General features: G+C 63.5%; 101 protein-coding genes and 1 pseudogene (2 of these 102 cut by a window edge). 38 read left to right on the top strand and 64 right to left on the bottom strand.

Annotation, left to right across the window (positions count from 1 at the left end; genetic code table 11):
* The 6 genes from ACYHH6_RS19620 to hutI all read right to left on the bottom strand — a co-directional run.
* A protein-coding gene (locus ACYHH6_RS19620) for a glycoside hydrolase family 94 protein (protein ID WP_488500460.1) crosses the window boundary here: on the bottom strand, positions 1-8322 show its 5' portion. 258 nt of this gene lie to the left of the window's left edge; only the first 8322 of its 8580 coding nucleotides appear in the window; its start codon is at positions 8320-8322; its stop codon lies off the left edge, out of view.
* Positions 8323-8635: 313 nt separating this feature from the next.
* Entirely contained in the window at positions 8636-9214 is a 579-nt protein-coding gene (locus ACYHH6_RS19615; RefSeq protein WP_352589574.1) for a HutD/Ves family protein, read from the bottom strand.
* 6 nt (positions 9215-9220) lie between these two features.
* The gene (hutU, locus tag ACYHH6_RS19610; protein ID WP_352589576.1) at positions 9221-10891 is read right to left on the bottom strand and encodes a urocanate hydratase; all 1671 of its coding nucleotides are present in this window, start codon (positions 10889-10891) and stop codon (positions 9221-9223) included.
* 28 nt (positions 10892-10919) lie between these two features.
* The gene (gene hutG / locus ACYHH6_RS19605) at positions 10920-11732 is read right to left on the bottom strand and encodes an N-formylglutamate deformylase (protein ID WP_352589579.1); all 813 of its coding nucleotides are present in this window, start codon (positions 11730-11732) and stop codon (positions 10920-10922) included.
* Position 11733: 1 nt separating this feature from the next.
* Positions 11734-13272, bottom strand: a complete 1539-nt coding sequence (hutH, locus tag ACYHH6_RS19600; protein WP_352589582.1) for a histidine ammonia-lyase — start codon at positions 13270-13272, stop codon at positions 11734-11736.
* Positions 13269-14498 (bottom strand): imidazolonepropionase, encoded by a 1230-nt coding sequence (hutI, locus tag ACYHH6_RS19595; protein ID WP_352589585.1) that lies wholly within the window; start codon positions 14496-14498, stop codon positions 13269-13271. The genes hutH and hutI overlap by 4 nt, the downstream gene beginning before the upstream one ends.
* A 97-nt stretch (positions 14499-14595) precedes the next feature.
* Between hutI and ACYHH6_RS19590 the strand changes: the two genes are divergently transcribed.
* Together ACYHH6_RS19590 and hutC are read left to right on the top strand one after the other, a co-directional pair.
* On the top strand, positions 14596-15948 hold the full coding sequence (locus ACYHH6_RS19590; RefSeq protein WP_352589587.1) for a formimidoylglutamate deiminase: 1353 nt from the start codon (positions 14596-14598) through the stop codon (positions 15946-15948).
* Positions 15945-16685, top strand: a complete 741-nt coding sequence (hutC, locus tag ACYHH6_RS19585) for a histidine utilization transcriptional repressor HutC (RefSeq protein WP_352589590.1) — start codon at positions 15945-15947, stop codon at positions 16683-16685. Before ACYHH6_RS19590 ends, hutC begins: the two co-directional genes overlap by 4 nt.
* Before the next feature lie 117 nt (positions 16686-16802).
* Here the strand turns inward: hutC and ACYHH6_RS19580 are convergent, their stop codons facing one another.
* Complete coding sequence (locus tag ACYHH6_RS19580; RefSeq protein WP_192252993.1) at positions 16803-17147, bottom strand: RidA family protein; 345 nt, start codon at positions 17145-17147, stop codon at positions 16803-16805.
* Positions 17148-17354: 207 nt separating this feature from the next.
* Between ACYHH6_RS19580 and ACYHH6_RS19575 the strand changes: the two genes are divergently transcribed.
* The gene (locus tag ACYHH6_RS19575) at positions 17355-17693 is read left to right on the top strand and encodes a protein tyrosine phosphatase family protein (protein ID WP_352592462.1); all 339 of its coding nucleotides are present in this window, start codon (positions 17355-17357) and stop codon (positions 17691-17693) included.
* Between the two features lie 154 nt (positions 17694-17847).
* On the opposite strand, the gene ACYHH6_RS19570 is transcribed toward ACYHH6_RS19575, so the two are convergent.
* On the bottom strand, positions 17848-18315 hold the full coding sequence (locus tag ACYHH6_RS19570) for an Lrp/AsnC family transcriptional regulator (RefSeq protein ID WP_181061738.1): 468 nt from the start codon (positions 18313-18315) through the stop codon (positions 17848-17850).
* 139 nt (positions 18316-18454) lie between these two features.
* On the opposite strand from ACYHH6_RS19570, the gene hppD reads away from it, so the two are divergent.
* Entirely contained in the window at positions 18455-19570 is a 1116-nt protein-coding gene (hppD, locus tag ACYHH6_RS19565; protein ID WP_352592465.1) for a 4-hydroxyphenylpyruvate dioxygenase, read from the top strand.
* A 214-nt stretch (positions 19571-19784) separates the two neighbouring features.
* Here hppD and ACYHH6_RS19560 read toward each other — a convergent pair whose 3' ends face one another.
* From ACYHH6_RS19560 to hmgA, 5 genes are read right to left on the bottom strand one after another with little or no spacing between them, the layout of a single operon-like run.
* The gene (locus ACYHH6_RS19560; RefSeq protein WP_352592468.1) at positions 19785-20321 is read right to left on the bottom strand and encodes a DinB family protein; all 537 of its coding nucleotides are present in this window, start codon (positions 20319-20321) and stop codon (positions 19785-19787) included.
* The gene (locus ACYHH6_RS19555; RefSeq protein WP_352592471.1) at positions 20318-20614 is read right to left on the bottom strand and encodes a hypothetical protein; all 297 of its coding nucleotides are present in this window, start codon (positions 20612-20614) and stop codon (positions 20318-20320) included. Before ACYHH6_RS19555 ends, ACYHH6_RS19560 begins: the two co-directional genes overlap by 4 nt.
* Before the next feature lie 12 nt (positions 20615-20626).
* Positions 20627-21640, bottom strand: a complete 1014-nt coding sequence (locus ACYHH6_RS19550) for a fumarylacetoacetate hydrolase family protein (RefSeq protein ID WP_352592474.1) — start codon at positions 21638-21640, stop codon at positions 20627-20629.
* Entirely contained in the window at positions 21637-22524 is an 888-nt protein-coding gene (locus ACYHH6_RS19545) for an MBL fold metallo-hydrolase (protein WP_352592477.1), read from the bottom strand. Before ACYHH6_RS19545 ends, ACYHH6_RS19550 begins: the two co-directional genes overlap by 4 nt.
* 10 nt (positions 22525-22534) lie before the next feature.
* A complete protein-coding gene (gene hmgA / locus ACYHH6_RS19540) occupies positions 22535-23848 on the bottom strand; it encodes a homogentisate 1,2-dioxygenase (RefSeq protein WP_352592480.1) in 1314 nt (437 codons plus the stop codon).
* A gap of 123 nt (positions 23849-23971) precedes the next feature.
* Between hmgA and ACYHH6_RS19535 the strand changes: the two genes are divergently transcribed.
* On the top strand, positions 23972-24415 hold the full coding sequence (locus ACYHH6_RS19535; RefSeq protein ID WP_352592568.1) for a MarR family winged helix-turn-helix transcriptional regulator: 444 nt from the start codon (positions 23972-23974) through the stop codon (positions 24413-24415).
* Positions 24416-24625: 210 nt separating this feature from the next.
* On the opposite strand, the gene tdh is transcribed toward ACYHH6_RS19535, so the two are convergent.
* Together tdh and ACYHH6_RS19525 are read right to left on the bottom strand one after the other, a co-directional pair.
* Complete coding sequence (gene tdh, locus ACYHH6_RS19530) at positions 24626-25660, bottom strand: L-threonine 3-dehydrogenase (protein ID WP_352592483.1); 1035 nt, start codon at positions 25658-25660, stop codon at positions 24626-24628.
* 170 nt (positions 25661-25830) lie between these two features.
* The gene (locus tag ACYHH6_RS19525) at positions 25831-27018 is read right to left on the bottom strand and encodes a glycine C-acetyltransferase (protein WP_352592486.1); all 1188 of its coding nucleotides are present in this window, start codon (positions 27016-27018) and stop codon (positions 25831-25833) included.
* A 311-nt stretch (positions 27019-27329) separates the two neighbouring features.
* Between ACYHH6_RS19525 and ACYHH6_RS19520 the strand changes: the two genes are divergently transcribed.
* The gene (locus ACYHH6_RS19520) at positions 27330-29396 is read left to right on the top strand and encodes a putative bifunctional diguanylate cyclase/phosphodiesterase (protein ID WP_352592489.1); all 2067 of its coding nucleotides are present in this window, start codon (positions 27330-27332) and stop codon (positions 29394-29396) included.
* A 22-nt stretch (positions 29397-29418) separates the two neighbouring features.
* On the opposite strand, the gene ACYHH6_RS19515 is transcribed toward ACYHH6_RS19520, so the two are convergent.
* Positions 29419-29823: a MarR family winged helix-turn-helix transcriptional regulator gene (locus ACYHH6_RS19515; RefSeq protein WP_434221227.1), complete on the bottom strand. Its 405-nt coding sequence runs from the start codon at positions 29821-29823 to the stop codon at positions 29419-29421.
* A gap of 203 nt (positions 29824-30026) precedes the next feature.
* Here ACYHH6_RS19515 and ACYHH6_RS19510 point away from each other — a divergent pair, with 203 nt between their 5' ends.
* Complete coding sequence (locus ACYHH6_RS19510; protein WP_352592492.1) at positions 30027-30434, top strand: hypothetical protein; 408 nt, start codon at positions 30027-30029, stop codon at positions 30432-30434.
* Between the two features lie 154 nt (positions 30435-30588).
* Here the strand turns inward: ACYHH6_RS19510 and ACYHH6_RS19505 are convergent, their stop codons facing one another.
* A complete protein-coding gene (locus ACYHH6_RS19505; RefSeq protein ID WP_352592495.1) occupies positions 30589-32634 on the bottom strand; it encodes an oxidoreductase in 2046 nt (681 codons plus the stop codon).
* A 139-nt stretch (positions 32635-32773) separates the two neighbouring features.
* Between ACYHH6_RS19505 and queF the strand changes: the two genes are divergently transcribed.
* Positions 32774-33235, top strand: a complete 462-nt coding sequence (queF, locus tag ACYHH6_RS19500; protein ID WP_352592498.1) for a preQ(1) synthase — start codon at positions 32774-32776, stop codon at positions 33233-33235.
* Positions 33236-33242: 7 nt separating this feature from the next.
* Here queF and ACYHH6_RS19495 read toward each other — a convergent pair whose 3' ends face one another.
* From ACYHH6_RS19495 to ACYHH6_RS19475, 5 genes are all read right to left on the bottom strand, one after another.
* Positions 33243-34118 carry an alpha/beta hydrolase gene (locus ACYHH6_RS19495; protein WP_352592501.1) on the bottom strand — a complete coding sequence of 292 codons (876 nt, stop codon included), beginning with the start codon at positions 34116-34118 and terminating at the stop codon, positions 33243-33245.
* A 16-nt stretch (positions 34119-34134) separates the two neighbouring features.
* The gene (locus tag ACYHH6_RS19490; protein WP_352592504.1) at positions 34135-34737 is read right to left on the bottom strand and encodes a YqhG/Tai3 family protein; all 603 of its coding nucleotides are present in this window, start codon (positions 34735-34737) and stop codon (positions 34135-34137) included.
* 4 nt (positions 34738-34741) lie between these two features.
* Positions 34742-35221, bottom strand: a complete 480-nt coding sequence (locus ACYHH6_RS19485) for a DUF3828 domain-containing protein (RefSeq protein ID WP_352559451.1) — start codon at positions 35219-35221, stop codon at positions 34742-34744.
* Positions 35222-35316: 95 nt separating this feature from the next.
* Positions 35317-36966, bottom strand: coding sequence for an ABC transporter substrate-binding protein (locus tag ACYHH6_RS19480; RefSeq protein WP_352592507.1), 1650 nt, complete (start codon positions 36964-36966; stop codon positions 35317-35319).
* 63 nt (positions 36967-37029) lie between these two features.
* Positions 37030-38580, bottom strand: coding sequence for a trimethylamine methyltransferase family protein (locus ACYHH6_RS19475; protein WP_352592510.1), 1551 nt, complete (start codon positions 38578-38580; stop codon positions 37030-37032).
* A gap of 90 nt (positions 38581-38670) precedes the next feature.
* On the opposite strand from ACYHH6_RS19475, the gene ACYHH6_RS19470 reads away from it, so the two are divergent.
* The 4 genes from ACYHH6_RS19470 to ACYHH6_RS19455 all read left to right on the top strand — a co-directional run bounded on the left by ACYHH6_RS19470 (position 38671) and on the right by ACYHH6_RS19455 (position 43077).
* Positions 38671-39573, top strand: coding sequence for a LysR substrate-binding domain-containing protein (locus tag ACYHH6_RS19470; protein WP_352592513.1), 903 nt, complete (start codon positions 38671-38673; stop codon positions 39571-39573).
* A 182-nt stretch (positions 39574-39755) separates the two neighbouring features.
* Positions 39756-40844: a DUF2817 domain-containing protein gene (locus tag ACYHH6_RS19465; protein WP_352592516.1), complete on the top strand. Its 1089-nt coding sequence runs from the start codon at positions 39756-39758 to the stop codon at positions 40842-40844.
* Positions 40845-40904: 60 nt separating this feature from the next.
* Positions 40905-42758, top strand: coding sequence for a DNA mismatch repair endonuclease MutL (gene mutL, locus ACYHH6_RS19460; protein WP_352592519.1), 1854 nt, complete (start codon positions 40905-40907; stop codon positions 42756-42758).
* A 4-nt stretch (positions 42759-42762) separates the two neighbouring features.
* Positions 42763-43077: a DUF1905 domain-containing protein gene (locus ACYHH6_RS19455; RefSeq protein WP_352592522.1), complete on the top strand. Its 315-nt coding sequence runs from the start codon at positions 42763-42765 to the stop codon at positions 43075-43077.
* Positions 43078-43109: 32 nt separating this feature from the next.
* On the opposite strand, the gene ACYHH6_RS19450 is transcribed toward ACYHH6_RS19455, so the two are convergent.
* Both ACYHH6_RS19450 and ACYHH6_RS19445 read right to left on the bottom strand, forming a co-directional pair.
* Positions 43110-43865, bottom strand: a complete 756-nt coding sequence (locus ACYHH6_RS19450) for a hypothetical protein (RefSeq protein ID WP_352592525.1) — start codon at positions 43863-43865, stop codon at positions 43110-43112.
* A gap of 142 nt (positions 43866-44007) precedes the next feature.
* Positions 44008-44901 carry a DMT family transporter gene (locus tag ACYHH6_RS19445; protein ID WP_352592528.1) on the bottom strand — a complete coding sequence of 298 codons (894 nt, stop codon included), beginning with the start codon at positions 44899-44901 and terminating at the stop codon, positions 44008-44010.
* 92 nt (positions 44902-44993) lie between these two features.
* Between ACYHH6_RS19445 and ACYHH6_RS19440 the strand changes: the two genes are divergently transcribed.
* Entirely contained in the window at positions 44994-45920 is a 927-nt protein-coding gene (locus ACYHH6_RS19440; RefSeq protein ID WP_352592531.1) for a LysR family transcriptional regulator, read from the top strand.
* A 17-nt stretch (positions 45921-45937) separates the two neighbouring features.
* Here the strand turns inward: ACYHH6_RS19440 and ACYHH6_RS19435 are convergent, their stop codons facing one another.
* Positions 45938-46540, bottom strand: coding sequence for a hypothetical protein (locus tag ACYHH6_RS19435; RefSeq protein WP_352592532.1), 603 nt, complete (start codon positions 46538-46540; stop codon positions 45938-45940).
* Positions 46541-46654: 114 nt separating this feature from the next.
* On the opposite strand from ACYHH6_RS19435, the gene ACYHH6_RS19430 reads away from it, so the two are divergent.
* Positions 46655-46888, top strand: coding sequence for a DUF2093 domain-containing protein (locus ACYHH6_RS19430; RefSeq protein WP_112564953.1), 234 nt, complete (start codon positions 46655-46657; stop codon positions 46886-46888).
* A gap of 31 nt (positions 46889-46919) precedes the next feature.
* Here the strand turns inward: ACYHH6_RS19430 and lpxK are convergent, their stop codons facing one another.
* The 7 genes from lpxK to epmA all read right to left on the bottom strand — a co-directional run bounded on the left by lpxK (position 46920) and on the right by epmA (position 53947).
* Complete coding sequence (gene lpxK / locus ACYHH6_RS19425; RefSeq protein ID WP_352592535.1) at positions 46920-47948, bottom strand: tetraacyldisaccharide 4'-kinase; 1029 nt, start codon at positions 47946-47948, stop codon at positions 46920-46922.
* Between the two features lies 1 nt (position 47949).
* Positions 47950-49266, bottom strand: a complete 1317-nt coding sequence (waaA, locus tag ACYHH6_RS19420) for a lipid IV(A) 3-deoxy-D-manno-octulosonic acid transferase (RefSeq protein ID WP_192252905.1) — start codon at positions 49264-49266, stop codon at positions 47950-47952.
* Positions 49263-50051: a lysophospholipid acyltransferase family protein gene (locus ACYHH6_RS19415; protein WP_352592571.1), complete on the bottom strand. Its 789-nt coding sequence runs from the start codon at positions 50049-50051 to the stop codon at positions 49263-49265. The genes waaA and ACYHH6_RS19415 overlap by 4 nt, the downstream gene beginning before the upstream one ends.
* Before the next feature lie 5 nt (positions 50052-50056).
* Positions 50057-50302 (bottom strand): DUF4170 domain-containing protein, encoded by a 246-nt coding sequence (locus ACYHH6_RS19410; RefSeq protein WP_112564945.1) that lies wholly within the window; start codon positions 50300-50302, stop codon positions 50057-50059.
* A gap of 68 nt (positions 50303-50370) precedes the next feature.
* Complete coding sequence (locus ACYHH6_RS19405) at positions 50371-51171, bottom strand: 3'(2'),5'-bisphosphate nucleotidase CysQ (RefSeq protein WP_352592538.1); 801 nt, start codon at positions 51169-51171, stop codon at positions 50371-50373.
* Positions 51158-52501 carry a TldD/PmbA family protein gene (locus ACYHH6_RS19400; RefSeq protein WP_352592541.1) on the bottom strand — a complete coding sequence of 448 codons (1344 nt, stop codon included), beginning with the start codon at positions 52499-52501 and terminating at the stop codon, positions 51158-51160. Before ACYHH6_RS19400 ends, ACYHH6_RS19405 begins: the two co-directional genes overlap by 14 nt.
* Positions 52502-52906: 405 nt before the next feature.
* On the bottom strand, positions 52907-53947 hold the full coding sequence (epmA, locus tag ACYHH6_RS19395) for an EF-P lysine aminoacylase EpmA (protein ID WP_352592544.1): 1041 nt from the start codon (positions 53945-53947) through the stop codon (positions 52907-52909).
* A 138-nt stretch (positions 53948-54085) separates the two neighbouring features.
* Here epmA and efp point away from each other — a divergent pair, with 138 nt between their 5' ends.
* From efp to ACYHH6_RS19380, 3 genes are all read left to right on the top strand, one after another.
* A complete protein-coding gene (gene efp / locus ACYHH6_RS19390) occupies positions 54086-54655 on the top strand; it encodes an elongation factor P (RefSeq protein ID WP_112565024.1) in 570 nt (189 codons plus the stop codon).
* Between the two features lie 70 nt (positions 54656-54725).
* Complete coding sequence (locus ACYHH6_RS19385; RefSeq protein ID WP_352592547.1) at positions 54726-56186, top strand: phospholipase D-like domain-containing protein; 1461 nt, start codon at positions 54726-54728, stop codon at positions 56184-56186.
* A gap of 27 nt (positions 56187-56213) precedes the next feature.
* Positions 56214-57011, top strand: coding sequence for an endonuclease/exonuclease/phosphatase family protein (locus ACYHH6_RS19380; protein WP_352592550.1), 798 nt, complete (start codon positions 56214-56216; stop codon positions 57009-57011).
* 1 nt (position 57012) lies between these two features.
* On the opposite strand, the gene ACYHH6_RS19375 is transcribed toward ACYHH6_RS19380, so the two are convergent.
* From ACYHH6_RS19375 to ACYHH6_RS19355, 5 genes are all read right to left on the bottom strand, one after another.
* On the bottom strand, positions 57013-58992 hold the full coding sequence (locus ACYHH6_RS19375; protein ID WP_352592553.1) for a glycoside hydrolase family 127 protein: 1980 nt from the start codon (positions 58990-58992) through the stop codon (positions 57013-57015).
* 43 nt (positions 58993-59035) lie between these two features.
* Positions 59036-59893, bottom strand: coding sequence for a carbohydrate ABC transporter permease (locus ACYHH6_RS19370; RefSeq protein ID WP_352592556.1), 858 nt, complete (start codon positions 59891-59893; stop codon positions 59036-59038).
* Entirely contained in the window at positions 59893-60819 is a 927-nt protein-coding gene (locus ACYHH6_RS19365; protein WP_352592559.1) for a carbohydrate ABC transporter permease, read from the bottom strand. The genes ACYHH6_RS19370 and ACYHH6_RS19365 overlap by 1 nt, the downstream gene beginning before the upstream one ends.
* Before the next feature lie 171 nt (positions 60820-60990).
* Positions 60991-62232, bottom strand: coding sequence for an ABC transporter substrate-binding protein (locus ACYHH6_RS19360; protein ID WP_352592562.1), 1242 nt, complete (start codon positions 62230-62232; stop codon positions 60991-60993).
* A gap of 69 nt (positions 62233-62301) precedes the next feature.
* Positions 62302-63354: a LacI family DNA-binding transcriptional regulator gene (locus ACYHH6_RS19355; protein ID WP_352592565.1), complete on the bottom strand. Its 1053-nt coding sequence runs from the start codon at positions 63352-63354 to the stop codon at positions 62302-62304.
* 380 nt (positions 63355-63734) lie between these two features.
* Between ACYHH6_RS19355 and ACYHH6_RS19350 the strand changes: the two genes are divergently transcribed.
* From ACYHH6_RS19350 to ACYHH6_RS19335, 4 genes are all read left to right on the top strand, one after another.
* Positions 63735-64643 carry a tyrosine-type recombinase/integrase gene (locus tag ACYHH6_RS19350; RefSeq protein WP_352593666.1) on the top strand — a complete coding sequence of 303 codons (909 nt, stop codon included), beginning with the start codon at positions 63735-63737 and terminating at the stop codon, positions 64641-64643.
* 2 nt (positions 64644-64645) lie between these two features.
* Positions 64646-65839 carry an IS91 family transposase gene (locus ACYHH6_RS19345; RefSeq protein ID WP_352593664.1) on the top strand — a complete coding sequence of 398 codons (1194 nt, stop codon included), beginning with the start codon at positions 64646-64648 and terminating at the stop codon, positions 65837-65839.
* The gene (locus ACYHH6_RS19340; protein WP_352593662.1) at positions 65836-66066 is read left to right on the top strand and encodes a hypothetical protein; all 231 of its coding nucleotides are present in this window, start codon (positions 65836-65838) and stop codon (positions 66064-66066) included. The genes ACYHH6_RS19345 and ACYHH6_RS19340 overlap by 4 nt, the downstream gene beginning before the upstream one ends.
* A 325-nt stretch (positions 66067-66391) precedes the next feature.
* The gene (locus tag ACYHH6_RS19335) at positions 66392-68629 is read left to right on the top strand and encodes an adenylate/guanylate cyclase domain-containing protein (protein ID WP_352590395.1); all 2238 of its coding nucleotides are present in this window, start codon (positions 66392-66394) and stop codon (positions 68627-68629) included.
* A 378-nt stretch (positions 68630-69007) separates the two neighbouring features.
* Here the strand turns inward: ACYHH6_RS19335 and ACYHH6_RS19330 are convergent.
* Positions 69008-69121: pseudogene (locus ACYHH6_RS19330) on the bottom strand (HNH endonuclease); the annotation flags it as partial.
* Positions 69122-69276: 155 nt separating this feature from the next.
* Between ACYHH6_RS19330 and ACYHH6_RS19325 the strand changes: the two are divergent.
* A complete protein-coding gene (locus ACYHH6_RS19325; RefSeq protein WP_352590392.1) occupies positions 69277-69810 on the top strand; it encodes a dihydrofolate reductase family protein in 534 nt (177 codons plus the stop codon).
* 162 nt (positions 69811-69972) lie between these two features.
* On the opposite strand, the gene ACYHH6_RS19320 is transcribed toward ACYHH6_RS19325, so the two are convergent.
* The 5 genes from ACYHH6_RS19320 to ACYHH6_RS19300 all read right to left on the bottom strand — a co-directional run bounded on the left by ACYHH6_RS19320 (position 69973) and on the right by ACYHH6_RS19300 (position 76582).
* Complete coding sequence (locus ACYHH6_RS19320; protein WP_352590389.1) at positions 69973-70833, bottom strand: patatin-like phospholipase family protein; 861 nt, start codon at positions 70831-70833, stop codon at positions 69973-69975.
* Positions 70830-72239: a M16 family metallopeptidase gene (locus ACYHH6_RS19315; RefSeq protein WP_352590386.1), complete on the bottom strand. Its 1410-nt coding sequence runs from the start codon at positions 72237-72239 to the stop codon at positions 70830-70832. The genes ACYHH6_RS19320 and ACYHH6_RS19315 overlap by 4 nt, the downstream gene beginning before the upstream one ends.
* Positions 72240-72241: 2 nt before the next feature.
* On the bottom strand, positions 72242-73597 hold the full coding sequence (locus ACYHH6_RS19310; protein WP_352590383.1) for a M16 family metallopeptidase: 1356 nt from the start codon (positions 73595-73597) through the stop codon (positions 72242-72244).
* A gap of 287 nt (positions 73598-73884) precedes the next feature.
* Positions 73885-74439, bottom strand: coding sequence for a 16S rRNA (guanine(966)-N(2))-methyltransferase RsmD (gene rsmD / locus ACYHH6_RS19305; protein WP_352590380.1), 555 nt, complete (start codon positions 74437-74439; stop codon positions 73885-73887).
* 13 nt (positions 74440-74452) lie between these two features.
* Positions 74453-76582, bottom strand: coding sequence for a pseudouridine synthase (locus tag ACYHH6_RS19300; protein ID WP_352590376.1), 2130 nt, complete (start codon positions 76580-76582; stop codon positions 74453-74455).
* Positions 76583-76762: 180 nt separating this feature from the next.
* Between ACYHH6_RS19300 and ACYHH6_RS19295 the strand changes: the two genes are divergently transcribed.
* Positions 76763-77215 (top strand): nucleoside deaminase, encoded by a 453-nt coding sequence (locus ACYHH6_RS19295; protein WP_352590373.1) that lies wholly within the window; start codon positions 76763-76765, stop codon positions 77213-77215.
* A 27-nt stretch (positions 77216-77242) separates the two neighbouring features.
* On the opposite strand, the gene ACYHH6_RS19290 is transcribed toward ACYHH6_RS19295, so the two are convergent.
* From ACYHH6_RS19290 to ACYHH6_RS19275, 4 genes are all read right to left on the bottom strand, one after another.
* Complete coding sequence (locus ACYHH6_RS19290; protein WP_352590370.1) at positions 77243-77926, bottom strand: hypothetical protein; 684 nt, start codon at positions 77924-77926, stop codon at positions 77243-77245.
* A gap of 199 nt (positions 77927-78125) precedes the next feature.
* Positions 78126-81101, bottom strand: coding sequence for an isoleucine--tRNA ligase (ileS, locus tag ACYHH6_RS19285; RefSeq protein WP_352590367.1), 2976 nt, complete (start codon positions 81099-81101; stop codon positions 78126-78128).
* A 285-nt stretch (positions 81102-81386) separates the two neighbouring features.
* A complete protein-coding gene (locus ACYHH6_RS19280) occupies positions 81387-82190 on the bottom strand; it encodes a MipA/OmpV family protein (protein ID WP_352590364.1) in 804 nt (267 codons plus the stop codon).
* 177 nt (positions 82191-82367) lie between these two features.
* Positions 82368-83258, bottom strand: a complete 891-nt coding sequence (locus ACYHH6_RS19275) for a LysR family transcriptional regulator (RefSeq protein WP_352590361.1) — start codon at positions 83256-83258, stop codon at positions 82368-82370.
* A gap of 108 nt (positions 83259-83366) precedes the next feature.
* Here ACYHH6_RS19275 and ACYHH6_RS19270 point away from each other — a divergent pair, with 108 nt between their 5' ends.
* The 4 genes from ACYHH6_RS19270 to ACYHH6_RS19255 all read left to right on the top strand — a co-directional run bounded on the left by ACYHH6_RS19270 (position 83367) and on the right by ACYHH6_RS19255 (position 86804).
* Positions 83367-84530 carry an aldo/keto reductase gene (locus ACYHH6_RS19270; RefSeq protein WP_352590358.1) on the top strand — a complete coding sequence of 388 codons (1164 nt, stop codon included), beginning with the start codon at positions 83367-83369 and terminating at the stop codon, positions 84528-84530.
* A 38-nt stretch (positions 84531-84568) separates the two neighbouring features.
* The gene (locus tag ACYHH6_RS19265; RefSeq protein WP_352590355.1) at positions 84569-85558 is read left to right on the top strand and encodes an aldo/keto reductase; all 990 of its coding nucleotides are present in this window, start codon (positions 84569-84571) and stop codon (positions 85556-85558) included.
* A gap of 53 nt (positions 85559-85611) precedes the next feature.
* A complete protein-coding gene (locus ACYHH6_RS19260) occupies positions 85612-86163 on the top strand; it encodes a flavodoxin (protein WP_352590352.1) in 552 nt (183 codons plus the stop codon).
* A gap of 86 nt (positions 86164-86249) precedes the next feature.
* On the top strand, positions 86250-86804 hold the full coding sequence (locus ACYHH6_RS19255) for an HdeD family acid-resistance protein (protein WP_112564910.1): 555 nt from the start codon (positions 86250-86252) through the stop codon (positions 86802-86804).
* A 12-nt stretch (positions 86805-86816) separates the two neighbouring features.
* Here ACYHH6_RS19255 and ACYHH6_RS19250 read toward each other — a convergent pair whose 3' ends face one another.
* The 3 genes from ACYHH6_RS19250 to ACYHH6_RS19240 all read right to left on the bottom strand — a co-directional run bounded on the left by ACYHH6_RS19250 (position 86817) and on the right by ACYHH6_RS19240 (position 89266).
* The gene (locus tag ACYHH6_RS19250) at positions 86817-87800 is read right to left on the bottom strand and encodes a bifunctional riboflavin kinase/FAD synthetase (protein ID WP_352590349.1); all 984 of its coding nucleotides are present in this window, start codon (positions 87798-87800) and stop codon (positions 86817-86819) included.
* Between the two features lie 10 nt (positions 87801-87810).
* On the bottom strand, positions 87811-88671 hold the full coding sequence (locus ACYHH6_RS19245) for a TIGR01459 family HAD-type hydrolase (RefSeq protein ID WP_352590346.1): 861 nt from the start codon (positions 88669-88671) through the stop codon (positions 87811-87813).
* Between the two features lie 376 nt (positions 88672-89047).
* On the bottom strand, positions 89048-89266 hold the full coding sequence (locus ACYHH6_RS19240; protein WP_352590344.1) for a hypothetical protein: 219 nt from the start codon (positions 89264-89266) through the stop codon (positions 89048-89050).
* Here ACYHH6_RS19240 and ACYHH6_RS19235 point away from each other — a divergent pair.
* The 3 genes from ACYHH6_RS19235 (at position 89241) to ACYHH6_RS19225 (ending at position 93256) form a co-directional block, all read left to right on the top strand.
* Entirely contained in the window at positions 89241-90251 is a 1011-nt protein-coding gene (locus ACYHH6_RS19235; RefSeq protein WP_352590341.1) for a hypothetical protein, read from the top strand. The two genes, ACYHH6_RS19240 and ACYHH6_RS19235, sit on opposite strands and share 26 nt — an antisense overlap.
* 257 nt (positions 90252-90508) lie before the next feature.
* The gene (locus tag ACYHH6_RS19230) at positions 90509-92470 is read left to right on the top strand and encodes a pilus assembly protein TadG-related protein (protein ID WP_352590338.1); all 1962 of its coding nucleotides are present in this window, start codon (positions 90509-90511) and stop codon (positions 92468-92470) included.
* A 153-nt stretch (positions 92471-92623) separates the two neighbouring features.
* A complete protein-coding gene (locus ACYHH6_RS19225) occupies positions 92624-93256 on the top strand; it encodes a LysE family translocator (protein ID WP_352590336.1) in 633 nt (210 codons plus the stop codon).
* A gap of 38 nt (positions 93257-93294) precedes the next feature.
* On the opposite strand, the gene ACYHH6_RS19220 is transcribed toward ACYHH6_RS19225, so the two are convergent.
* The 4 genes from ACYHH6_RS19220 to ACYHH6_RS19205 all read right to left on the bottom strand — a co-directional run bounded on the left by ACYHH6_RS19220 (position 93295) and on the right by ACYHH6_RS19205 (position 95811).
* On the bottom strand, positions 93295-94161 hold the full coding sequence (locus tag ACYHH6_RS19220) for a dienelactone hydrolase family protein (protein ID WP_488500459.1): 867 nt from the start codon (positions 94159-94161) through the stop codon (positions 93295-93297).
* 52 nt (positions 94162-94213) lie between these two features.
* Positions 94214-95038, bottom strand: coding sequence for a DUF2189 domain-containing protein (locus ACYHH6_RS19215; protein WP_352590411.1), 825 nt, complete (start codon positions 95036-95038; stop codon positions 94214-94216).
* A 138-nt stretch (positions 95039-95176) separates the two neighbouring features.
* Positions 95177-95593, bottom strand: coding sequence for a GNAT family N-acetyltransferase (locus ACYHH6_RS19210; RefSeq protein ID WP_352590330.1), 417 nt, complete (start codon positions 95591-95593; stop codon positions 95177-95179).
* Positions 95590-95811, bottom strand: coding sequence for a GNAT family N-acetyltransferase (locus ACYHH6_RS19205; protein ID WP_352590327.1), 222 nt, complete (start codon positions 95809-95811; stop codon positions 95590-95592). The genes ACYHH6_RS19210 and ACYHH6_RS19205 overlap by 4 nt, the downstream gene beginning before the upstream one ends.
* Positions 95812-95989: 178 nt before the next feature.
* On the opposite strand from ACYHH6_RS19205, the gene ACYHH6_RS19200 reads away from it, so the two are divergent.
* Positions 95990-96448 (top strand): CAP domain-containing protein, encoded by a 459-nt coding sequence (locus ACYHH6_RS19200; protein ID WP_352590408.1) that lies wholly within the window; start codon positions 95990-95992, stop codon positions 96446-96448.
* 30 nt (positions 96449-96478) lie between these two features.
* Here ACYHH6_RS19200 and ACYHH6_RS19195 read toward each other — a convergent pair whose 3' ends face one another.
* The 4 genes from ACYHH6_RS19195 to ACYHH6_RS19180 all read right to left on the bottom strand — a co-directional run bounded on the left by ACYHH6_RS19195 (position 96479) and on the right by ACYHH6_RS19180 (position 102975).
* On the bottom strand, positions 96479-99157 hold the full coding sequence (locus ACYHH6_RS19195) for an EAL domain-containing protein (RefSeq protein ID WP_352590324.1): 2679 nt from the start codon (positions 99155-99157) through the stop codon (positions 96479-96481).
* A gap of 298 nt (positions 99158-99455) precedes the next feature.
* Positions 99456-100991 (bottom strand): DHA2 family efflux MFS transporter permease subunit, encoded by a 1536-nt coding sequence (locus ACYHH6_RS19190; protein ID WP_352590321.1) that lies wholly within the window; start codon positions 100989-100991, stop codon positions 99456-99458.
* Positions 100992-101332: 341 nt separating this feature from the next.
* Positions 101333-102508 (bottom strand): HlyD family secretion protein, encoded by a 1176-nt coding sequence (locus tag ACYHH6_RS19185; RefSeq protein WP_352590319.1) that lies wholly within the window; start codon positions 102506-102508, stop codon positions 101333-101335.
* On the bottom strand, positions 102505-102975 hold the full coding sequence (locus ACYHH6_RS19180) for a MarR family winged helix-turn-helix transcriptional regulator (RefSeq protein WP_352590316.1): 471 nt from the start codon (positions 102973-102975) through the stop codon (positions 102505-102507). The genes ACYHH6_RS19185 and ACYHH6_RS19180 overlap by 4 nt, the downstream gene beginning before the upstream one ends.
* Before the next feature lie 317 nt (positions 102976-103292).
* Between ACYHH6_RS19180 and ACYHH6_RS19175 the strand changes: the two genes are divergently transcribed.
* Positions 103293-104126 carry a GyrI-like domain-containing protein gene (locus ACYHH6_RS19175; protein WP_352590314.1) on the top strand — a complete coding sequence of 278 codons (834 nt, stop codon included), beginning with the start codon at positions 103293-103295 and terminating at the stop codon, positions 104124-104126.
* Between the two features lie 4 nt (positions 104127-104130).
* On the opposite strand, the gene ACYHH6_RS19170 is transcribed toward ACYHH6_RS19175, so the two are convergent.
* Together ACYHH6_RS19170 and ACYHH6_RS19165 are read right to left on the bottom strand one after the other, a co-directional pair.
* Positions 104131-105066, bottom strand: coding sequence for a bifunctional helix-turn-helix transcriptional regulator/GNAT family N-acetyltransferase (locus ACYHH6_RS19170; RefSeq protein ID WP_352590311.1), 936 nt, complete (start codon positions 105064-105066; stop codon positions 104131-104133).
* Between the two features lie 103 nt (positions 105067-105169).
* Positions 105170-106357, bottom strand: a complete 1188-nt coding sequence (locus ACYHH6_RS19165; RefSeq protein ID WP_352590308.1) for an MFS transporter — start codon at positions 106355-106357, stop codon at positions 105170-105172.
* A 159-nt stretch (positions 106358-106516) separates the two neighbouring features.
* Between ACYHH6_RS19165 and ACYHH6_RS19160 the strand changes: the two genes are divergently transcribed.
* The gene (locus ACYHH6_RS19160; RefSeq protein WP_352590305.1) at positions 106517-107143 is read left to right on the top strand and encodes a TetR/AcrR family transcriptional regulator; all 627 of its coding nucleotides are present in this window, start codon (positions 106517-106519) and stop codon (positions 107141-107143) included.
* Between the two features lie 10 nt (positions 107144-107153).
* On the opposite strand, the gene ACYHH6_RS19155 is transcribed toward ACYHH6_RS19160, so the two are convergent.
* Positions 107154-107921 carry an ATP-grasp domain-containing protein gene (locus tag ACYHH6_RS19155; protein ID WP_352590303.1) on the bottom strand — a complete coding sequence of 256 codons (768 nt, stop codon included), beginning with the start codon at positions 107919-107921 and terminating at the stop codon, positions 107154-107156.
* 168 nt (positions 107922-108089) lie between these two features.
* Between ACYHH6_RS19155 and ACYHH6_RS19150 the strand changes: the two genes are divergently transcribed.
* The 3 genes from ACYHH6_RS19150 (at position 108090) to groL (ending at position 111088) form a co-directional block, all read left to right on the top strand.
* Entirely contained in the window at positions 108090-108887 is a 798-nt protein-coding gene (locus ACYHH6_RS19150) for a class I SAM-dependent methyltransferase (RefSeq protein ID WP_352590300.1), read from the top strand.
* 185 nt (positions 108888-109072) lie between these two features.
* A complete protein-coding gene (gene groES / locus ACYHH6_RS19145) occupies positions 109073-109369 on the top strand; it encodes a co-chaperone GroES (RefSeq protein WP_006203049.1) in 297 nt (98 codons plus the stop codon).
* Between the two features lie 63 nt (positions 109370-109432).
* On the top strand, positions 109433-111088 hold the full coding sequence (groL, locus tag ACYHH6_RS19140; RefSeq protein ID WP_112564873.1) for a chaperonin GroEL: 1656 nt from the start codon (positions 109433-109435) through the stop codon (positions 111086-111088).
* A 75-nt stretch (positions 111089-111163) separates the two neighbouring features.
* On the opposite strand, the gene ACYHH6_RS19135 is transcribed toward groL, so the two are convergent.
* Positions 111164-111622 carry a VOC family protein gene (locus ACYHH6_RS19135; protein WP_352590297.1) on the bottom strand — a complete coding sequence of 153 codons (459 nt, stop codon included), beginning with the start codon at positions 111620-111622 and terminating at the stop codon, positions 111164-111166.
* A gap of 124 nt (positions 111623-111746) precedes the next feature.
* Here ACYHH6_RS19135 and ACYHH6_RS19130 point away from each other — a divergent pair, with 124 nt between their 5' ends.
* Positions 111747-112631 (top strand): LysR family transcriptional regulator, encoded by an 885-nt coding sequence (locus tag ACYHH6_RS19130; RefSeq protein ID WP_352590294.1) that lies wholly within the window; start codon positions 111747-111749, stop codon positions 112629-112631.
* Positions 112632-112706: 75 nt separating this feature from the next.
* On the opposite strand, the gene ACYHH6_RS19125 is transcribed toward ACYHH6_RS19130, so the two are convergent.
* Together ACYHH6_RS19125 and ACYHH6_RS19120 are read right to left on the bottom strand one after the other, a co-directional pair.
* Complete coding sequence (locus tag ACYHH6_RS19125) at positions 112707-113222, bottom strand: OsmC family protein (RefSeq protein ID WP_352590291.1); 516 nt, start codon at positions 113220-113222, stop codon at positions 112707-112709.
* 53 nt (positions 113223-113275) lie between these two features.
* Positions 113276-113701, bottom strand: coding sequence for a GFA family protein (locus ACYHH6_RS19120; protein ID WP_352590288.1), 426 nt, complete (start codon positions 113699-113701; stop codon positions 113276-113278).
* A 186-nt stretch (positions 113702-113887) separates the two neighbouring features.
* On the opposite strand from ACYHH6_RS19120, the gene ACYHH6_RS19115 reads away from it, so the two are divergent.
* Positions 113888-114512, top strand: the 5' portion of a protein-coding gene (locus ACYHH6_RS19115) for an AraC family transcriptional regulator (protein WP_352590285.1). 371 nt of this gene lie beyond the right edge of the window; the window shows 625 of its 996 coding nt (coding positions 1-625); its start codon is at positions 113888-113890; its stop codon lies off the right edge, out of view.

The following is a 114512-nucleotide window of genomic DNA, read 5'->3' as shown; positions in this document are numbered from 1 at the left end:
GAGCCATCCGGCTGAGCCCGTGTACCAGGTCCAGCCACCCCGACCTCCCTTGCCTTCACCCGAATAGATGTCGGCGGCGACGACGTAGGGCTCGACCCGGTAGTGCTCGGCCGACGCATCGTCGAGCGCATGGTTGACCGGGTTCAGCATCGAGAAGCAGCGATAGGCATCGTCGGTGCGGCCCATTTCGGCGAGCGCGATGACGAACCAGGTCGCTGCATGGGTGTACTGGCCGCCGTTCTCGCGCACGCCAGGCGGGTAGCTCTTGATGTAGCCGGGGTCCTTTTGCGTGTTCTGGAAGGCCGGGGTGAACAGCTTGACGATCTTGAGCTTGTCGTCGACCAGCAAGTTCGTCGCCTGCTGCATCGCCGTGGTCGAGCGCGCCGGGTCGCCCTCGCCGGAGAGCACGCTCCACGACTGCGCGATCGAGTTGATCTTGCACTCGTCCGAATTGTGCGAGCCGAGCGGCGTGCCGTCATCGTAGCTGCCGCGCCGGTACCATTGGCCGTCCCAGGCGGTGCTTTCCAGTGCTCGCTTCAGCACGTCGGCGTGTTTTGTCCAGGCCTGCGCCCGCTTGGTGTCGCTTTGCCCCTTGGCGACAGCGGCAAAGTCGCCGAGCGTCTTCAGCAGGAACCAGCCAAGCCACACGCTCTCGCCTTTGCCTTGCTCGCCGACGCGGTTCATGCCGTCGTTCCAGTCGCCGCCGAGGATCAGCGGCAGCCCGGCCGGACTGCTGCGCTTGACCGCAAGGTCGAGCGCCCGCGCGCAATGGTCGTAGAGCGAGGCATGCGTCTTGGAGATCTCGGGGGTGAAGAAAGCATCATGCTCGCCCTCGCCCACAACCTGCCCGTCGATGAAGGGCAGTTGCTCCTCGAGTATCCCTGTATCGCCAGTCACCTCGATATACCTGTTGGTGGCGTGCGCCAGCCAGACCACGTCGTCCGAGATCAGGGTGCGCACGCCGGCGTCGGTGCGCGGCAGCCACCAATGCTGGACGTCGCCTTCGGGGAACTGCCGGCGCGCCGCGTTGAGGATCTGGTCGCGCGCGAGCTTCGGATCATGCGCCAGCAGGGCCAGCGTGTCCTGCAGCTGGTCGCGGAAGCCGAAGGCGCCGCTCGCCTGGTAGAAGGCCGAGCGGGCGCGGATGCGGCAGGCCAGGCTCTGATACGGCAGCCAGTGGTTGACCATGGCGTCGAGCGCCTTGTCCGGCGTCTCGACCTGGATGGTGTCGAGGAAGCCGCGCCAGACGCGTTCATTGTCGGCAAGCCGCTGATCAAAATCCTTGCCCGAATGGGTCTGCACCAGCGCGCTCGCTTCGGCCGGATTGGCGGCATCGCCGAGCAGCCAGACAAGCGTGACGTCGCCGCCGGCGGGGATGTCGACGTCGCTGGCGACAGCCGCGCAAGGATCATCGCCTGCCTCGACGCGGCCCGACAGGCCGGCGCCGCTGACCACGGCGTGCGGGAAGGCGCTGGTGCCCTGCCTGCCGATGAACTCGCCGCGATCGGCTGTCACCGAATGCACCGGCCCGGCAGCGGCCAGGAAGGCCACCCGGTCGCCGAAATCGAGCCCGTACGGGTTTTGCGCCAAGAGCGCGCCGGTCGCCGAATCCCTCGACGGGATGATGGTGGCCGCCGTGCTCGAACGATGGCTGCCGAGAACCCATTCGGCATAGGCATAGACGCGCAGCCGCGCCGGTGCCGAGCCCGAGTTCTGGATGCGCAGCCGCGTGATCTTCACCGGATCGGTGGGATCGACCACATGCGTCAGATCCATCGACAGCGGGCCGCGCTTCGACCGGAAGGTCGAAAAGCCCTGGCCGTGCCATGTCTCGTAAGTCATCGAGGGATCGCGCACTACTGCGGCAAGCGGCGAGAACACCTTGGCGCTTGCATAGTCGTAGATGTAGACGCCCTCGCCCGGTCGATTGGTGACCGGATCGTTCGACCACGGCGTCAGCTGGTAGTCGCGGCTGTTGCGGCTCCAGGTGAAGGCGGCCCCCTCAGCCGAGACATGGAAGCCGAACGAGGCGTTGGAGACGACGTTGATCCACGGCTGCGGCGTCGTGCGCCGGCCGGCAAGGCGGGTGACGTAGTGGCGGCCATCGCCTTCGAAACCGCCGAAGCCGTTCCATTGGCTGAGGCCGCTGCCGTCGGCACTGGCGTCAGACGCAGCATGGTATGCAGGCGCCACCGGCACTGGCAGAGCCGTTTCGCGAAGGGTCGCAGCACCCGCCGGTTGCAAGGCATCGCGGGCCTGCAAGGCTGCCGCCTCCGCGCGCTCGATCTGGTCGAAGATGGTGCCATTACGGGTGTGCAGCACGACGCGGGCGACGGCCAGCAACGTCTTGTAGGTCGCTTCGTCCATCAGGTCGCGGCGCACCGCGAAGATATGCTGGCGCGGCCCGAGCTCCTTGCCGCGCAAGCGGCTGTTTTCGCACAGCGTCTCGACCGCGCGCTGCAGGTCCTGCACATAGGACGAGGCCTGCTCATTGACGACGACGAAGTCGATCATCATGCCGCGGGCGCGCATATACTCCTGGAAGCGCAGCGCCTGGGCGACGATTTCGAGGTCGGCGACGTCGCCGATGCGGACCAGGAAGATCGGGAAATCGCCGGAGATGCTGGTCGGCCACAGGCTGGACTGCTTGCCCAGCCCCGAAGCAATGGATTCGGCCGGCAGGCGCAGGAACGGATCGGGATAGATCAGATAGCGTGCCAGCTTCTGCACATTGGCGGCGTCGGTCAGGCTGAGGCCAAGGTGGCGGGTCTGCACCTGCGAACGCGTCCAGGCGAGCATCGCCTGGCGAGCGAAGCTTTCGGGATGGTCGAGCCTGGCGATGGCTTCGTCGAGTTCGGCGCGGTTGGCACCAACGGCGGTCCAGAAGGTCAGCGAGATCTTCTTGTTGGCCGGCACCCGCACCTGGCGGCGCAGCGCCGCGACCGGATCGAGCGTGAAGCCATGATGGCCGCCAAGTTTGGCGCCCGGATCGAAAGCGGCGGCCTCGGCGATGGTGCGGCCACGGCCGATAAAGGCGCGGCGGTCGGTCTCGGCCTCGGCATCGCGTGCCGATCCCGACGGATCGGTGACGAAATGCACCATGGTGAGGTCGGGCTCGTTCTTGTCGCGCTTGCGCCTGGTGGCGAAGATGGCGCCGTTGTTGGCAGCGATCTCGGTCTCGATGAACATTTTCGAGAATGCCGGATGGGCGTTGTCCGAAGCTTCGTTGCCGAGCACCAGTTCGGCAAAGGAGGTCACCTCGATATGCCGGTCGGTAGCGCCGTCATTGTAAAGGGTGACGCGCCGTCCTTCGCCATTGCCTTCCGAGATGACGATGCACTCGACCTCCGAACGCAACGAGCCGACCGTTTTGACGAAGCTCGCCTTGTCGTCGGAAAACAACGTCTGCACTCTCTCGCCGGTCGCCTGCCTCGGCTCGGCGGTGGCCGACCACCAGTCGCCTGTGCCGGCATCCCTAAGGAAGATGTAGGAACCGAGCCGGTCTTCGGTCGGATCGGGCTGCCAGCGGGTGACGGCGAGTTCGCCCCAGCGGCTGTAGCCGGAGCCGGTTGCCGAGACCATGACGGAGTAACGGCCGTTGGACATGACGCTGGTGGCGCGCAGCGCCTTCAGCGGGTCGAGGACAATGCGGGAATCCGGGCTCTCGACCTCGGTCTCGTCCTTCGAGCGCTCGTCGGCTTCTGTCCTGACAGTGGCGGTCGGGATGTCGCGCGGCGCCCTCTCCTGCAGCAGGAGTTCGGCAGACTCGATCACCGGATCGCTGTGGAAGCGGTCACGCAGCCGGCCTTCGAAGATGGCGTCGGCAACGGCGGCGATCGACATGCCGGAATGGTGGGCCATGTAGTTCAGCACGACGGCGTGGTCGGTGCCTTCCGGCACGCGCTGCGGCGTGAAATCGACGGCGTCATAATAGCCGTGCCGGCCCATCGCGCCGATGGAGCGCAGCCTGGCGAGATTCTGGACGGATTCGCGCGGCGTGAACTGCGCTGCAAGGATCGTGGCGTAGGGCGCGATCACCGTGTTCTGGCCCAGACCGCGCTTGAGGCCAAGTCCGGGTACGCCGAAATTGGTGTACTGGTAGGTCAGTTCGCGGTCGCGGGCGTTGTAGGCCGCTTCCGAAATGCCCCACGGCACGTTCTTCGAGCGCGCATACTGGATCTGGCGCTTGATGATAAGCTTGCTGGTCTGGTTGAGGATCGAGCCCTGCGGCTCCTTCATCACCAGCGGCGGCATCAAATACTCGAACATCGAGCCCGACCAGGACATCAGCGCGCCCTGGAAGCCTATTTCGACAATCGGTCGTCCGAGCCGGAACCAGTGCTCGGTCGGCAGATCGCCCTTGGCGATGGCAAACAGGCTGGTCAACCGTGCTTCGGAGGCGAGCAGGTCGTAGCAGCTTTCGTCGAGCTGGTGTTCCTCGACCCGGTAGCCGATCGAGAGCAGTTTTCTTTCCTGCCGCATCAGGAAGGAGAAATCCATCTCGAAGGCATAGCGGCGGCAGCGCTCGCGCAGCGCCAAGAGCTTGGCGCGCAAGGCCTCAACGGCGTTCTCGTCGCTGTGCGAGTCATGCACATGCGCCTCGCATGTCGCTTCCAGTCTAGCTGCCCAGTCGGCGATGACGTCGCTGCGCTGCGACCCAGCCTCAGTGTGGATGGCGGTGGCAAGCTTGCGGATCTCGCCGGCCAGCACGGCCAGATTGATGGTCCGGATCGAAGCCATCTCCGGCTGCGCCTTGATGGTCATGACGGCGCGCCGCATGCCGTCGAGGCGGTCGGCGAGCCGCTGGCGCAGCGGGCGGAGCTGGCGGCGGTCATCGGGCAGGTCCTCGAGGCTCTCGTCGAGGATGGTCACCGTGTCGAGGACGCCTTCAAAATCGCCCTGCAGGTGGACGGACGGAGCTTCCGCCCACTCGGCGCAAGCAGCCGCCACCGCCACCAGATGCCCCGCGAGATTGCCGCTGTCGACCGCCGAGATGTAGAGCGGATAAAGCGGCTTCAGCGTCGTGGTGTCGTACCAGTTGAAGAGGTGACCGCGGTTGCGCGGCATGCTCTCGATGGTCGTCATCGTCGCGTCGATGCGGGTGATGGCGTCGGAGAGCGCAATCCAGCCGAAATCGCGTGCCGACACCACCGACAGCAGATAGACGCCGATATTGGTCGGTGACGTGCGCGGCGCCACCACTGGCGCCGGGCTTTCCTGGAAATTGTCGGGCGGCAGGTTGTGATGCTCGGCGGTGACGAAGGTTTCGAAATAGTGCCAGGTGCGGCGCGCCACGGTGCGCAGCGCATGGATATCGGCCTGCGATATGCGCAGGCGGTCCTCGGTCTCGGCCGAGCGGCTGATCCAGCAGGCAACGGCCGGCGAGCCGATCCAGAACAGAGCGAAGAAGAAGGCGACAAAGGCGCCGGTGGAATCGGCCAGCACGGGGATAGCGAGACCGACGACGCCGATGATCACGGCGCCATACATCATGCTGTAATAGGAGCCGAGGTCGTTGTCGCCGCCCTTGTGCGCCTGCGACGCCGTGCGCCATTCCAAAAGGTTCTGGCGGCTGACGAACAGGCGGTAGAGCGTGCGCACGATGGCGTCGCCCATCATCCAGGCATTGTGCGCCATCAAAAGCACTTTCAGCGCCACCAACGCCGTGCCGAAGACGGTGTCACGCGCCAGCGCCGAGAAATGGCCGCGCGGCGTCTGGTCGCCGCTCTTGGGCAAGATGGCGTTGATGACATCGAAAGTCGGCGCCATGAACAGCGAGAGGATGAGCAGCGCCTGCCATTGCGCGGCCTGCGTGAAGGGCAGCAGCGTCCAGCCGGCGATCGCCGCCATCACCCAGAAGATCGGGGTCAGCGAACGGCGCAGATTGTCGATCATCTTCCAGCGCGACAGCGCCGGCACCCCGGAACGCGGGCTGAAGATGAAGCGCAGCAACTGCCAGTCGCCACGCGCCCAGCGGTGATGACGCGAGGCGTCGACCGAATAGCGGGTCGGATAGTCCTCGACCAGTTCGACATCGGTGACGAGTGCGGCGCGCGCCAGCGCGCCTTCGAGCAGGTCGTGGCTGAGGATGGTGTTTTCCTCGATGCGGCCCTTCAGCGCCGCCTCGAAAGCGTCGACGTGATAGAGGCCCTTGCCGGTGAAGGAGCCGTCGCTGAAGACGTCCTGGTAGAGATCCGACACGGCAAAGACATACGGGTCGAGACCGCTGTTGGCCGAAAAGACGCGCTGGAAGAAGGAAGCGTCGTCGCCGCTGGTAAGCGAGGCCGTGATGCGCGGCTGCAGAATGGTGTAGCCGGCGGTGACGACACGCTTTGCCGCGTCGAAATGCGGGCGGTTGAGCGGATGGGCGAGCTTGCCGACCAGCGACGATACCGCGTCACGCGTGGTGCGCGTGTCGGCGTCGAGCGTCATCACATAGACGACCTTTTCCGGCAGCGGCACGTCGAGCGGCAGGAAGGTGGTGTCGCTGTCGCCGCGCAAGAGAAGGTTCAGCTCGTGCAGCTTGCCGCGCTTGCGCTCCCAGCCCATCCAGGCGCCCTGCGCCTGGTTGTAGAGCCGGCGGCGATGCAGGATATAAAAACGCGGTGCGCCTTCGGAGGGGTAGCGGGCATTGAGCCTGGCGATCTCGTCGCGCGCATATTGCAGGATCTCGATGTCGGCGGCATCGATCTCGGTCTTGGAATCCGGCCAATCGGATAGCAGCGCGAAATGGATTTCGTCCGCGGTATTGGCGAGGTGATGCACCTCGATGTTGCGGATGTTTTCCTCGACATCGTCGCGCGAGCCGATCAGCGACGGAACCACGACCAGCGTGCGTGAGGCGGCCGGGATGCCGTGCTTGTAGTCATAACCAACCAGCCGCGTCGGCTTCAGGAACAGCGAAACGACAGTGTTGAAAAAGGCGAGCGCACCTTCGCTGGCCGGCACAGCAAACAGCGCCAGCATCAACGTGATCGAGGGAACCGAGAGCCCCAGATGGGCAAGCGCATTGCCTGAGACAACCAGCAGCAGCACCGTCAGCAGGAAGACGGGCACCACGATGCCCAGCCAGCCGGTGCTGGTGAAGGTGCGCTTGACAGTCACATAGAAAGGCGGCCGGTAGCCGATCGCCTTTTCCAGATCCGGCCGGCGCGGGCCGACCAGAAAGAAGCCGACATCGGTATGCATGGTCGGATCGGCTGATGCATCCGGCACGCCGGAGGCATCGGTGACGCCGGGGACATGGCCGGCAAGCTCGATCGCCTTTTCGGCGACGCGGAATTCGGAGAGATCCGAGCGGCGCGCCAGTTGCTCGATCGACGTGCGGTACTGGTCACGCGAAAAGAAATCGAGCGCGGCGAAATCGGTGCGCTCGCGCAGCAGCGTGTCGATGCGGCTGACGCCTTCGAACCAGACCGTCCAGTCGACGTCGTTGATAAGCCGCAGGCCGCGGATGATGTTGCCGGTGGTGACATTGCCGCTGGACAGCGTGCGATGCTCGGAAATGATGATTTCCTCGGCGTCGGAGCCGGTCTTCTCGAGCTCGACCTCCAGCCATTCCAGCGCCCTGCCGGCATTTTGCGAGCCGTCGCGCAGGCGGTAGAGCAACTGCGTGGCAAAGGTGGTGTCCTGGGCATGGGCGCCATAGCTCGACAGGATCTTCTGCCGGTCGGCATTGTCGTCGGTCGCCAGAACCCGGTCGGCGACCTCGTTGGCGATGTGGCGCATCTGCCTGGTGCGGTCGACGCGCACGGCGATGCGGCGCAGGTTTTCGATCAGCACGAAGCGCAGCAGCGACGGCAGCGCCCAGAGTTCGCCGATCTTCAGCGGCTCGACCGACTGAAAACCTTCGACGATGGCCTTGAACATGGTCGCCGAGACCGAACTGTCGGAATGGGCGACATAGCTCCAGGCCAAGGCCAGCGCGCGCGGCACGGCCTCGCCATCGGACAGTTTCAGGGTCGGCAACTGCCGGTAGAAACGGCGCGGCAGGTCGCGCTTGACCTGAAAGATGGTCTCCTCGACCAGATAATTGTTGTCGAGTAGCCATTGTGCGGCAGGCGTAATGGTTTCGCCCTTGGCCTGGGCGGCATTGGTCGAGCGGTAGACTTCGAGGATTTTCTTGGCACTGTCGCGGATGCGGGCCTGGAAATCGAACGGCGTCAGGCCGAACAGGTCCTTGACGTCGCCCTTGGCGAGGCTGTCGCCCAGCACGCGCAGACGCTCGTCTGGCAGGAAATTGGAGCGTATCGGCTCTTCGGTGACGGCCGGGAAGCTGGCGCTGGTCTTTTCGATCTGGGCAGGATTTGTCTGGATATTCATTGAAAATTCCGCATGGGGGACGCGATGCGGCGTCACCGCCACGGCAATGTCCCTAAAACCGATTCAAATGCAATTGGTTGCATGATTACACTGGCCGAAAGTTTTGCTTCGCACCACGCCAGGAGCGTTTATCCCTTCGACATTTCAAGGAGGGGCTTTCGACAACTAAAGGACGAGCACCCCTGCCCTCCCGTCCGCCTTGGAACGACGGAAGGATTCAGGCTTTTTCGTGATCCAGGCAACAGCTTACGCCAGATTTCTCCGGCGTGCGATCATGTTTGGCAACAGGCGTTAATCGTTGCTGGCGGCGCAGCTAGCCCAGGCTGGCGATCCGAATCACGAACACGGTCGTCGGCCGCACCGGTTCCACGTGCAATTGGGCGACGTCTGGGCCGATCACGAGCGTGTCACGAGGTCCAAGCCGGGACGGTGTCGGGTCGGTCACGCCGACCTCGCCGTCGAGGGGCAGGATAAGCGTCGTTGCGGTCGTCGGACAGATATCGGTCGGGGCTGAAACCATGAGGCGCTCGACCGTATGGGTCGCCCGCCCGCGGCGGGTCATGACGTTGAGGTCGGTGATCGGGCCAGAGATCAGCGCAGCCGTGGTCGCCACATCGGCGGGGAAGGACAGCGGGGCGGAGGCTCCGGTCACCTCGGCAGGCGGCCGGCCGGCAATGTCGAGGATGATGCCCTCGCCTTCCAGCACGGCAAGCGTGCGGTCGACGCCGGCAAAGCCGGAGAACGGGCCGCCGCCTTCGACACGCGCCATCGAGACGCGCCAGTCGAAACCGTCGAGCCCGGCACCGTCAGGCGAAACGGTGATTTCGGTGGTCGTGCCGCCGCCATTCTTCCACGGCATGGTGCGGTAGTCGGCGGCACGAAGGATGCGCATCGCCAATCAGCCGAGAATGCCGGGCAGATTGAGCTGGTGCTCCTTGGCGCAGGCAATGGCGATGTCGTAGCCGGCATCGGCGTGGCGCATGACGCCGGTCGCCGGATCGTTCCACAGCACGCGCTCCAGGCGCCTTGCGGCGTCCGGCGTGCCGTCGGCGACGATGACCATGCCGGAGTGCTGCGAAAAGCCCATGCCGACGCCACCACCATGATGCAGCGACACCCAGGTGGCGCCCGACGCGGTGTTGAGCAGTGCATTGAGCAGCGGCCAGTCGGAAACGGCGTCCGAGCCGTCCTTCATCGCTTCCGTCTCGCGGTTCGGCGACGCGACCGAGCCCGAATCAAGGTGGTCGCGGCCGATGACGACGGGCGCCTTCAGTTCGCCCTTGGCCACCATCTCGTTGAAGGCGAGGCCGAGCCTATGGCGGTCGCCGAGGCCAACCCAGCAGATGCGCGCCGGCAGGCCCTGGAACGCGATGCGCTCACGCGCCATGTCCAGCCAATTGTGCAGATGGGTGTTGCCGGGGGTCAGTTCGCGCACCTTGGCGTCGGTCTTGTAGATATCCTCGGGATCACCCGAAAGGGCTGCCCAGCGGAACGGACCGATGCCGCGGCAGAACAGCGGCCTGATATAGGCCGGCACGAAGCCCGGGAAAGCGAAGGCGTTTTCAAACCCTTCGTCCTTGGCGACCTGGCGGATGTTGTTGCCATAGTCGAGCGTCGGCACGCCGGCGTTCCAGAAGGCCACCATCGCCTCGACATGCTCGCGCATCGACGCGCGGGCCGCCTTTTCGACAGCCTTGGGATCCGAGACGCGCTTTTCGCGCCATTCGGCCATCGTCCAGCCCTTGGGCAGATAGCCGTTGATGGGGTCATGCGCCGAGGTCTGGTCGGTGACCATGTCGGGGCGAATGCCGCGGCGGAACATTTCCGGCACGATCTCGGCCGCATTGCCGAGCAGGCCGACCGACTTCGCCTCGCCGGCCTTGGTCCAGCGCTCGATCATTTCCATGGCTTCGTCGAGCGTCTCGGCCTTCTCGTCGACATAGCGGGTGCGCAAGCGGAAATCGATCGAGTCAGGATTGCATTCGATGGCGAGACAGCAGGCGCCGGCCATGACGGCCGCCAGAGGCTGGGCGCCGCCCATGCCACCGAGACCGGCGGTCAGGATCCACTTGCCCTTGAGATTGCCGTTGTAGTGCTGGCGGCCGGCCTCGACGAAGGTCTCGTAGGTGCCCTGCACGATGCCTTGCGTGCCGATGTAGATCCAGGAGCCGGCCGTCATCTGGCCGTACATCATCAGGCCCTTCTTATCGAGTTCGTTGAATTTGTCCCAGGTCGCCCAGTGCGGCACGATGTTGGAGTTGGCGATGAGCACGCGCGGCGCGTCGGCATGGGTGCGGAAGACGCCGACCGGCTTGCCGGATTGCACCAGCAGCGTCTCGTCTTCATTGAGGGTCTTCAGCGAGGCGACGATGCTGTCGAAATCGTTCCAGGTGCGCGCGGCGCGGCCGATGCCGCCATAGACGACGAGCTCGTTGGGGTTTTCGGCGACGTCCGGATCGAGGTTGTTCATCAGCATGCGCAGCGGCGCTTCGGTCGTCCAGTATTTGGCGTTGAGCTTGTCGCCGCGGGGGCTGCGCACTTCGCGGATGTTGTGGCGAGGATTGTTCATCATTGTCCCTTTCGAGTAAGGCGGCGTCTCAGCGCCCGGCCCAGTCAATGGCGGATTGGAGGATTTTCGTCAGCGTGGCGCGCATCGGTGCAGCGAACGCGGCATCGTAAGGCACCGGCCAATTGTCCGGTTCACCCTTACCCTCCGGCTCGCGCAAATAGCCGCGATCGGCAAGCTCCATCTGCAATGCATGGTAGCCGCCTTGCGGATTGCCGAAATAGCGCGTGATCCAGCCACCCTTGAAACGGCCGTTGATGACATTGCTTTCACCGCTTTCGGCCATGATCTGGCCGACCAGCGCCTGCAGCGCCGGGTCGGCGGTCTGGCCATCATTGGTGCCGAGATTAAAGACCGGCAGCGTGCCATAGAACAGGCGCGGCAGCACCGAGCGGATCGAGTGGCAATCGTAGATGACAATTTTTTCGTGCAGGCCGCGCAGCCTGACGGCCTGGGCCGCCAGCATTTCATGGTAGGGCACGAAATACTCCATGCGGCGCTGGTCTATCTCCGACGGCGTCGGTTCCGCGCCGGGCAAATAGAGTGGATCGCCGTCGAAGGTCTCGGTGGGGCAAAGCGTGGTCGTCGTCTGCCCGGGATAGAGCGAGGCGCCGGAGGGATCGCGGTTGACGTCGATGACGGTGCGCGAGATCGACGTATGCACAACCGTCGCACCGAGGCCGGCGGCAAAATCATAGAGATTGTCGATCCACCAGTCGCAATCGCGGCGGCCGAGCCAGGGCGAGATCAGCCGGTTGTCGATGCCGGCGAGATCGATGCCGGTGTGCGGGATCGACACCAGAAGAGGTGCGGTGCCTTCCGTGACTGTCAGCCAGTCGGTCATGTCAGGCTCCCGAAATCGAAGGCAGTGTTACCGCGCCGGCCGCCTTGATGGTGGCGCCGCTGCGCACCATGGCGATGGCCTTTTCCATGTCCGGGTGGAAATGCCGGTCGGTGTCGAGATGCGGCACCTCGGAGCGGACCAGCTTGCGCACGGCTTCAAGGGCCGCGCTCGACGCCAACGGTGCATGGAAATCGCAGCCTTGCGCGGCAGCCAACAGTTCGATGCCGATGACGGCAGTGGCATTTTCCACCATGCCGATCAGCCGGCGCGCACCGTGCGCGGCCATCGAGACATGATCTTCCTGGTTGGCCGAGGTCGGGATGGAATCGACACTCGCCGGATAGGCCTTCTGCTTGTTTTCGGAGACGAGAGCTGCCGCCGTCACCTGCGGGATCATGAAACCGGAGTTCAAGCCGGGCTTCGGCGTCAAAAAGGCCGGCATGCCGGAGAGCGCCGGATCGACCAGCATGGCGATGCGGCGTTCCGACAGCGAACCGATCTCGCAGACCGCGAGTGCGATCATGTCGGCGGCGAAAGCCACCGGCTCGGCGTGGAAATTGCCGCCGGAAAGCGCCGTATCGTCCTCGGCGAAGATCAACGGATTGTCGGTGACGCCATTGGCTTCGGTGCCGAGCGTATCGGCGGCCTGACGCAACACGCTGAGGGCTGCACCCATCACCTGCGGCTGGCAGCGTAGGCAGTACGGGTCCTGCACGCGCTCGTCGCCAACGCGGTGCGATTCACGGATGGCGCTGCCGGTCATGAGATTGCGCAGCGCCGCAGCCGTCTCGATCTGGCCGGGGTGCTTTCTCAGGAGATGGATGCGCGGATCGAAGGGCGCGTCCGAACCCTTGGCGGCGTCGGTCGACAGCGCACCGGCGACCAGCGCCGACTGGTAAAGCACCTCGGCCTCGAACAAAGCGGCTAGCGCATAGGCGGTCGAGAATTGAGTGCCGTTGAGCAGTGCAAGACCCTCCTTGGCGCCGAGCGTCACCGGCTCCAGGCCGTGCGAGACGAAAGCAACCTTGGCCGGAAAGCGGCCATGCGGGGTAAAGCATTCGCCGACGCCGATCATCACCGCCGTCATGTGCGACAGCGGCGCAAGGTCGCCGGAGGCGCCGACCGAGCCTTGCGCCGGCACCACGGGGATGACGTCGTTGGCGAGCATTGCTTCCAGCAATTCGATGGTTTGCGGCCGCACGCCGGAAGCCCCCTGCGCCAGGCTGGCGAGTTTTAGCGCCATCATCAGCCGGACCACCGCGACCGGCATCGGCTCGCCGACGCCGGCGGCATGCGACAGAACGATGTTGCGCTGCAGCGTTTCAAGGTCGGCGGCCGGAATACGGACGCTGGCCAGTTTGCCGAAGCCGGTGTTGATGCCATAGACCGGCTCACCCTTGGCGACGATGCGGGCGACTGCCTCGGCGCTGGCCTTGATCTTCGGGCGACAGGCAGCGTCGAGCTTCGGCACGGCGCCACGGTAGATCGCGCGCCAGTCGGCCAGCGCCGCATTGCCGGGCTTCAGGTTGAGTTCGGTCATTGTCCTCTCCAGATGCGGGCATGAAGCGGGTTGAAGCCCATGCGGTAGACGAGTTCGGCCGGGCGCTCGATGTTCCAGATCGCCAGGTCGCCGGATTTGCCTGCCTCGAGCGTGCCGGTCTGGCCGAGCAGTCCGAGCGCGCGGGCGGCCTCGCGGGTGGTGCCGGCCAGGCATTCCTCGACGGTCAGGCCGAACAAGGTCGCAGCCATGTTCATGGTCAAGAGCAGCGAGGTCAGCGGCGAGGTGCCGGGATTGTTGTCGGTGGCGACGGCCATCTTGACGCCGTGCTGGCGAAACAGGCCGATCGGCGGCTTCTTGGTTTCGCGAATGAAATAGTAGGCGCCGGGCAGGATCGTCGCCACGGTGCCGGCTTTCGCCATCGCCACGGCGCCGGCCTCGTCGGTGTATTCGAGATGGTCGGACGACAGCGCGCCATAGCGGGCGGCGAGTTCGGCACCGTGAAGGTTGGACAGTTGGTCGGCATGGAGTTTGACCGGCAAGCCGAGTGCCCTGGCTTTGTCGAAGACGCGGGCAATCTGCCCCGGCGAAAAGGCGATGCCTTCGCAGAAACCGTCGACGGCGTCGGCCAGGCCCTCGGCGGCGATGGCCGGCAGGATGGTGTTGGCGACCAGATCGACGAAAGCGTCCTTGTCGCCCTTGGCTTCCGGCGGCAGCGCATGCGCGCCGAGGAAGGTGGTGCGAACCGTCACCGGCCGCTCCTTATCGAGACGCCGGGCCGCGCGCAGCGACTTCTGTTCATTTTCGAGATCGAGCCCGTAGCCCGACTTTACCTCCACCGTCGTGACGCCCTCTGCCATCAGCGCATCGAGGCGCGGCAGCGTCTGCGCAACCAACTCGTCTTCGCTGGCAGCGCGCAAGGATTTGACGGAGGAAACGATGCCGCCGCCAGCCCTGGCGACCTCTTCATAGGTGGCGCCGGCCAGCCGCATCTCGAACTCGTTGGCGCGGTTGCCGGCATGGACGAGATGGGTGTGGCAGTCGATCAGCCCAGGCGTGATCCAGCGGCCTTCGCAGTCGGTGACCTCAGCACCCTGACTCAAGGCTGACGGCATGTCGGCTTCCGGTCCGGCATAGACGATAACGCCGTCGCGGGTTGCGATCGCGCCCTTCTCGACGATACCCAGTCCGGCTTCGGCCATGGTCGCCAGGCGCGCATTGCGCCAAAGGTGAAGGTCCCCTGCCCGGCTTTTGTTCTGTGCCGCCATCATCTTTTTCCGTTTGATTGGATGGCGATTATGTATATACATATTGGAACGCACTGCAAGTGCTATTGTCATCGGAAATTCGGATTCGGAGAAAAACGTGACGGCGATCTTTGCGGAACAGGCGCTGCTGGCCGATGGCTGGCATGACAGAGTGCGGATCTCGCTGAGCGGCGGTGAGATCACGACGGTCGAGCCGGGTTCTTCACCGCAGGCCGGCGACGAACGTCACGCCATTCTGCTGCCCGGCATGCCGAACTTGCACAGTCATGCCTTCCAACGCGGCATGGCCGGCCTTGCCGAACTGCGCGGCCCCTCCGCCGACAGTTTCTGGAGCTGGCGCGAAGTAATGTATCGCTTCGCGCTGTCGATGACGCCGGACCAGGTCGAGGCGGTTGCCGCACAGCTCTATGTCGAGATGCTGGAGGCCGGGTTCTCGCGCGTCGGCGAGTTCCACTATCTCCATCACGACCGCGACGGAAAGCCCTACGCCAACCTCGCCGAGATGGCCGAGCGCATTGCTGCTGCATCCGCCGAGACGGGTATCGGCCTGACGCTGCTGCCGGTGTTTTATGCGCATTCTTCTTTTGGCGGCGTTGCGCCCAATGAAGGCCAGCGGCGATTCATCAACGATGTGAATCGCTTCGGGCGCTTGCTTGAGAAAAGCCGCGAATCCGTTCGCGCATTGAATCAGGCCGTCGTCGGCGTTGCCCCGCACAGCCTGCGCGCCGCGACGCCGGAGGAGCTCACCGCAGTTACAGCCCTAGCGCCGAACGGGCCGATCCACATCCACGTCGCCGAGCAGGTGAAGGAAGTCGAGGACTGCCTCGCCTGGTCCGGCGCGCGGCCGGTCGAATGGCTGCTCGCCAATGCCGAGATCGACAAAAGCTGGTGCCTGATCCATGCCACCCATATGACCGAGACTGAGATCATCGGCATGGCGAAAAGCGGCGCCATTGCCGGCCTGTGCCCGATCACCGAGGCCAATCTCGGCGACGGCACTTTCGCCGCGCCGCTGTTCACCGAACAGGGCGGCCGCTTCGGCGTCGGCTCCGATTCCAATGTGCTGATCGGCCTGCCGGACGAATTGCGCCAGCTCGAATATTCGCAGCGCCTTGCGCATCGCGCCCGCAATGTTCTGGCGGTGGCTGGCGGCTCGACCGGGCGCGCTCTGTTCGACGCAGCCCTCGACGGCGGCAGCGTGGCGCTGGGCGCCGGTCCGTCGCGGATCGCCGCCGGCGGTCCGGCCGATTTCGTCTCGCTCGACCAGAACCATCCCTCGCTTGCCGGCAAGAGCGGCGATGCCATTCTCGATGCCTGGATTTTTGCCAATGGCAGCAAGGTCGATTGCGTCTGGGTGCATGGTAAAAAGCAGGTCAGCGGCGGCCGGCATGCCAGGCGTGAGGCGATCGCCGAGCGCTTTGGCCAGGTGATGACGGCGCTTTCGGCATGAGCATGATCGAGACAGCTGCGGTGGAAGGCGGCGGTTCGCTGCACCAACGCATCCTGTCTGATATCAGCGAAAAAATAATGTCCGGCGTCTGGGCGCCGGGCTTCCGCATCCCGTTCGAGCACGAATTGACGGCCGATTACAATTGCTCGCGCATGACGGTGAACAAGGCGCTGTCGCAGCTGGCCAAGGCCGGGCTGATCGAGCGCCGCCGCCGTTCGGGCAGTTTCGTGCGCCAGCCGCAATCGCAGGCGGCGGTGCTGGAAATCCACGACATCAGGATCGAGGTCGAGGCGCTGGGGCTGCCCTATCGCTACGAGCGCGTGGCGCGGCAGAAGAGACGCAGCAACGCCGAGGATCGTGGCTTGCTGGAACTGGACGCCGCCGGCTCGGTGCTGGCGCTCGAATGCCGGCATTTTGCCGGCAAGCGGCCCTTCGCGCACGAACAGCGGCTGATCAATCTCGCCGCTGTCGCGGAAGCCGGTGAAGAAGAGTTTCTCGACATCGCGCCCGGCCCCTGGCTGATCGGCCGCGTGCCATGGAGCGAAGCCGAACACCGCATCCGCGCCGTGGCGGCGGACAAGCACATCGCCGAAGCGCTCGACATCGCAGCCGGCGCGCCGTGCCTGGTGGTCGAGCGCCGCACCTGGAGTGCGGAACACCCGGTGACGCAGGTGAGGTTCACCTACGCCGCGAAGAGCCACACGCTGGTGGCAAGGTTTAGGCCTTCGCAGGGGTAGCGCTTTCTACCCTCCCCCTTGTGGGGAGGGTCGCTGCGGAGCAGCGGGGTGGGGGTCGGCGCCGCACCCCCACCCGGACCTTTCGGTCCGACCTCCCCACAAGGGGGGAGGTAAACCCTAGATCGCAGCCGTAATAATAATCTCGACCGTGTATTCCGGCCCTGCCAGCTTGGCCTCACCCGTGGCGCGGGCGGGCGTGTTGCCTTGCGGCACCCACTTGTCCCATTCCTTGTTCATCTCGGCAAAGGTGCCCATGTCGGCCAGCCAGATGATCGCCTGCAGTATCTTGGTCTTGTCGGTGCCGGCCTTGGCCAGCAATTCGTCGATGGTGGCCAAGATCGACTTGGTCTGTTCGCCGACGCTGGCGCCAGGCGTCCCAACCTGGCCGGCCAGATAGACGGTGTTGCCGTGGATGACGATCTGGCTCATGCGCGGGCCAACATCAATGCGACGAATGCTCATGGGAGGTTCCTTCCTGTTGTCGGAGGGGGCCTGTTTAGAGTTGGCGCTGGCTCCGGGCAAGGCCAACAGCGCGAAACCTCTTGAGCCTGGTTGGATCTTAGGCCGCAAATGTCTATCTGCGCGGAGGGATTTCTTTCCGGCGCGGATTGCCGATCTCGTGCGAGAGTGGCAAGACTCCGGCCAAACCAGATTGCGAGGATGAGAGCCATGGAATATCGCGAAATCAGCGAGGACTATTCGGTCTCGGGCCAGATCCAGCCCGAAGACGCCGCCGCCATCAAGGAAGCCGGCTTCAAGAGCGTGATCTGCAACCGGCCGGATGACGAACAGCCCGGCCAACCCTCGGCCGACAGCGTCAAGGCGGCGGTCGAAGCCGCCGGGCTGGCCTTCCGCTACATCCCGGTGATCAGCGGCCAGATCACCGCCGAGAATGTCGAGGACCAGGCCGAGGCGCTCGACGCGCTCGAAGGGCCGGTCTTCGCCTATTGCCGGTCTGGTGCGCGGTGCACCAATCTTTATGGGCTGATCCAGCAGTCGAAGGGTTGAAGATTCCCCGCGCAAGGTGTGCTGAGATTCAGGTCAGGCCGAGTCGAAAACGGTGGCTTACGAGAACCGGAGCGGAGCGTACTTAAGTACGTGAGCACCGGAAGCGCAGGAAGCCGCCGATTGCAGACCGGCATCACCTGAATATCAACACACCTTAAATCGGCAGCGCACCGGTTTCCTTGAGCGTCTCCAGCACGATCGCCGTTTTCACATGCTGGACGGATTCATGCGGCAGGAGCACGCCGTTGACGAACTCCGACAGAGATTTCAGATCGGGCGTTACCACCTTCAAGATATAATCCATCTCACCGGTCAGCGCATGCGCCTCCTGCACCTCCGGCAGCCGCGCCAGCAATTCGCCAAAGCGCCTGGCATTGTCGCGGTTGTGGGTGGCCAAGGTCACCGAGATGACGTTGACCAGCGAGAAGCCGAGTTTGTCGCGGTCGAGCACGGCGCGATAGCCCTTGATGTAGCCGTCCTCCTCCAGCCGTTGGCGGCGGCGCGAGCATTGCGATGCCGACAGGTTCACGCGTTCCGAGAGGTCGTTGTTGGTGAGCCGCGCGTCGCCCTGCAGAAGAGCCATTATCTTGCGGTCAAATTGGTCGATGCGCGCATCATCCATGTATTTATCTCCATTCATGCATGAATTACGCACGAGATGATCATTTCAAGCGTTTGAATGCAAGCACCGTGCGGCCACTTCGCGCTATCATTTGTCATCTCGTGGTCCGATGCGGCCACCATCCGTTTGGAGGAATGCCATGGGTCCCTTCCCGCACGACGCCCCGCCCGCCAAGATCAGCAAGGAAAACCCGGCCGGCACCGACGGTTTCGAGTTTGTCGAGTTCGCGCATCCGGAGCCGCAGAAGCTCGCAGAACTGTTCACCCGCATGGGCTATGTCGCGGTGGCCAAGCACCGCACAAAAGACATCACCGTCTGGCGCCAGGGCGACATCAACTATGTCGTCAATGCCGAGCCGGGTTCGCATGCGATGAAATTCGTCGACAAGCACGGCCCGTGCGCCGCCTCGATGGCCTGGCGTGTGGTCGATGCCAAACATGCTTTCGACCATGCAGTGTCGAAAGGCGCCACGCCTTACGAAGGCGATGACAAGGCGCTCGATGTGCCGGCGATCGTCGGCATTGGCGGCTCGCTGCTCTATTTCATCGACGCCTATGGCAAGAAGGGCTCGGCCTATGATGCCGAATTCGAGTGGCTGGGCGAACGCGACCCGAGGCCGCAAGGTGTCGGCTTCTATTTCCTCGATCACCTCACCCACAATGTCTATCGCGGCCAGATGGACAAATGGTGGGACTTTTACCGCGAACTGTTCGGCTTCAAGCAGATCCATTTCTTTGACATTGACGGCAAGATCACCGGCCTGGTCAGCCGCGCCATCACCTCGCCCTGCGGCAAGATCCGCATTCCTTTGAACGAATCCAAGGACGAGACCAGCCAGATCGCCGAGTATCTCAAGAAGTACAATGGCGAAGGCATCCAGCACATCGCCGTCGGCACCGATGAAATCTACGCTGCCACGGACAAACTGGCGGCCAACGGTCTGAAATTCATGCCCGGCCCGCCGGAGACCTATTACGACATGTCGTATGCCCGCGTGAACGGCCATGACGAGCCGATCGAGCGGATGAAGAAACACGGCATCCTGATCGATGGCGAAGGCGTGGTCGATGGCGGCACGACCAAGATCCTGCTGCAGATTTTCTCCAAAACCGTGATCGGGCCGATCTTCTTCGAATTCATCCAGAGGAAGGGCGACGAAGGCTTTGGCGAAGGCAATTTCCGCGCGCTGTTCGAGTCGATCGAGCAGGACCAGATCAAGCGCGGGGTGATCAAGGTGGACGGCAAAGCGGCTTAACAACCGAATTATCAGCGTCGAGCTGCCCCTCACCTGCCTGCCGGCATCCTCTCCCCGTAAACGGGGCGAGGGACGCTGCCATCGGTGATTTCGCCAACTACCACCGTCTCAGAAGATGGCGCCGGCATTGCGGCCAGCCTCTTTCTCCCCGTTTACGGGGAGAAATGCCCGGCAGGGCAATGAGGGGCGGCGCCTGCATCGCGAATTTGTTCGATCACAATCCCAGCCGCTCGACCTCTTCCTTCCTCACCTTCAAATCGTAATCGAGCAGGAATTCGTCCAATTGCGGCGGCGCGACCGAGGTGCCGGAGAGCATCGCATGCACCTGGCCGCGATGGTGGATGTCGTGCAGGAAGACATGGGCGAGGATATCGCCGATCTTTTCGGGGATCATGCCGTCCTCGCGCCGGTCGGTGATGACGCGGCGGTCGAGATCGTCCGTCGACAGCTTGCCGCAAAAAGCGATTAGCCGCCGGTCGGCCGCGGTCTGGGCGGCAAACAGCGCCTGCGGCTCATCGAACGGCACGTAATCGTCATGTGCGGCAGCACCGACGCCGCCCTCTTCCAGGAAATCGAGATAGAGATAGTCGACCGCAAGTATGTGGTTGAGCGTCGCCTTGATCGACGGAAAAAAGCTGGTGCGTTCGGCTTCGAATTCGCCGGGCTTCAGCGCAAGCACGGCGCGGTAGAGTCGATCGTTCGACCAGAGATTGTTGCCAGCCATGCGGCGCAGATGATCGAGCAAGGTCACGAGTTCATTCGTCTGACCAGGCCAATGCCTGCCGCCATGACCGCGAAGCCGGCGACAACGATCAGCAACAGCCGGTTCATGCGCCGGCGCATGGCCTGCGTTTCCTCGTCACGCGCCACATTGGTGTTGGTGATGGTGTGGAACATCATCGCCCTGCGCGGGTAGCCGCTGCGGTTGGTCAGATCGGGCGAGCGCGCCTCGATGCGGTAGCTCAGCCGGATCGCCTGAATGAACACCACCAGAATTCCAAGCGCCCAGACGCCGGCCAGCAGATAGAACGCCTCCCCCGTCATTCCATACCCCCGCTATTGCTCATATTTCTCGACCTTCTGCTCGATGGCGCCGAAGATCGAGTTTCCGCTTCTGTTCTTCATTTCGATGCGCACCGTGTCGCCGAAACGCAGGAATGGCGTTTTGGGCTCGCCTGATTCAATAGTCTCGATCATGCGCAGTTCGGCGATGCAGGAATAGCCGGCCCCGCCCGCCGCCACCGGCCTGCCCGGCCCGCCATCGAGCTTGTTGGAGACGGTGCCGGAGCCGATGATGGTGCCTGCAACCAGTGGCCGTGTTTTCGCGGCATGAGCGATCAAAGCCGGGAAATCGAAGGTCATGTCGACGCCGGCATTGGCGCGGCCGAACGGCTTGCCGTTGAGATCGGCGAGCAGCGGCAGGCTGACTTTGCCGCCATCCCAGGCGTCGCCGAGCTCGTCCGGCGTTACCGCGACCGGCGAAAATGCCGAGGACGGCTTTGACCGGAAGAAGCCGAACCCTTTTGCGAGTTCGGGACCGGTGAGCGCGCGCAGCGTCACATCGTTGACCAGCATGACCAGCCGGATCGCGGCGCGCGCCCGGTCGAGACTGGCGCCCATCGGCACGTCGTCGACGATGACGGCGACCTCCGCCTCCATATCGATGCCGAAGGCCTCATCGGCCATGCGGATCGGCTCGCGCGGCGCGATGAAGGAATCCGAGCCGCCCTGATAGATCAGCGGATCGGTCCAGAAACTGGCCGGCATCTCGGCGCCACGGGCTTTGCGCACCAGCTCGACATGGTTCACATAGGCCGAACCGTCGGCCCATTGATAGGCGCGTGGCAGCGGTGAATGCGCGTCATGCTCATGAAAGCGTGCCGACGGCACCGCATTGTTTTCCAGCGATTCAGCGATGGTCGCCAGATGCGGCGAAATCCGCTGCCAGTCGTCGAGCGCGGCCTGCAGCGTTCGCGCCAGGAACGAGGCGTCGGTGAAGCGCGTCAGGTCGCGCGAGACGACGACGAGCTTTCCGTCGCGCGTCCCGTCCTTCAATGTGGCAAGCTTCATGCGGTTTCCTCTCCTGATGCGGCTTTGGCGCCGTCTACGTTCACAACAAGGCCGTCGCGGGCAATCGTCAAGTCACCTGCCCACGATTTCCTGACAGCGGCCTCCCAATCGATCTCCACGATCGCGGGATCGTCGGCCGGAATGAGGTGATTGAGCACCAGCCTTTTTACCGCAGCTTCAGTGGCGATGCGCCCGGCTTCCTCGGCAAAGGAGTGGCTGGCAAGCAGGTGTTCCCTGAGCCGCACGCCGTTGCCAGTCCTGGCGACCAGCCGCTCGATGCCCTCCTCGAGCATGGCTTCATGGATGAGGATGTCGGCATTTTTGGCAAAACCGGCGAGCGGCGGAAAGAAGGCAGTGTCGGCCGAGAACACGACGCTTTTGCCATCATGGTCGAAGCGCAGGGCGAAACAATCGGTCACCGGCGGGTGGTTGACGCGCAGCGCCGAGACCTTCAGGCCGCGCTGTTCGAAAATCTCGCCCTCGCCGAATTCGACGATCGAAACCAGTTCACGGATGTCCGGCCTGCCTTCATCGACGATGCGGATTTCGATGTCGAACTCCATCGCCTGGCAGAAGCGCCGCCAGTAATGGCCGGTGCCGGGCGGACCAAACAGCGTCACCGGACTGGCTAGACCGGCCGTCCAGGCGGTGTGCAGCAGCGGCCCCAGTTCCAGCACATGGTCGGAATGCAGATGGGTGACGAAGATGAGTTCGAGAGCCTTCAGGCCGATGCCGGCATCGACAAGGCCACGCGTGACGCCGAGTCCGCAATCGACGACGATGGTTCGCCCGCCGAGTTCCAGCAGCGACGAGCTCGGCCATGGCCCGCCCGGCCGCAGCGCCGGGCCGCCCTTGGAACCGAGGAGCACCAACCGGTCGCTCATAGGGCGAGCCTCAAGACCAGTCGCCCTCCGGCGTGCCGTTGAAACGCTTCTTCAGATCGGACCAGCAGTCGATGTAATTGTCCTGTCTTGTTTCCAGCTCGGCGCCGTAGCGGGTCAGCATCTGCGGGAATCGGGTCTCGAACATGAACGCCATGGTGTTGTCGAGCTTGACCGGTTTCAGTTCGACACGCGAGGCCTTTTCGAAGCCAGGCGCGTCCGGGCCGTGGGCCAGCATCAGATTGTGCAGGCTGATGCCGCCGGGCACGAAACCTTCCTCCTTGGCGTCGTACTGGCCGTGGATCAGGCCCATGAACTCGCTCATAATGTTGCGGTGATACCAGGGCGGCCGGAACGTGTCCTCCGCCACCAGCCAGCGCGGCGGGAAGATGACGAAGTCGATGTTGGCGGTGCCCTCCTCGCCGCTCGGCGCCGTCAGCACGGTGAAGATGGACGGATCCGGGTGGTCGAACAGGATGGCGCCGACAGGCGAAAACATCGCCAGATCATATTTATAGGGCGCGTAATTGCCGTGCCAGGCGACGACGTCGAGCGGCGAATGGCCGATCTCGGTGACATGGAAATTGCCGCACCATTTCACCGTCAGCCGGCACGGTGTCTCCTTCTCCTCGAACCAGGCGCAGGGCGTCTTGAAGTCGCGCGGATTTGCCAGGCAATTGGCGCCGATCGGGCCACGGTCGGGCATTGTGAGCTTGGCGCCATAATTCTCGCAAACATAGCCGCGCACTTCGGCATCGACGAGTTCGACCTTGAAGACCAGCCCGCGCGGCAGCACGGCGATCTCGCCGGGCCGAAGCTCGATGACGCCCATCTCGGTGACGAAGCGCAAGGCGCCGACCTGCGGCACGACAAGCAACTCGCCGTCGGCGTTGAAAAAATGGTCGTCGACCATTGAACGGTTGGCGACGTAGACATGCGCCGCCATGCCGCTCTGCCCCAGCACGTCGCCGGCCGTGGTGATGGTGCGCATGCCCTGAATGAAATCGGTCGGCTCCTTCGGCATCGGCACCGGGTTCCAGCGGTACTGGCCGAGCGCCAGCTCGTGGTCGCCGACATTGGGAGCGGTCTTCCACAGGGGATAGCTCGCCGCTTTGAAACGCCCGGTGTGCTTGACGCTCGGCCGGATGCGGTAGAGCCAGGAACGCTCATTGGTGCCGCGCGGCGCTGTGAAGGGCGAGCCGGAAAGCTGTTCGGCGTAGAGGCCGTAAGCCGGCCGCTGCGGGGAATTGCGCCCCTGCGGCAGCGAGCCGGGCAAGGTCTCGGTCTCAAAATCATTGCCGAAGCCCGGCATGTAGGAAAAGGCCATCCGATCCTCCCTGATCCCGGCCTCGCGAAACGCTGCTTGCCGGCACTGTTGACCAAACTGGTTTCATTTGTAACCATTGAAAATGTAACTATCAACGGCAAACGCCGCTTCCACGGTGCGCAGATGGAACCTGAAGTCTTAGAGCTTGAACGCTTCCTGCCCTATCGGCTTTACCGGCTAGCGGACGCCGTCAGCCGCGAATTCTCTAGTATCTACCGCGACCGTCACGGCCTGACGCGGCCGGAATGGCGCACGCTTTCGGGGCTGGGCCAGCGCGGCACGATGACGGCGACAGCGCTCGGCGAACAATCGGCCATGCACAAGACCAAGGTTTCGCGAGCGGTGGCCGAGCTTGAGCGAAGGCGCTGGCTGACACGCACGCCGGACGAGAATGATAGACGCGTGGAGTATCTGACGCTGACTAAAACGGGGCTGGCCGCCTATCGCGAGATGGTGCCGCTGGCGAAGGCGTTTGAACGCGAGCTTTTGGCTAGGCTCAGCGCGGCGGAACGAGCGGCGATTGTGAACGGGGTGGCGGCGCTGGAGACGGCGTTGTCCGTTCCGTAGCGATCCTTCACACCCCCCTCTGTCCTGCCGGACATCTCCCCCGCCAGGGGGAGATCAGATGTCACGAAGGCTTTCGCCAATCTCGGACGTAGCAGAAATCAACAAGACGACGAAGCTGCTAATCTCCCTCCTTGCGGGGGAGATGGCCGGCAGGCCAGAGGGGGGTGCCGTCCCTCCATCGTCTCCAATAGGGGGCGCGACTCTGCCCGCCTACCAATCCATCACCACCTTGCCCGAACTGCCGCTCCTCATCGCGTCAAACCCTGTCTGGAAATCATCAATGCCGATGCGGTGCGTGATCAGGCCCGACACGTCCAACGGGCCCTGCACCAAGGCGATCATCTTGTACCAGGTCTCGAACATCTCGCGGCCGTAGATGCCCTTGAGGTGCAGCATCTTGAAGATGACCTTGTTCCAGTCGATCTCGAAGCCGGTCGGCGCGATGCCCAGAATGGCGATCTTGCCGCCATTGTTCATGGTGTCGATCATGTCGCGGAAGGCGGGCGCGGCGCCCGACATTTCGAGACCGACGTCAAACCCCTCGGTCATGCCGAGCGCGGGCATGACATCCCTAAGCTTTTCCTCGGAGGCGTCGACGACATGTTGGACGCCGAGCTTTTTGGCCAGCGCCAGCCGGACCGGATTGATGTCGGTGATGACGACTTTTCTGGCACCGACGCATTGCGCCACCAGCGCGCCCATGATGCCGATCGGCCCGGCGCCGGTGACCAGAACATCCTCGCCGACCAGATCGAAAGACAATGCGGTATGCACGGCATTGCCCAGTGGATCGAAGATGGCGGCGATCTCGTCGGGCACATCGTCGGGGATGGGCACGACATTGTGCTGCGGAATTGCCAGATATTCGCCGAAGGCGCCGGGACGGTTGACGCCGACACCGAGCGTGTTGCGGCAGAGATGCCCCCTGCCCGCCCGGCAGTTGCGGCAATGGCCGCAGACGATGTGGCCTTCGCCGGACACGCGCTGGCCGACCTTGTATTCGGTGACCGCGGCGCCGAAATCGGCAACCGTGCCGACAAATTCATGGCCGGTGACCATCGGCACCGGCACGGTCTTCTGCGCCCACTGGTCCCAATTGTAGATGTGGACGTCGGTGCCACAGATCGCCGTCTTCTTGACCTTGATCAGCACATCATTCGGGCCGATCTCCGGCACCGGCACCTCTTCCATCCAGATGCCCGGTTCGGCCTTGGCCTTCACCAGCGCCTTCATCATGTTCGACATCGTCTAGCTCCTTACCCTCCCCCTTGTGGGGAGGGTGGCCCGAAGGGCCGGATGGGGGTCAAACAACTGGGGGAGGTCGTGACCCTGCAGACCCCCACCCCGCCTCCCGCCCGCTTGCTTTCGCAAGCGGTCGAAAGTCGACCCTCCCCACGAGGGGGAGGGTAAAACTCTCAGCCGATGACGCCCAGTTCCCGGCCGACCGCCGCGAATGCCGCCACGGCGCGGTCGATATCAGCGCTGGAATGCGCCGCCGACATTTGCGTGCGGATGCGCGCCTGGCCTTTCGGCACTACCGGGAAGGAAAAGCCGATGACATAGATGCCACGCTTCAGCATGCGCTGTGCCATCTCCTGCGCCAGGCTGGCATCGCCCAGCATCACCGGGATGATAGGATGATCAGCACCGGCAAGCGTGAAGCCGAGCTTGCCCATTTCGGACCTGAACCGCGCCGCATTGGCATATAGGCGCTCGCGCAAGGCGTCGCCATTGCGGATCAGCTCGAACACCTTGATCGAAGCGCCGGCGATCGCCGGCATCAGCGTGTTGGAAAAGAGATAGGGCCGCGAACGCTGGCGCAGCCAGTCGACCACCTGGCTTTTGCCGGAGGTGTAGCCACCGGAGGCACCGCCGAGCGCCTTGCCGAGCGTGCCGGTGATGATGTCCACCCTGCCCTCGACGCCGCAATATTCGGCCGAGCCGCGGCCGTTTTTGCCGACGAAGCCGACCGCATGGCTATCATCGACCATAACCATGGCGTCGTACTTTTCCGCGAGATCGCAGACGCCCCTCAGATTGGCGATGATGCCGTCCATGGAAAACACGCCGTCGGTGGCGATCAGCCGGAAGCGGCAGTCCTTCGCTTCCTTCAGCCGCGCTTCGAGGTCGGCCATGTCGTTGTTGGCGTAGCGGAAGCGCTTTGCCTTCGACAGCCGCACACCGTCGATGATCGAGGCATGGTTGAGCGCATCGGAGATGATCGCATCCTCCTCGCCGAGCAGCGTTTCGAACAGGCCGCCATTGGCGTCGAAGCACGAGCCGTAAAGGATGGTGTCGTCCAGGCCGAGGAAGGAAGAAATCGTCGCCTCAAGCTGCTTGTGCTCTTCCTGCGTGCCGCAGATAAAGCGCACCGAAGCCATGCCGTAGCCATAGCGGTCGAGCGCGCCTTTGGCTGCCGTGCGCAATTCGGCGCTGTCGGCGAGGCCGAGATAGTTGTTGGCGCAGAAGTTCAGCACCTTGTCGCCGCCGACCTCGATCTCGGCCGACTGCGTCGAGGTGATCACCCGCTCGGATTTGTAGAGCCCGGCCGATTTCAACCCTTGCAGTTCATTGTCGATATGGGAGAGGAATGCCGCGCTCATGATCAGGCCCTATTGAGATTGGCGGCGACTGTCGCGCCCCCTGAATGAAAAATCCACCGTAAATGCGACCACTTCGGTGGCGCGGCAAGCTCAACCTTGGCGCGATCCGATCGCAAAACCAGCATGTTGGAGTAGCAGGTGTGCAAATATGGCCATGCCGCGAAAGAACATGATAACCATTTCGGCAGCTTTCATTGACTGCTGAAGCAACAATCCCGCCGGCTTCGAGACCTGTTAACCCTTTCAAGCCAATGGTCTTCTCGCCATGAATCCGTGGCGGAAATCCGTTCGACCGAGGGGTCACCTAGAATATGTCGCAGCAGCCGGTGCAAACCATCTCGGGGAAACTCATCCTGCTGATCAAGACCGGCTACTGGCTGGCGCTGCTGATCATCGCAGCCATGGTGATGGCCTCCTTCATCCTACTGCAGCAGATGATGGCGGCGCAACAGCACAACCATACTCTGCTCGATATCGTCAGCACCCAGAAGGCGCTGTCGCAGCGTATCGTGTTCCTGGCCAGTGCAACCGGTCCTGCTTCACGCGACAAGCAGCCGGCCCTGGTTGCAGCGCTGAAGCAGGCGACCACCGAATTCGAGACAAATTACGACCTACTGCTCGAGCAGACCGGGGCCGATCCCCTGTCACCGGCGCGGTCCGATCCGAAATCGATCGAGAACGTGTTGTTCGCCAAGCCGTTCCACCTCGACTATTTCTCGGTCGGGCTGATCGCTAACGGCCAACGGCTGATCTCGTCCTTCGAGTCCCAGCTCTCCGGCAACGCCGCCTACAAGGGCGGCGGCGAGCGCGTTAACCTCGACGCCTCGGTCGCCAATGCGACGCTGTCGGGCTATGCAGCCCTTGGTCAGCGCATCAACGCCTTCGCCGACGAACGGTCGGAAAAGTTGCTCGATCTGCACCGCACATTGTTCTACGCCACCATCGGCGTCATCGTTCTGGTCGCACTTTTCATCTTTCGGCCAATGTCGAAGGCGATCCTGCGCAAGACGCATGAGCTTGTCGACGCCCGCAATTCGATGGCCTTCATCGCCGTGCATGACGGGCTGACCGGCCTGCACAACCGCACCTTCCTGACCGATCACTTCGAAACGCTGATCAAGGGCGCGCATCGCCGGCGCGAAAGGCTGGCGGTGATCCAGCTCGATCTCGACCGGTTCAAGCAGATCAACGACACGCTCGGCCACGCCGCCGGCGACTATGTGCTAGTGGTCACCGCGCAACGCATGCGCGATTCCTGTCGCGCCTCGGATCTGTGCGCGCGTCTTGGCGGCGACGAATTCGTGATGATCCTCAACGGCGCCGGCGGCACCGAGGACATCAACATGCTGGCCAGGCGCATCCTCGAGCAGATCAACGAGCCGATCATGTTCCAGGGCACGACCGTCCTTCCGGGCGCCAGCGCCGGCATTGCCGTCTATCCCATCGACGCCGACAATGCGGCGGATCTGCTCGTCCATGCCGACCTCGCGCTCTATTCCGCCAAGAAGCTTGGCGGCGGCAGCTTCTCGTTCTTCTCCGAGGAACTCAGGCGCGAGCTCGATTACCGCAAGCAGCTCGAGCACGACATCAGGGTCGCCATCTCTGAGAATGCCTTCCAGGTCTATTTCCAGCCGCAGGTGTCGCTGACCAATGGCGCCATCAGCGGCATCGAGGCGCTGGTGCGCTGGAAACATGCCGAGCGCGGCATGATCTCGCCAGGCGAGTTCATTCCCGTCGCCGAAAAATGCGGCTTCATGCCCGAGATCGGCCGCATCGTCTTTGCCAAGGCGATCGAGCAGGCAGCCGAATGGGACCGCGCCGGCATTGCCTTCGGGCGGCTTGCCGTCAACGTGTCGGGCACTGAACTGCGCGAACCCGATTTCGACCGCTTCCTGTTCGCGACGCTGGAGAAGGCTGGGCTGTCGCCCGACAAACTGTCGCTGGAGATCGTCGAATCCGTCATTCTCGACGACGAGAAGACCGGCATCGCGGCCAAGCTGCGCCACATCCGAGCCGCCGGCATTCATCTCGAACTCGACGATTTCGGCACCGGCTATGCCTCGCTCAGCCACGTCAATCCGAACGAGATCGACCGGTTGAAGATCGATCGCCGCTTCGTCCAGAACATCAACGAGAATGGCGACAACACCAAGATCGTGCGCGCCATCACCGAACTGGCGCGCGGCCTCGGCATCTCGATCGTCGCCGAGGGTGCGGAAACCGAGGCCGAGCTCGATTCGCTGATGGCGATTGGCTGCGACCAGGTGCAGGGCTATTCCATCGCCTTCCCGATGCCGCAGGACAAGGCACGCGAATGGCTGCTGGCGCGCAGCCCGAAGAAAGCCAAGCTCAAGGTGTTGCAGGGCAATTTAGCCTAGACTATTGCCACACCGGTGCCGGTCATTTGGCGGGCGCGGCATTGGCCCGCAACACCGCCAGCACCTCGGCGAACTCCGCCAGCCGGTCGTCCGGTAATCCGGTGCGCAGCCGCTTGTCGAAAACGAGAGCCGCCGCGCGCAGTTTCACGAACATTGCCTCGCCTGCTGCGGTCAGTTCGACCAGATGAACCCGGCGGTTATCGGGATCGCGGCGGCGCGTCAGTAGGCCTTGCGCCTCCATGGTGTTGAGATGGTGGGTGAGCGTGGCGCCCTGGATGCCGATCATGCCGGCAAGCTCGCGCTGATTGGCGAGCTCGCTCGACTTGACCGAAAGCAGGGTCAGCCACACCGGCAGCGTGCCGCCGGCCTCGACCAAAGCGGCGTCAAAAGCCTGCGCCACCAGCTTGGAGGTACGCGCGAGATTCATGCCGACGGGCGGGCGGTCAAAGGGAGTCATGAGCCGACAGTAGAACAAGGGACCGAGCGAGGGAACGCAGCATTATTCATTGACATCGAATCATTCGATGTCTAACTATATCACCTGTCGTTGCTAACGTTATCCGCGTTGCCTTGAGCCGGACCGAGGGCCAGTTTTGGCGACGTTCATTGGCGGTGGGGCAAGGAGGAACCATGCAATATGTCTACATCGTCGTTATCGGCCTTCATGTGATGGCCGGCGTGTTCTGGGCCGGCACCACCATCACGCTGGCCCGCGATCCCGAAATCAAGGCCGAGCGTTTCATCCAGCCGCAACTGGGCTCGGCGGGCGTGGTGTTCCTGACCGGCGCGCTGCTCTGGTATTTCTTCCATGGCGCCTATTTCGGCTCGATGGAAATGGTGCTGGCGCTGGGCATCCTGGCCGCCTTTGCCGCAGCCGGCGTTCTCAGCGCTGTGGTTCACAAGACCAGCCGGCAGCTTGCCGGGGCGGACGCCGCCACGGAAACGGCGCTGCGCGCCAAAATGGCTGGCGGCGAGCGGGTCGCCGCGTGGCTGCTGGTGCTCACCGTCCTGTGCATGGCCACCGCCAGGATGATTTGAGCGCTGCCGCGCCACGTCAGCTTGAAGCTTTCCGCATCGCATGTCGCTTGGCTCCAGGCCGGCGACGTGCGCGGCGCGCAGATCGAACCGATGTGCAAGGTGGCTCTCCGCACAGAGGCTCGACTGCGCGCCAACAGCCGGGCCGGGAATGGGCTCAGATCCGCAAGCCGAACCTGATGCCGTCATAGATGGCGGCGTGGATGTTGCGCGAGGCGACGGCATCGCCGATGCGCAACAGCACGAAGCTGCCCTGCGGGTTGCGCTGCGGAAAAATGTCGCCGCCGCCGACGAGCCGCTCGTAGTCGATCGCGCCACCGTTTTTCGACAGCGGCTTCAGCGCGAGATAGAGATCGTCGAGGGGGGCGGTGCCATGCTCGACCACGACCTGGTCGACCCGCCTTTCGCCGCGCCAGCCATCGGCAAAATCGGAGGCCAATTCGGCGACCAGCTGGTTGCCCTCGCGCCGCACCGAGCGCAGCCTGGTGTTGATGGTGATGGTGACGCCCTTTTCCTGGAAGGCGCGCATGTAGGGAACGTGGTTCATGCCGCCCATTTCCGGAGCGAAGAAGCGTTCCGGCGAAACCAGTTCCAGCTTTGACCCGGCATTGGCGATCAGCTCCGCCGCGCCCATGCCCTGGTGGCCGCCATTGTCGTCAAAGAGCAGCACGTTCTCCGCCGGCTTGACGCTGCCGGCCATGATGTCCCAGCTCGACGTGACGAGATTGTCGCCCGCTGTCAGCGGCGGGTTTTGCGGCAGGCCGCCGGTGGCAATTACCACCACGTCGGGCGACAGCGCCAGCACATCGTCCTGCTCGGCCCATGTATCGTAGCGGATCTCGACGCCGAGCCGGTCGAGTTCGGCCAGCCGCCAGTCGATGATGCCGATCAACTCCTTGCGGCGCGGGTTCTGCGTCGCCAGCCGAACCTGGCCGCCGGCCTGGCCGGAGGCTTCGAGCACCGTGACGTCATGGCCGCGTTCGGCCATGACGCGGGCAGCCTCCAGCCCACCTGCCCCCGCGCCAACGACGACGACTTTCCGCCTGGGACCTTCGGTCTTGACGATGGTGTGTGGAATTTCGGCCTCGCGGCCGGTCGCCGCATTGTGGATGCACAGCGCCTCGCCGCCTTCATAGATGCGGTCGAGGCAATAGGTGGCGCCGACGCAAGGGCGGATCTCGTGCTCGCGGCCTTCCATGACCTTCTTGATGATGTGCGGATCGGCGATGTGGGCGCGGGTCATGCCTACCATGTCGAGTTTTCCCGTCGCGATGGCATGGCGCGCGGTGGCGACATCGGAAATGCGCGCCGCGTGGAAGGTCGGGAATTTCGTCGCCGCCCTCACCTCGCCGGCGAAATCGAGGTGCGGCGAAGACCGCATGCCGGTCACCGGGATGACCTTGGTCAATGCTGCGTCGGTCTCGATCGAGCCGCGGATGATGTTGAGGAAGTCGACTTTGCCGGAGCCAGCGAGCCGCTTGGCAATCTCGACGCCCTCCGCTTTCGACAGGCCCTTTTCAAAATCCTCGTCGGCGACCATGCGGATGCCGACGACGAATTTTTCTCCGACCGCCGCCCGCACGGCATCCAGCACCATGTCGGTGAAGCGCAGCCGGTTGTCGAGCGAACCGCCGAACTCGTCGTCGCGGTGGTTGGTGGCCGGCGACCAGAAACCGTCCATCAGATGGCCGTAGGATTCGAACTCGATGCCGTCTAGGCCGGCGGCCTGGCAGCGCTGCGCGGCCGACGCATAGTCGGCGACGATGCGCTCGATGTCCCAGTCCTCGATGGTTTTGGGAAAGGCGCGGTGCGCAGGCTCGCGCACCGGCGAGGCCGACAGCACCGGCAGCCAGTCGGCCTTGTTCCAGCCGGTGCGGCGGCCAAGGTGGGTGATCTGGATCATCACCTTGCAATCATGCTCGTGGCATGCGTCCGCCAGTTCGGCCAGCCACGGCACGATGCGGTCGTCATAGACATGCAAATTGCCGAAGGCGGCCGGGCTGTCGCGCGAGACGATGGCCGAGCCGGCGGTCATGGTCAGCGCCATGCCGCCCTTGGCCTTTTCGGCATGGTAGAGCCGATAGCGCTGTTTCGGCATGCCGTCCTCGGAATAGGCCGGCTCATGGCTGGTCGACATCACCCGGTTCTTCAGCGTCAGGTGCTTGAGCTGATAGGGCTGGAGAAGCGGATCGTTGGAGGTCATCGTCTTCCTGCATTTTCATTTTGTGTCGGAGCAGCATGCGCTGCTCCAGCTCTTATTTAAGCATCGGATCTATCCGAAAACCGCTGCACATTTTTCGGTCTGATGCTAATGAGCGCGGAAAATCCAAGGACAACCGCTTATGATCGATACAAAAACCCTTACCCAGCTCGGCGCGCACGTCGAGACGCCACAGAGCCCAGAAGCTGCGGTCCTGGAGACCGTGCCGTTCCAGCGCGGCGACGGGCCGCCGGCGATCGTGCGCTTCACCTGTCCGGAATTCACCTCGCTCTGCCCGGTCACCGGCCAGCCGGACTTTGCCCATATCGTCATCGACTACGCACCCGACGCCGCCCTTGTGGAATCGAAGTCGCTCAAACTGTTCATGACCTCGTTTCGCAACCATGGCGCTTTCCATGAAGACTGCACGGTGATGATCGGCCGCCGCATTGTGGCGGCGACCAAGCCGCTGTGGTTGCGCATAGGCGGCTATTGGTATCCGCGCGGCGGCATTCCGATCGATGTCTTCTGGCAGACGGGGGCGCCGCCTGAAGGCGCCTGGCTGCCCGACACCGGTGTTGCCCCCTATCGCGGCCGAGGCTGAACGGGCGTCAGCCATTGGCGGCGCCGGTCCGGCACAGCTTCGTTGCGAGGAACGGAAGGACCGCATCGCGATAGCGCGGCTGGTCGTAGCGCAAGAGGTCGACATGGCCTGCCCCTTCGAACCAGACCAGTTGCGAGCCGACGGCGGCATTCTGCAGCGCCAGCACCTGCCCGCGATCGATGAAGGGATCGATGCTGCCGGCGAGCAACATCAGCGGTTCACCGATCTTGCCGAGGCGGTCGACCGGCTTGGCGTTGTCGGCGCTCAAGCCGAGACGGAGCGGCATCTGCGCCAAAAGCACATCGGCCTGGAACCCGCGCCAGAAGTGGAAAGGCATGCGCCATGCCGTTGTCTCGCGCAAACTCGCATAGAGCTGCTCCAGCACATAGGCATCGGCAGGCGCTTGCTGTGCTGCGAAGACAAAGGCAGCGGCGCCCAGTGACGAGCCGACAGCGCCAAGCCTCTCGCCGGGAAAACGTTGCCTGGCAAAGGCAATGATGCGGGCGGCGTCCTGCCCTTCTGTGTAGCCAAAGCCCTGGATGGCGCCGCGGCTCTCGCCGTGCCCCGACAGGTCGAACAGGACGATGGAATAGCCGGCATCGAACAATAGTTTCGCTCGTTGAACCAGGGCCAGCCTGTTGGCGCCGCGCCCATGCAGCAGGACGATCGAGCCGCAACTGCCTTTTCGATCTGCCACCCAGCCGACAAGCTCGGGCGCGCCGGCTTGGTCGAGCACGACGCGCGCAACCGGCAGGTCACCCGGCTCCGCCAGAGCTTGCCGGGGCTCGCGGGCGATCAGCATGGTGCCGATGTGCCAGTAGACGGAGCAGGCGGCAGCGCCGAGCCCGACCAGCACGATCGCGAGCAAAACGCGAAGCGTCATTGCCGCTCACCCCGGCTCATTCGCACTGATACTGGCTGAGCGCCCATTCGCCGGTCACCGAGAGCAGGTCGGATATCTTCCAGGCGCCGTCGACCTTCTTCAGTTTCCACTCCAGCCGATGCTGATTGCCTTCGACGACGAAGGCGACCACCACCTTGGCCTGATCACCATTGACGGCCTCGATGCTCTTCAGGCTCTTGTCGATTGCAAGCTTGTCGTAATCGGCATTGTCGAGCGCCATGTTGGGGTCGAGACATTCGCCCTGCCCCGACGCCCGCACCGCATCGCTCTTGTCGAGCACGGTCTTGGCCGGATCGACGAAGTTCTTGCGCTGGCTCGGATCGAGCTCCAGCCCGAGATGTTCGTAGAACGGCTTGACGACTGCCGTCGGCGAGCCCGGCAGGACGGGCGCTGCTGGCTCGGATGGCGGCCATGCCAGGGGTGGCGTTGTCGGCTCCACCGCAACCCCGGGTGGATTTGCAGGCGGTGCGCCGCCCGGCACTGTCTCAGCCGGGGCATTTGCGGGTGGCGGACCCAGCAGCCCTTGAGCGGCGGCGCCGCTCATACCCACCGCCAGCAGGCACAGAGTAGGCAGCGCCAGGGCGAGACGGCGGAACACTGGATCACTCCGGCGCTTTGTCGGGCATGCATTCGAGCGCGCTCAGCGTCCAGTTGCTGGTCTTCGAAGTGATGTCGGCGATCTTCCATTTGCCGTCGATTTTCTTCAACGACCACAGCATTTCGCGTTTGGACTCATCGCCTTCCGCAAAAAGGCTGAACGTCGCCGTCACCTCGGCTGTATCGCCGTTGACGGACTCTGCCAGCTTCAATGTCTTGGCAATCGTCTTCTGGTCGAAATCCTGGGCGTCAAGGCCGGGATCGAAGTCGAGGCAGGCGACCTCGTCGGGCTTGTTCTTCTGCGCCTGGTCGTTGAGATCGAAGAGTTTCGTCACCGGCTCGGTGAAGCGGTCGCGGTATTTGGCGTCCCCTTCGAATTTCACTTCAGGCACATAAAAGAACTTCACGGCGTTCGAAGCCGGCCCGGCCAGTGCTGCGGCGGGCAAGGCAATCGAAAGGGCAGCGGCCAGCACTATCGGTCTCATGCAGGAATCTCCGGATGTTTGGCGGCAAGGTGGTAATACCACACATCCTGCATATCGGCTTTTTTGCGGCTCATGAAGTCCCGAGGTGCGCCGTTTCAGCCGTCGAGCCAGACGTTCTGCAGATCCATCTCGAAGGTCTGGTGAACGCCGTAGTTCTTCACCTTCTTGTTCATGTGGCTGTAGAGCTTCTGCCAGTACGGCTGAATGATCACACCGGAATCCTGCAAGATCTGCTCGACATCCTTCATCACCTCGCGCCGTTTCTCGACATCGATCAGCGACAGCGCCTGCTTCAGCTTGGCGTCGAACTCCGGGTTGGAATAGGCCGATTCATTCCAAGCCTCGCCGGTGCGGTAGCCCAGCGCCAGCACCTGGACGCCGAGCGGGCGCATGTACCAGATGGTCATCGAATAGGGATACTTCGTCCAGTCGTTCCAGAAGGTCGAGCCCGGCAGCACGGTGCGCTTCACCTTGATGCCGGCATCGCGCAGCTGTCCGGCAATCGCGTCGCCAGTGTTCTTCTGCCAATCGTCCTCGACGGTGATCAGCTCGTGCTCGAAATCGGCCTGTCCGGCATCCGCCATCAGTTTCTTGGCGCCGGCGGCATCGCGCGTCTTCTTGGGCAGCGCAAAATATTCCGGATGGATGGGGCTGACATGGTGGTTTTCGCCGACCGTCCCACGGCCGTTATAGCCGAGTTGCAAGACCGTATTGTTGTCCACCGCCATCTGCAGCGCATTGCGCACGCGCTGGTCGTCATAGGGCTTGTGGGTGATGTTGGTGCGCGCAACCAGCGTGGTCGCAGTCGCGACTTCCGACTTCTGCAAACCCATCTTGTCGAGGATGTCGATGAAATCGGACGGCGTTTCGAAATTGAGGTCGATCTCGCCGGAATCGAAGGCGTTCACCGAAGCATTGAAGTCGGTGCCGTAGTCAATGAATTCGACGCTGTCGAGCGGCGGTTCGCCGCCCCACCACTTGCCGTTTTCACGACGCTTGACCACCGCCTTCTGGCCGACATCGTAAGAGACCAGTTCGAAGGGTCCGGTGCCGATCGGCTTCTTGATCGGGTCGGCGCCGTCGGCATCGAAATTGCGGTGGACGACGAGCGCGGGATAGTCGGTGAGGTTGGGGATCAGCGAAATGTCGGGCGCTGCGAGCGTCAGCTTGACCGAGAAGTCGTCGACCTTGGTGATTGCGCCGTCCCTCGCCTTGCCCGACTTTTCATCGATCAGCCCGCCGACGCGCGCGGCCATGGAATTGCCGGCGACGGCCTTCTCGCACCAGCGGGTCACGTTGAAGACCACGTCATCGGCGTTGAAGGCATCGCCATTGTTCCAGGTGACGCCTTTGCGCACATGCAGCGTGTATTCGGTGGCGTCGTCATTGACGTCCCAGCTTTCGAGCAACACCGGCTCGAAGGTGAATTCCCTGGTGTAGCGGACCAGCGGCTCCAGCCAGCAGCGCGAAATATTGGCGAGCTCCACCCAGTCATAGGTGCGGGGATCCTTCTGCGCCTTGACCGACATCGATATATGCAGCGTTCCGCCCTTCTTCGGTTCCTCGGCAAAGGTCTGTCCCGGCGCGGCGAGGCCGATCATGCCGTAGGCCAGCGCCGTCGAGGCGCCGAACGCACTTGCCAGCGCCAGGAATTCGCGCCGGTCCACACGGCCCGCACGCGTCTCTTGCGCCATCGTCTCGATGGGATCAGGCACGTGATCGCCGTTGCTTCTGAACAGTGTCATGTCTTCCTCCCTTGCGGTTCCCGTCGGGTCTTTGCCCGTTGTCAACTCACGCTGGTGTTCCTGTCAGCTGACGCTGTCGGGCAGACTCCCTTCGCGCTGCGCGATGAAATCCTTGAGGCCCTCGGCGATGCCCTCATCCAGCTTCGGTTCCTCATAGTCGGCAAGCATGTTGCGGGCTTTCTCGCGGCCGCGCGTGTCGTGGTCCTTCGCGCCTTCGGCCTTCCACTGCTCGTAGGAGTTGAAGTCCATGATGGTGGGCATGAAGAAGGCGGACTCGAAATGCTCGAGCGTATGTTGGGTGCCAAGGAAATGACCCTGCGGCCCGACCTCACGGATCGCAGCCATCGCCTCCTTGAAATCGTCGAACGCCAAGCCGCCGGCATATTTGTACCAGCCGACAAGTTGCTCGCAGTCGGTGGCGAATTTCGAATAGCCGCAGGTGAGCCCGGCTTCGAGCCAGCCGGCGGAATGCCAGATGTAATTGGCGCCGGCGAGGATCGCGGCATGCATCAGCATGTTGGATTCGTAGCCTGCCTGAGCGTCGTTGAGTTTCGAGCCGACATGGAAGCCGGAGGTGCGCCAGGGCAATTTGTATTTCCGCGCCAGCGCGCCCATCAGATACATCATCTGTGCCGCTTCCGGCGTGCCGCCCATCGGGGCGCCGGTCTTCATGTCGACGGTCACCATGAACTGGCCGTAGATCTGCGGCGAGCCCGGCCGCAGCAGCTGGGTGAAGGCGACACCGGCCAGTGCCTCGGCATTGACCTGCGCCACCGCGCCGACGGCGGAGGCCGAGGTCGAGGCACCGCAGAGCGCGAAGGGCGCGAGGATCAGCGGCTGGTTGTGGCGCGCATAGACTTTCATCGCGTCCAGCATGGTGGCGTCCCACACCAGCGGCGAGTTGCAGTTGGTGATCGACACCAGCACCGGATTTTCGCGCACGAACTCTTCGCCAAAGACGATGCCGGCCATTGCCATCGTGTCCTCGGCCCGTTCCTTCGAGGTGACGATGCCCATGAACGGCTTGTCGGAGTGCTTCAGCGCCGAGTGGATGATGTGCAAATGCCGCTTCGGAACCGCGATTTCCATCGGCTCGCAGATGATCGAGCTCGACGAGTGCAGCGCCGGCGCCATGTAGGCGAGCTTGTGGAAATTGTTGAGGTCGTTGAGCGAGCCGTAGCGCCGGTTGTTGTCGAGGTCGCGCACATAGGGCGCGCCATACATCGGGACGAAGACCGAGTTCTTGCCGCCGACGCGCACTGTACGCTCAGGATTGCGCGCATTGAGGGTGAATTCGGAAGGAACCTTCGAGACCAGATCCATCAGGAGGGCGCGATCAATGCGGACGCGTGTCTCGGACACGTCCCCGCCCGCCGCCTTCCACATGGCGATCGCCTCGTCGTCGCGGAATTCGCAACCGACCTCTTCGAGGATGGCGAGCGACTCCTGGTGGATCAGCTCCACCGCCTCGTCCGGGACCATCTGATAGGTGGGGATCTCGCGGACCAGGGTCGGGAACGAGGTGACAGGCGCACTCCTCAGCGCCTTGCGTCCAAGGCGACCGCCGCCACGGCGGTGGGTTTGCTCGGTCAATTCAGCGGCCGGTGCGTTCATGGAGCCTCCTCATTCCGTTCCAGCCAAGTTAGCGAGACGAAATATGGATGTGACGCTGGAAAATCCTGATCTCTTGTATAAGCTCAGCTTATGCGAAGCCTGCGTCATCTCCTGCCTTCGGCCGGCAGCCTGATCGTCTTCGAAGCGGCGGGCCGGCTGTCGAGCTTCACCGCCGCCGGGCGTGAGCTCGGCATGACGCAGGCCGCCGTCTCCTATGCGGTGCGCGGGCTAGAAGAACAGCTCGGCGCGCAGCTCTTCCAGCGCCGCCACCGCCAGGTGATTTTGACCGAGGCCGGCGAGCGTTTCCATGCCGACGTCTCGCTCGGCCTCTCGCATATCCGCAAATCGGCGGAGGACCTGCGCCTGCAGGCGACCGGCGGCCATGTCACGCTGGCGGCCTCGACCGCCTTCGGCTCGTTCTGGATGATGCCGCGCCTGCAGCAGTTCCGCGACGAGCTGCCGGGCATCGATCTCAGAATCCAGACCGCCGACCGCGACCTCGACATCATCGCCGAAGGCATTCCGCTGGCCGTGCGCGGCGGCGAACCGCGCGAATGGGCCGACTATCATTCGCTGCCGCTGGCCGACGAGGAGATTTTCCCGGTGGTGGGCGCCAGCTATCTCGCGAAATTCGGCATGCCGAAGACTGTCGCGGAGCTGGCCACGCATCGGCTGATCCATCTCGAAGAGCCCTATCGCGAGGCGGCGAGCTGGGACGAATGGTTCCAGTCGGCCGGAGGCAGCCTCGACAACACCGCGCGCGGCCTGCGCATCAACGATTACGGCCTGGTGATCCAGGGCGTCATGGAGGGCCAAGGCATCGCACTCGGCTGGCGGCATCTCGCCGAACGGCTGCTGGCAACGGGGCTGCTGGTGCCGGTGACGGATCATGTGCTGAGGACCGGCAAGGCGTTCTATGTGGTTTGGCCGAAGAACCGTGAGTTGAGCGAGAATGCGCGCAAGGTCAGGGATTGGCTGGCCGCGCAGGCTTGAGGCGGTTTCGCCCATTCGCGTGCTGACATGCCGGCGTCGCTCTTTTCAGAAGAATAGAATGAAGGCATAGTTTCTTCATTTCATAGTCTCTGATGTCGCCGGTTGAAACACTCCACCCGCGGAGAGTTTTGTAATGCCGCTTGGGGAGAGGCTGGCGACGTGAGTGAGGGCGCATACCAATCATGTTCGACAGCTTTTCCTACAGCTATGCCGAAGCACGGGACAAGTTTCTTGCCGCCGCTCGCGATGCGGAAGCGCACATCCACAGCTATGGGCGCGACGATCTCAAGGGAAAGGATGGCGAGCGTCTCGTCTGCGATGTCGCCGTGCTCGGCGCCGACGACGCCGAACGCGCGGCGATCATCATCACTGGGACCCACGGTGCCGAAGGCTACTGTGCCTCCGCCATCCTGCATCGTTGGCTGGCGTCGCGAGCTGCCGACCTTGATCTGAAAGACCTCAAGATCGTGCTCGTACATGCCATTAATCCCTGGGCGTTCTCCCATAAAACCCGGGCGACCGAAAACAATGTCGACCTCAACCGAAATTTTCTGCCGGCCGATTCGACCTACGGTAGCCAGAACCCTTCCTACGACAAGCTGGTTCCTTTCCTGCATGCCGATCGACTCCATGCCCGCGACGAACTCGCCGCGCATCTGGCCTACAAAAGCTTTCTCGATAAGCACGGCTGGCACATCGAGAACGAGGCGTGGGCCGGCCAGGGCCACCGCCCGGACGGCATCTGCTACACTGGACACGAGCCGGAATGGGCTAACCGCATCTTCCGCGGGATCGTCAACGAACACCTCGGCGCCTCTAAAACGATCGGGTTCATCGACTGGCACACCTGCGTCGGACGTTTCGGCGAGATCGTCTATCTGATCTTCGACGAAGAAGGCACTCCGGAACACAAGGCTGCTGCCGGCTGGTGGAGTCGCGGCGAAGGAGACAGACATGCCTTCAATGCTGGTACCGTGCCCAGATATGAAGGCCTTCTCTGCAAGGCGATCCGTCAGGAATTGCCGGCGTCGAGGATCGCCGGTGCCGTCATCGAGTTCGGAACCGTGGACGAATATGCGCTGTTCCGGGCCGACCGCCTGGACCGCTGGCTGCGTTCGGAAGGCCGTGACGATCCGGATCATGACCTGCTCCGCGAGGATTACATGAACGTCTGTTGTCCGCGCGACATTACTTGGCGACGACATGTGCTCACTGAAGGCCCGGCTGTCATGGACCGGCTGATTGACGGAGTGCTCGCCTGGCGGGAATGAGCCGTCGAATCCGTATCCAGTCCTTGCATGCGTCGGCACGAATCCGTGTAAGATGCCCTCATGCCCATTCGCCAGCTTTCCGAAACGATGATCAACCAGATCGCCGCCGGCGAAGTCATCGAGCGTCCGGCGAGCGTGGTGAAGGAGCTGGTCGAGAACGCGCTCGATGCCGGCGCCACGCGAGTCGAGGTTGTCACCGCCGGTGGCGGGCTCAACCTGATCCGCGTCACCGACGACGGCTCAGGCATCCCCCAACCGGAGCTGTCGCTGGCGATCGCGCGCCATTGCACCTCCAAGCTAGCCGACAACATCCACGACATCCGCTCGCTTGGTTTTCGCGGTGAGGCGCTGCCGTCGATCGGCTCGGTGGCGCGGCTATCGATCCGCTCGCGCACGGCCACCGGCGACGCTGCCGCCGAGATCGGCATCGAAGGCGGCCGGGTTTCGGCGGTCAAACCGGCGGCGGCCAACCGAGGCACCACCGTCGAGGTGCGCGACCTGTTCTTCGCCACGCCCGCCCGGCTGAAATTCATGAAGGGCGAGCGGGCGGAAAGCTCGGCCACCAGCGACGTGGTCAAGCGCATTGCCATCGCTTTCCCCGCCGTGCGCTTCACGCTCGCCGGCTCCGACCGCTCGGCGCTGGAATTGCCAGCCACCGACGACAGCGCGGAAGGCAGCCTGCGCCGCGTTGCCCAGGTGATGGGCGCCGAGTTCCCAGACAATTCCATTGCCATCGATGCCAGCCGTGACGGCGTGCATCTGACCGGCCATGTCTCGATCCCGTCCTTCACCCGCGCCAACGCGCTGCAGCAATATGCCTATGTCAACGGCCGGCCTGTGCGCGACAAGCTGATTGCCGGCGCGATCCGCGGCGCCTTTGCCGATGTGCTGCCGCGCGACCGGCATGCGGTGACCGTGCTGTTCCTGACGCTCGATCCGGCGACCGTCGATGTCAACGTCCACCCGGCCAAGGCCGATGTGCGCTTCCGCGACCCAGGCCTGGTGCGCGGGCTGATCGTCGGCGCCATCCGCGAGGCGCTGGCCAATGCCGGCATTCGCGCAGCCACCAGCGGCGCTGCCGGGATGATGGCAGCGTTCCGGCCGGGTGCTGCGTCCTACGCCCATGCCGGTCCGGCCAACGGCCATCGCAGCTATGACGCGGCGTACCGCGCGTCGGGCTTTGCCGGGTTCGATCGCTCGCCGCAGCGTCCGCTGGATATGGGCTTTGATGGCGCCGGCTTCCGAGAAGACGAGCAGGCAGCGTTTGATGCCGGCCCGCTTGCCAGCGCCGACGCGCGTGCCGGCACAGCCGAGGCGGCCGAGACGCTGCTTGGCACCGCACTTGGCGCTGCCCGCGCGCAGGTGCATGAGAACTACATCGTCGCGCAAACCAGGGATTCGCTTGTCATCGTCGATCAGCATGCGGCGCATGAGCGGCTGGTCTACGAGGCGCTGAAGAATGCGCTGCACTCGCGCGCTGTGCCCTCGCAAATGCTGCTCTTGCCTGAAATCGTCGACCTGCCGGAAGAGGACGCCGAGCGCCTGGCCCTGCATTCCGAGACGCTGGCCCGCTTTGGCCTCGGCATAGAGCGCTTCGGCCCCGGTGCGGTGGCGGTGCGCGAGACTCCGTCCATGCTGGGCGAAACCAATGTCCAGCAACTGGTGCGCGACCTCGCGGACGAGATCGCCGACAATGACACGGTCGAGACGCTGAAGGAGCGTCTGGACAAGATCGCCGCGACCATGGCCTGCCACGGCTCGGTCCGCTCCGGCCGGCTGCTCAAGCCCGAGGAGATGAACGCGCTGCTGCGCCAGATGGAGGCGACGCCGGGATCCGGCACCTGCAACCACGGCCGCCCGACCTATATCGAGCTCAAGCTCGCCGATATCGAGCGGCTCTTCGGGCGGCGATAGGCCCGTGAGTGGCGAGACGACGCTCCGGTTCCAGTTCGAAGCCGAGGTGATCCACTGGCGGGGTCCTTCGCCATACTTCTTCGCGCCAATCCCCGAGCAGTATGGCGAAGAGATCAAAAAGGTCGCGAAGTTCGCGACCTATGGCTGGGGGGTGATACCTGTCGAGGCGACCATTGACGGCTTCATGTTCGGCACATCGCTGTTTCCCAAGGACGGGAGCTACCTTCTGCCCCTGAAGGATGCCGTCCGGCGCAAGTGCAATCTGACGGCTGGCGATTCGATTTCCGCTCTCATCGCGATAAGCCTTCGCGGACGATAAGACACGGCCCGTTGGCTATTGTCTCGAGAGGCTCACTTCCTCTTGCGGTACTTCTTGCTCTTGCGGTCAAACGCATAAACCTCCTCATACCCGGCGCGACCATCGTAGAAATTCACGGATATGATGTCCTTGCCCCGTTCTGTCTGCTTCTGCACATTCCAGTAGATGGGTGTCATCAGCATACCCGCATTGCAAAGGTCGCCGCCGAATTTGATGGTCTGTACGGCCTTCTTCCGCTTCTTGTTGATGATCTGCATCTTCGTCATGCAGATTCCGTCGTCGGTTTTCTCGTAAATCCCCGCAAACCGGTCTGTGGCCGTCTGCGCCCAGAAGGGAATCTCGACGGTACCCTCGACCTTGCCCTCCCCGGTGTCGTCCAGGCTCGCGACCTTCCTGAGACTGACCGGGAATTTGTCCGCGCCCTTGCTCCAGCTGCCCGTCAAGACACCGTCACCAAGCTCCAGGGAAAACGGGCATCCGGAGGTGTCGAGGCCCGTTTTCTTGCCCATGACGATGACGCGCTCAAACTCCTCGTCATCGGCAATCGCGCAAAGCGCGAGGCTGGTGCCACTGGCTTTGCCGTAGAGCGCGATCGGACTTTGCTTCGCGTCGTAGAAGTAGCTGCCCTGGACAGTGATGCCGCTACCGAAACTATAGGTCTGCAAGGAGAGATGGACGGGATCGGGACCGATGGACCCTTCGTAGTTTTCCACGTGATACCAACCAGCCGTGGCCTTGCCGCTTAGCAGCAGCAAGCAAAACACGGCCGATACAAGCTGCCTTACCATCCCGACCCCCGGTGAATTTCAACTCACCATAGCCACCCGGTGGGGTCGTGTCTGCACGGCAGAAGCAGTCGGCTGTCTCGTGGACTGTGAAATTCCGGCGCGGCTCTCACTATGATTGGGGAAAGTTGTCCAACGCTTTGATCTAACGCTTCAAATTCACCACGATGACGCCGCCGAGCGCCAACGCGCCGCCGAGGATGCCGAGCAGCGTCGGCACTTCGCCCAGCCAGAAGAAGCCGATCAGGGCCGACATGGGCGAAACCAGATAGAGGAAGTTTGAAGCGCGCGCCGCAGGCAGACGCGAAAGAGCGGTTGCCCAGGCGGCATAGGCAATCAGGCTCGGCACGATGCCAAGAAAGATCACGGCGCCGATCCCGGCTGTGTTGGCGACCGCCGCCTGCGCAAAGCCACTTGGCAGAAAGGGCGCTAAACAAAGTGCGCCAAGGATCATGTTCGAGGCCGAGATGGTTAGCGGGTGATGGCGGGCAAAAAGCGGCTTCTGAACGATCGTGTTGACGGCCGAGCACAGCGCGGAACCAAGAACCAGCAGCGCACCGGTGTCGAAATGCAAGCCATTCCCGTCGGCCACGGCGATGATGCCGATACCGGCGAAAGAAATCGCCGTGCCGAACCAGGCCCACCCTGAGAAGCGTTCGCCCAGCAATGCCATTGCCATGATGGCGGTAAAGATCGGGCTGACATTGATGATGAAGCCGGCAGCCCCCGCCGATACGGTCAGTTCGCCGTAGTTGAGCATGACCGTGTAGAGCGCGACGAAAATCGCGCCGCCAAAGGCGAGCCGCCACACTTCGTCGAGCCGCGGCAGCGCCGGGCGCTTGACGGCAAGGAAGATCGCCGCCGGTACCGCGGCGATGGCAAAGCGCAGCGCACCGAGTTCCAGCGGCCCGAAGGCGGCGAGGCCGGCGCGGATCGCGGGAAAGGCGGACGCCCAGCCGACCACCGTCAGCGCCACGGCGATGGCTGCCGTGGCGTCTATCCGCTGTGTCGGATTCGACGTGCTGGTCGTTGCGCTCATCTCACTGTCCTTCGTGTTCTTGGGTCTCGAAAGCCAGAAAGCGCCTTTTCGACGCCGTTGACAAACGATCAAATCGAGGATCACCTGTGACTATGGATCACAGCTCAGACACAATGGTGCCGCTCGAGACTCTGCGCGCCTTCGATGCGGCGGCGCGCACCGGGAGCTTTTCGGCCGCCGCCGAGAAGCTCAACATCACCCATGGCGCCGTCAGCCGGCAGATCGCCAAGCTGGAGAACTGGCTGGGCCTGAAAGTGTTCGACCGCGGCGCGCGCGGCGTCTCGCTGACCATCGAGGGCAACCGTCTGCATCTGCGCACGGCGGAAGCCTTTGCGCTGATCTCCAGCCATTCCGACCGTTGGGTCGAGCCACGCGGCACCGCCGTGGTGCGGCTGACCTCGATCCCCTCGGTCAGCGGCCTGTGGCTGATGCCGCGCATGGCGGCGCTTGAGAACAATCCCAGCAAGCTGCGTATTGTGCTCGACGTCGACATCCGCCAGGCCGACCTTGCCGACGAAGGCATCGACCTGTCGATTCGCTGCGGGCGCGGCGGCATTCCGGGCCGGATCTCGGTGCAGCTGTTCGAGGAATATGTCTTTCCCGTCGCCGCACCTGGCCTTGCCCGCGAGATCGGCCGCGGCGACCCTGCCCGTCTGCTCAAATTTCCGCTGATCAACGATTCCGACGCATCGGGCTGGCGCGCATGGTTTGCCGCGCAAGGCATGGATTACCGCCCGCGCCCGCAGGACCGCCGTTTCGAAGACTACAATCTGGTGCTGGATGCCGCCGCTTATGGGCTCGGCGTCGCGCTGGCACGGCCGCCGTTGACCGGGCAACAGCTGGAGGCGGGCCGCATCGTCGCCGTCGACGAGCGCACCGCGCTGAACCCCGTATCATACTGGCTCGACCGGCCGCTGGGGCGGCCGCGCGCGGCTGCCGCCGAACTTTCCCGCCGCATTGCAGTCGAGGCGGGGCTGGCGATGGAAAAGATGGAAGCGTTCCTCGAAGCCGAACGCTAGCGACGATCGTTCGATGCTCAGCGAAGCACCAGCAGGACGAACCCGATAATCGCGACAGCCAAAAACCCGGTCCCCACCGCCATCAGCCCGATACGCATCTCTTGCTGGCTTTCGGGCTGGACTGCGCCATTCGATCGAGGCGTCGCCTGCCCTCGTTTCGCCGCTGCATTGGTTGCGGAGGCACGAGACTGCGACGAAACTTCAGGGACGAGAAAGGCAAGCCATGGCAGGCCTGCGGGTTTCGCAGCAGTGCCATCGTCGGTCCTTGGCGGCAACACCGGCAAACCGTGCTGTGCGTCGTCGTTTGCCGGTGCTGCCGCCACGGCCTGTATCGGCCGCCCCGCAGCATCTGGCGCCCCGGCGCCTGGTTCGGCAATTGCCAGATAGGCATGCAGGATTTCGGCAGATCCTGTCTGCTGCGCCTTGGCAGGGGTGACGGACAACTGGGCCTGCAGCGCTGGCACCGCCGCCGGCTGCAATGGAGCACCGGATGGCGCCGGCGGCTGCGCCAGCGCCTTGACAAGTGCTGCCTTCGCCGGGTCGGTGTTCGCCGACGGCACCGCCGCCAATACCATGGCTTCACGCAGCAGAGCGGTCAGACGGGCCGATGAAATGTCCATGCCGGTCCCACGAGAATGGTTTGCGGCGCGACAATAGAGCCTCAGCATTGCGTCAAGCTTGACCTTGCCGGCAATTTATGGCGATGAAATCAGCATGAACTCTGGCACCACCCGATGATGAACCGTTTCGAAGGCCCTGGCGGCAAGGAAGCCCGGATCCGCTATCTCGACGGCGATTTCCAGGTCACCAGCCCCGGCGCATTCGTGCGCTGCGCGGTGACCGGCGAGAGCATCCCGCTGGACGAGCTGAAATATTGGAGCGTCGCCAGGCAAGAACCCTATGTCAGCGCCGCCGCCTCGCTGCGCCGCGAGATCGAAACGCATCCGGAACTGCGCAGCCGGCGCTGACGCCAGCTCCTCCTGCCGGGCCGGACCGAACTTAGCCCCGCAGCTTGCGCTGCCTCCACGCGTCCAGCGTCTCGTCGATGATGCGTTCGGGCACGTTGTCGAGCTCGAACATGGCGTCGATCTCCAGCACGTCGAGCTGACCAAGGAATTCGGCCGAGGCTGCACCATGGCGCAGCCGGGCGGCGTCCTTGGCAGTGGTGACGAGGCCCAGTCCCTCGCGGCGCGCGGTTGCCGCCAGCTCAGTGAGCTCGTCAGGGGCATAGAAATGATGGTCCGGAAACGACCGGGTCAGCGCCACCTCAGCGCCTGTGTCGCGCAGCGTGTCGAAGAATTTTTCGGGATGACCGATCCCGGCAAAGGCGAGGAAACGCCGACCGGCGAAGCGTTGCTTGCCGCCGGGCTCGGCATGCGCCTCGAAGATCGGCCGGCCGGCACGGGCGGCCTGGCGCACGACCTGGTCGGCGGCGGTGCCCTCGCCCATCCTCAGCAGCCCGTCGGTGAAGACCAGCTGATCGACGATGTTGGCGCGCAGCGGCCCACCCGGAATAACGCGGCCATTGCCGATGCCGTAGCGGGCGTCGACGACGACCAGCGCATAATCGATATGGATGCGCGCGCTCTGAAAGCCGTCATCCATGATCAGGAAATCGCAGCCATGGGCTTTCAGGAGCAGTTTGGCGCCGGCGGCGCGGTTGGGGCTCACCGCAACAGGCGCATGCTCGGCCAACAGCAGCGGCTCGTCGCCGACGTGCTTGGCTGCGTCGTGATTGACATCGACGACATGCGGCTGCGCGAACGAGCCGCCATGGCCGCGCGACAGGAAGCCGGGATTGAGCTGCATGCGCCTGGCCTGCTTTGCCAGCGCGATGGCCACCGGCGTCTTGCCGCTGCCGCCGACGGTGAAATTGCCGACGCAAAGCACTGGCGCATCGATCTTTTCGCGGGGCGCGCGGCGCATGCGGCGGCCGGCGACCATGCCGTAGACCGCTGACAGCGGCGACAGCGCGAAGACCCGCCAGTCCGGCGCTTCCCACCAGAAAGGTGGTGCTTCCGACGCCACCCTAGCGCCCGTCGGCGCCCTTCAGGCGCGACTTGACGATCAGCGGCTGGATATAAGGCTCGAGCGACTTCAGCGTGTGCGCCAGCGCACCGCGCATCTGGTCGACGGTGGCGGCACCGGCCGCCATCATCTCATGGCGGGCGACTTCATTACTCAGCAGGAAATTGACGGCGCCGGCCAGCATGTCGCGGTCGCGCACCAGCTTGGCGCCGCCACTGTCGAGCAGACGCTGATAGGCTTCGCGGAAATTCTGGACGTTGCGGCCGGCAAGCACAGCGGTGTCTAGCATGGCCGGCTCCAGCGGGTTCTGGCCGCCTTCCGAGGTCAGCGAGCGGCCGACAAAGGCGATTTCCGTCAGCCGGAGATAAAGCCCCATCTCGCCGATCGTATCGCCGAGCAGGATATCGGTGTCGGCGGTGATCCGGTCGCCCTTGCTGCGCCGCGCCAGCTTCAGGCCCATGCCGGAAATCTGCGCGGCAAGCGCTTCGGCGCGGTCGGGGTGGCGCGGAACGATGATCGTCAGCAGGCCATGGTGGCGCTTGTAGAGCATAGCGTGGACCTCGGCGGCGACCACCTCTTCGCCGTCATGGGTCGAGATCGCCGCCCAGGTCGGGCGGCCGGCGATCTGGCGCTTCAGCGTCGCCAGAGTCCTTTCGTCGACCGGCGGCGGCAAGGTGTCGACCTTGAGGTTGCCGGACACGGTGACCGGCCGGGCGCCAAGCGCGCGAAACCGTTCGCCATCAACATCAGACTGGGCAACGACATGGGCGAGGTTCTCGAACAGCGCCTCGGCGATGTTGGCGCGCTTCTTCCAGGATTTGAACGAGCGGTCGGACAGCCGGCCATTGACCAGCACCTGCGGCACGCGACGTGCGCCGAGTTCGAGGATGGTCATCGGCCAGATCTCGGATTCGGCGATGATCGCCAGGTCCGGGCGCCAGTGATCGAGGAAGCGGCTTACCGCCGGCTTGAGGTCGAGCGGCACATATTGATGGATGATGCGGTCGCCGAGCCGTTCGTCGGCGACCTGCGCCGAGGTCACCGTGCCCGTCGTCAGCACGATGTTGACGCCGTAATCGAGGATGCTTTGGACCAGCGGCACGACAGCGATGGTCTCGCCGACGCTTGCGGCATGGATCCAGATCACCGGGCCTTCGGGACGCGGCCGCCCGGCGACGCCGTAGCGCTCGCGACTGCGACTACGATCTTCCTTGCCCTGCGACGTCCGCCAGGCGACATAGGGGCCTATCAGCGGATAGGCGGCCGCGCCGGCGAAGCGATACGCCGTCAGGAAGGCGCGCGCCCAGCGCTCGCTCATGGATTGCCGTCCACGAGGCGATAGGCCTCGGCGGTTGCGGCATTGAGCGCGGCCGTGACTTCCTGGCGCTTGCGCTCCATTTCGGCCTCGTCGGCATTGGCCGGCACAAACACCGGCGTTCCAATGACGATCGAGGAGCGGCCGAACGGCAGGTTGATGGTGGTCTTGTCCCAGCTCCGTTCCAGCACCTTGCGGCGGCTGGTAGCGATGGCGGCAGGCATGATCGGCCGGCCCGAAAGCCGCGCCAGGAGAACGATGCCCAGCCCCGCGTCGCGCGGCGTGCCGTGGGGAATGTCGGCGATCATGGCGACGTTCTTGCCGGCGACGAGTGACTTTTTCAGGGCAATGAGCGCCTTGGCGCCGCCCTTGTCGAGGTGCTTCGAGCTTTCGCGGCCGCCGGAGCCGCGCACCGCCTCGATGCCGAATTTCTCGATCATCAGCGCGTTGAGTTCGGCATCTGCACTGCGCGAGACCATGGCGACCAGCGGCCGTCCCTTGGGATAATAGGCCGGGGTGAGCAGATGCTGGCCATGCCAGAGCGCGATGATGCCAGGCTCGAACTTGGCGTAGGCGCCGCCGGAAAACTGCGCCGAGCCTTCGACCATGCGGTTGGTCAGGCGCACCAGGCGGACAAACCAGGCGAGCAGGCTGACGATGATGCTCTTGACGATTCGCGACTGCGCCAATGGCTCGCGGATCTTGCGCCAGAACGTCTTCGTGCTGCCGCCGCGTCTTCTTCTGACCGCGGCGCCGGTGGGCTGCCCTTTCACCGCTTCATGCTCCATCGCTGTCAACTGCCGGCCTTGCTTTCAGGGTCGAGCAGCCGATGCAGATGAACGACGAAATAACGCATATGGGCATTGTCCACGCTGGCTTGCGCCTTGGCTTTCCACGCGCTGTGCGCGGTTTGGTAGTCCGGATAGACGCCGACGATGTCGAGCGCGTCGAGATCGCGGAACTCAGTGCCACCCAGCTTCTTCAGCTCGCCGCCAAACACCAGGTGCAAAAGCTGTTTCTTTCCGTCTTCCGCGGGCATTTCGGTCCTTCACATATTGTGAGTTTGTGACAGGTCTAGACCAAAGCTGTCGACTTTGGAACCTTCGATCACGCTTCCATACCGGCAATGACGCCGGCAAGCACGGTGAGCAGCTTCCCGCTGCCGGCGACCAAGGCTCCGTGACGGATCACCTCGCCGGCGTAAAGCGGCGCGCGGCGATGCCCGTCGAGCACGGCGCCGCCGGCTTCGCGCAGAATGAGATCGGCGGCGGCAATATCCCAGTCATGCGCGTTGGGCTTGACGAAGGTGGCGTCGAGCGTGCCGTTGGCGACCATCGCCAGCCGATAGGCGAGCGAGGGAATGTGCGCCGCGCGATGCACCCGGCTCTGCCACTCCGCCGGCATCCGGTCGATCAGCTGCTTCAGCCCGCCGATTTCGACCGTCTCGCCCAAGCGACGCACGGCAATGGGCTTGCCATTAAGGAATGCGCCCTGTCCGGGCAGCGCCCAATAGGTTTCGTCCTTGGCCGGGCATTCGAGCACGCCGGTGAGCGTGCGGCCATCCTCGACCACGGCGACGCTGACGCACCAGGAGCGCAGGCCTTCAAGGAAGCCACGGGTCCCGTCGATGGGATCGACGACAAAGGTGCGGCGCGCCAGAAGCCGCGCCGGATCGTCGGTCGTTTCCTCCGACAGCCAGCCATAGTCCGGTCTCGCCGCGAGCAGGGTCTCACGCAAATAGGCATCAGCCGCGTGATCGGCCTCGCTGACCGGCGAGGTGCCGCCCTTCATCCACACTTGCGGGTTTTTACCGAAATAACGCATGGCGATCGCACCGGCCTCGCGGGCGGCGTCGCGCAAAAGCTCAAGGTCTTCTGCAGCCGATATGACCGGATCACGCGCCGGCAAGGGTCATGCCTTCGATCAGCAGCGTCGGTGCGGCGGTGCCGAAATTGCGGTCGAGATCGCTAGCCGGCACCATGTTGAGGAACATCGTCTTCAGATTGGAGGCGATAGTCACCTCGGCCACCGGATAGGCAAGCTCGCCATTGTCGATCCAGAAGCCGGACGCGCCGCGGCTGTATTCGCCTGTGACCATGTCGACGCCCTGGCCGAACACTTCGGTGACGTAAAAGCCTGATTTCAGCGACTTGATCAGATCTTCCGGCGTCCTGTCGCCCGGCTCGATGGCGAGATTGGTCGATGACGGCGACACCGAGGAGCCGCTGCGCGCACCGCGTCCGTTGGTGGTCAGTCCCAGTTCCCGCGCGGCGGACGTTGACAGGAACCAGTGCTTCAGCACGCCGTTTTCGACCATCAGCAGCTTTTCACCCTCAACGCCTTCGCCATCGAAGGGACGCGAGGCCTGGCCGCGGCGCCGCAGCGGCTCATCGGTGACGGTGATGTCAGCCGAGGCGACCTGCTTGCCCATCATCTCGCGCAAAAAACTGGTCTTGCGCGCCACCGAGCCGCCGTTGATGGCGCCGGCAAGGTGGCCGGCAATGCCGCGCGCGACGCGCGGATCGAACACCACGTTGACCGGACCGGTCGCCGCCTTGCGGGCACCGAGGCGGCGCACGGCGCGTTCACCGGCCTTGCGGCCGATCAGTTCGGGCGCATCGAGATCGGAAAAATGCTGGTGCGAGGAATATTCGTAGTCGCGCTCCATTCCGGTGCCCTCGCCCGCAATGACGCTGGCCGAGCGCGAAAAGCGCGAGGCGACATAGTGGCCAACGAAGCCGTTCGACGTCGCCAGCACCAGCCCGCCCAGCCCGGCGCTGGCGCCGCTGCCGGCCGAATTGGTGACGCCCTTGACGGCAAGGGCTGCTTCCTCGGCAGCCAGGGCCGCTTCCTTCAACTGATCGGCCGAAACCTCGGTGGCGTCGAACAAATCGAGGTCGCGCACCTTGCCAACGAGCAAAGCCGGATCGGCAAGACCCTGGTAGGGATCCTCCGGCGAGACTTTCGCCATCGCCACGGCGCGCTCGGCCAACGCCTTGGGGTCCGATGCCGCCGTCGCCGATACGCTCGCCACCCGGTTGCCGACGAAGACGCGCAACGAGACATCGTCGCCCTCGGAGGCCTCGGTGCTCTCGACCTTGCCCAGCCGCACCGACACGCCGGTCGAGCGGCCGCGCACGGCAACCGCATCTGCGGCGTCGGCGCCGGCCCGCTTGGCAGCCTCGACCAGAGCCGCGACGCGGTCGGTCAGTTTCGCTGCCTCTGATGTATTCGTCATGCGCATGGTCCTGGCTTCAAGCCGCGCCGGGCGGTAGCGGCTGCTGCACCATCTATTGTCCCGCTGCGGCTTGTGCAATGGCGCACGGGCAATTGCGCCGCTGCGGCATAGCGCCCGAGCAGAACGCAAAGCCCATCTTCATCGCCGCGCTCGTAGCCCGGGCCAAGGCGATGGTGATGGTAAGCCGGCCGCGCGGAGGCAAGGCTCCGAACTTTCTCGAACAGCAGCCCTTTCCACAGAACGCAGCTTTAAGAGATCAAGTTGCGCACGGATTCCAGCGCGGCCGGATCGCATCCATTTCAGAACGAACTGTGGAGATCCGATAGCCCCGCTTTTCGTCGCAATCTACTGGCGCGACGGCAGCCAGAAGCGGCCGCGGAGGCGCACAGCCGCCCTGCCCGTTCTTCAGGCGACCGGCGTCCAGATCACGTTGTCTATTCTGGCCGCCCCCGTCGCCAGCATCACCAGCCGGTCGAAGCCGAGCGCCGAGCCGCTGGCCTGCGGCATGGTGGCCAGCGCCGCGAGAAAATCCTCGTCCAGCGGATAGCGCTCGCCATAGACGCGCTCCTTCTCGTCCATTTCGGCGGCGAAGCGCCGTCGCTGCTCGGCAGCATCGGTCAGCTCGCCGAAAGCGTTGGCGAGCTCGACGCCACAGCAATAGAGCTCGAAGCGTTCGGCAACGCGCGGGTCCTCGGCGCTCCGCCGGGCAAGGGCTGCCTCCGAGATCGGATAGCCGTATAGGATGGTGGCGCGCCCCTGCCCCAGTATCGGCTCGACCTTTTCGACCATCACTCGACTGAACAGGTCCGCCCAATTGTCATCCTGCGCCGTACGCAGGCCGGCCTCGACCAGGGCTTGATGGAGCGCGTCACGGTCGGTGCTGCCATCAGCCGCCACCGTGGCGAGAAGATCGATGCCGGCATGGCGCTGAAAAGCTTCGGCAACGCTCAGCCGTTCGGGCTCGGCAAATGGATCGGCCTCGCGGCCGCGAAAGCGGACGGTTTTGGCGCCTGCGCGCTCGGCCGCCAGCTTGAGCAGTTCGGCGCAATCGGCCATCAGGCTCTCATAGGTTTCGCCGACCCGATACCACTCGAGCATGGTGAATTCCGGATGGTGCAAGGGGCCGCGCTCGCGGTTGCGCCAGACGGCACCCAGGCTGAAGATGCGCCTTTCGCCGGCGGCCAGCAGCTTCTTGCAAGCGAATTCCGGCGATGTGTGGAGATAAAGCGGCCGGCGCTCCCCGTCAGAACCAATTGCCTCGGTGGCGAAAGCCGAAAGATGCGCCTCATTGCCGGGCGATATCTGCAGGGCCGCCGTCTCGACCTCGATGAAATCGCGCTCACCAAACCAGTTACGCATGGCGGCCGCGATGGCGTTGCGGGCGACCAGCCGCGGCCGGCGGTCGGCGTGAACGTCCGGTGTCCACCAGGGCGAGGCCTCGGTCATGGATTTGCCGGTGTTGGGGGGCAATGGAATTGCTGACAGGGCTGGCGGTTCGCGCCAAGATGCGCTACGGCGACGGCTCTCGCAGCCGATTTGCGCCGAACAATCGTTTCAGGCCAACGAAGTCTAGGATTGAAAACCGTGGTGAAGGTCATCGCCAGTTCCCTGCGTAAGGGCAACGTCGTCGACAAGGACGGCAAGCTTTACGTGATCCTCTTTGCCGAAAACATCCACCCTGGCAAGGGCACGCCGGTCACACAGCTCGACATGCGCCGCATCTCCGACGGGGTGAAGGTTTCGGAGCGCTACCGCACCACCGAGCAGGTCGAGCGCGCCTATGTCGAGGACCGCGAGCACACCTTCCTCTACGCCGATAGCGAAGGCTATCATTTCATGAATCCGGAAAGCTACGACCAGGTCGCGGTGTCGGAAAGCGTGGTCGGCGACATGGCGCCCTATCTGCTCGAAGGCATGGCAGTGCAGATCTCGCAATTCAACGGCATCGCCATTGCCCTCGTGCTGCCGCAGCGTGCCACCTTCGAGGTGGTCGAGACCGAGCCGGTGACCAAGGGCCAGACGGCCTCGTCGTCCTACAAGCCGGCCGTGCTGTCCAACGGCGTGCGCACCGCAGTCCCCCCGCACATCAGCGCCGGCACCCGCGTGGTGGTGATGACGGCGGACGGCTCCTATGTGGAGCGGGCGAAGGACTGAAGCGCCAACCCCCAGTCCTCGTTAATCCCTTGCATTGCCTTCTGCGGCGGCTGGCTCGATAGTCCTGCCGATGTGGCAGACCTTTGTGACCTACTGGCCTCTGATCCTCGTGATCATTCCGATGCTGATGGCCGCTATCGGCATCGTCCACGCCATCATGACGAAGGAAGACGTCCGCGCCGCCACTGGCTGGGTGGGCGTGATGATTTTGTCGCCGTTCCTGGGCGCCATCATCTACGCCATCGCGGGCATCAACCGCATCCGCCGCGCCACGATCAGCGCCATGAGGCCCGTGGCGGGCGAAGCCGAGACGGCCAAACACGACCGCGACATTGCGCTCGAAGCGCTGATCTCAGCCGAATTCGGCCAACGCTTTGCCGGCCTGAAGACCTTGGGCGACCGGGTAGCGCGACGCGGCCTGCTTTCGGGCAACGCAATCACCATGCTGAGGACGGGCGACGACGCTTACGCGGCCATGCGCGGGGCGATCGACGGCGCACAGCGCAGCGTCCTGCTCGAGACCTACATCTTCGACAATGACGAGGTCGGGCAGCGTTTCGTCGAATCGCTTGCCGGCGCGGTTCGGCGCGGCGTCACCGTGCGCGTGCTGATCGATGCCGTCGGCGTGCGCTATTCCGTGCCCAGCATTCTCACGACTCTCCGGGAAGCCGGCGTCACCGTCGACCTCTTCAACGGCAACATCGTCATGGGCCTGAGACTTCCCTATGCGAATTTGAGAACCCACAGGAAGATCCTGGTCGTCGACGGTGCGGTGGCATTCACAGGGGGCATGAACATTCGCAAGGGATTCTCGGCCGAATTCGCGGGAACCGCCAGTTCGGCGGATACGCATTTCCAGGTCACTGGACCGGTCGTGGCCGACCTGTTTGCGGTTGCCGCCGAGGACTGGCGCTTTGCAGGCAACGAGGCCCTCAAGGACGAGGTCTGGCACGTCGAAAAACCCTCGCCGCCGCCCGGTCAGCCGATCCTGGTGCGGGCCGTGGCGTCGGGGCCGGACGCCAGCATCGAAACCAACCACAAATTGCTGATGGGCGTATTTTCCGTCGCCCGCAAATCGATCCGCATCATGTCGCCCTATTTCCTGCCGGACCGGGAATTCATCAGCGCGCTGACCACGGCGGCCCGGCGCGGCGTCGAGATCGACATCGTCGTGCCGGCGGTCAGCAATCTCTTCCTGGTCGGCCGCGCCATGACTGCGCAATACGACCAGGTGCTGAAGCATTATTGCCGTGTCTGGCGCCATGAAGGATCGTTCGACCATTCGAAGCTGCTGTCGGTCGATGGCGTGTGGGCCTATGTCGGCTCCTCCAACCTCGATGCCCGGTCGCTGCGGCTGAATTTCGAGATCGATCTGGAGGTGTTGGATGCCGGCTTTGCCGCCGAGATCGAAGCGCGCATCGGATCGGCAATCGCTTCCGCCAAACCCGTCACACTCGCAACCTTGAAAGCGCGGCCATTTGTCATCCGTGTCTTTGACCGGTTGCTATGGCTGGGATCGCCCTATCTGTAGAATCAGTACAGATTGAACAGCAGGCCTATGGACATAAACGGACGCAGCCTCCCTGAAACCGTGCTCCTGTCGATCCGCGGCAGGAAAGCGCGCAAGGCGAATGCGACGCCGCGCAAGCGGGTTGATGGCGCTGAGATGGTGGTCGCCTCCTACAATGTTCACAAATGCATTGGCACCGACCGCCGGTTCGACCCCGAGCGGACCGCCCGCGTCATCCGCGAGATCGGCCCCGACGTCATTGCTTTGCAAGAGGCCGACAACCGGTTTGGCGATCGCGCCGGGCTGCTCGATCTTGCCCGGATCGAACACGAAACCGGGCTGGTGCCGGTGCCGATTTCGGGAAACGGCAAGGGCCATGGCTGGCGCGGCAACGTTCTGTTGTTCAAGCGCGGCACGGTGCGCAACGTGCATCAGATCAAGCTGCCGGGGCTGGAGCCGCGCGGCGCGCTGGTGGCCGAGATCGACCTCGACGAAACACGCACGCTGCGCGTCATTGCTGCGCATCTCGGCCTGCTGCGCCGCTCGCGCTCCGAGCAGGCCCGCGTCGTGCTCGACATTATGAGCAGCCAGGATGAAAGGCCGACCTTGCTGCTCGGCGACCTCAACGAATGGCGGCTGGGCAACCGCTCGGCGCTGAAGACGCTGCACACCACCTTTGCCACGCCGCCGGCGGTGCCGACTTTCCCATCCGGCCTGCCGGTGCTCGCGCTCGACCGCATCATGGCCAACCGGCACGGCATGGTCTCGTCGGTCGAAGCCCACGACACGCCGCTGTCGCGGGTAGCGTCAGATCACCTGCCGCTGACTGCTTTTGTGAGCTTGTAACTCACCCGTCCCGCAACCACACCACCATCTCGCCGGGGTCACGATTGTCCCAGGTGTAATAGGGGACGGCCTTGAGCTTCGCCTGCTCGACGGCCGGCGCCTCGGTGCGATAGAGGCCGTTGTCCCAATTTTCCGCCGTTTCCCGGCTGCCGGTGGCCGAGAGGGTGACGACACCGCCGAGGAGGTTCGGCTCGGGATGCGCCTCGATCTCAGCCGTACGCGGCAAGGTGATGCGGTGCAGTTGGCCGGCATTGTCGGTCTCTTCGACGCAGTAGATCAACGGGCCGCGCGCAAGTGCTACGCGGCCGATATCCTGGCGCACCTGCGGGTTGGCGAACAGGCGCGAGATCGACATGTCGAGGTCAAGCTCAACGCGGTCGCCCTTTTGCCACTCGCGCCGGATCGCAGCGTAGCCGTCGTTCGACGCGGCATCGAGGTCGACAGACGCACCGTTGACCTTCAGCGTCGCCTTGCGGCACCAGGACGGCACGCGCAGATGCAGCGTGAACTCAACGGGCGCATCCGGCTCGACCCGGATCGAGACCGCGCCGTCCCAGGGATAGTCGCTGGTCTGGACGAGGCTGACGGGCGTGCCCGCGATGTCGAAACGCGCCGTCGAGTCGCCATAGAGGTGGACGGCCAGCGCATCGTCGGCCAGGCTGTAGAAATAGCTGCCGATCGACGCCACCATGCGGCCGATATTGGGCGGGCAGCAGGGGCAGCGGTGCCATTTCCAGCGATTGTGCTTGCCCCGGCTTTCCAGCGGGTTCTCGTAGAAGAACAGCGAGCCGTCGAGCGACAGGCCGGAGATCGAGCCGTTGTAGAGCGCCCGCTCCATCATGTCGGCGTAGCGGGCGTCGGGACCCATGCCGAGCATGCGGCTGGCCCAGAACACCAGCCCGACCGAGGCACAGGTCTCGGCATAGGCGGTTTCGTTGGGCAGGTCGTAATCGCTGGTGAAGCCTTCATTGTGGGCCGACGGCCCGATGCCGCCGGTGACGTAGAGGCTCTTGGTGGTTAGATCGTCCCAGAGCCGGTCGAGCGCTACCCGCAGCGTATCGTCGCCATATTCCGTGGCGATGTCGGCCATGCCGGAATAGAGGTACATCGCCCTGACCGCATGACCGACGACCTTGTCCTGCTCGCGCACCGGCCTGTGCGACTGATTGTATTCGTAGGTCTTGAAATGATAGGCCTTCGGGTCGGCGCCGCGGGCGCGCGCCTCCTCGTCGAAATAATGCGGCTCAACGCCGCGCTGGTCGATGAAGTATTTCGCCAGCTCCATGTATTTCCGCTGGCCGGTCGCTCGCGCCAGCTTGACCAGCGCCAACTCGATCTCCTCATGGCCGCAATAGCCCTTCTGCTTGCCGGGCTCTGGGCCGAACGTGTCGGCGATATGGTCGGCATAGCGGCATAGGATGTCCAGCAGCTTGCGCTTGCCGGTGGCCTGGAAATAGGCGACCGCGCCCTCGATCAGATGGCCGGCGCAGTAGAGCTCGTGGCAGTCGCGCAGATTGGTCCAGCGCAGGCCGGGCTGGATGCGCTGGTACCAGGAGGACAGATAGCCGTCGGGCTGCTGCAGCTTTTCGTACATGTCGATGACGGCGTCGATGTTTTTCTCCAGCCGTTCGTTGCGGCGGCGGTAGAGCGAATAGGCGGCGGTCTCGATGGTCTTGCCCCAGTCGGAATCCCAGAACATCTGCGTCGTCACCGTCGAGCCGGTGAAGCCGGGCGTGGCTGCCTCGTCGGGCGACGGCGAATGGAAGGGGATGACGAGGCCGGGCGACGGCCGGTCCGGATCGATCTGCTCCAGCATGCGGGCTTCGACGCAGCGCTCGTAGAGGATGTCGGCGGTGCGCGACGCCACCGCATCGACGCGGTCGCCCCAGAAGCCGCGCACGTCGACCTGCGGCACCGGCAGTGGGCGGAAGGCGAGGCTCAGTTTGCCGGTCTTTCGGGCGGCGGATCTGTGTGCGGTCATCGGCTGGCTCCGTTCGATTTCGTCATTGTCATTTCACTGCGGGTCATTTCACGGCGCCGGCCATCAGGCCGCGTATGTAGAAGCGCTGCAGCAACAGGAAGAGGATCAGGCAAGGCACCATCATCACGGTGACACCGGCCTGCACGGCGCCCCAGTCGATGGCGCCGAAGCGGCCGGACTGAAGTGCGGTCATCATGATCGGCAGCGTGAATTTGGACTGGTCGGTCATCAGCACCAGGGCGGCCAGGAACTCGTTCCAGGCGCCGAGGAAGGCGAACAGCGCGATGGTGACGATGCCGGGCCAGACCAAAGGCAGCATCACCTTCAGCAGCATGGTGAGATTGTTGGCGCCGTCCATGCGGGCGGCCTCCTCGATCTCGCGCGGCACCGCGTCGAAGGCGTTGCGCATCATGAAGATCGAGAACGGCAGCTGCAGCGTGACGTAGACAAAGACCAGCCCGGTCAGCGTGTTGTGCAGGCCGACCTTGGTCAGCACCAGGAAGATCGGCGTCAGGATCGACTGGAACGGGATCATGATCGTCGACAGGATGACGACGAAGAGCAGGTCCTTGAACGGAAAGCGGAAGCGCGAGAAGCCGTAGCCGGCAAGCACGCTGACGATGACGGAAAACACCACCGTCATGACGGAGACATAGAGGCTGTTTTGCGCCGGCAGCCACAGCCCGTCGCCGAAAGTGTTGAGCGTGCCGTAATTTTCGACCGAAAAACCGGTGGTCGGCCAAGGCGGCAGCGGCGGCAGGCGCGCCTCCTGCGACGGCTTGAAGGCCGACAGCACCGTCCAGACGATCGGCGCCAGGAACAGGACCGAGGCGATCATGCCGGTCGCGTGCTCGGCGATGCCGAGGCGCAAGCGGCTGTTGCGGCTTCTTGCCTGCGCCATCAGTCGACCCCCTCAGGCTTGCGCAGTAGCCAGAGCTGGAACGTGCTGAGCGCGACCAGGATGGCGAGCAGGATCATCGACAGTGCGGCGCCATAGCCGAGCTTGAACGACACGAAGGACTGGTTGAATATCCAGTAGACGGCGGTCAGCGTCTGATTGCGCGGGCCACCGCGCAGGATGATGTAGAACTGGTCGAAGGCGAGGATCGAGCCCGCGACCGACAGGATCAGCGCCAGCGCCAGCGTGCGGCGCATCAAGGGCAGCGTGATGGCGCGAAAGCGCGCGAACGGTCCTGCCCCATCGATCATCGCCGCCTCCTGCAGGTCGGTCGGGATCGACTGCAGGCCGGTCATCAGGATGATCATGGTGAAGCCCGCCACCTTCCACACGACCATGGCGATGATCGACCAGAAGGCCGGCTGGAAGGTGGCCAGAAGGTTGAATTTCTTCCCGGTCAGGCCGAGGTCGAAGGCGGCCGGGCTGAACAGGCCGGAATCGACATTCAAAAGCCACGACCAGAGTAGGCTCGCCGAAGCGAAGCCGATAACAGCCGGCATGAAGAAGGACGTGCGGTAGAAGCCGGTGAGCCGCCGGGGACGCTCGATGAACAGCGCCAGCGGAAAGGCGACGGCGAAGATCGCGATCGTCACCACCACCGTGTAGAGGCCGGTGAAGCGCAGCGCATTCCAGAACCTGGTGTCGCGCAGGATCGCCCAATAATTATCGAGGCCGATGTAGCTGTGCTCGCCCATCAGCGGCCAGTTGTGCAACGACATCCACGCCGTCATGCCGAGCGGGATGATGAAGAACACGACGACCAGCGCCACGGCCGGCGCGACATAGAGCAAGCCGATCCACTGCCGGCGCCCGGCGCCGACCAGTTTTCGCGGGCGCGCCGAGGCGGAGGTTGCTGCGATGGTGGTCATGCGATGCTCCAGTTGCGGCGTCCCCCTCCCCCTCGAGGGGAGGGTCCGGCCGAAGGCCGGGGGTGGGGTCCTCTGCGCAGTGCGCCGACAGAAAGGCCGGGCACTTCGCAGGCGACCCCACCCGGACCCTTCGGGTCCGACCTCCCCTCAAGGGGGAGGTTGAGGGCGGCGCTATTTCTGCGGCGCCTGGTCGATGATCGACTGCATGGTCTCCTGGGCGTTCGCGATCGCGCCGTCGACATCGTCGCCGAAGAAGACCTCGTTGACCATCTGCGTCCACGGGCCGTTGGCGGAGTTGATCAAATCGTTGAACACCACCGAATAGGGTGTGCGGCCCTTGGCCATCGCCTCGGCGGCGATCTGGTAGCGCGGGTCGAGATCCTTCAGCGCCTCCTTGGCGATGTCGCCGCGCACCGGCAGGCTGCCGTATTTGGCGAGGATGGTCTGGCCCTCGAGCGAATAGGCGAAGTCGAGAAACTCCTTCACCACGGCGAGCTTTGTGGTGCCCTTGGTGACGACGAAATTGTCGCCGCCGGCGAAGGATGACCAGGCGCCATCCTTGCCCGGCAGGAAGGTGACACCGTAATCGACATTAGGATACTGCGTGTTGAGCGCGCCGATGGCGAAGGCGCCGGAGGGCGAGATGCCGATATTGCCGGCGGCAAAGGCGGCAAAGAAATTGGACCCCGTGTCGGTCTGCGCGCCGGCCGGCACCAGGTCCTTCTTGACCATCGAGCGGTAGAGGTCGATGGCGCCGCGCAATTGCGGACTGTCCAGCGTCGCCTTGGAGCCGTCCTCGGAGAGGATGTCGCCGCCCGAAGCCCAGACCAGCGGCGTGAAGGTGAAGATGTTGCAGCCGCCGCAATTGCCGGAGAAATAGAAGCCCTTGATGTCGCCGCCGAGGGCGTTGATCTTCTCGGCGTCGGCTTCGATTTCGGCCCAGTTGGTCGGGCCTTTTTCAGGGTCGAGCCCGGCCTGCTTGAACAGCTTCTTGTTCCAGATCAGCACCGAGCTATCGGCCGAGAACGGCAGGCCGTAGATGCGGCCCTTGTAGGTGCCGGTCTTGACGTGCGCCGGCGACAGGCTGGCGAAATAGGGCAGCGACTTCGCCCAGTCGGTGATGTCTTCCAGCTGGCCGGCGGCGGAAAAGGCCGGTGTGTAGATCAGGTCGAGTGACAACGCGTCGGGCGCAGTGCCGCCGGCGGCCGCGGCGCCATATTTCGGAATGATCTCGGCATTGGGGATAATGTCGAGCTTGATCTGGTTCTCATGTGCCTTGTTGAAGGCATCGACGATGCGCGGCATGAAATTCGAGCCATCGGCACGCACCCAGATATTGGCCGTGTCGGCGGCCATGGCGGGCATGGCGAAAATACTCGCGGCAAGGGCAAGCCCGGCAATCATGGTCTTCATGGTTTTCCTCCTCATGGTTCTGTTCTCCTCCCTATTGCGGCGCTCTCCCAGATCGCGCCGCGCGTTCTACTAGCCGCCTGGTGGACGGCCGCATGACTGACGCACCACCAGCCGGCACGGCAGTTTTCGGATGCCCGGCGCGGCCGGTTGGCCGCCGACGAGCGAAAGCAGCGCAAGCCCGGCCTCGCGGCCAAGCGCTGAGAGGTTCATGTCGACCGAGGTCAGCGGCGGCCGCGTCGCTTCCGCCACGATCTCCCAATTGTCGAAACCGATGACGCCGACATCGCCGGGCACACTGACCCCGCGCTCGCGCAGCGCATCGATGACGCCGCGCGCGATCTGGTCGTTGCCGCAGAAGACGGCGTCGGGTTTCTCCCCCCTGCCCGACTTGCCGTCGAACAGTCTTGCGACCGCCTCGTGCCCCCAGGCCTCCGACCAATGCCCGAGCAGCGGCTCGGCAACCGGCAGGCCATGCTCGGTCAGCACCTCGCGGTAGGCCCGGGCGCGCTCATGCACCACGCCGAAGCTCGCGGGACCGCTGACATGGGCGATGCGCCGGCGCCCCTGCGCGCAAAAATGCTCGACCGCCAGCCGCGCGCCGCCGGCGTCGTCGGAGACGAAGCCGATGGCGTCGGGATCGGGCTGGGTAAAGGCGTAGATCACCGGGATGCGCAGATTGGCGAGGTCGACCGGCAGGTGGCGGTCGATGCGCTTGCCGGTGGCGATGATGCCGTCGACGCGCTTGTCGAGCATCGCCTCGACATGCAGCTGGCCGAGCCGCTGGTCGTCCTCGACATTGCACAGGAACACCGAGACGCCGGCATCGACCAAAGCATCGGACACGCCGGCCATCAGCGGCAGCGAGAAGCGTCCATAGGTATCATTGGTCAGCAGCCCGACGGTGAAGGAGCGCTTGCGCAACAGGCTCTGTGCCAGGCTGTTCGGCCGGAACCCGAGCCGCTGCGCCGTCTCACGAATGCGCTCGCGCGTCTGTGCCGTCATCCGCCCCTGCCCGTTCAGTGCCTTCGAAGCCGTCGCCACGCTGACGCCGGCCATCGCCGCGACTTCACGCAGGGTGACGGGGGTCTTGGCGGAGACAGGTGGTGGCGCGTCGGATGCCATTGCTTAGGTGTTGGTCCTCGGTTTGGGAAAAGGTTTTCTCTTGCTGGCCCGTGCCCTGGCGATGTTGGGGATCGGCGGACGCCACGGAACTTGGGAAAAGGTTTTCTCAACGGGAGACTAGGATGAGAATTCGGGGATGGCAAGGGGGTGCGGCGAGTGGCGACGCGATCGACGCAGCTGTTCGTTGCGACCGATTTGCGTCAGAAGTGACCATTGACGAGCAGATCTTCCGATGTCGCCTTTGGGGCCGAGGAACGAACCCGCTGCGCGGGATGGGCGCGTGGGGTGAGGTAGCGATCACGACCCGGACGTCGCGCTCGCATTGAGGGTGGTTCGGCAGCGGCAGAGCATGGCGGGCTTCTTCAACAAGGAGCCTGACCATGCACCATCCCGTTCTCGATGCACCCGTCAGCCCGCTGCGCCAGCGGCTGATCGACGACATGAACATGCGGCGCTTCTCACGCGAGACGCAGCGCAACTATCTCCGCGACATCGGACGCCTGGCGACATTCCTCGGGCGTTCACCAGACACCGCTACCGCCGACGACCTGCGCCGGTTCCAGATCGAGCAGCAGGAGGACGGCGTTCCCGTGCCAACGATGAACAGCATCGTGTCGGCACTGCGCTTCTTCTTCACCCACACGCTCGACCGCCCGGACCTGGCGCGCAGGCTTGTCCGGCTGGCGCATCCGCGCAACCTGCCCGTGGTGCTCAGCCGCGACGAGGTGGCCCGGCTGCTCAACGCCACCACGTGTCTCAAGCACCAGGCCGCATTGTCAGTCGCCTATGGCGCGGGCCTGCGTGTCGCCGAGGTGTCGATGCTGAAGGTTGCCGACGTCGACAGCGAGCGCATGCTGCTGCGCGTCGAGCGTGGCAAGGGCGGGCGCTATCGCAATGCCATGCTCTCGGAGGACCTGCTCACGCTTCTGCGTGAGTGGTGGAAGGTCGGACGTCAGCAGGGCGTGATGCACCGTGACGGCTGGCTGTTCCCCGGACAGCACGCGATGAAGCCGATCAGCACGCGGCAGCTCTATCGCATCGTCGTCGAGGCGGCCCAGGCCGCCGACATCGCCAAGCGGGTCGGGCCGCACACGCTGCGCCACAGCTTCGCCACCCACCTGCTGGAGGACGGCACCGACATCCGGATCATCCAGGTCCTGCTCGGGCATGCCAAGCTCAACAACACCGCCCTTTACGCGAAGGTGGCGACCCGAACGGTGCGCACGGTCACGAGCCCGCTCGACAAGCTTGGCCTGTTCAAGCCGGAAGAGATCTCATCCGACGGCTGAGCGTGCGCGCCTCGATCGAGGTTGCCGACGTCTTCCGTGCTGCCGGACCCGCTTACCGGGCCGCCCACGCAGGTCATCTGAGCCTGCAGCAGCTCAAGGTCATGTCGGCGATCGAGTATTGCCGCACCGCAGCCCTTGGCGGTCACGTCGAGGCTTGCGAGGACTGCGGCCAATGGCGGATCGCCTACAACTCCTGCCGCAACCGGCACTGCCCGAAGTGCCAGGGCGCGGCGGCGCGGACGTGGCTGGCCGAGCGCGAGGCCGACCTGCTGCCGGTCGGCTACTTCCATGTCGTGTTCACGCTGCCCGCCGAGGTCGCCGACATCGCGTTCCAGAACAAGGCGCTCGTCTACGACCTGCTGTTCAAGGCGGCAGCGGAGGCGATGCTGACGATCGCGGCGGATCCAAAGCATCTCGGCGCGCGCATCGGCATCACCGCCGTCCTTCACACTTGGGGCTCGGCGATGACGCTCCATCCGCATGTCCACATGATCGTGCCGGGCGGCGGCATCGCGCCGGACGGAAGCCGCTGGATATCTTCTCGGCCGGCCTTCCTGCTTCCGGTGCGCGTACTCGGCAAGCTGTTCCGACGGCTCTTCCTCACCCGGCTGGTCGCTCTGCACGACGCAGGACGGCTCGCCTTCTTCGGATTTATGGCGCACCTGTCCGCGCGGCAGGCATTCGTGCGGCACCTGTCGCCGGTCCGCAAGAAGCGCTGGGTGGTGTACGCCAAGGCGCCGTTCGCCGGGCCGGAGGCAGTGCTCGCCTATCTGTCCCGCTATACCCACCGGGTTGCGATCTCGAACCGCCGCCTCATCCGGTTCGATGAAGCAGGGGTCACGTTCCGCTACAAGGACTATCGTCGTGACGGCACCGATCGGCAGCAGGTCATGACACTCGCCACCGACGAGTTCATCCGCCGATTCCTGCTCCACATCCTGCCGCGCGGCTTCCACCGCATCCGTCACTACGGCCTGCTCGCCGGCGGCTCCCGCAAAGGCAGCCTCGCACGCGCCCGCGAACTGCTGAACGTTGCTGCGCCGTCGGAGGACGACAACTCGGTAGAACCGACTGACTTCCGTCCGCCATGCCGATGCTGCGGCGGAAGCATGATCATCATCGAGACGTTCGAACGGTGGCGACAGCCGCGCGGACCGCCGGACACCACCGCGACGAACCGGGAGAACTCTCCATGACCCGGCATGGCATGCTCCAGCGTTCAGCCGCAGGCGCCCAGCCTCCGGCAACGGACCCACGCGTGTCCATGGTGATCATCGACGCCGAACGGGTCGCGTCCGGCCGCGCGCCGAGCCGACAATACCGCGTGGCTGAAAGGCGAAGCGGTCCGTCCACATCAAAACCGACGCTTGCCGGCGGCGGTCGCGCCGTCGCCGACACCAGCCGCAAATCGAAATCCCCATAGCCATCGACTGTGGCCCACGGGTTCCTTCCTCGGGGACTTTCGTACGCCTGCCGGCGCCCGAAACTCTTCACGCATGCGGACTGGCAGCTTCGAGGTTCGGACTTTGAGAAGCGGACACTCCCGGTAGCCGCAGGCGTCGACGTGATCTGACCCAAACGAGCCATTCCGGCAGGCAAGCACTAATGTCTCGAATGTGGTGACTACGACATTGGTTACACCTCGCCGTATCAGCGGTCCATCAAACGTGCGGAAGAAGGGATTTGCTGGTGAGGTCGGTTTCCTTTCAGAACAACCGATACTATGATCCGCTGGGGCCAGGCCGACAATGGATCGCAAGCTTTCCGCGATTTTAGCCGCAGATGTAGTGGGCTATTCGTCTCTGATGGAGCGCGACGAGGCCGGTACATTCGAGCGCCTTCGTGCCGGACGCAAAGAACTGTTCGAACCCGAAATCGCTCGCCACCACGGCCATATTTTCAAGCTGATGGGCGATGGGATGCTGGCCGAATTCGGCAGTGTCGTCGATGCCGTCGAATGTGCGGTGTCGCTGCAGCGCGGCCTGTCCGAGCGCAACGCCTCGCTTCCCGAGTCGGAACAGATCCTGGTGCGGATCGGTATCAACCTCGGCGAGGTGATCGTTGACGGCGAGGACCGGTATGGCGAAGGGGTCAATGTCGCGGCCAGGCTTCAGCAGCTGGCAGAGCCAGGCGGCATCTGTGCCTCGGGAAAAGTGGCCAAGGAGGTCGAGAGGAAGCTAGCGTTCACATTTGAGTCAATGGGCGAACAGAGGGTTAAGAACATCACCGAACCAGTTCGGGCGTATCGCGTACTGCTTGATCCAGCGGCAGCGGGCAAGACCCTTCATGTTCGCCGCCAGCCGCGCGCCTGGCGTCTTCCAGTCGCGGCGGGTGTTCTCGTCCTGGCTCTCGGCCTTGCAGTAGCATGGTGGCAGCCGTGGGAGAGGCCTGCACAGCTTGCCGTTCCGACCGTCAGCGAGGCAGCCGACACCCGGCCCTCGCTAGTCGTCCTGCCCTTCGACAATCTCAGCGACGACAAGGAACAAGAATATCTCGCCAACGGCTTCACCGAGGATCTGACGACCGCACTGGCGCGTGTGCCGGGTCTTTTCGTCTTCTCCCCCAACGCGGCCTCCGCTTACAAGGACAAGGACCCGAAGCCGGCGGAGATTGCGGCGGCATTGGGCGTCCGCTACCTGCTGAAAGGCTCGATTCGCCGCGTCGGCGACGACATGCGCATCAATGCGCAGCTGATCGATGGCTCGACTTCCAGACATCTCTGGGCGGAGCGTTTCGACGGCCGGTGGGCGGACGTATTCGCGCTGCAGGACAGGGTTGTCAGCAGCATCGCGGGTGCGCTCCAGCTCCGCCTGGTGAGCGGCGCGCCGGCTACCCGGGCCGGAGGCACCAGTAATCCCGAGGCCTATGAGGCCTATCTCAAGGGGATGGACATCTACAACCGTATCAACACGCCCGAGGAGTTTGCGCAGGCTGTGAAGTATTTCCAGCAAGCCGTGCAACTCGACCCCGATTTCGGCGCGGCGTACGCCCAGCTCGCCTGGGCCTACTGGGACGCGGATGTCGCTCGGGTCGTAGTAATGGGGCTTACGACCGACGTGGCCCAGGGCAAGATCTATGAAACCCTGGAAGCGGCGGCCAGGGATCCTTCGCCGGGCTACTATCAGCTCGTCGCCGAGTTGATGGTCCGCGAGCACGACTCGGACGACGCAGTTACCGTTCTTCTGAAGTCGGTGGCGCTCGATCCCAGCGATACTTGGAATTATCTCTCGCTGGCCAATGCTCTGAATTTCAACGGCAGGCCGAAGGAAGTGCTTAGCTATCTCGATGCGGCTGCGCGCGTCGACCCAAACTCGTGGATGGACTACAGGCGCTACCAAGCCGGACTGGCCGAGTTCGGCCAGGAGAAGTTTGAGGACGCGGTTCGCTCTATCGAGAAGATGGACCTTATATCCGCCGATCCACGGGCGAAATTTTATGCCCTGCAGGTCCTTATTTCGGCTTATGGGCATCTTGGGCGCACAGACCAGGCCGCGGCGGCTTTGGAAACGCTTAGGAAGGTTGTTGCGCGGAGGTGGGAATGGGAGCCGAGCCAGTTGATGACCCAGGATTCCATGGTGTTCAAGAATACGGCCGATATCGAACGCCTTTTGGCCGGGCTGACCAAGGCAGGTGTGCCAGAGCTGTCGGCATTGGCAAAGGCAGGCATGAATCCGAAGGACCGGCTCACAGGGGCGGAAATAAAGTCTCTCATGTTCGGGCACGAAACGCGCGGAAAATTGGTAACGCCCACGTTCCTGCCGATGCAGCGCACAACCTCGGTCGACGGCGCCGTCAGCGAGACCGTTGGCCAGAGGAGCCGCGTAGGAACCTCGTGGGTGCAAGGCGATTTCTTGTGCAACGCCTTTCCCAGAGAACTGACAAGCTGTGGGGCGATTTTTCGCAATGTGTTCAGGACGCCGGGGCGCGACGACGAATACAAGGCCGTTTACCGCGGGGACCAGTTCGAGTTTTCGGTCGTCAAGTGAACTCCCAAATGCCGCAAGGCCGTAAGTCTGCTTGCCGAGTAGTCGCGACGTTGTTGGCATAACTGCAAACGTCGACAATTGGCGCAACCACTACCTCCAGCTTGATGGCCGGCAAGATCGGCTTTCAGGAAGCTGCGAAAGCCGACCTCTACGGCCGACATGCGGCGCAAAGCGGTCATGCGCCTTCGCCTCTGGGAGTCCGCTTTGGATCGTCAGCGGCCGTTCCACCCCCGCGCCCTCGCCGCCCAGCACCTCCACCGCCTTCTCAAGATCCGCTTCAGCGTCCTTGATTTCATCATCAAATCGAACACCCGGAATTCGACGCCGCATCACCGCCACCTTCAGACTGACAACCTCTTTCTCCGATCAGGTGGGACGCTCTGCGACGCATGCTTCGACGCGGCTGAGATACGGGCGAGGAAACTGGTATTGCTCTGTAGGGCGATCGTTGTATCTCGAATCCCATCGGTGAATGAAGACTCCGAATCCCATGATCGTCCTGCAATCCGTTCCTGGGGAATATCTGCCTGCGATGTAACACCAAAATCCGATCTCGGGAGTTTATTCCAGGCCGGAAGAATTTTCCCCTCGTTGCGTGTAGCATCAAGTCTCCGCCATCCGTCCTCTGGCCAAGAAAGGAGAACGCCATGAGGAAATTGATCGTCACCGAATTCATCAGCGTCGACGGCATTGCCGAAGTCGAGAAGCTGCCCAAAGTGACCTGGAACGACGAGATGCAAAGGTTCAAGGAGGATGAGCTTGCCGACAGCGGCGCCATGCTCCTGGGGCGCACGACCTATGCGATCTTTGCAGGCTCATGGCCGAGCGAAACGGGAGATTTCGCCGACCGCTTCAACGCGTTGCCGAAATATGTCGCCTCGACCAGCCTGAAGGCGTTGGACTGGACGCCGGCGGAATTGCTTACGGGTTCCTTGCCGGAAGCGGTGAGCAAGCTGAAGCAAGGCAGCGGCGGCAACATCTATGTGCATGGCAGCCTCAGCGTCGCGCAGGAATTGCTGCGCCACGGCCTGGTCGACCGCGTCAGGCTGCTGAGCTACCCCGGCACTGTTGGCGAGGGCAAGAAGCTGTTTCCGACCGATATGCCTGTGGCGCTGGAGCCGATCTCGGCCATGACGTTCAGCAATGGCGTGGTGGCGCTGGAATATGCGGCGGGGACGTGAGGTTAATCTCCCCCCTTGAGGGGGAGATGTCGCCGAAGGCGACAGAGGGGGTCGCTGCGCGTAAAGCGCCCACCTCATCTGTCGCAAGGAGGTCGTATCCAGTCGAACCGACCCCCCTCTGGCCTGCCGGCCATCTCCCCCTCAAGGGGGGAGATTAGCAGTTCAACCGGCCTTCTTCCCTCGCTTGCCCTTGGCGCGCGCCTCGACCACCCTTTCCACCTCGCGCTTCAGCTCGTCCTTGATCTCCTGCGTCTCGGCCATCAGCGCGTCGATCTTCATGAAATCGAGCACGCGGTACTTCGACACGTTGGGGCGGATCAGGATGTCGGGCGGCCCCTGCTTCAGCTTGTGGGCGATGATCGACTGCATCATCAATTGCGTGGCGCCGTACATCAGGTCGACGGTGGTCGGGTGCTTGCGCTCGGCCTCGCTCGGCGCGCCGACGACATCGATGGCGATGATGATGTCGGCGGCGTTTTCGATCAGGTCGAACGGCACCGGGTTGTAGATGCCGCCGTCGATCAGCACACGGTCGTCGCGCGTCACCGGGCGGAACACGGCGGGGATGGCAGCCGAAGCCGCCAAGGCCGAATGCAGGTCGCCATCGTCGAAGACGGCCAGCTTGTGGCCGAAATAGTCGGTCGCCGTCACCTTGAGCGGGATCTTCAGCTCGGCGAAGGTTTCGGGAATGGCTTCGGGCAGGAAGGCCTTCAGGATGCGCTCGATGTTGAACTGGCTGACGCGGATGCCGCCCTGCATGGCCTCGGCGATGGTGCCCGGCCGCGAGCGCCACATGCGCGCTGCGACCTCGGCACGGCGGCTCAGGATCGAACGGGCATAATCCTCGATTTCCTTGCCGCTCATGCCAGAGGCCATGCCGGCGCCCATGATGGCGCCGATCGAGGAGCCGGCGATTGCCACCGGCTTGATGCCGAGCTCGTCCAGCGCCTCGACGATGTGGATGTGAGCCAAGCCGCGAGCGCCGCCGCCGCCAAAGGCGATGCCGAAAGTGGGACCTGTCATTTGGCCTCCAGCTTCGGGCCGATGCTCATGATCGCAGGGGCCGCCGTCAGCAGCTTCTTGGCCGCCGCCTTGACCTGATCGAGCGTCACGCCGTTGATGAGCGCTGAACGGCGCTGCACGTAATCGATGCCGAGATTGTCGAGCTGCAATTCCACCAGCGTCGATGCAATGGCGCTGGAAGAATCCAGATTGCTGATGGCGTAGGAGCCGACCATGTATTTCTTGGTCGCGTCCAGTTCGGCCTCTGTCGGCCCCTCCTCGGCCATCTTCCTGACCACGTCCTTGACGATGCCGAGCGTCTCGGCCGCGCGGTCCGAACGCGTCGCCGTGGTGATGATCAGCGCATTGGAATGCTGGTGATCGACCAGGTTGGAATCGACGCTATAGGCCAGGCCGCGCTTTTCGCGCACCTCGTCATAGAGGCGCGAGGTGAAGGTGCCGCCACCGAGAATCTGGTTCATCAGCACCGCCGGGAAGAAATCCGGCGCATCGCGCTTCACGCCGGGATAGGCGAACTGCAGCGAGGTCTGCGGCAGGTCGTAATCGACCTCAAGCTGCTGGCCGAGCTTCAGCTCGGTATCGGCTACCGGCCGCAGCAGCTGCTTTTCCGGCAGGTCGCCGAACACGTCATCGAGCTTCTGTTTCAGCGTCGCGGCGTCGATGTCGCCGACCACCGCGACATGCAGGCCATTACGGGCGAAATTGGCCTTGTGGAAGGCCGCCAGATCCGCCGCGGTGATGGTGGCGATACTGTCTTTGGTGCCCTGGTCGGGCCGCGAATAGGGATGGTCGCCATAGATGGCGCGCAGCCATTTGGTCTGGGCGACGGTGTTGGGGTCGCGCTCACTGGCGATGATGCCGGACAATATCTGGGAGCGGATGCGGTCGATCGGCGCCTGGTCGAAGCGCGGGTTGTTGACCGCCAGCCTGAGCAGATCGAAGGCCGCATCCTTCTGCTCGGCCAGCATGCGCATCGTGCCATAGGTGCCGTCGCGCGCCGCGTCGAAGCCCATTTCGGCGCCGGCATCGTCAAGCCTGGTCTGAAAGGCCTCGCTGTCGAGGTCGCCGGCGCCCTCGTCGAACAGGCCGGTCATCAGATTGACCAGCCCTTCCTTGCCGGCCGGATCCTGCGTCGAGCCGCCATCGAAGACGAAGCGAATGGCGATGATCGGAATGGAGTGATCCTCGACCAGCCAGGCGTTGATGCCCTTTGACGAGGTCACCTGCTGGATGTCCATCGCGCGCGCGGCAAGCGCCGGCAGGACGAGGAAGAGGATGGCGAGGAACAGGGTGGTGAAGGTACGGAGCGCCTTACCTTCTCCCCGCCAGGCTCCCCCTTCTCCCCTTGTGGGAGAAGGTAAGTGGCGCATAAGGCGGGAAGGCAACACAGCGCTATGCAGGCTCATCATCAATTCCCCGCCTGTTGCTGCGGTAAGAGATAGCCGGTGGTCGAACGGTCGAGCAGCAAATAGCGGGCGGCGACCGCCTTGATCTCGTCGGCGGTGACCTTGCGAATGCGGTCCGGCCATTCCTCGATGTCCTTCACATTACCGCCGGTGGCGAGCTCGGCGCCGTAGAGATTGGCCATCTCGTCCTGCTTGTCGCGGGCGAAGATCAGGGCCCTGATGTAGCGGGCCTTGGCCTTCTCCAACTCGTCGGCGGTGACGCCGTCCTTGATGATGCGGGCGATCTCGGCGTCGACGGCCGCCTCGACGTCGCTCAGCTTGGCGTCGCCGCGCGGCGCGCCATAGACGGTGAAATTGGTAGCGTCGAGCATGGTTCCCTGGAAGAAGGCGCCGGTCCCCGATGCGATGCCCTGCTTGACCACAAGCTGCTGGTAGAGCCGGCTGCGGCTGCCGCCGCCAAGGATCTCTCCCAACAGGTCGAGCGCCTCGGCCTCGCCGGGTTTTGCGGTGTGGTAGGACGGAACCACCCATTGCGTCGAAAAGCTCGGCACCGAAACGCGTCCATCGGTGAGCGTCACCGTGCGCCTGGTGTTCTGCTCGGGCTCGACCGGGCGGATGCGCGGCGGCAGGTCCGGGCCGCGCGCGACCTTGCCATAGGTCTTTTCGGCCAGCGCCTTCACCGCGTCCGGCTCGACATCGCCGGCAACGATCAGCACGGCATTGTTGGGGCGGTAATACTTGTCATAGAAGGCAACCGCATCGGTGCGGTTCAGCTGTTCCATCTCCTGCATCCAGCCGATGACAGGAATGCGGTAGGGCTGGTTCTGCCAGAGTGTCGCGTCGACCTCCTCGTCGAGCACGGCCTCGGGGTCGCTGTCGATGCGCGAGCGGCGCTCTTCCAGGATCACGTCGCGCTCGGTCTTGATGACCTCGTCGGTCAAGATGAGGTTGCGCATGCGGTCGGCCTCGAAGCGCATCATCAGTTCGAGCGCCGAGGGCGTCACCGTCTCGTGAAAGGCGGTGTAGTCATAGGAAGTGAAGGCGTTGTTGGAGCCGCCTATGTCCGAAATGGCGCGGTCGAACTCGCCCGCGGCATGGTTGGTCGTGGCCTTGAACATCAGGTGTTCGAAGAAATGCGCGATGCCGGACTTGCCTGGCGGCTCGTCGGCGCTGCCGATCTTGTACCACACCATATGGGTGACGATCGGGGCGCGGTGATCGGGGATGACCACCACTTCCATGCCGTTGTCGAGCAGGAAGTTCGCCACCTTGCCGTCGTCCCCGGCCAGGGCCGGGCCGGCCACGGTCAGCGCGGTGGCGAGCAACACTCTCCGCAGCCATTCAGTATGAGGTGTCATCAATGGCTCCGGTTTGTTATCGCGCGACGATAGGCAAGGTTAGCCACCGAGGCAAAGTGAATTGTGCGTCATTTTGAAGGCGCTGTTTCTTCCTTCTCCCCTTGTGGGAAAAGGTGGATCGGCGCGCAGCGCCGAGACGGATGAGGGGCGCCGGAAGAAACTCAACCAAGGAAAATGTAAGCGATTTTCAACACTTAACCTCCAAAGCAGCGATCCTTCCAACACCCCTCATCCGACCGAGCTTCGCTCGGCCACCTTCTCCCACAAGGGGCGAAGGGGGAGCCTAATCACCCAGCCTCGATGAACCGGATCACCGTCTCGCCGTAGTTGCGCTCATCAACCACCGAGAATTCGGGCCCGACCTCGAAGGGCGCCGAGGCGGCTTCCTCGACCACGCAAAGCGCGCCGGGCAGCAGCCAGCCGCCATCCCTGGCCGAACGTAGCGCGCGTGCGCCGAGACCTTTGCCATAGGGCGGATCGGCGAAGATCAGGCCAAAGGCGGCAAGCGTGCCGGCCTCGCCCAAGGCAGTCGCGTCGCGGCGAAAGATCTTGGTGCGGCCGGTGAGGCCAAAGGCTTCGACATTGGTGCGAATCAGGCCGCGCCCTTCGGCCGATTCCTCGATGAAGACGCCATAGGAGGCGCCGCGCGACAGCGCTTCGAGGCCGAGCGCGCCCGTGCCGGCGAACAGATCGAGCACACGCGCGCCCTCGAGCTTGTCGGCGAAGCGGTGCGCCAATACGTTGAACACGGCCTCGCGGGCGCGGTCGGTGGTCGGGCGGATGGCATGGTCGCGCGGCGTCGCCAACGGACGCCCGCGAAATTGGCCGCCGACGATCCTCATTTAAGTCCGGCTCTCATCTGGTCCGGGGACCCTTGGGACCATTGCGCGGCCGCTCACCGCCGCGACCGCCATCCGGACGCTCGCCGCGCGGCTTGCCGCCACCCGGCTTGCCATAGGCCGGCTTGCCATAGGCCGGCTTGAACGAGGCCTTGCGCGCTTTGGCGTCGGCCGCCTTGGCGGCATCGGCTTCCGCCCTGCCCTTGCCGATCGGGCGCGCGCCCGGCGCCATCCAGACATTGGCCTTGCGCTGGCCCGGCGGCTCGATCGGCCGCTGCTCGCGCTCAGGTTTTTTGCCGCCACGCGGTTTGTCACCAAAGGCGCCACGGGGTTTGTCACCGAAGCCACTGCGCGGTTTGTCGCCGAAATCGCCACGTGGCTTTTCGCGAAACTCGCTGCGCTCGGGCCGCGCGCCTCGTTCGCCAAAGCTCTTTGCTGGCGCAGCGCCTCTTTCGGGGCTGGTCGACAGCTTGCCCAGCGCCTCGTCGCGGCTGCCCTCGCGGCGCTTGCGGTTCTTGATCAGACCGCCCTCGCCGATCGGCCGGCGGTCGCCCTCGCGGGTGAATTTCGGCCGTTCGGGCTCCACTTCGCGCTCACGCCGCACCGGCTGGTTGGAGAACGGCTTGGTGATCTCGGCGTCGAAATTGGCGCCGGAATCCTCGATCAGGCGTTCGCCGAGCTGGTCACGCAAGACGCGGCCCTTGATCTCCAGCACATGGCCTTCGGCGAGGTCGTCGAGCTGGAACGGCCCGTAGGAGATGCGGATCAGCCGCGTCACGTCGAGGCCGAGCGAACCAAGGATGTTCTTCACTTCCCGATTCTTGCCTTCGCGCAGGCCGATCGTCAGCCAGGCATTGGTGCCTTGCTCACGGTCGAGCGTCGCCTCGATGGCGCCGTAGAAGACGCCGTCGACGGCAATGCCTTCACGCAGCCCCGCCAGCATGCTTTCCTCGACCTTGCCATGAACACGCACGCGGTAACGGCGCAGCCAGCCGGTGGCAGGCAGTTCGAGCACGCGCGACAGACCGCCATCATTGGTGAGCAGCAGCAGGCCTTCGGTGTTGATGTCGAGCCGGCCGATGGTCATCAGCCGCGGCAATTCGGCCGGCAGCACGTCGAACACGGTCTTGCGTCCCTCGGGGTCGCGGTTGGTGGTGACGACCCCGGCCGGCTTGTGAAACAGGAACAGCCTTGTGCGCTCGATCGGCGGGATTTCCATGCCGTCGAGATGGATGATGTCGCCGGGCATGACGTTGAAGGCCGGCGAGGTCAAAGCCCGGTTGTTGACCTTGACGCGGCCGGCCGCGATCAGATCCTCGGCATCGCGTCGCGAAGCCAGTCCGGCGCGGGCCAGCCGCTTGGCGATGCGCTCGCCGGCTTCTTCCGTCTCCACGGCGCGCGGTCTCGGCTTGAAGCCGCTGCCGGATGCGCCTTGCGGCCGGTCACCACCGAAATCGCGCTTGGGGCGATCCACGAAATCACGCTTGGGCCGATCTCCGGCGTCGCGCTGCGGACGATCGCCGAAATCGCGCTTTGGCCGGTCGAAACGGTTTTCGCCTTCGGCGGCAGCAGGCCGATCACCGCGCGGCGCGTAGGGCTTGCGCGGACCTTCGCGCTTTTCATAGGGCTTGCCTTCGGGACGCGGCCCCTTGCTGAACGGCCGGTCGCCGCTCTTGAAGTCGCGCTTCGGCCGCTCGCCATCGGCCGCCATCGGCCGGTCGCCACGCGGCGCATAGGGCTTGCGCGGCCCTTCGCGCTTTTCGAAAGGCCTGCCTTCCGGGCGCGGACCCTTGCTGAACGGCCGGTCGCCGCTCTTGAAATCCCGCTTCGGCCGCTCGCCATCGGCTGCCATCGGCCGGTCGCCGCGCGGTGCGTAAGGTTTGCGCGGACCTTCGCGCTTTTCGAACGACTTGCCTTCGGGACGCGGCCCCTTGCTGAATGGCCGGTCGCCGCTCTTGAAGTCGCGCTTCGGCCGCTCGCCTTCAGCCGCTGCCGGCCGGGCACCACGTGGCGCATAAGGTTTCTTGGCCCCGAAGGAAGGCTTGCCGCCTTTGCTGGCGGCGCCATCACGGCGCGGCCCCGCGGCTCTCGGACCGCTTTTGCCCGGGCCTTTGTGGCGCGGGGATTTCTTGTCGTTGTCGTCCATGTGGCCTTTGTCCGTTTGCGCTGCTACAGCGTGGCGCATCCTTTGGGGCGCGCAACGAACGCTATAGCACTTTGATGTGGCGCATGATCATTTCCGAAAATCTGTTCCGATGTTCGGGTTGACGCGCTCCATAACAGGATCACAGCTAAGTGGCGAGGAGATAATCAGGATGCAAACCGCGTGAAGCGGCCGGATTTCATGGCGCTGGCGCTGAAAGAGGCGCAAGCCGCCGCCTTGCGCGGCGAAGTTCCCGTCGGCGCCGTCATCGTCAGCGGCGACACCGTGGTGGCATCCGCCGGCAACCGTACCCGTGAACTTGCCGATCCGACGGCGCATGCCGAAATGCTGGCGATCCGCACGGCCTGCCAGAAGCTCTCCAGCGAGCGGCTGACCGGGCACGACCTCTATGTGACGCTGGAGCCCTGCGCCATGTGCGCCGGCGCCATTTCCTTCGCCAGGCTGCGCCGGCTCTATTTCGGCGCGGCCGACGAGAAGGGCGGCGCGGTGGTCAACGGCGTGCGCTTCTTCGCCTCACCCACCTGCCACCATACGCCCGATATCTATCCGGGCATGGCCGAAGCCGATGCGGCCTTGCTGCTCAAGGAATTCTTTCGGGAAAGGCGCGAACCGTAGAGCCTTCAACTGGGAAGGCGACGCTTCTTACCAGGAGGGCAGCCAGTCGAAGAGCCCGCCGCTCTTGCTCTTGGCGGCTGCCTCTTTCTTGAGGCGGCGTTCCTTCTTGTATTCATCCTCGCCGAGTTCGCCCTGCGGCGCGGTGTCGGCGGCGGCGCGGTAGGCCAGAGGCGGCTCGCTCAGATATTTGCGCGTGGTGGGATCGCCCTGCTTGCCCTCTGCCGTACGGCGCTGGATTTCGGCGGCGCGGCCCTTGTCCGAATCCGCCGGCGACCAGCGCGGCGGGTGGCTCGAGGCCGAATCCGCCATCGCCTTCTTTACAGAAGCCGGATCGGTCTGCACATCATCGACAATCTGCGACTGATAGGACGGATCATCCTGGTGGGCGGTGGCGTCGGCACGCAGGCGGGCGCGGCGCTGCTCGGGCGATTCGGGCCAATCAGTGCTCGCCGTCTCGATGCTTTCCTGCGGCGCCGGCAGCGCTTCCTTTTGCCCCGGCGCGGGCTTCACCAGCTCCGGGCGCGGCTTGTAGTCGATCTGTTGCTTGCGCTTCGGCGAGATTGAAAAGGCACCCGAAAGGTCGCCCGCAAGCTGCTCGCCAGCCGTCTTGTCGGTGCCGTAGGTGGGCGAACCCATGCAGCCGGACAGAGCGAGGCCGGACGCGACAAGCGGCGCCAGCAGCGCAACGCGCACGGAAGTTCTGTCGGTCATGCCAAAAAGTCCCACTCTAGACAGCCTCTCGATCGTCACCGGCCAAAGGTCCGGTCCCCATCGTCCACGCTCTTGCGACGGAAATCCGGCGACAATTTGTCTTCCGGAGTTTCGCGTGTTTACCTCAACCACTCGTTAAGGGCAACGCGCGGGCGGTTTTCGCCCACCCGGCGTGGCCTTTGTGCACCGGCTTATGGACTCACAAACGTCCCAGAGCCTGCAGCTCGTGCAGCACCGCGGCATCGCGGGCCGAAACGTCGGGGAATTCGGCATCCTGCCCGACATCGGCCGTATAGCGCCACGAGCGCGCGCATTTGACCAAGCCGCGGTCCTCGGCCTTTTCGACCACGACGGCGACACCTTTGACATCGTCGAGCGCAAAGGCGCCTTCCGGCGCCTTGCCATGGGCGATGACGAGATCGCTGGTAATCGCCATTTCGGCCATGTCGACATCGGCGATTGCAGCTTCAAGCGCGGCATCGTCGAGAGTCACGACCGGTACCGCTTCCAGCGATGAGCCGATGACCTTCTGGGCCCTGGCGATCTCGAGGGCGCCGGTGACGACACGGCGGACCTGCCGCACCTTGCGCCATTTCTCCGCCAGCGCCTCGTTCTTCCAGTTGGCCGGAATCTCAGGGAACTGGTCGAGATGCAACGAAACGGCATCGGGATGACGGTCGAGCCAGGCTTCTTCCATGGTGAAAGGCAGCATCGGCGCCAGCCATTTCACCAGGCAGTCGAAGAGGTGGCGCACCACCTGCACCGAGGCCTTGCGCTTCACGCTGGCAGGTCCGTCGCAATAGAGTGCGTCCTTCCTGATGTCGAAATAGAAGGCCGACAGCTCGACCACCATGAAGTCGAGCAAAGTGCGGGTTATGCGCTTGAACTCGAACGCGTCGTAGCCCGAGCGCACGACCTCATCCAGCTCAGCCAGCCGGTGCAGCATCAGCCGCTCCAGTTCCGGCATCTTTTCCAGCGGCACCTCCTCGCCATCGTCATGGGCCAGCGTACCCAGCATCCAGCGGATGGTGTTGCGGAGCTTGCGGTAGGCGTCGATGTTGGTCTGCAGCACGTTCTTGCCGAGCCGCTGGTCTTCCCAATAGTCTGTCGTCACCACCCACAGCCGCAGGATATCGGCGCCGGACTGCTTGATGACGTCCTGCGGCACGACGGTGTTGCCGAGGGACTTCGACATCTTGCGGCCCTCCTCATCCATGGTGAAGCCATGGGTGACGACGGTGTCGTAGGGCGCCCTGCCCCTGGTGCCGCAGCTTTCGAGCAGCGAGGAGTGGAACCAGCCGCGATGCTGGTCGGAGCCTTCGAGATAGACGTCGGCCGGCCATTTCAGGTCCGGACGGTCCTCCAGCGTGAAGACATGCGTCGAGCCCGAATCGAACCAGACGTCGAGGATGTCCATCACCTGCTTCCATTTGGAGGCATCGTGATTACCGAGGAAGCGCTCCTTGGCGCCGGCCGCGAACCAGGCGTCGGCGCCTTCCTGTTCGAAAGCATACATGATGCGCTGGTTGACCGCTTCGTCCTTCAGCACGTTACCGTCCTCGTCGGCAAAGACGGCGATGGGCACGCCCCAGGCGCGCTGGCGCGACAGCACCCAGTCGGGGCGCTCCTCGATCATGGCGCGGATGCGGTTCTGGCCGGCCGCCGGCACGAAGCGCGTGTCGTCTATGGCCTTCAGCGCCCGGCTGCGCAGCGTCGTGCCGTCGCCGAGGTCCTTGTCCATGTAGACGAACCATTGCGGCGTGTTGCGGAAGATGATCGGCTTCTTCGAACGCCAGGAATGCGGATAGGAGTGCTTGAGCCGGCCTCGCGCGAACAGCGCGTTGCGCTTGATCAACTCGTCGATGACCGCCTGGTTGGCATTGCCCTTCTTGCCGTTGTCGTCGAGGACGCGCGCGGCGCCGCCCTCGCGGTCCGGGCCGAAGCCCGGCGCGTCCTTGGTGAAGAAGCCGCCATCGTCGACGGGAAACGGGATCGCGGTGTCGATACCGCGCTTGAGCAGCTCGGCCACCGCATCCGTCCAGGCGTCGAAGTCCTCTCGGCCGTGGCTGGGCGCGGTGTGGACGAAACCCGTGCCGGCGTCGTCGGTGACATGGTCGCCGGCGATCATTGGCACGGGGAATTCATAGCCGCCGCCCAGCCCCCTGAAAGGATGCGAAAGCGTAAGGCTTGCAAACTGTTCGCTTGAGACGCTGTGAAGCCGAGTCAACGTGACCTTGGCTTTTGCCGCCGCGTCCTCGGCCAGCGCATCGGCGAAGATCAGCTTCTCGCCGGGCTGCGGGCCGAAGGCATTCTCGGCCGCCGTCACCGTGTAGAGGCCATAGGCGACGCGCGGCGAATAGCTGACGGCGCGGTTGCCGGGCAGCGTCCAGGGCGTCGTTGTCCAGATGACGACATGGGCCTCGAGCAGGTCAAGCGAGGATTCCGACAGCGCCGCTGCCTGCGCGTCCTCGGTGCCGGTGACCGGGCGAGCAAGGCTGGCGACCGGGAATTTCACCCAGATCGTATCGCTCTCATAGTCCTGGTATTCGACCTCGGCCTCGGCCAGAGCGGTGCGCTCGACCACACTCCACATCACCGGCTTGGAGCCGCGATAGAGCTGGCCCGACATTGCGAATTTCAACAGCTCGCCGGCGATGCGCGACTCCGCGTGGAAAGCCATCGTCGTATAGGGGTTCTTGAAGTCGCCGACGACGCCGAGGCGCTGGAACTCGCCGCCCTGGACCGAGATCCAGTGCGCGGCGAAGTCGCGGCATTCCTTGCGGAATTCATTGACCGGCACCTCGTCCTTGTTCTTGCCCTTGGCGCGGTACTGCTCCTCGATCTTCCATTCGATCGGCAGGCCGTGGCAGTCCCAGCCCGGCACATAGTTGGCGTCGTAGCCACGCATCTGGAACGAGCGGGTGATGACGTCCTTCAGGATCTTGTTCAGCGCATGGCCGATATGGATGTTGCCGTTGGCGTAGGGCGGACCGTCATGCAGCACGTATTTTTCGCGGCCGGCGGCCTTCTCGCGCAGCTTGCGATAAAGGTCCATGTCCTGCCAGCGCTTGACCAGCAGCGGCTCTTTCTCCGGCAAGCCGGCGCGCATCGGGAAATCCGTCTGCGGCAGATAAAGCGTCTTGGAATAGTCGATCGTTTCAACGGTGTCTGTCATTTGGTCTGCCATGTGCATTGCCCGGCGGCATCGAAGCTCGGGCGTGAAGTCTTCGGTTGACGCATATCATTTTCCCAAAAACCGGACCCACTTTTGGGCGATATGCGTTGATGTTCTGGAAAAAGCGCGAGGGGGCGCGCAGAAACTCCCGGCGGCTCCGGCGGCGCTCAGGCCACCCGGAACACCGGGCCTGTAATTCGTATCGCGATCGCGAAAAGGCGCGAAAAGCTGGTCATGGCTGGGCTTTTAGCCGAAGCCACGGCAGGAATAAAGCGCGGAAATCGCCTACATTGAAAAGTTGAAACGGTAGGTGGTCGAGACACCGACGGTGAACTGGTCGCGCTGGCCGCGCTCCTTGACCAGGCTGGAATCGGCGGCAGGGCCCCTCAGGTGCGCATATTCGCCGAACAGGCTGGCGGTCATCGGCTCCGTCACCTTCCAGGTGATGGCACCGCCGAGGCCGGTTGATTTCAGGCCGCCGCCGGGATGGTATTCGCTGAGGCCCGATGCCGCGGCCTCCTTGGCGTTGACGCCGTAATAGGAGTCGAAATAGCCCGACGAGGCGAACGACACGCGCGGGCCGCCCGAAATCCTGACCGTCGGCGTCACATCGTAAAACGCATCGGCGGCGATGTCGGCGACAAAGCCGTCATGGGCACGGATGCCGTGGCGCAGTTCGGCGCGGGCGCGCAGCCAGTCCGTCGGGTAGAATTCGAAGAAACCGCCGACCTCGCCGCCCCAGCGCACCGGGTCGAGGCCTTTCAGCTCATCCTTGCTGCTGCGCGAAAACAGGAACTTTCCGGTCAGGCCGGCGCGGACGCCGCCATCGTCGACCAATGCCAGCGAAATATTGTCATTGCGCGAGGTGAAGCGGGCGGCGGGGCCGACCTTGCCCAGTGAGATGATCGGCGTGGCGCTGAGCAGAAGACTGTTGGAGCCCTCGAATTTCGGCGCGACCATGCCGGTGGCGCCAAGCGTCAGATACCAGTCGCCCGACAGCCAGCCGAAGGTGCCCTCGCCCGCGTTGGCTGTGGACACGGTCAGCAGCCCGGAGACGAGAAGCAGCGGAATCGTCCTGACAATACGCATCATCACCCCATACGCGAAACAAAACGGAGAGAACACCGGGCAGCGCCAAAAGCCATGGCTCGTGTTCGGTAAAATTTGACTTAAAATCTGTAACATCGCTGCCGGACTGCTTTGATAGGCAGCGAACGATGTGCGGTAATCGCAGCAGGCGGACAAGCCACCGTCCGGCCCGCTTGCTCAACTGCCCCGTTGACGCAGAACGTCTATCAGCAGGGAAAGAGCCGGCGAAGTGTGACGCCGGCTTGGGTAGTACAGATGATAACCTGGAAAGTACGGGCACCATTCCTCCAGCACCCGGATAAGCCGTCCTTCGGCAATGTGCGCAATCACTTGATCCTCAGGCATATAGGCGACCCCCAACCCGTCCAGCGCTGAACTCAGCCGCATGCCAAGATTGTTAAAGACCAGTTGGCCTACGCCACGCACCTTCACCTCGCGGCCGTCCTTTTCGAGCCCCCACGGAAACAGCCCGCCATAAGTCGGCAGCCGCATATTGATGCATTTGTGCGCGGTCAGGTCCTGCGGGGTTTGCGGGACCGGAAAGCGCTCAAAATATTTCGGCGAACCGACCACGGCCATGCGGATGTCCGGCCCGATACGGACAGCCACCATATCCTTCGCCACCTGCTCGCCCATGCGGACGCCGGCGTCATAACCCTCGGCGACAATATCCGTCAGGCCGTAGTCGATGATGATCTCAACCTGGACATCGGGATAGTCCGGCAGGAACCGCTTGAGCGCTGGCTGCAGCACGGAGATAGCCGGGTGCTCACCAGTGGTGATGCGGACCGTTCCGGCCGGTTTCTCACGCAGCTCGTTCAAGGTGGCCAGTTCTGCCTCGATCTCCTCGAACCTTGGGCTCAACGTGCGCAAAAGGCGGCCACCGGCTTCCGTCGGTGCGACACTCCGTGTGGTCCGCGTCAGAAGCCTGAGCCCGATCCGCTCCTCAAGGTTGCGGACGGTCTGACTGAGCGCCGAAGGCGATACCCCTAGTTTGGCTGCCGCGCGGGTGAAGCTCCGTTCCCGTGCGACCATCGCGAATGCGGCAAGGTCGTTGAAATTCTGCATGATGTATTTGTTAGTCCAGCTAACAGGCTCATGCGCATTATAGCAGGTTTTCGCATGATGTCACAGACCCTATCTTCTTGGCAGCAGCAACAGAGAAGGAGATCAGGCATGGAAAACGAGCGAATGTTCAGGATGGGACGCCGCGGGTTTTTGAGCGCAGCAGGAAGTCTCGCAGCGACGCCGCTTCTTTTGGCTGCCGGTTCCCAGGCGCCAGCCCAGGAGACGGCTCAACCGACAGCCGTCAACAGCACTGCTGCACTCAGCGGGCGGCGGAAGCTGGCCTCGCTGGAAGTCTCCAGCCTCGGTATTGGCGTCCAAAACATGAGCCGGACCTATCAGACGACAATCCCGACCCGCCCCGAGATGATCAACATTATCCGGACCGCGTTCGATCGCGGTGTCACGTTCTACGACGCTGCCGAGGCCTACGGCCCGCATGAAGTCGAGCGGATCCTTGGCGAGGGTGTCGCGCCGTTTCGAGACCGCGTGGTGATCACCTCGAAGTTTGGCTGGAACATCGACCTGGAGACAGGCGAGCGGCATCCGGGGCTGAACAGCCGCCCGGACCACATCAAGCTGGCGGTCGAGGGCATGCTCAAGCGCCTGCGCACTGATCGCGTTGATCTGCTCTACCAGCATCGGGTCGACCCGGACGTGCCGATCGAGGATGTTGCCGGCGCCGTGAAGAGTCTTATGGACCAGGGCAAGGTTCTGCATTGGGGACTGTCCGAGATGGGCCTGAGCACCCTCCGCCGCGCTCACTCCGCGCTGCCGGTCACCGCCGTCCAGAGTGAATACTCCATGCTATGGCGCGGGCCTGAAAGCGAAGTGCTTCCGCTTTGCGAGGAACTCGACATTGGCTTCGTCCCGTGGAGCCCGCTCGGCGTGAGCTTCCTGACCGGCGCCATCGACGCCAGAACGCGGTTCGCCGACGGCGACATCCGCAAGATCGAGGGCCGGTTCTCGGCGGAGAACCTGCCGCACAATCTGGCGCTCGTCGAGCTGATCAAGAGCTGGGCCAAGCACAAGCAAGCTACCCCGGCGCAGATCGCGCTCGCGTGGCTGATGGCGCAGAAGCCGTGGATCGTTCCCATACCAGGGACGACGCAGATGCCGCATCTGCTTGAAAACATCGGCGCGGATTCAGTCCGGTTCACGCCGGAGGAACTTGCGGAACTCAATGCCGCGGTCGGCACAATCAAGGTGCAGGGCGCGCGCCTGCCCGACGCCGTGCTCGCCTACTCCGGCGTCGAAGCGCCGGAAAAGAGCTGAGCCGGTAGTTCCACACAACAGTCGCACAGGAGTTCGTAATGAAAAGCAGAACACTTGGCACCCTTCGAGTCTCTGCCCTCGGCCTGGGTTGTATGAGCATGACCTCCGCTTACGGGCCGCCAGCCAACAAGTCGGAAATGGTCGGGCTGATCCGCCTCGCGCACGAGCTGGGCGTGACGCTCTTCGACACCGCCGAGGCCTATGGGCCTTTCGCCAACGAGGAGCTCCTCGGCGAGGCCCTCGCGCCGATCCGCGATCAGGTCGTCATTGCCACCAAATTCGGCTTTGATATCGATCTTGAGACCGGTGCCCGCAGCGGCGGCACCAACAGCCGGCCCGAGCACATCAAGCGTGTCGCGGACGCGAGCCTCAAGCGCCTGAAAACCGACCGCATCGACCTGTTCTACCAGCACAGGGTCGATCCGAACGTTCCGATCGAGGACGTCGCCGGCGCCATCAAGGACCTAATCGCCCAGGGTAAGGTCAGCCATTGGGGGCTTTCGGAGGCGGGCGTCCAGACCATCCGCCGCGCGCACGCAGTCCAGCCGGTCACCGCGGTGCAGAACGAGTACTCGCTGTTCTATCGGGGCGTCGAAGCGGAATTGTTGCCGGTCTGCGACGAGCTCGGCATCGGTTTCGTGCCGTTCAGCCCATTGGGCGCGGGGTTCCTGACCGGAAAGATCGACGAGAATACCAAATTCGACCCGACCGACTTCCGCAACAATGTGCCTCGCTTCTCGCCGGAGGCGCGCAAGGCCAACACGGCTCTGATCGATGTCGTGAGGAGCGTGGCCGAGCGCAAAGGCGCATCGCCAGCCCCGGTCGCGCTCGCTTGGCTGCTCGCCCAGAAGCCCTGGATCGTGCCGATCCCGGGCACCACCAAACGTCACCGTCTTGAGGAGAACCTTGGGGCGGTCGACGTGAGGCTGACCCTGCAAGATCTGCAGGAACTCGCCGACGCGCTGGCGAAGATCGAAGTCCAGGGCGAACGTCTGCCCGAAGCCGCGCTCAAGATGACCGGGCTCTGATCGGGATCTGCACCGTGACCGATGACCAAAAGCCAACCAGGCGGAAGATTCTCATGTCATCCCTGTTGCTGCCGCTCGCGGCCGGGAGTGCATCGGCGGCGCAGACCGAAACCGCACCCCGCTCGGACGGCAAGTCGCTGGTTGCGTTCTTTTCGCGGAGCGGCAACACCCGCGTCATCGCCGGACAGCTTAGCCGGACGCTGCCGGCCGATCTCTTCGAGATCGCGCCAGCGACACCTTACCCGGCCGACTATTTCCAAACCGTCGAGCAAGCGCGGCAGGAGCGGGATCGAAACGACCGGCCGCCGCTCAAAGCGCTGCTTCCGAGCACCGCATCCTATGCGACGGTGTTTCTGGGCTTCCCAATCTGGGGTGAAACCGCGCCGCCCTTGATCCGCACTTTCCTCACGGTCCACGACTTGGCGGGCAAGACTATCATTCCGTTCATCACGCATGGCGGGTTCGGCCTCGGCAACAGCCAGGCCGTTCTGGCCAGCCACGCCCCTCGAGCGCGCCTGATGGAAGGGTTTTCGATGCAGGCTCCGCAAGAACGCCAGACCATCGAGCGTGTCGCCGGATGGCTGGAGACACTCAAGGTCAGGTAGTCGGCCACTCGCTGGACGGCCAAGATCGTTGGCGTTAACCTCCGCAATGCGGTTTGACACTCGTCGAATTCCGAGGAGATGCGGCTATGACCCTGCACGGTGACACCCTGAAAGACGCGATCGGCCGGACACGAGACAAATGGGGGTGGTTCGTCGCGCTCGGCGTGCTGTTGCTCATTTTCGGCGGCATTGCCTTCGGCAATCTGTTTATCGCCACCGTCGCCTCGGTCTATGTCGTTGGCTGGCTGATGCTGATGGCCGGCATCATCGAGATCGTGCATGCCTTCGGGGTGAAGAGCTGGAGCCGCTTCTTCTATTGGCTGCTCAGCGGCCTGCTCTATGCGGTTGCCGGCTTTTTTGCCTTCGACAATCCGCTGCTGGCATCGACGGTGTTGACCTTGTTGCTTGCGGTGGCGCTGGTCGCCTCAGGCGCGCTCAGGGCCTGGGTCGGCTACAGCCACCGGCCCGAAAATGGCTGGGGCTGGGTCGTCGCGGCGGGCCTGATCAGCGTGCTGGCGGGCCTGACCATCGCCATGGGCTGGCCAGTCAACAGCCTGTGGGTGCTCGGCCTGTTCCTGGCCATCGACCTGATCTTCCAGGGCTGGAGCTTCATCGCCCTCGGACTTGCCTTGAAGAGGTAAGCGGCCGGAAGCTCAAAAAGCGATCGCGCTGTCCAGTTGCGACAGCGGCCTGACGTCGGCTAGCAGCGCGCGCGCCTCCGCCTCGTCACGCTTGATTTGCGCTACAAGCGCATCGAGCCCGTCGAACTTCACCTCGGGGCGCAGGAAGCCGAAGAACGAGACTTCGCAGATCTCGCCATAGAGATCGCCGGAAAAGTCGAAGACGAAGGTTTCGAGCAGCGGCGCGCCATTGTCGTCGACGGTCGGGCGGCGGCCGAAGCTGGCCACACCGTTGTAAAGCGTGCCGTCGGCGCGGCGGAAGCGGACGGCATAAATCCCTTCCTTCAGTTCAGCTTCCGAAGAAAGCCTCATGTTGGCTGTCGGGAAGCCTAGCGTGCGGCCGAGCCGCTGGCCGCCGATGACTTCGCTTTCGACGGTGAAGCGGTAGCCGAGCAGGCCGGCGGCCTCGGCGACTTCGCCCTCGCACAACAATGCGCGGATGCGGCTCGACGACACCACCTCGGCTCCTTCGTCGCGAAAAGCGTCGACCAAAGTGACGCCGAAACCGTGGCGCTTGCCTGCCGCCATCAGAAAGGCCGGGCCGCCTTGCCGGTCCTTGCCGAAATGGAAATCGAAGCCGGTGACGGCATGGGTGATGCCGAGGTTCCTTTCCAGCACATCGGTCACGAAAGCCTCGGCCGACAGGCCGGCAAAGGCGCGCGTGAATGGCTGTTCGACGAGTGCTGCAAAGCCCAGATGCGACAACAGCCGCGCCTTCATCGGCGGCGGCGTCAACACGAACAGCGGCATATCGGGTCTGAACACCTTGCGCGGATGCGGTTCGAAGGTCAGCACCAGCGCCGGCACGCCGCGCCGCCCGGCTTCGGCGAGCGCGCGTTCGAGCACGGCCTGGTGGCCGCGGTGAAGGCCGTCGAAATTGCCGATCGCCACCACCCCGCCACGCAAGTGCGCCGGCAGCGGCGCGGTCGCGGAAATATGGTCGAAGGCTGCGCTCATGGAAGCGACCCTACCGCAGTGTCGGAATGACGGCGACCGGCCGGTAGCCGTGCTTTTGCAGAAAGGCTGCAAGCCTGGCAGGGTCCGGCTGCATGGGATCGCCATAGTCGCGCGCGTGAATGCCGCCCGACACGTAAAGCACGTCGATCCCGTTGTCGGCGGCGCCCTTGACGTCGGTCAGCATGCCGTCGCCGATGGCCAGCACCTCCGAGCGCTCGACGTCACGGCCAAGAAGCAAGGCGAGCTCCCGCATTGCTGCGTCATAGACCGGCGCATAGGGTTTTCCGGCAATCAGCGTGCGGCCGCCGAGCTGGGCATAGTCGCGGGCCAATGCCCCGGCGCACCAGATCATGCGCTCGCCGCGCTCGACCACGATGTCGGGGTTGGCGCAGATGAAAGGCAGGTTCCTGGCGCGTAGCCGGCGCAGCAGCTCGGCATAATCCTCAGGTGTTTCCACCTCGTCGTCGAACAGGCCGGTGCAGACGACGCCGGAGGCCTCGAACTCCTCGACGAGATCGACGTCGAGACCGTCATAGAGGGTGAAGTCGCGGTCGGCGCCGATGTGGAAGATTTTTCGCGGGCCTTCGGCGATGAGGTCGCGGGTCACATCACCGGAGGTGACGACACGGTCGTAGGCAGCGGCGGGGACGCCGATCGCATTCATCTGCGCCACCACATCGGCATTGCGGCGTGGTGAATTGGTGATCAGGACAACCGGAACCTTCGCAGAACGCGCAGCGGCAAGCGCCTCGGCGGCCGCCGGGAAATGCCATTCGCCGTTGTGGATCACGCCCCAGACATCGCACAGGATGGCCGAGTAGGCTCCCGACAAATCCGCGAGCGAGCCGATGATGTCAGGCGAATCCGCCATGCCGTTTTCCTGATGTGACGATCGTTGCAAGAGCTGCAGCCGACGGTCCGCCGCAACCGGCCCCGCATTAACCGAAGCGTTTCATCCTGTCACCAGCTTTCGGCGTTTTCGACGCCATCGCGCCACGGCCTGATGGCGATTGCATCTCGATGCAAGCGCCCCTTCCCCGAGCTTCGGTCGATCGAAAAATGTCGCGTCTCCGATCACCAGGGCCGAGTGGTTAACGAGCCTTGAAAGGATGGGCCGATCTTGAACGCATTTCAGCAACCTGAAATTTAACGATTTGTGGGCATCTTCGCGCCGATATTCGATATTTGGATCCTGGCAGGGGTGCTGAAGGCATGATCCGCAGATTTCTACGCGACAGACGCGGCAACTATGCCTTGATTTCACTAATGGGCGGCGTGGCGTGCGTCGCCGCTGGCATAGCGACGACAAGGTTGCAGCGGTTTCGACCGCCTTCAATTGCGTTCATATCCACCAGAAGATTTCGCCAGGCCGGGATTGCCAGAACAACCGGACAATTCCTTCGCTCCAGCGACGGCTCACTGATGCCTTTGGTCGTGATAATGACCATCCCGCTGATCACCGTCATCGGCTTTTCGGTCGACTACACGTCGGCCGTCAACACCAGGGACGGCATGCGCAACGCGCTTGACGCGGGCATATTGACGATCACGACGATGCCGACCGACACATCGAAGGCCGACCGCCAGGTGTTGCTGCAGCAATCCTATACGGCCAATGGCGGCCTCGGCACCGCAACACTCAACACCGTGACGGTCGATGCCTTCGGCACCGCCAGCTTCACCGCATCGGCCAGCTATCCGATGCCGACCGATTTCATGTCGATCGCCGGGATCAAGACGGTGCAGGTCGGCGTGGTCTCGGCGGTGCGCAAGACGCCGGCGCTCGTGCAGACGACCTTCAAGGTGAGCAAGGTGTCGGGCTACTGGGGCAAGACGATGACGCTCTACGGCACCAAGTTCGGCGCCACGACCGCCAAGCCGCTGATGACGATCACCTATGCCTACAACAACTATGGCGACCCGAAAGGCTACGGCACGACCACCGTCAACACCATCACCAACAATGGTGGCGCCGACATATCCACCACGGTGCAGAAGCAGGTGTGCACGACTGCCACCGTGAACAACTTCAACAATCTGCCGACCGGGGCGATCACCCAGACCAGCGGCAGCAAGAAGTATGTGACGACCTGCGTTGACACCATGTTCCCCGCCAATGGCACGGGCGCGGTAATCGACGTCAGCCTGATGAGCTCGCTTTATCTGCAGATGGATGTCCCATCGGGCAAACCGAAGGTGCTGAAATCGAACGATCCGACGACGTCGAACCGGCTCTATGTCGGCCCGAGCACAACCAATATGCCAGAGGTGGCTACCGGAACGACCGTCGACATCTTCACCGCCGTGCCGTGCGGCCAGACGGGCTACCAGGCCTGGGAGGACGGCGGCAACACCGTGCCGGCGCCGGTCACCAACGCCGACTTCTTCTACACAGTGCAGGGCAAGTGCGACTACAACCAGCGGCCGTCTGACACAGTGCTGACGCAGTAGAGTGCTGCCGCACGCATCGCACTGACCTGTCCGCAAGTTCAGGCGGACGACGCGACCACGGGGCTACTCTACTGCCACGATTCTGACTGTGCGCAAACGTCTTCAGTTAGGCCATCAGAGTCAGTTGGCCAGCACATTTGGTTAGCGCTTGGTGAAGCGTTCGGCGCGCAATCGAGCGGTTTCCCAAACCCGTCCTTCAGCGTTTTATGAAAGTGTGGCGGCATTGAAGAATCCGCAGGCGGGGCCGCTTACATCACATGCGCAAATTCTGGCGTGACTTCTGGCGCGACCGGCGCGGCAATTATGCTCTCATGACCGTTCTGGCCATGGTGCCCCTAATGGGCGGCGTGGCGATGGCGGTCGACTTCAGCGGCATGGTCAGCGAGAAGCAGAGAGTGGTCAACGCGCTCGATGCCGCCAACTTCGCCACAGCGCGCCGGCTGGTGGAAGGCGCCACCGACGACCAGTTGCGCGCCTATGCGCTCGACTTCTTCAAGGCAAATCTCAACAACGTCGACCCCGCCAACACGACGCTCGACGTCACGCTGCCCAGCAGCACGACCGGCGGCGGCATCGTCAAGCTTTGTGCAACCCTGGTCTACAAGCCCTATTTCCTGCCGGCAGCTTCGATGTTGATCGGCAGGACGTCAGGCGACATCGACTACTCCGTGTGCTCGCAGGTGCGGTTGAAGAACACGCTGGAAGTGGCCATGGTGCTCGACAATTCGGGCTCGATGTCGACACCCGGCACCGGCTCCGGACAAAAGCGCATCGACCTGCTCAAGCAGGCCGCAAAGCAACTGGTCGACACGCTTGCCTCGCAGGCGGCGATGATCAAGCAGATCGACAAGCCTGTCCAGTTCAGCCTGGTGCCGTTCGCCGCATCGGTCAATGTCGGCGCCAGCAACGACAATGCGTCATGGATCGACGCCTATGGGCTGTCGCCCATCCACAATGAGAACTTCGACTGGTCGACGCTGAATGCCGCCGAAAAATATGCCCAGAAGATCGGTGGCATCTGGTACAAGAAAGGCACCGGCTGGGGCGAGCAGGAAGGCCAGATGCTGACCCGCTTCTCGCTCTACCGTGACATGAAGGTGGTCACCAGCCACGAGCGCATCGTCGGCAGCAAACGCGTGGTCTGCGACAAATACCGTGCCAATCATACATGCTCGGACAGCCACGACGAATACGACTACACCGACACATACGGACCGTTCGCCAGTTGGCAGGGCTGCGTCGAAGTCCGTCCCTATCCCTATAATGTCAACGACGCGCCGGCCTCCGGCGGGCCGAACAACACCGGCACCGGCGTCGGCGACCCCGCGACCATGTTCGTGCCGATGTTTGCGCCCGACGAGCCGGGCAACCACTGGTATATCACGCAGGATCCGGATGAGCCGAAGCCGGTGACCTATGGCGCGGTCAACAGCTGGTGGAACGACGATCCGTCGAGCACCACCGGCAAGACCAGACAGTCCAACATGGCCAAGTATTTCCAGCCGCGGCCGATCAATGCGCCGGTGCTGTCGAAAGGCGCCGGGCCTAATTACAGCTGCACCACGACGCCCATCACCCCGCTGACCGATGTCACCAACGCCGACGGGCTGGCCAAGATCAAGGCTGCGATCGACCTGATGGCACCCAACGGCAACACCAATGTGCCGGAAGGCATGGCGTGGGGCTGGCGCACCGTCTCCAGCACCGAGCCCTTCACCGAAGGACGGCCGGAGACCGAGCGCGGCAACGACAAGGTGGTCATCGTGCTTACCGACGGCGAGAACACCTATTCGACGGTGAGCTCCGACCCGGCCGGCAACAAGTCGACCTATGCCGGCTATGGCTATACCGGCGTCGGCTACAACGGCACCTCGGTCACCCGCCTGTTCGGCGGCACGTCGAGCGCCATCGGCCAGCTCAACTATTCGTCGAGCAACTACACCGCCGCGCTCAACGAGCAGATGGCGACGTTGTGCAACAACGCCAAGGCGGCCAACATCATGGTGATGACGGTGGCGCTCGACATGTCGACGACCGACGCCGGCGACAAGAGCGCGATGGACGCGCTGAAGACGTGTTCGTCCGACTCACGCTTCCGCAAGGATCCGACCGACCCGAGCAAGCCTGCGAAACTGTTCTGGAATGCGACGGGCGCTACGCTGTCGGACAATTTCAAGGAAATCGCCAACGAACTGTCGAACCTGCGCGTGGTGAGCTGAGGCAGAAGCTGCTCATCTCCCCCTCAAGGAGGGAGATCAACAGCGTCGCCGCCCTCTGCAATTTTCAACGCTGGCGCAAAGGCTACCACCATCATGCCCTTGCGGTGAGTGAAGGCGCATGATGAGTATCGTCACCGCTTCCCGGAGACACACATGCCCGAAACCGCCAACCATCTCGCCTTCGCGCTGGTCTGCCTTGGCATGGTGCTGACGCCCGGGCCGAACATGATCTACCTGATCTCGCGCTCACTGTCGCAGGGCCCGAAGGCCGGGCTGATCTCGCTCGGCGGCGTGGCGGTCGGCTTTTTGTTCTATGTCGTATCGGCTGCGCTGGGCATCACCGCACTGCTGCTTGCCGTGCCGTTCGCCTATGACGCGCTGCGTATTGCCGGCGCGCTCTATCTGTTGTGGCTCGCCTGGCAAGCGGTGCGGCCCGGCGGGCGCTCGCCGTTCCAGGTGCGCGAACTGCCGAAGGACAGGCCGCGCAAGCTGTTCGCTATGGGCCTGATGACCAATCTCCTCAACCCCAAGGTGGCGGTGCTCTATCTGTCGCTGCTGCCGCAGTTCATCTCGCTGGGCAAGGGCCATGTGCTGTCGCAGCTTCTGGTGCTCGGCGCCACGCAGATTTCAATCAGCCTGACCGTCAATGCGATCATCGCGGTGACGGCCGGTTCAATCGCCACCTTCCTCGCCGGACGGCCGCTATGGATGGTCATCCAGCGTTGGATGATGGGCACGGTGCTGACGGCGCTCGCCCTGAAGATGGCCACGGAAGCGCAGCGCTGAGGTCGGAGACCCCCCGCTCAAAAGTGAACAGTGAGCTCCTATCCGCTGAAGGCTTGCTTCAGAAACGCGCGGACATCCTTCTCGGATTGCTCGGTCGCAGCCGCATTGTACTCTATCCGGTGACCATACTCCTCAGTGCCGGCCTTCAATCCTCGGGATGTGAATGCGTGCCGAGCGCCCTTGAAGACCTCAAGCTGAACAGCACTTCCCTTGCCACTGCGCTGCGCCATCATCTCCTGGCATTTTTTGGCAGGGGTCCAATCGTCAAGGTCGCCGATCAGGATCAAGGTTGGGACCGTCACGTCGCCATTTGTCGCCGAACAATCCGGATAGTAGGCGATCGCTGCCTTGAACTTGCCCTCGACCAGCCGCTCGGCGCCACCCAATTGCACGGCGTCGAGTGTTGCGATCCCACCAGCGGAGAACCCCATCAACGCAATGCGCTGCCGGTCGACAAAACTGTATTTCGACAGGAACTCCAAGGCACCGTAGGCGTCATAGACGCGATCAACAGAGTGGAGGCCATCACAGGTCTCCTTTATGCCGCGCGTGGTGAAGCTGTCGACAACGAGGACGACGTACCCCCAGGAAGACAGCAGCTCGGACCCGGATTTCCTCAAACTTGGGAATAGACCTGAACATCCGTGGAGAACCACGACAGCCGGGAACGGCCCGTCGCCCGGCGGTCGCGTCAGATAGCCGTTTAATGGCGTGCCGGGAGCTGTCTTTAGTACCTGTCCGTTCTGTTGCGCAATGCGCTGCTGAAACGGCGTCGGCTTCATGGCGGCGCTTTCGAATTGCACCGGCTGGTCGGCGCTTGCAGACGCGGCGTGAACATGGCTGGTTAGGCAGAAGCAAGCGGCAAAGCCGATACCTCTGAGCAATTCCAGGAATCTGCTCATCATGGGTCTCTCTCTTGACTTCTTTGGCCGGCTGCACCGGCCGAGGTTGACGCTCCTACATCGGCCGCCGTGTCTGCTGCGCGCGCTCCGGCTCCACCACCTTGCGATAGAGGTGCCAGGTGGCATGGCCAAGCACCGGCATGACCACGGCGAGCCCGGCAAACAGCGGGATCGAGCCGATCACCAGCAACACTGCGACGAGCAGCCCCCACAGCAGCATCTGCAGCGGATTTGCCATCACCGCGCGCGCCGAGGTCTCGATCGCCGCTACCGCGCCGACGTCGCGGTCGAGCAGCAACGGAAAGGCAACCACCGTCGTCGCCAGCACGATCACCGCAAAGATGAAACCGGCGGCATTGCCGAACACGATCAGCGTCCAGCCTTTGCTGGTCGTCAGCACCTCGCTCAGAAATCCAGCGATCGAAGCCGGCGGCTGATCGCCGAACAGGCTGGTGTAGATCGACTGTGCGGTGAACATCCACAACAGGAACAGCACCAGCAGCATGAAGCCGATGACCGCGATCGACGGCAGCGCCGGCGAGCGGCGCACGTCAAGCGCATGCCGCCAAGAGGTGTTCATGCCGAGTTCGCGCCGGCGGCTGATTTCGTAGAGGCCGATCGCCGCGAACGGGCCGACCAAGGCGAAGCCCGACATCAGCGGATAGATGAGCTGGATGGCGTTGGAGCCGGAGGTCCACCGTGTCAGGATCAGGCCGACGACGGGATAGATCACGCAGAGGAACACGTAGTGCGACGGCTTGGCCCAGAAGTCGTCGAGACCGAGCTTGAACGCATCCCAGAGGTCTGCGGTGGTGATACGGCGCACCGTTGGCTGCACGTGCAGTCCTTGCGCGCCCGCCATGACATGAAAGCCGGCCATACCTTCCTCCCGTGTGTCGGGGGCGGTCATCGCCTGGATGGCCGCCCGCAGCTGCCACTTCAAGAACGCCCGCATCATAGCCGATATCTGGGGAAAAGTCGCCGTGCCGACGGCATTTCCTTCGTCTTCACGCGATTTTCATTGCTCGGCCGGCAGACGCGAATTTTCGCGGGGCCGATCGTCGGCCAGCCGGCCAAACATGCGGAAATCGTGGTAACTGCCCTTGAACCAGCCCTTCTGGCGCAGCGTCCCCTCATAGCGGAAGCCCGCTTTTTCCAGAACCCGGTCCGATCCGCTGTTGCCAGGAAGGGTCCAGGCCTCAATGCGATTGAGGCCGAAAAGCTGGTAACCGCATGTCGCGACGGCAATAACTGCCTCGGTCATCAGGCCTTTCCCCCAGAAATCCGGATGCAGCTCATAGCCAATCTCGCCACATTTGGATTTCCTGGCGAACCAATTGTAGCGGATTGCGCCGACCACCCGCTTCGAAGCGATATCCTCCATGATCCAGCCGCACCCCTTGCCGGTGGGATGCGCCTTGGTCATCCAGTTCATAACCGTTTCAATTGCGCCTTGGTCGGCGCATCCGGCCAATTCGAATAGCGGGAGACATCCGGGATCGACAGGATGTCTCCGAAGGCCTCGGCGTCCTTGGCGGAGGCCGCGCGCAACAGCAGGCGGCTGGTGGATAAAACCGGAAAGACACGGGCAGATGCTGGCATCGGGTTCCTCGGCTCACGCGGCCTTTTAGCGGTCCGGACGATCCGGGACATGCTTTCACTCAACCTGGCGCAACCGGCGGATTCGCCAAGCACCCAGGTTTTTGCTCGCCCTGCCCGGCAAAAGCCATGATCGCCGCTAAGTCAGGCAGGCATGACATCAATCGACACCGCCAATCATGCGCTCTCGCAATCCCGTTCCTGCGAGATCAGGCAAAAACCAAACCGGCGCATGCTGCTGATCGGCCTCGCGGCTATGGCCGCGCTCGCCGCTTGCAGCACCGTTTCGGTGCCGACCGGTGAAGGCGCCGGTGTCTCGTCCTCCGCCACCACGACGCTGGCCGGCATCCGCGCCTCGGCCGGGCTGCCGGCGCTGGTGCCGGACGCACAACTCGAGCAGGCCGCACTCCAGCAGGCCGGCTATATGGCCACCCGCGAACGCATGAGCCACACGACAGGCTGGGGCAAGGATTTCGCGTCGCGGATGAAGGGCAATGGCGTGCGGGGCGCCGCTGCCGAGAACATCGCGGAGGGCCGGTTCGACCAGCAGAAACTGTTCGACATCTGGATGCATTCGGCTGGCCACCGCCACAACATGCTTGATCCGGATTTCAGCCGCTTCGGCCTTGCCTATGTGCGCGACGGACGCGACGGCGCTGTCCGTTACTGGAGCCTGGTGCTGGGAAGGTAAGCGCCTGCGGTTAGCGACGCCAACCCATCGTCAGCCTTTCGCGATGAGCTTGCCGATATCCCCGGCCGACAGCGGTTTGCTGAAATAATTGCCCTGCATTTCGTCGCAATTGTTCTTGCGCAGGAAGGCAACCTGGTCATCCGTCTCGACGCCTTCGGCAAGCACCCTCAGGTTCAGCTTTTGACCCAATGAGATGACGGCATTGGTAACCGCCTGATCGTTCTCGTCGGTCGCGAGGTCGTCGATAAAGGACTTGTCGATCTTCAGCCGCTGCACAGGAAAGGTCTTGAGCGCGCTGAGGCTGGAATAGCCGGTTCCGAAATCGTCGATCGATATCTGCACGCCGAGCCCTTGCAGCCCGTTCATCGTTGCGACCGCCAACTCGAAATCCTGCATGATCAGGCTTTCGGTCACCTCGAGCTCGAGATACCTGGCCTCCAGGCCACTTTCCTTCAATGCGTTGACGACGCGGTCGATCAGGTTCTTCTCCCTGAACTGCCGCGCCGACACGTTGACGCAGACGGTGACGGGCGGCAGACCGGCGCGCTGCCAGGCTTTGTTTTGCCGGCAGGCTTCATGCAGGATCCAGTCGCCGATCGGCACGATCAGCCCGGTCTCCTCGGCGGTCGGGATGAACATCATCGGCGACACCAGGCCTCGCGCCGGGTGGTTCCAGCGTACCAACGCTTCGACGGCCAGGATCTGACCCGACCGCAGATCGACCTGCGGCTGGTAGAGCAGCGCGAATTCCGAACGGGCGAGCGCGTTTCGCAATTCCCCCTGAAGCAGGAATTTTTCGTGTGCGCTTGAGTTGAACTCGGGAGCATAGAACTGGAAATTGTCGCGGCCGAATTCCTTGGCGCGAGACTTGGCGGCATCGGCATTGGCCAACAGCTTGTCCGGGCTCGTCCCATCCTTCGGGTAATTTGCGATACCGATGCTGGCCGTTAATCGCAGGCGGTGCTCGGCGACAAGAACCGGCTCGGCAATCGCATCCCTGATCGTCTGCAGGGTTTCCGAAATGACATCGACATTGGTGGGTTGATCGAACAGGACGATGACAAATTCGTCGCCGCCTACCCGCACGACGGTGTCGGTCGCCTTCACGCATCCAACCAAACGGCTCGCGACAGTCTTGAGCAGCTCGTCGCCGGCATTGTGGCCCAACGTATCGTTCACCAGTTTGAAATTGTCGAGATCGATGAACACCACCGCCACCCAGCGATTGTACCGCTGCGCGTACAGGACCGCCTGGGAAAGCCGATCCTCCAGCAAAGCGCGATTGGGCAGCCCGGTCAGCGCGTCATGGTTGGCCATGAAGTGAATCTGGTCTTCAGCCCGTTTGCGCTCGATCGCGATACCGGCAATGTGGGTGGTGAATTCGATCAGGCGAGTCTCGGCCTCGGTCGGCTCGCGCACACTCATCGAATACATGGCAAAGACGCCCAGCACGACGCCCTGATGCGACAGGATCGGGGTCGACCAGCACGAACGGTAGCCATAGGGCGCCGCGAGGTCGCGGTAATCCTCCCAGAGCGGATCCTGCAGGATGTCGGCGACGATGACCGGTTCGCGCCGGTAGGCGGCGGTTCCGCACGACCCTGTCTTGGGGCCGATGGCAGATCCATCGATGGCGCTCATATAGGCTTTGGCCAGGCTCGGCGCCGCACCGTGCCGCAAATGGATGCCATCCTTGTCGAGCAGCAGGACGGAACCGAAAATCCCCTTCAGTTGCGACTCGACCAGCCGCATGAGGCTGTCGAGCACGTTCTCGAGCGGAGCGCTCGTCGCAATCATCTCCAGGATGTTTGCCTGTCCGCTACGCAGGACATCGGCCTGCTTGCGGGCCGTAATGTCGCGGGCGATGCCGACCAGACCGAAAATTTCGTTTTGAGCATTGCGCAACGGCACCTTGGTCGACGAGAGCCATTTTACGGTGCCCGACGCGTTGACGACGAACTCTTCCGCGTCGATCAAGGGTTGTCCGCTTTCGAGCACCGATTGTTCGACTTGCCGAAACTTCCGCGCAACCTCCGGGGGATGGATATCGAAATCGGTCAAGCCGATCATGTCGGCGGTGTTGTCGCGGCCGCTGTCAGTCGCAAGTGCGCTGTTGACGACGATGAAGCGGCTTTGCGTATCCTTGACCCAGAGATAATTGGGCACCCAGTCGATCAGGGCCTGCAATGAGATGCGCTCGTCGACGATCTGTCGATTGGCGGTGAGATCGGTAATGTCCTCATGCGTGGCTAGCCAGCTGCCGTCGGGCATTGACTGGTTATAAATCTGGATGGTCCGGCCGTCGGGGAGTTTGGCGGTCCAGGTCCTTGGACTCTTGTCTGAATTGACCGATCTCGCCATCGCCAGATAGGCGTCGGTAGCCAGCGCCGCCGTACCGGCAGCGGCGCGGCGCTCGACGATCTCGCTCAGCGTCAGACCTGGCCGCAACTGCTCGGGTGCGAGCCGGTAGATTTCCGCATAACGGCGATTGCTCAGGATCAGCCGCTCATCGCGGTCGAAAAAGCAGATGCCTTGCGAAACGTTTTCGATCACCGTCTCGAAGCGCAGTGCCTGCCCTTCAAGTGCCGTGATCGTCGCCCGCAGCTCGTGCTCCAGCGACCCGTAGGAAACGTCGGCCAGTTTTGCCAACGCGGCCAAGCCGGCAGGCTCAGTCGTTTCGGCGGATTTCCTGGATGATTTCGTAACCAAACAGACCTTCTCCCAGCTGGGTCTGAAAGAACGCAAAAATCATTTATGTGCCATGCGACAGTCTGTTGATCGTGTTGGATATGTACTAGCAGCATATAAACCGAACCGAAATCAGACGCGAAGGTTTCTGGTTACCTGAAGCTTAAACGCCATTTTCAAATCGCCATCGGCGCTACAAAATCGACATTCTCCAATGCCTGGAGAGTTTTGCGATCATCTCGGCATTCGCCCGACCTTGCGTATTCGCGGGCGCGTCCGCGACAACGTCATCTGATATCGACAAATATCGACGCGCGCCTCAATCCATATGTGCTGCCGGCGCCGCGCCAGCAACCGGGGCCGTCTTCGGCTTGCGCAGCAGAAACACAAACGGGATGGCGATCAGCGTCATCATCATCAGTATTTTGAAGTCGTTGACGTAGGAGATCATCATCGACTGGATGTTGACCATGCGATCCATCTGCGAAAGCGCCATCGGGTCGCCACCAGCTGCCGCCGGCGAAAGCGCCCACAGATTGGGGTTGAACGGGTTGATGAAGGCCGACAGCTCGGTGTGATTGACCTGCGTGTTGCGCACCAGGAGAACCGTCACCGCTGACACGCCGATCGAGGAACCCAGATTGCGCACCAGGCTGAACAGCGCCGTGGCGTCGGTGCGGAAGCGCACGTCGAGCGTGGCGAAGGCCACCGTTGACAACGGCACGAACACCATGCCCATGCCCAGCCCCTGGATGACGCCGGAGCTGAGGATCAGCCAATTGTCCATCTGCGGTGTAAAGCCGGCCATGGTGTAGAGCGACTGGGCCGTGAGCAGAAAGCCGATGACGACGAGAATCCTGGCGTCGATCTTGCTCATGAGCCGCCCGACGACAAGCATCGAAATCATCGTGCCGACACCGCGCGGGCCCAAGACGATACCGATGGTGATGGTCGGGTAGCCGAAGATGGTCGACAGCATCGGCGGCAACAGCGACATCGAAGCCAGGATCAGAACGCCCATGACGAAGATGAACGCCAACCCGGTGACGAAATTTTGGTCGAGGAAAATCTTGGGGTCGATGAAAGGACGTTCCGCCGTCACCGTGTGAATGATGAACACCCAGAATCCGGTGATCGAAAGAGCAAGCTCGATCCAGATTTCGACCGAGGAAAACCAGTCGACCTCGCCGCCGCGGTCGAGCAGCAGTTGCAGCGCGCCGACGCCGAGCGAGATCATGGCGAAACCGAAGAAATCGAAGCTGCGCACCCGCTGGGCAACGACCGGCAGATAGGCGGCCATGCCGAGAAAGGCGATGATGCCGACCGGCAAGTTAATGAAGAACACCCAGCGCCAGTTGAAATTCTCGGTCAGCCAGCCGCCCAGCGTCGGGCCGAGGATCGGCCCCAGCATGATGCCGGCGCCCCAGATGGCCATTGCCTGGCCGTGGCGTTCCCTGGGATTGATATCGAGCAGGAAGGTCTGCGATAGCGGCACGATGGCAGCGCCGAACACGCCCTGCATCAGCCGGAAGAACACTATGCTCTCCAGGCTCCAGGCGATGCCGCACAGCATCGAGAACACGGTGAAGCCGACCACCGCCGCCAGGAACAGTTCCTTGCGGCCGAAGCGGTCGGCCAGCCAGCCGGTGACCGGCGTCATGATGGCGGCGGCAACGATGTAGGAGGTCAGCACCCAGTTGATGTTGTCGGGCGAGGCGCCGAGATCACCGGTCATGGTCGGCAGCGCGACATTGGCGATAGTCGTGTCGAGCGCCTGCATAATCGTGGCCAGCATCAACGCCACGGTGATCAGGCCGCGATGCGGCACTTCCTTGAACGGCTCTGGCGTGCTCATGATACGGAACTTCCGACAGGTAACAAAAACGTGTACACTAGGCTTCCGGGCGGCGAGGCCTTCTCTGGTGAAGAGACCCTCATCGCGGTGGGACGCGATCTATCGATGTGGGGGTACATCGACCGAAGGTCTCAACACATCAGGCGCTTGCCGCCCGGAAATCCAAGGACCGAAGGATCGGCGTCGAGATGGCCAGGCGTTGGTCAGGCCGCGATGCGGCCCGGTCCAACCCCACCCGTCGCGCAACCTGCCATCGGACCAATCCTGTCACCTCAACTCGCCTGAGCGAGCATTCTGCCCGGCCGTGATCCTGCTTTTCAGGATCACGGTCCATTCACAGTCTATTGTGCCTCGCCCGCCTTGGCGTGGCCGAAGATGGCCGGCAACCCGCGGGCAACGCCGGTGTCTACCGTAACCGAGGCGCTCATGCCGGTGCGCAACGCCATCTTGGCATCGGCATCGGTGAGTTCCAGGCGCACGGGAATGCGCTGGGTGACCTTGACCCAGTTGCCGGTGGCATTCTGGGCCGGCAACAGCGAAAACTCCGCGCCAGTGCCGGCGCCGATTGCCTTGACGGTGGCTTCGAACGTGCGGCCCGGATAGGTGTCGACCACGATCTCGGCCTTCTGGCCGGTTTTCATGTGGGTAAGCTGGGTTTCCTTGAAATTGGCATCGATCCAGGTGTCGCCGGTCTCGACCAGCGCAAACAATGGCGTGCCGGAACCGACATACTGACCGACCTTGAAAGACGAGGCCTGGCTGATGACACCATCAGCCGGCGCCTTGACCGTGGTCTGCGCCAGATCGTAGGCGGCCTTGTCGCGCGCGGCGAGTGCGGCCATCACCGTCGGATGCTTGTCGGTCTCGATATCGGGATTGCCGGCGAGAGCGGCCTTGGCGCTGATGATGCCCTGCTCAGCCACCGCCAGCTGCTGCCTGGCCTTGTCGAGATCGTTCTTGGCCTGATCCAGCGAGGATTTGGCGTTGATGCCCTTCTGGGCCAGGTCTGCCGCGCGGTCATACTGCGACTGCGCGTAGTCGACTTCGCTGGCGTCGGACTTCTCCTGCGCCATCGCCTGGCTGTAGGCAGCGCGCAACTGTTCGATGCCCACGCGTGCGACCGCAACCGCCGCATCGGCCTGGGCCAACGCGATCCGGTAGGGCTCGGGATCGATGGCAAACAGCACATCACCCTGCTTGACCAGCTGGTTGTCTGAAATGTCGACCTGAACGATGCGCCCGGCCGTATCCGAGGCGATCGACACCTTGGCCTGCTGTAAATTGGCGTTCTCAGTCTCCTGATAGCGGCCGCCGGTCACCCAGACATAGCCGCCGCCAATGGCCAGTGCCGCCGGCAGGACGACCATTAGAAGCAAGCGGCCGAGGCGGCGCGGCTTTTTCGGGGCCGGCGCGGGCTGCACCGGCGAGGCCACCGCGACAGGAGCGGCGGCCGGCTGTGCCGGCGCTTCAACATCGAGCTTGGTGACATTGTCGTCTATCTTGGCTGCCGCGTTCATGCCGCTGCCCCTTCCGTACTCTTCAGAGACGACGTCTCGCCGTCCGCAAGGTTCTGCACGATGGCGTCCAGCGCCCGGATCAGGACGCGGCGATCTTCCGGCGAAACGCCGACCAGCGATTCCTCATAGACCTCGCCAGCCAGGCTCTTGACCTCGGCATAGGCGGCGCTCGCCTTGGCGGTCGGGAAGATCATGCGCACGCGGCGATCGGTGGCATCGGAGCGGCGTTCGATCCAGCCGCCCTCTTCCATACGATCGACCAGACGCGAAACGCTGATCGGCTCGATTTCGAGCAGTTCGGCAAGGCGCGCCTGACTGATGCCCTCTTCCTTGGCGACGCGGACCATCAGCCGCCATTGCGCCGAGGACAGGCCAAGCCCGCTGGCGCGCGTCTCGAAGCGCTTGCGCAGCAGGCGCTGTACGTCGTGGATCAAAAAGCCCAGTCTATCTATGCCGTCGGAAACCATGAGCGGTATATATAATAAGCGTGCTTACTATTCAAGTCGCTGCATTGCGCCAGAGCTGCCAAACAGGGATGGCAGCCACGCCGCTCGTCAGGCGGCAAAGGTGCCTATTTCCCCAAAACCGTGTTCCGCTCTTCCCAAGAACGGGTCCATGCGAGTCTGCAAGGCAGACGTTTCGGCAGCGGCCTGCTGAGCAGCGGCTTTCCACAGCGGGCCTGAAGCCACGGGGGAACCGAACCGTTCGATTTTACGACAGACGCAATTTCGATCAAACTGGTCCGGCAAAAAACGGCAACATAGTGCCGCCGATGCGAGGAGCCATGAACCCGACCGAGAAAGCGCTGTGGTTCGTCGAAAGCCATCTGCCGGAAGCGATCTCGCTCGACGATGTCGCGCACAGCAGCGGCGTGTCGCGCTTTCATGTGACGCGGGCGTTTGGCGCCGCCACCGGCCGTTCGGTGATGGGCTATATGCGCGCGCGCCGGCTGACCGAAGCGGCGCGCAAGCTGGCCGCCGGCGCGCCCGACATTCTCGCGGTCGCGCTCGATGCCGGCTACGCCTCGCATGAGGCCTTCACCCGTGCCTTCCGCGACCAGTTCGGCACGACGCCAGAACTGGTGCGCGCGCAGGGGAGCCTCAAAAATCTCGAACTCGTGGAGCCGATCCTGATGGACCAATCCTTCCTCGCCACGCTGAAGCCGCCGCGCTTCGAGACCGGTCGGCCCTTCCTCATCGCCGGCCTCGGCGAGCGCTACAGCTGCGAATCCAGCGCCGCCATTCCAATGCAGTGGCAGCGCTTCGGTCCCTATATCGGCAACATTCCGGGCGAGACCGGCGATGTCGCCTATGGCGTCTGCGTCAACGGCGACGACGCCGGCAATTTCGACTACATCGCCGGCGTCGAAGTCCTGGATTTCTCCGACCTGCCGAAAGAGCTTTCCCGGGTGCGGGTGCCGGCACAGAAATACGCCGTCTTCACCCATGCCGAGCACATCTCGACCATCCGCCGCACCGTCAACACGATCTGGAACAAATGGCTGCCGGCCTCCGGGCACGAGATAGCCGACGGCCCCGAATTCGAACGCTACGGGCCGGAGTTCGATCCACGCAGCGGCAATGGCGGGCTGGAGATCTGGATCCCGGTTCGCGCGTGAGGCGCTAAAGCTCCAGATTCCAGTTCTGGCCGACCAGATCCTTGCCGAAGGCGTGGTGGCGCTCTTCGTCGACCAGCTTGAAGCCGGCACTCTTATAGATGTGGCGGGCGGCGATGAGAATGTCGTTGGTCCACAGAGTGAGCGTCTTGTACCCCTTGGCGCGGGCAAAGCCGATGCACTCCTCGACCAGCCGTTTGCCGGTGCCGAGGCCACGCGCCGAAGGCTCGACATAGAGCAGGCGCAGCTTTGCCACTTCGTCCGACTTGCGCACGACGAAGACCGAGCCGACCACCTCGCCTTGCCGCTCGGCGATCCAGCTGCGCTCCCATTTTGCATCGAAGGATTTGACGAACGCGCCGAGGATTTCGGCGACCAGCGCCTCATAGGTTTCGTCCCAGCCATAGTCCTGCGCGTAGATCTGGCCCTGACGGCGGACAATCCAGCCTATGTCGCCGACCTGCAAGGGTCGCAGCATATAGGGGACTTTGGGCTCCGGGCTCTCGCCCAAGAGCTGCTGCACCGTCTGCATGGCCTTGACCAGCCGGTCCTGTTCGGCAGCCGGGAGCCGCCCCAGCAAGGCCGCGACCTGGTCGTGCGAACCCCGGTTCAGCGGTGCGAAAGCCTGCCGCCCCGCCGGCGTCAGCGTGATCGACGATTGCCGCGCATCCGACGCCAGCGCCGTGCGCGAAATCAGCTGCAAGCGCTCGAACTTCTTCAGGAGCCGGCTGACATAGCCGGCGTCGAGGCCGAGATCGCGAATGAGATCAGTGGCCGTCAGGCCGTCGCGATGCGCCAGTTCGTAAAGCACCCGCGCTTCGGTCAACGAGAAGGCACTTTTCAGCAGGCCTTCGTCGAGCAGACCAATCTGGCGGGTGTAGAAGCGGTTGAAAGCCCGCACCGCGTCGATGCGTTCCTTGCCGGGTTGATGATGGATCGTCATGGGCCAGCCTCCTGCCCCAGAACGATCGATCATTTATTTGACTTAGTCAAGTATCGTGACTGAACGCTCACGCCATCGTGTCTTCGGGAACGAATGGTTTCGGTCAGGCGATGGCGCGGCGGCGGCGCGCGACCAGTATGAACAGACTAAGCATTACGACGCTGGCCGCGGCACTCGCGGCGGCGAATTCCGGCACCGGCCGAAAATCCTTGCCGTCGATCAGCAGCGATGCCGCGATCGGCCCGATGGCCAGACCGAAAAGTTGGGCAGCCGGCACCAGGAGCACGGCCGTGCGCGTCTCGTCGGCGGTGATCGCCAGCCGGATCTGATAAGGCACGATGAACAGAAGAATGAAGCCCATGACCAGCGCGGCGGCCCAGAATATCGTCAGGCTTGGACTACTGGCCAGCACCGCGGAACAGGCGACAGCGACCACGCCGATCGCCACTATGGCGAAGCGGTAGTCGATGCGCGCTTCGAAGACGGTCGCCGTCATCGCGCCCAGCACCTGGATCGCAAGGCTGGCGGAGACGATCAGGCCGACGGTGCGCCCGTCAATGCCGTATTGCGCGCCGAGCGGCTCGAGAAAGGCCCAGACCGAGCCGAAGAACATGAAGTAGCAGAAGACGCACAGCAGAGCGGTGATCGAAGGCACGGTCAGCACATTGCCGAAATTCTCCTCCTTCGGCAGGTCGGCATAGTTGTCCGGGACGATGAAGGCGACCGCCAGCGAGGCGATGCAGACGACGGCAAGAACGATGAAGCCGCCCGCCGATCCGGCAGCCGGGATGACGTAAAGCGCCAGCAAGAGCGCCAGCGCGCATTGCGCCAGGGTCTGGATGGTGACGAAATAGCCGCCGATGCGCTCGGCCCGGCGCGATCGGGCGATCAGTTCGGTGGCGACCGCCACCAGGCCACCTTCGGCGAGACCGGCGACAGTGCGGGCGCCAATCAGCGAATTCGGGTTGACCGCATAGGCGGTTGCCCAGTTCGCCAGCGCCAGCAGGACCAGCAGGATCGCACTCTTCCAACGCATGTTGCGGGCGGGCAGCAGCATCGCGACAACGGCTGACCCAATGCCGATGGCGATCATCTCCGCCGTGGCGACCAGAGCGAGTTCGTCGCCGCTGACATGGCCCTCGGTGTAGAGCGCGCCGAGCAACACCGGCTGCAGGCCGAGGATGAGCAGGCCGACCGAACCGATCCACAGCGCCGAGGCCAGCTGCGCGGCGGTCGGATTGCCGACCAGCCAGTCTCCGTTTCCGGCATCGGCGTTACGAACAGAAGTCACGGGCGTCTCCCAAACGTCCTTGCCTGACGGCACAAAAACTGACAATCTGTCAGTATTTAGAAACTGATACTCGATCATATTCGTTTGTCAATCATTGGTGAGGCGCGGCATCAGCAAGGCTGGGGATCGAATGGACTTGGCGATCGAGAGGGTGGCGGCATGAACGAAGCAGTGAGAACGGCGACCGAACCGAGGCGCAGGCCCAAGCAGGAGCGCAGCCGCGAGCGCATCGACGCCATCCTGTCGACCACCATGCGGCTGATCGGCGAAAAGGGCATCGACGCCGTCACCATGAAGGAAGTCGGCGCGCTGGCCGGCGGGCCGATCGCCACCGTCTATCATTACTTCCCAAACAAGTCGGCGATCCTGGCGATGCTCTACGAGCGTTTCTCGGAAGTGAGCCGCGCCCGGCTTGCCGTGATCGTTGCCGACATTGGCGGACAGAGCGACGTCATCGCCGCCGCCGACCGACTGCTCGACGATTACTATGAACGTGTCGCCGGTGACCCGGCCATCCAGGACCTGCAGAACGCCATCCAGGCCGACAAGGCGCTGCAAAATCTAGATATCGCCGAAACCCGGCGCCAGGCGGCGATGTTCTGCGATCATGTCGGTCCGTTTCTCGCGGCCGAACGGCGCCAGGAGTTCGGGCGCATGGTCTTCCTGATCTTCCAGCTTGCCGGAGGCGTCGTGCGCATGGCGCTGACCCAGGACGAAACGGAAAGCCGCCATACCATCGAGGACTACCGGTCGATCATCCATACGCAGTTGCGCCAGTTTCTTTAGGCGAGAAGGCCTATCGCGCCCGGTGCATGAGGCCCTCGAAGCCGTCGGCCAGATGGGCGGCGCCGGCCGCAAACATGTTCACCAGGTTTTTGGGACGGCCCGGCGTCTTGTTGGCATCGAGCAAGATCGCCCTGCCCTCATGCATGACGAAATCGAATTTGCCGTAGTCGAAGCCGAGTTCTCGTCGCCGCTCGCGGATCTCGTCAGGAACAGGAACAGGCTCACGTCGGATCGTTTCAGATGCCTTGACGAGGCCGTTTGGTGACACGTAGCGGGTGCAACGCTCGCTCTCTCCGCAAAACACCCAGAACCGCATTGCGAAGCCATCGGGTTCCCGTTCGGCAATGAACTTTTCCACGACCAGATCGTCGTCGCCGAAGACGCCATCCGGGACGTCGCCAAGAGACTCGTAGATCTCGTAGGGCTGCTGCCCCTGCACATCGGGAAAAGGTGGCTGCTTGCCCGCGCGCCTGGATCGCCGGTTGAGGAACGTCTCCGGAATGCCCTGATTGTTGAGATTGGTTTTGACGATGACCGGGCCTTGCCAGGCGTCGTCGTGCTTTAGCAACGCGCCGCTGACCCGTCGCTTGGAGATGTCGGCCGTTGCGAGATTGAGGCAGAATGGAAAACCCCGCGCATAGTCGAGATAATCCGCCGGTGTGACGGTTGCATCGACATGTAGAATTGCGATGTCGGCACTGTGCGTCATGGCCGGGCCTTGCTGGATCCGGACCGAATGGCCGCGCCTTTTCAGTTCTTCGAGAACATCGAAAAGCATATAGGGGCTCGACCTGCGCAGTAAGAGGTTGCGGCCGCTCTGGAACCGATCGTGCTCATGCGTTACGACGACAATTCGTGCCACAGACAGCCTTTTGATTTCCTGCAATTTTCTAATAGGCGACTGTGAACACCAAAAGCCAGACGTCTCGGACTCTGCAAAGGCAGCATGACAAATCATTGGGACAATTATCACCGTCACTGGAGGCTGCTGGACGCGCCGCTTCGGCCGACGCCGGAAACCGTTGGTATATTCGAGCGTGAAGTCAGCCTGGCAAATGCCGATGTCCTGCTCCTGGGGGTGACGCCGGAACTTGCAGTGCTCGGCAGATCGATGCTGGCAATCGACCAATCGGCGGCCATGATCTCGGGTGTATGGGCAGGCGACAATGCCTCGCGCAGCGCGATGGCTGGAAACTGGCTGGATCTGCCGGTTGCCGGGGCCAGCACCGAGGCAGTCATTGGCGACGGATGCCTGTCCGCCGTCGCCTCGAAGGCGGCGCGCAATCGCCTGCACGGCGAAATCGCCAGGGTCCTGAGACCCGGCGGGCGTGCCGCGATCCGCGTTTTCGCCGCCCCGGAAACGACCGAGGATCTGGCCAGCATTGAAGCCCAGGTGCTGGCCGGCGCGATCGAGAATTTCCACGCGCTCAAATGGCGGATCGCGATGGCGTGCACCACGGGCAGTCAGGATTTCGCCATCAAGGTGCGGACAATCCGCGATACATTCGACGGCCTGTTCCCCGACCGCGAGGCCCTTGCCGCGCGGACGGGATGGAGCATCGCCTCGATCAACACGATCGACGTCTATGCCGGCTCCGACGTAAGCTACAGCTTCGCGACGCTGGCCGTGCTCGTCGATGAGGCGAGTGGGTGGTTTGGCGACGTGCGCGTCGAGTCGAGCGGTTCCTATCCGCTGGCGGAACGATGCCCTCTGCTGGTGCTTGGATCGCCGAGGCGTCGCTAGGCTTCCCGTCAGACCACGGCAGGGCTCAAACTAGAGCAAATTGAGCCCACCGTTCGCCTTGACTCTCGAAAGCCACTCGCCTATTTCAGCGCCACGTTAGCACTCTCCCTTGGTGAGTGCTAACGCATGTCCGGCATCGCCGGATGGAGGAACTGTTCTCACCGTTCTCATTCGAGGAAGAAAAAATGGCAAAGTCGAAGTTCCGCCCGCTTCATGACCGCGTGGTCGTTCGCCGGGTCGAATCCGAATCCAAGACCGCCGGCGGGATCATCATCCCGGATACGGCAAAGGAAAAGCCGCAGGAAGGCGAGATCATCGCCGTCGGCTCCGGCGCTCGTGACGAAGCTGGCAAGCTGGTTCCCCTGGACGTCAAGGCTGGCGACCGCATCCTGTTCGGCAAGTGGTCGGGCACCGAAGTCAAGCTCAATGGCGAAGACCTTCTGATCATGAAGGAATCCGACATTATGGGCATCATCGGCTGATTATCGGCCTCACCGTCAACTGAATTTCGGGCTTGATCGCAAGCCCCTGCCAGGAGCTAAAACATGGCTGCTAAAGACGTAAAATTCTCCCGCGATGCCCGTGAGCGCATGCTGCGCGGCGTCAACATCCTTGCCGACGCGGTGAAGGTCACGCTCGGCCCCAAGGGCCGCAACGTCGTCATCGACAAGTCGTTCGGCGCCCCGCGCATCACCAAGGACGGCGTCACCGTCGCCAAGGAAATCGAGCTTGAGGACAAGTTCGAAAACATGGGCGCACAGATGGTCCGCGAAGTTGCTTCGAAGACCAACGACATCGCCGGCGACGGCACCACGACCGCGACCGTTCTGGCGCAGTCGATCGTCCAGGAAGGCCACAAGGCGGTTGCCGCCGGCATGAACCCGATGGACCTGAAGCGCGGCATCGATCTGGCCGTGACCGAAGTCGTCGCGGCTCTCGGCAAGGCTGCCAAGAAGATCAAGACGTCCGAGGAAGTTGCCCAGGTCGGCACGATCTCGGCCAATGGCGACGAGTCGGTCGGCGCCATGATCGCCGAAGCGATGCAGAAGGTCGGCAACGAAGGCGTCATCACGGTTGAGGAAGCCAAGACCGCCGAGACCGAGCTGGAAGTCGTCGAAGGCATGCAGTTCGACCGCGGCTACCTCTCGCCCTACTTCGTCACCAACGCCGACAAGATGGTTGCCGAGCTCGAGGACGTCTACATCCTCCTGCACGAGAAGAAGCTCTCCAACCTCCAGGCCATGCTGCCGGTTCTCGAAGCCGTCGTGCAGACTTCCAAGCCGCTGCTCATCATCTCGGAAGACGTCGAAGGCGAGGCTCTGGCCACGCTGGTCGTCAACAAGCTGCGCGGTGGCCTGAAGATCGCCGCCGTCAAGGCGCCGGGCTTCGGTGATCGCCGCAAGGCCATGCTGGAAGACATCGCCATCCTCACCGGTGGCCAGGTCATCTCGGAAGACCTCGGCATCAAGCTCGAGAACGTCGGCCTCAACATGCTCGGCCGCGCCAAGAAGGTGTCGATCTCCAAGGAGAACACCACCATCGTCGACGGCGCCGGCAAGAAGGCCGAGATCCAGGGCCGCGTTGCCCAGATCAAGCAGCAGATCGAAGAGACCACGTCGGACTACGACAAGGAGAAGCTGCAGGAACGTCTCGCCAAGCTGGCGGGCGGCGTTGCGGTGATCCGCGTCGGCGGCGCGACGGAAGTCGAAGTCAAGGAAAAGAAGGACCGCGTCGATGACGCCCTCAACGCGACCCGCGCGGCCGTGGAAGAAGGCATCGTTGCTGGTGGTGGCGTCGCCCTGCTGCGCGCTTCGGCCAACATCAAGGCTGCCGGCGCCAATGCCGACCAGGCTGCCGGCATCAACATCGTTCGTCGTGCGCTGCAGGCTCCGGCCCGCCAGATCGCCTCGAACGCCGGTGCGGAAGCTTCGATCGTTGCCGGCAAGATCCTGGACAACAAGGGCGCGACCTACGGCTACAACGCCCAGACCGGCGAGTATGGCGACATGATCGCCATGGGCATCGTCGACCCGGTCAAGGTCGTTCGCACGGCTCTCCAGGACGCGGCCTCGGTCGCCGGCCTGCTCGTCACCACCGAAGCCATGATCGCGGAGGCTCCTAAGAAGGAGTCGGCTGGCGGCGGCATGCCCGGCGGCATGGGCGGCGGCGGCATGGGCGGCATGGGCGGCATGGATTTCTAATCCAAACCCTATCAGCCTTCAGATACGGAAAGGGCGCCGAAAGGCGCCCTTTTTCTTTCTGGTTGGCAGAGTGCCTCAGACGACCTCAGCGAGTTCGATCAGATTGCCGAAGGGGTCGGCGAAGAAGGCCAGCTTGCGGCTGATGTCGTCGAGCTTGAACGGCTCGGTGACGATGGCGACGCCGCGCTTGCGCAGTTCGGCCACGGTCGCTTCGATGTCGGCCACGCTGATGCAGAAATGGTGGTAGCCGGCATAGCGCAGGCTATCGCCAAGATCGGTGTAGGTCGGCGCATCGATCGGCAGCGGATCGCCGCCGCCCAGCAGTTCGATCATGAAATGGTCGTCATTGGCCGGCGCGAGATAGGCGAGTTGCTCGTCGGCGAACGGCCATTCGTGAACCACGCGGAAGTCGAGCTTGTCAACATACCAGCTCTTGGCAACCTCATAGTCGGCGACGCGCAGCGCCACGTGATGGCCGCGCATATTGGCGAAAGCCGACACTGTGTTTTTGGCGGGGATCGGGAAGTCAGCCATTTTATCTCTCCTTTGGACCGTGAGCCGCTCAATGGTTTCTTGCGGCGACGCGGAGAAGATGGCGCAAATCGATTAGCTCTATTAGAGTGGCAATTGTCTTGACACTCGTGAGCAAAAATCATCAATGCGCGCAACCGATCTCTCTGAACTTGCCGCCTTCGATGCGGTGGCGCGGCACAGCAGCTTTCGCCGCGCGGCAGAAGAGCGTGGCGTGACCGCGTCGGCGATCAGTCATGCCGTGAGCAATCTCGAGGAACGCGTTGGGCTGCGCCTGCTCAACCGCACGACGCGCAGCGTGTCGCTGACCGATGCGGGGGCAATGTTGCAGGCCCGGCTGGCGCCGGCCTTCGGCGACATTGGCGCGGCACTCGATGCTCTCAACCAGTTTCGCGACACGCCATTTGGCAAAGTGCGCATCAACGTCCCAAACTCGATCGCGCCTTTCGTGTTGGGGCACATTATCGGCCCGCTCATCACGAATAACCCCAACCTCGAAGTCGAAATCGTGGCGACCGACAGGCTGGTCGATATCGTCGAGGAAGGTTTTGACGCCGGCATCCGGCTTGGCGAAAGCCTAAGGGACGGTATGATCGCCGTGAATATCAAACCGCGTATGCGCTTTGCGGTCATCGGCTCGCCGGGCTATTTCCGCAACCACGAAATCCCAACGACGCCACGCGACCTCGGCGGCCATGTCTGTGTGCAGAACATGTATCCAAACGGCATGCGCTACCCCTGGGAATTCGAACTGGAGGGCGAGGCCATCGCCTTCCATCCGAGCGGCCCGATTGCGCTCGACGACCATGAGTTGATGGTGCACGCCGCACTATCGGGCGTCGCGCTGGCCTATGTCTGGGAGAACCGCGCCCAGCGCGACATTCTCGACGGCAGGCTGGTACGCTGCCTGGACGAATGGTGTCCTCCGGAGGATTGGTTTCATCTCTACTACCCCAGCCGGCGACACATGTCGGCGGGACTGCGTGCGGTTGTCGACGCGATGAAAGTATAGAGGCCAAGCCTTCGAAGCTGCTCAGACCAGAACCCGGAACCTCGCATCCGAGATTCCGGGCCAGTGCCGGTTAGTCTAATGCCCTGCCCTGTGCAGCTTCACCGTGGTCTTTGGGCTGTTCTGGATGGTCTGGAAGATCACGCAGTAGCGGTCGGTGAGTTCAAGCAGCTGGTCAAGCTGGTTCTGCGAAGCCTCGGTGTCGATATCGAACCGCAGGCGTATCTCCTTGAAGCCGACCGGCACGCCTTCGGTGACACCCAGCGTACCGCGAAGATCGACGTCGCCTTCCGCGGAGACCTCAGCCGACCTGATCGGAATGTCGAGCACGGCTGCGGCCGCCCGCATCGAGACGCCGGCGCAGGCGATCAGCGCCTCCAGCAGCATGTCGCCGGAGCAGAGTTCCTGGCCGCTGCCACCGGCCATCGGATGGATGCCGGCAAGTGCCAGCCCACGCCCGGTCTCGACCTTGCAAGTCACGGTGGATGCGTCGGCGACGCCCTTGGCCTTCAAGGTGAGAAACGCGGCCTGCGCATCCCTGTGGTAGAGATCCTTGATCGGCTCCTGCGTGGCGCGAAATGTTGCGATTTCCATGGATTATCTCCTGTCTTGAATAGTCGTTGTCAAAATGGCGAACCGCGGTGGCCTTACTCCGGCACGGCGATGCCGGAGCCGCCGAGGTCCGCCGGAAAATCTCGCAGCTTGGGCAAACCGTCCTTCATCGGCAGCACGGTCTCGGCATAGTTGACGTGAAGCCCAGGCGTGAATTTCACGCCGGGAATGGTCGCCGCATAGACGTCGACGAGGCCGAGCGGCGGATGGGCGGTCATCAGGTGGCCTCCGCATTTCGTGCAGAACTGGCGATCGCTCATTTCGGTTTTCTCGAAGCCGGACAGGAACTCCGCGCCCTTGGTGACCTTGACGTTCCCCGGCTTCCACAGCGTGAAGGCATTCACCGGAGATGCCGACCAGGATCGGCAGGAACTGCAGTGGCAATAGCCCATTGCCTCGGCGGTTCCGTGCACTTCGATCTCCACGGCGCCGCAAAAACACCCGCCTCTATGTACCGTCATGACTTTTGTCCTTGGTTGGTTTCGACAGCGCTCAGCGCCTGCTTTCGGCAGCGCTTGAGCACCGGCGGAGGTTTAGGAGTTTCGCCTGTGAACTGAATGATGCGGCGTCCGCCTTGCTTGACAGCGCGTCCGGAACTGGAAAGGGATGTCCGGCCGGCTTGCCGGATGGGTGCGGGACGAAACGGAATGGCCGGGGATGCTCTGTCTGACCTGTTGAGGACGGTACGTCTTACCGGCGCGACCTTTTTCGACATTGAAGGCCACGAGCCGTGGGCCGTCTGCTCGCCGGCGCCATCATCGATCTTGCCGAAGATTCTGCCCGGCGCGGACCATCTGATCTCCTACCATGTGGTGACCGCCGGCCGCTGCTTCGCCCGCATCGTCGGCCAGGAAGCGATCGCGCTGGAGGCCGGCGAGGTCGTGGTCTTCACCCGGAGCGACCCGCACATCATGTCGAGCAATCCGGCGCTGCGTGCCGATCCGCCGACGGCCGACGTGCTCGACATCGCGACCGCCGGCCGGATGCCGTTTTACATCAATTGCGCCGGGGACGGCGCGATGTCGGCCAGGCTGGTCTGCGGCTACCTCGCCTGCGACGCGCAGCCGTTCAATCCCCTGCTCGAGGTATTGCCGCCGGTGATCAAGGCCGGAGACGCGAAAGGCGATGGCGGCTGGCTCGGCCAGTTCATCAAGCTAGCTGTCACGGAAGTGGCGGAAAAGCGCGCCGGCAGTGAAACGATGCTGACCAAGCTCAGCGAACTGATGTTCGTCGACGTGCTGCGCCGTTATGTGGAATCGCTGCCGCCGCAGC

The sequence above is a fragment of the Mesorhizobium sp. P171375 genome, from assembly GCF_057786075.1.
Note: the sequence above shows the minus strand (reverse complement) of the source record. Positions and strands in the feature narration are given on the sequence as shown.

Coding starts and splice junctions, on each gene's coding strand:
- ACYHH6_RS19615 (WP_352589574.1), bottom strand. CDS start 9,214: ATGCGCATCCTTCGTGCCGCCGACTACCGCACCATGCCGTGGAAGAAT.
- ACYHH6_RS19245 (WP_352590346.1), bottom strand. CDS start 88,671: ATGGCGGATTCGCCTGACATCATCGGCTCGCTCGCGGATTTGTCGGGA.
- ACYHH6_RS19160 (WP_352590305.1), top strand. CDS start 106,517: ATGAACGAAGCAGTGAGAACGGCGACCGAACCGAGGCGCAGGCCCAAG.
- ACYHH6_RS19315 (WP_352590386.1), bottom strand. CDS start 72,239: ATGAGCCTGCATAGCGCTGTGTTGCCTTCCCGCCTTATGCGCCACTTA.
- hutH (WP_352589582.1), bottom strand. CDS start 13,272: ATGACCGAACTCAACCTGAAGCCCGGCAATGCGGCGCTGGCCGACTGG.
- ACYHH6_RS19510 (WP_352592492.1), top strand. CDS start 30,027: ATGCAATATGTCTACATCGTCGTTATCGGCCTTCATGTGATGGCCGGC.
- ACYHH6_RS19200 (WP_352590408.1), top strand. CDS start 95,990: ATGCTGCTGATCGGCCTCGCGGCTATGGCCGCGCTCGCCGCTTGCAGC.
- ACYHH6_RS19365 (WP_352592559.1), bottom strand. CDS start 60,819: ATGACCACCATCGCAGCAACCTCCGCCTCGGCGCGCCCGCGAAAACTG.
- ACYHH6_RS19250 (WP_352590349.1), bottom strand. CDS start 87,800: ATGAGCGCAGCCTTCGACCATATTTCCGCGACCGCGCCGCTGCCGGCG.
- ACYHH6_RS19175 (WP_352590314.1), top strand. CDS start 103,293: ATGAACCCGACCGAGAAAGCGCTGTGGTTCGTCGAAAGCCATCTGCCG.
- ACYHH6_RS19340 (WP_352593662.1), top strand. CDS start 65,836: ATGACCCGGCATGGCATGCTCCAGCGTTCAGCCGCAGGCGCCCAGCCT.
- ACYHH6_RS19190 (WP_352590321.1), bottom strand. CDS start 100,991: ATGAGCACGCCAGAGCCGTTCAAGGAAGTGCCGCATCGCGGCCTGATC.
- hppD (WP_352592465.1), top strand. CDS start 18,455: ATGGGTCCCTTCCCGCACGACGCCCCGCCCGCCAAGATCAGCAAGGAA.
- ACYHH6_RS19465 (WP_352592516.1), top strand. CDS start 39,756: ATGTTCGACAGCTTTTCCTACAGCTATGCCGAAGCACGGGACAAGTTT.
- ACYHH6_RS19550 (WP_352592474.1), bottom strand. CDS start 21,640: ATGAAGCTTGCCACATTGAAGGACGGGACGCGCGACGGAAAGCTCGTC.
- waaA (WP_192252905.1), bottom strand. CDS start 49,266: ATGAGCGAGCGCTGGGCGCGCGCCTTCCTGACGGCGTATCGCTTCGCC.
- ACYHH6_RS19580 (WP_192252993.1), bottom strand. CDS start 17,147: ATGAGCATTCGTCGCATTGATGTTGGCCCGCGCATGAGCCAGATCGTC.
- ACYHH6_RS19220 (WP_488500459.1), bottom strand. CDS start 94,161: ATGATGAGCAGATTCCTGGAATTGCTCAGAGGTATCGGCTTTGCCGCT.
- ACYHH6_RS19185 (WP_352590319.1), bottom strand. CDS start 102,508: ATGAACGCGGCAGCCAAGATAGACGACAATGTCACCAAGCTCGATGTT.
- ACYHH6_RS19400 (WP_352592541.1), bottom strand. CDS start 52,501: ATGACGAATACATCAGAGGCAGCGAAACTGACCGACCGCGTCGCGGCT.
- hutG (WP_352589579.1), bottom strand. CDS start 11,732: ATGACCGACTGGCTGACAGTCACGGAAGGCACCGCACCTCTTCTGGTG.
- hutI (WP_352589585.1), bottom strand. CDS start 14,498: ATGGCGGCACAGAACAAAAGCCGGGCAGGGGACCTTCACCTTTGGCGC.
- ACYHH6_RS19445 (WP_352592528.1), bottom strand. CDS start 44,901: ATGAGCGCAACGACCAGCACGTCGAATCCGACACAGCGGATAGACGCC.
- ACYHH6_RS19275 (WP_352590361.1), bottom strand. CDS start 83,258: ATGCAGAATTTCAACGACCTTGCCGCATTCGCGATGGTCGCACGGGAA.
- ACYHH6_RS19300 (WP_352590376.1), bottom strand. CDS start 76,582: ATGGACGACAACGACAAGAAATCCCCGCGCCACAAAGGCCCGGGCAAA.
- ACYHH6_RS19235 (WP_352590341.1), top strand. CDS start 89,241: ATGACCATCCCGCTGATCACCGTCATCGGCTTTTCGGTCGACTACACG.
- ACYHH6_RS19155 (WP_352590303.1), bottom strand. CDS start 107,921: ATGCTTTTCGATGTTCTCGAAGAACTGAAAAGGCGCGGCCATTCGGTC.
- ACYHH6_RS19225 (WP_352590336.1), top strand. CDS start 92,624: ATGCCCGAAACCGCCAACCATCTCGCCTTCGCGCTGGTCTGCCTTGGC.
- ileS (WP_352590367.1), bottom strand. CDS start 81,101: ATGACAGACACCGTTGAAACGATCGACTATTCCAAGACGCTTTATCTG.
- ACYHH6_RS19125 (WP_352590291.1), bottom strand. CDS start 113,222: ATGGAAATCGCAACATTTCGCGCCACGCAGGAGCCGATCAAGGATCTC.
- ACYHH6_RS19570 (WP_181061738.1), bottom strand. CDS start 18,315: ATGGATGATGCGCGCATCGACCAATTTGACCGCAAGATAATGGCTCTT.
- ACYHH6_RS19480 (WP_352592507.1), bottom strand. CDS start 36,966: ATGACACTGTTCAGAAGCAACGGCGATCACGTGCCTGATCCCATCGAG.
- ACYHH6_RS19575 (WP_352592462.1), top strand. CDS start 17,355: ATGGAATATCGCGAAATCAGCGAGGACTATTCGGTCTCGGGCCAGATC.
- tdh (WP_352592483.1), bottom strand. CDS start 25,660: ATGTCGAACATGATGAAGGCGCTGGTGAAGGCCAAGGCCGAACCGGGC.
- ACYHH6_RS19320 (WP_352590389.1), bottom strand. CDS start 70,833: ATGACAGGTCCCACTTTCGGCATCGCCTTTGGCGGCGGCGGCGCTCGC.
- ACYHH6_RS19495 (WP_352592501.1), bottom strand. CDS start 34,118: ATGACGCTTCGCGTTTTGCTCGCGATCGTGCTGGTCGGGCTCGGCGCT.
- ACYHH6_RS19375 (WP_352592553.1), bottom strand. CDS start 58,992: ATGACCGCACACAGATCCGCCGCCCGAAAGACCGGCAAACTGAGCCTC.
- ACYHH6_RS19265 (WP_352590355.1), top strand. CDS start 84,569: ATGAAAAGCAGAACACTTGGCACCCTTCGAGTCTCTGCCCTCGGCCTG.
- ACYHH6_RS19385 (WP_352592547.1), top strand. CDS start 54,726: ATGTGGCAGACCTTTGTGACCTACTGGCCTCTGATCCTCGTGATCATT.
- ACYHH6_RS19545 (WP_352592477.1), bottom strand. CDS start 22,524: ATGAGCGACCGGTTGGTGCTCCTCGGTTCCAAGGGCGGCCCGGCGCTG.
- ACYHH6_RS19260 (WP_352590352.1), top strand. CDS start 85,612: ATGTCATCCCTGTTGCTGCCGCTCGCGGCCGGGAGTGCATCGGCGGCG.
- ACYHH6_RS19135 (WP_352590297.1), bottom strand. CDS start 111,622: ATGGCTGACTTCCCGATCCCCGCCAAAAACACAGTGTCGGCTTTCGCC.
- ACYHH6_RS19240 (WP_352590344.1), bottom strand. CDS start 89,266: ATGACGGTGATCAGCGGGATGGTCATTATCACGACCAAAGGCATCAGT.
- ACYHH6_RS19150 (WP_352590300.1), top strand. CDS start 108,090: ATGACAAATCATTGGGACAATTATCACCGTCACTGGAGGCTGCTGGAC.
- ACYHH6_RS19280 (WP_352590364.1), bottom strand. CDS start 82,190: ATGCGTATTGTCAGGACGATTCCGCTGCTTCTCGTCTCCGGGCTGCTG.
- ACYHH6_RS19360 (WP_352592562.1), bottom strand. CDS start 62,232: ATGAAGACCATGATTGCCGGGCTTGCCCTTGCCGCGAGTATTTTCGCC.
- ACYHH6_RS19475 (WP_352592510.1), bottom strand. CDS start 38,580: ATGAACGCACCGGCCGCTGAATTGACCGAGCAAACCCACCGCCGTGGC.
- ACYHH6_RS19515 (WP_434221227.1), bottom strand. CDS start 29,823: ATGAATCTCGCGCGTACCTCCAAGCTGGTGGCGCAGGCTTTTGACGCC.
- ACYHH6_RS19520 (WP_352592489.1), top strand. CDS start 27,330: ATGTCGCAGCAGCCGGTGCAAACCATCTCGGGGAAACTCATCCTGCTG.
- ACYHH6_RS19350 (WP_352593666.1), top strand. CDS start 63,735: ATGCACCATCCCGTTCTCGATGCACCCGTCAGCCCGCTGCGCCAGCGG.
- ACYHH6_RS19325 (WP_352590392.1), top strand. CDS start 69,277: ATGAGGAAATTGATCGTCACCGAATTCATCAGCGTCGACGGCATTGCC.
- ACYHH6_RS19310 (WP_352590383.1), bottom strand. CDS start 73,597: ATGACACCTCATACTGAATGGCTGCGGAGAGTGTTGCTCGCCACCGCG.
- ACYHH6_RS19255 (WP_112564910.1), top strand. CDS start 86,250: ATGACCCTGCACGGTGACACCCTGAAAGACGCGATCGGCCGGACACGA.
- ACYHH6_RS19415 (WP_352592571.1), bottom strand. CDS start 50,051: ATGGAGCATGAAGCGGTGAAAGGGCAGCCCACCGGCGCCGCGGTCAGA.
- rsmD (WP_352590380.1), bottom strand. CDS start 74,439: ATGAGGATCGTCGGCGGCCAATTTCGCGGGCGTCCGTTGGCGACGCCG.
- ACYHH6_RS19380 (WP_352592550.1), top strand. CDS start 56,214: ATGGACATAAACGGACGCAGCCTCCCTGAAACCGTGCTCCTGTCGATC.
- ACYHH6_RS19505 (WP_352592495.1), bottom strand. CDS start 32,634: ATGACCTCCAACGATCCGCTTCTCCAGCCCTATCAGCTCAAGCACCTG.
- groL (WP_112564873.1), top strand. CDS start 109,433: ATGGCTGCTAAAGACGTAAAATTCTCCCGCGATGCCCGTGAGCGCATG.
- ACYHH6_RS19170 (WP_352590311.1), bottom strand. CDS start 105,066: ATGACGATCCATCATCAACCCGGCAAGGAACGCATCGACGCGGTGCGG.
- ACYHH6_RS19535 (WP_352592568.1), top strand. CDS start 23,972: ATGGAACCTGAAGTCTTAGAGCTTGAACGCTTCCTGCCCTATCGGCTT.
- epmA (WP_352592544.1), bottom strand. CDS start 53,947: ATGACCGAGGCCTCGCCCTGGTGGACACCGGACGTTCACGCCGACCGC.
- ACYHH6_RS19555 (WP_352592471.1), bottom strand. CDS start 20,614: ATGACGGGGGAGGCGTTCTATCTGCTGGCCGGCGTCTGGGCGCTTGGA.
- hutU (WP_352589576.1), bottom strand. CDS start 10,891: ATGAACAATCCTCGCCACAACATCCGCGAAGTGCGCAGCCCCCGCGGC.
- ACYHH6_RS19470 (WP_352592513.1), top strand. CDS start 38,671: ATGCGAAGCCTGCGTCATCTCCTGCCTTCGGCCGGCAGCCTGATCGTC.
- ACYHH6_RS19205 (WP_352590327.1), bottom strand. CDS start 95,811: ATGTCCCGGATCGTCCGGACCGCTAAAAGGCCGCGTGAGCCGAGGAAC.
- ACYHH6_RS19230 (WP_352590338.1), top strand. CDS start 90,509: ATGCGCAAATTCTGGCGTGACTTCTGGCGCGACCGGCGCGGCAATTAT.
- ACYHH6_RS19290 (WP_352590370.1), bottom strand. CDS start 77,926: ATGACCGACAGAACTTCCGTGCGCGTTGCGCTGCTGGCGCCGCTTGTC.
- mutL (WP_352592519.1), top strand. CDS start 40,905: ATGCCCATTCGCCAGCTTTCCGAAACGATGATCAACCAGATCGCCGCC.
- ACYHH6_RS19525 (WP_352592486.1), bottom strand. CDS start 27,018: ATGAGCGCGGCATTCCTCTCCCATATCGACAATGAACTGCAAGGGTTG.
- ACYHH6_RS19440 (WP_352592531.1), top strand. CDS start 44,994: ATGGATCACAGCTCAGACACAATGGTGCCGCTCGAGACTCTGCGCGCC.
- ACYHH6_RS19355 (WP_352592565.1), bottom strand. CDS start 63,354: ATGGCATCCGACGCGCCACCACCTGTCTCCGCCAAGACCCCCGTCACC.
- ACYHH6_RS19335 (WP_352590395.1), top strand. CDS start 66,392: ATGGATCGCAAGCTTTCCGCGATTTTAGCCGCAGATGTAGTGGGCTAT.
- ACYHH6_RS19435 (WP_352592532.1), bottom strand. CDS start 46,540: ATGGACATTTCATCGGCCCGTCTGACCGCTCTGCTGCGTGAAGCCATG.
- groES (WP_006203049.1), top strand. CDS start 109,073: ATGGCAAAGTCGAAGTTCCGCCCGCTTCATGACCGCGTGGTCGTTCGC.
- ACYHH6_RS19430 (WP_112564953.1), top strand. CDS start 46,655: ATGATGAACCGTTTCGAAGGCCCTGGCGGCAAGGAAGCCCGGATCCGC.
- queF (WP_352592498.1), top strand. CDS start 32,774: ATGATCGATACAAAAACCCTTACCCAGCTCGGCGCGCACGTCGAGACG.
- ACYHH6_RS19215 (WP_352590411.1), bottom strand. CDS start 95,038: ATGGCCGGCTTTCATGTCATGGCGGGCGCGCAAGGACTGCACGTGCAG.
- ACYHH6_RS19410 (WP_112564945.1), bottom strand. CDS start 50,302: ATGCCCGCGGAAGACGGAAAGAAACAGCTTTTGCACCTGGTGTTTGGC.
- ACYHH6_RS19270 (WP_352590358.1), top strand. CDS start 83,367: ATGGAAAACGAGCGAATGTTCAGGATGGGACGCCGCGGGTTTTTGAGC.
- ACYHH6_RS19450 (WP_352592525.1), bottom strand. CDS start 43,865: ATGGTAAGGCAGCTTGTATCGGCCGTGTTTTGCTTGCTGCTGCTAAGC.
- hutC (WP_352589590.1), top strand. CDS start 15,945: ATGAGCATGATCGAGACAGCTGCGGTGGAAGGCGGCGGTTCGCTGCAC.
- hmgA (WP_352592480.1), bottom strand. CDS start 23,848: ATGGCCTTTTCCTACATGCCGGGCTTCGGCAATGATTTTGAGACCGAG.
- ACYHH6_RS19180 (WP_352590316.1), bottom strand. CDS start 102,975: ATGGTTTCCGACGGCATAGATAGACTGGGCTTTTTGATCCACGACGTA.
- ACYHH6_RS19210 (WP_352590330.1), bottom strand. CDS start 95,593: ATGAACTGGATGACCAAGGCGCATCCCACCGGCAAGGGGTGCGGCTGG.
- ACYHH6_RS19120 (WP_352590288.1), bottom strand. CDS start 113,701: ATGACGGTACATAGAGGCGGGTGTTTTTGCGGCGCCGTGGAGATCGAA.
- ACYHH6_RS19485 (WP_352559451.1), bottom strand. CDS start 35,221: ATGAGACCGATAGTGCTGGCCGCTGCCCTTTCGATTGCCTTGCCCGCC.
- ACYHH6_RS19130 (WP_352590294.1), top strand. CDS start 111,747: ATGCGCGCAACCGATCTCTCTGAACTTGCCGCCTTCGATGCGGTGGCG.
- ACYHH6_RS19370 (WP_352592556.1), bottom strand. CDS start 59,893: ATGGCGCAGGCAAGAAGCCGCAACAGCCGCTTGCGCCTCGGCATCGCC.